The sequence below is a fragment of the Thiolinea disciformis DSM 14473 genome (assembly GCF_000371925.1).
Classification (GTDB): Bacteria; Pseudomonadota; Gammaproteobacteria; order Thiotrichales; family Thiotrichaceae; genus Thiolinea; species Thiolinea disciformis.
This window is the reverse complement of the sequence record NZ_AQVE01000017.1, coordinates 1-88,420: the sequence shown is the minus strand read 5'-3', so window position 1 is coordinate 88,420 and position 88,420 is coordinate 1. Positions and strand designations below refer to the sequence as shown.

Sequence of the window (88,420 nt, the reverse complement as noted above, 5' to 3'; positions counted from 1 at the left end):
ATAGCACCTTGAAGCAACTCTTGGAACGGTTGACACCTTTCAAACTGGCATTGTATTGCACGGATGATTGGGGCGCTTATGAGCGTTTATTGCCTGAAGATAAGCATTTAATCACTAAGCGCTACACACAAAGCATTGAACGGCAAAACCTGAATTTGAGGATTTGGATTAAACGTCTAGCACGCAAGACGATCTGTTTTTCTAAGTCTATCGAGATTCATGACAAAGTCATTGGAACCTGTATCGAAAGACGCTTCTTCAACTCCTTTAAATCATGACCGAAACGTTAAACTTAATTTTGCGCTCAAACCATTGAGTCAAAACTTTTAAGAGCAAGGCCGTTTTAATGCGCGCCACATAGATTTTTTTATTTACGTTAAGGAGTACTTATGAAAAAAACACTTATGCTGTCGCTACTCACTAGCGTCTCACTGACTGCTCATGCCGATACCCAATACGAAGTCGCCTATAGAAAATGCGTTGATAAAGCGGGCACCATGAATAATGGGGTGATGGCTGAATGTTCAGAAGCCGTGTCTGCAATCGCCAAGAAAGCTATCACGACCTACTATAAGAAAATCCAAACCAAGATGGCTGATGACGACAACAAGGCGGATCTGCTAAACAAACTCGACACTAGCCAAAAAGCCTGGATTCAATATCGCAATACACATTGTGCTTTAAGTGAGATGATTGCACTTCACGAGCCTTATTGTTTAATGCAGCTTAATTCACAACGTGCAGAAGAGTTGAAGGTGTTGGCAGAATAGTTTCCAAAAGCAGAACGATCTCTGCAAGCTTAACCCACTCGCCCTTAGCCTAGGCTCTAAAAAAGTCTCTATGCTTCTATCTATCCTCAAATAGCTTAAGCTAAAATGCTGCACTTTTTTTAATTTTGACTTTCAAGATGCTATTTGACTCTCGGCAAGCACTCCCATTTAAAATTTACTCCATTACTCAAAATCAACTGTCTTGGTTACTGGCGATTTATATTGGTTTCTTTCTCAATCTTGGCATTTTCTATCAGCGTTTTTTTCAATTATCACTAAATTTTCACATTCCCAAAGCGGTAGTTTTTCTCATAGAAGCTGGTGTCTTGATTTTATTGTGCTATGGCTTATTGCGCCTAGCTTCATTAGCTGGCTCACTTTTCTTTAAAATCATTGCCTGCACACTGCTACTGATTTCACTGATTGCTAGTTATTACATGCATTTTTTCAATATTGTCATTGGCTATGGCGTAATTATTTCTACTTTATCGCTAGCAGATGCTGAACTATCGAAAGAACTATTGGATAGCTGGTTTTATCTTTGGCTAGTAACACTCAGTGCCCTTCCGCTTTGGATGATTTGGCGTAATAAAAGCACAGATACCTTGCTCACTCGGTTTGCCCAGAAGGAGACGCGCTTATCCAGCGCTTTGCTGAGCGTCTTATTGCCAATTTGCATTCTCTTGCCATTAGAACTCATGCACCGCATTCATAAGCAGCACGATATCAAAGGCGATGTGGATATGCCGCGTTATAGCAGTGTACTTGCCTCCTCTTATTTACCGATTAATTGGTTGCGCGGCCTAGCCATTTATTTGGATGCGCATGTTTTTAAATACGCTAAAGAAGCAAATTTATTCGATCCCAGCCAACATTTTATCTACCAAGCTAACAGTGATTTAAAAAATACCTATGTGATATTTATTATTGGCGAAACTACACGCTGGGATCATTTAGGACTATTAGGCTATCCACGGGATACCACGCCACAACTGAAACAGGAGACTAATTTAATCGCCTTTAAAGGAATCGCTTGTGATACCGCTACTAAATTATCGCTGCGCTGTATGTTTGTGCGTGAAGGTGGGGCTACTGAAGATGAACAACGCACTTTGACAGAACAAAATGTATTCGCCGTTTTACGTGAATTAGGTTTTAGCTCCGAAGTTTACTCTCTACAAAATGAAGGCTGGTTTTACCCAAAAACGAAGGCTAATTATATTGAATCGCGTGACACTATTGCCGCAAAACCAGAAAACACCGCGAATCCTAATTATGATGCGATTTTGTTGCCTGAATTGCAGCGCTCACTTCAAAAATATCCACACGGCAAGCATCTAGTCATTCTGCACACCAAGGGTTCGCATTATGCCTATAACAAACGTTATTCCGCCCAATTTGCGAAGTTCCAGCCGGATTGTTCGGATCGGCCTGAAAGCTGTTCCATGCCTGAATTAATCAATGGCTATGACAATACAGTCTTATCAATGGATGATTTTATGAAGCAAGTTTTCGATCAAGTACGCAACAAAAAAGCCATCGTGTTTTATGCAGCGGATCATGGTGAATCACTCACCGAAACCGAACACTTTCATGCCACGCCACGCCATATAGCACCTGATGAACAATTCCGGGTACCGATACTAGTGTGGGCATCGGATACCTTCCTGCAAGAGCCGCTTCATGCCGCGAATTTTGCCAAACTCCGCAGGCAAGCTGAGCAAAGCCAAAGCAAACGCCATGTGGAATTATTTGATAGTGTCTTAGGCTGCTTGGGATTTACTTCACCCAATGGCGGACTCAACGCTGAAAATAATTGGTGCGATTAAATTGGACTTACGGCCATCTGCTTAGCCGTCTGAATCAATGCCTTCAGCAAGGGCGGCCAAGGCTCACGCCCTGCTACCACCAAGCCCGTCTGTGAGCTAAAATTGGGCTCAGTTAATGCCAAAACCTTAACACCCGCCGGTACACCAATGAGTTCTAATACATTCTGTGGCAAAATCGCCGACCAGCCACCCGCAGAAACATGCGCGAGCATACTAATAATCGAATTGGTCTCTAAGCTCGGTTCAGCGCTATAACCCAGTTGACTAAAAATCGCATCAATCATTTTGCGGTTTTGCATGTCTGAAGTCAGTAAGCACAGTGGGGTATGCGTGGCTTCATACCACGTAATCGTTTCACGGTTCGCCAACTCACTATCCAGTGGACATAGAAACACGTGACTCTCATCCCAAAGTGGCACAGTAAATAACTGCTGCTGCAAGCCCGATTCGACATACATAATGCCCGCATCCAAATCGAATTGCTGCATACGCTTGAGAATTTCATTCGTACCCAAGGAACGCACTTCCAAATTCACTTGCGGATGATGACGCGCAAAAGCGGCGGTCAAACTAGCAACCACGGTTAATGCTGTCGGAATGACGCCCAAAGTCAAATGCCCCGTTAACGCCTCACACAAGGAACGCAATTCTTGACGCAACCCTTCTGCGGTAGCGGCTAAACGAATGGCATGTTCTACAACACATTGCCCTTCCCGCGTTAAACCCGCAAAACTACGTCCACGATTCACTACCGCCACCCCTAATTCGACTTCAATATCACGAATCGCTGCCGAGAGTGTAGAAGGTGAAATATGCGATGCTGCCGCCGCACGGCCAAAGTGCTTTTCGCGAGCAAGCGCAATCAGATAGAGATATTTGCGGGAGATCATTTATCGAATCCCCTATTTAGCCTTAAACTACCTATTATGCTACTATCACCCACTCTACCCTGTCCCCATCAGCAATGACTACCCATGCGCTCAGCTGTTTTAATACCGCAATAGTAGGCAACTGTAAGTAACCCTTAACCTGCTCAATACCTTCCTGTTTTTTTTGCGCCCAGCCCTTATCACCATCACTTTTTTTACTGTATTTCAGCTCAATAAGATGTTGATAATTAACTTTATAGGGGCTACGTTCTAGCAATAAAATATCGGGATACTTACGATTCATTTCTCGTTCGCTGTGGATAAAATAGGCAGGGGATTGATATAACAATGTCAGCATAATAGTTTTAATATGTTGCTCATTCATCCAAATCGAATCACGATTAGACAGTAACTTCAGTACTTGCTCCAACTCAGCCATTAGCGGTTGAATATGATTGTCTAAAGCTAATGTTTCTACTGCCAATAAAATGGCCCGATCTGAAATGGTGATTTGATTGCGTCGTTCTAATTCGACTTTGAAATATTGGAAATATAGCTCGCGCATAACATGGTTAGGAATGGCAAAAACTTCCCCTGCTAAACGTTCACCAATGAGAGAAATAAAGCCCATATAGGCCAATAAACTGACAAAATCATCGCGGGTAAAGCCTTTGACAAAGTCGAATTTTTCCATCTGCCTTGCCACTACTTCGCCTTGATTCAACAATTCGTCTAATACGGTGTAATTCGTATCACGATCACCAATACTAAACATCGCCATAATCTTGCCGTAATCGGAGGCAATGTTCATGTCTAACATACGTTTGGGATAGACACAGCGTTTGAACTCAAAGTTTTTGACGAAGTACAACACCATATCCGAGTTATACATCGCTTCATTGGCATTAATATGAAAGCGATAACCGTTATACCAGCGGCGTACATCTGCATATAAAATAGGTTGATCTAATGCAGGGCAAGTGTTGGTAATGTTTTCTAATAAGCCTTGTACTTCGGCAGTAGTAAAACCAATGGCTGCATTGAAATTTTCTCTCAAGGAAATATTTTCACCAATATTAAAACCACTGGTCATACTATCGAGCACCATCGGAGTGACGCCTGTGATGAACAAGCGATCCACCGTACCCCGTTGCGTAGCCGTTTTAATGGTTTCGTAAAAGCTACGCACAAAACCACCTTTCCCAACAATACGCTGAAAAAGTTTTAAATCATCAGCCAAAATGGAGTTAGCAAAGTGATCGTATTCGTCGATCAAAATAAGAATTTTCTGCCCTTCAATGGCTTTGAAAAAGGCCTCCATTTTATCATGAGGCGCTTCGGACTGTGTAAGGCTATCCAGTGCGGTTTGAGGATAGTGATAAAGTATTAAAAAGTGTTGTAAAGCCAGATGGATTTTATGGGTAAACGAACGATAAATATCCGCTTCGTTAGCTGTAGCAATCCCACTAAACTCCAAAAAAAGTACCTGATAACTGCCTTGTAAGGCTGTAGGGTTTTTGCCAATAGCTAATTGCCCAAAGAGTGCATCAAAATCACCTGCATGTTGTTGCCCATAGTAATATTCCAACATAGACAAAAACAGGCTTTTACCAAAGCGACGGGGACGCAATAAAATTAGGTGATCACCTGCTTGTTCTAATTCGGCAATGTATGACGTTTTGTCGATGTAAACAAAACCTTCGCTGCGAATTTTTTTGAAATTACTAACACCATAGGGGATTTTTAACGACATAATCAGCTCAATGGTTTGTAGAATTTAGGGCTTTGAGTATATCAGCTTTTGACATCCTCCCCACTTTACAACTTCTTTAGTAAAAGGAGGCAGGATAAATATGCTTAAAACTCAACCAACTCCATGTTTTCTCTATTCAGAATCGCCACTAAAATCCCTCACAGCTTTTAAACTCAAACGGCCTTTACTTTTCTAAATATCGTAAACGCGCCAAATGCTTATTCAATGAAAACTCCAAGCGCTCAGACCACGTGGCCGCTCTTTCTTTCAAGACACTATTCGCAGCGTAGTTGGCGACCTTTCCTGCCAAAATCACCCAGTTTTTACTGCCGGTTAACACATAACGTACATCGGCAAACTGTTCGCGTAACGCCGCACGCAAATAAAGATCGTCTTGTTGCTCTTGCCAACAATTCAACACTAGCCAACCCTGCTCTTTTAATAAGTCGGCACAACGACGAATAAAATCCTCACGTAATTGCACGGTTGCTGTGCCGCTTGCATCATATAAATCCGCAAAAATCACATCGACTTTGCGTAGTGTATTTTCCACTAGAAAATCATCGGCATTCTGCTGAATTACTGCGATACGCTTGGCACGCGGTAGTTGAAAATAGGTTTGTGCCACCTCAATCACAGAGGCGCGTAATTCGACAGCAGTAATATGAATACCCGCAATAGCATGATGCAAAGCACTCGCTAAACTCCCACCACCCAAGCCCAAAAGCAGCACCCGTCTAGGGGTACAAAACAACAATACCAATAACATCGCTTGCGTATAATCGTATTGCAAAATCTGTGGGGCAAGCTTCAAACAACGGCTTTGCTCATCGTGGGCAGCAAAAGATAGAATATAGCAGTCGCCATCATCTTGCACCGTGACTACCCCATAGTCATCCTGTGCTTCATAAACAATTTTCATCTATTTCACACAGCGAATCACACTCGCCACCCGATAACGCCCATAACGTAACAATTGATTCAAAAAAGGCTCTAAATCACCTTCAGTTTGAGAAACAAACACGACTTCATAGCAGGCATCTCCCGTAGTTTTATAAGCTGCCTCAACCCGCTCATCTGCTTGCAAAAACTGCTCAAACTCCTCAAAACGCGCAACCTCCATATACATCGCAATCAAATGACGTTCGACATTAGCCTGTCGAATCGTATAGCTGCTAATCAGACCTTGGTCTTCCATGTGCTGCACACGCGCGGCCACCGCCTGCCCCGTTAAATGCACTTCTTTGCCAATTTGCTGCCAACTCATACGACTATTGGCCTTCAGGCGTTTTAAAATCGCGCGATTCATTACATTCATAACATTTTCAAACTGGAAGTTTTGTCGGCATAAGTCTTACAACTCACCATTCCTTCGATGCTTAGCAAACCGTAAGCTGTGCACATTCTATCGGAAAGGACATTAGCATGAGAAAGGCTTTATTAGTGATTGATATTCAAAATGATTATTTTCCAGAAGGCGCATTTCCATTGTGGAATGCCGAAGAAACGCTGCAAAAAATTGAGGCAGCCATTGCCAAGGCTCAGCAAGCGCAAATACCTGTGATTTTGATTCAACACATTGCGGATAAGCGCCAAGGTCTTGCGCCATTTTTTAATGAAGGCACCTCAGGGGCAGACCTGCATCCGCGTTTATTAAAAGCCGCTCCGCAAGCGACGATTGTACGCAAGACATTTGCGGATAGTTTTGTGCAAACTGACTTGGAAAAGACCTTACAAGCCTTGGGCACCACGGAGCTATTAATATGCGGCATGATGACGCAGAACTGCGTAACTCATACCGCGATTTCAAAGTCAGCCGAAAAATATACGGTGAGTATACTCAGCGATTGCTGTACAACAGTAAGCCAAATACTGCACCTAATCGCGTTACATGCGGTTTCAACGCGCATGACTTTGGCTCATAGTGAACAAGCTTTGGCTTAAGCGTCTGACTTGGGAGCTTCGATTAAATCCCAACGATTACCATACAGGTCTAAGAAATTAACAACCATGCCATAGGGTTCAACGCGTGGCGCTTCCACAAAACGAACCCCTTGATCCTGCATATAATCGTAGATTTCCCAGAAATCATCTGCATACAAGAAAAAAGCTACTCTACCGCCGGCTTGCTTGCCCACCTGTGCTGATTGCTCAGGTGTTGTGGCACGTGCTAGCAGCAAGGCACACCCTTGCTCACCCTGAGGTGCCATACGTACCCAACGTTTTTCTGATGTTACCGGTAGATCTTCCAACAGCTCAAAGCGAATCCGCTTGAAAAAAGCTATTGCTTCATCATAATCGTGCACCAAAAGACTACAAAGACCAATGGATAATGCCACGCTACACCTCCTGAAACGGTGAAATTAGCTCAATAAGTCATAAGACTGTACTAAAATATCAGACTTTCCCCTGCCCCCTGATGAGTTATGCAATTTTTATTCCGTTCACAAAGCGTTAGGCTTTATGGATTACTACTTCTCTTAACTATAGCTGCGTTTGAGAGCTATGCTGCTGATTTAACCACTTTAAGTAAGCCCTTAAAGCTTGAGACTAAGCACATTACGGTTTCAGGCTTATCCGCCGGTGCTTTCATGGCACAACAATTACACCTGAGTCATTCGTCACGTATTGAGGGTGTAGGGATTATCGCGGGTGGCCCTTATCGCTGTGCTGCGGGCCATTATGCCCCTAGCCCTTGGGATTTCACGGGACTTTATGCAGCACTCCATGTGTGTATGCACACCAGCCCTATGGATGTTATGAGCCCTGCTCCCGATGTAGCGTTTTCACTCGCTGAAACGCAGCGCCTCGCAAAAGCCAAACAAATCGACCCCACCACCTATTTAGCAAATAGCCGAGTTTGGTTATTTAGTGGTGCACGCGATAGTCTAGTACCCCAAGCGATTATGGACAAAGTGGCAGACTACTACGGTCATTTTGTCCCTGCTAAACAACTTGCCTATGTTAAGCATCCCGAGGCAGGCCACGCGCTAATCACTGAAGATGAAGGGAGTCGCTGTGCAGCCATTAAACCACCCTTTGTGAATGATTGTGATGTGGATAGCGTCGGGCTGATGTTGCAGCATTTTTATGGAACATTACGCGCTAAAACTAAAGCGCGCCCACAAGCACTGTATACCTTCAACCAAGAAGCATTTTTCAATAAACGTGATGACAAAATTAGCCTACATAACAAGGGGCATGTCTATATTCCAAGCGCCTGCCAACAAGGCAAGCCGTGCCGTTTACATATTGCGCTCCATGGCTGTATGCAAAATCAAGATACCGTAGGCGATACTTTTTATAGTAAATCGGGCTATAACGAATGGGCAGAAAGCAATCAACTGGTTATTCTATATCCACAAGTTAAAGCTTCTAGTGGATTTTGGGGCGCCGATATATTCCGAAATTTAGGCGCGTGCTGGGACTGGTGGGGCTATAGTGGTGCGGATTATGCCACTCGCAAAGGCAAACAAATTCAAGCGATTATGCGCATGATGGATACACTTACCCAGAATAACTAAAGGATAATCATGTTCAAAGGTTTCACATTTGCGCACCTAAGCGCAGGCTTCGTCGCTGTCTTAGTGGGATATACCAGCTCTGCCGCCATCATCTTTCAAGCGGCTCATACCGCTGGTGCGAATGAAGCACAAATTGCCTCATGGATGTGGGCCTTAGGTTTGGGCATGGCCTTTACCTGCATCTTTTTATCCCTACGCTATCGCCTGCCAATTATTACCGCATGGTCAACACCAGGGGCCGCGTTATTAGTCACCAGCTTAGCTGGAGTTTCTTTGCCTCAAGCTATCGCGGCTTTTTTATTCTGTGGCATCCTCATTCTAATCATTGGGTATGCCGGTTGGTTTGAGCGTTTCATGCACCTAATCCCCTTACCTATCGCCTCCGCCATGTTGGCGGGTGTCTTACTTAAATTCGGCCTAAACAGCTTTAGCGCGATTCAAACGCAACCCGTATTAGTGGGCGGCATGTTACTAAGCTTCCTGCTGGTGAAAAAATTTCTGCCACGTTATGCCATTCCGATAGCCCTAATCGTAGGCATCGGTATCGCAGGGTTCAGCCATTTACTTGATTGGGATAAATTCACCTTTAGTCTCGCGAAACCGATTTTTATCAGGCCTGAATTCCAGCTTCAAGCCATCTTGGGAGTCGGTTTACCTTTGTTTATTGTCACGATGGCTTCGCAAAATATTCCAGGGGTGGCCGTACTAAAGGCTCACGGCTATCAAGCGCCTATTTCACCCATTATTGGGTTAACGGGTTTAACCACGGTCATACTTGCGCCGTTTGGTGGATTCTGTTTTAACTTAGCCGCGATTAGTGCAGCCATCTGTATGGGGGAAGAATTAGGTGATAAAGCGAAACGCTATTGGGCAGCCGTCAGCGCGGGATTATTTTATGGACTTGCCGGTTTATTTGGGGCAAGCATTACCAGTTTGTTCTTATCCTTTCCCAAGGAATTGATTTTCGCTATTGCAGGTTTTGCTTTAATCGGAACGATTGCCAATAGCTTAGCGTCGGCACTCTCCGATCCTGACGAGCGTGAAGCCGCTGTTATTGTGTTTTTGATTACTGCCTCGGGGATTAGCTTACTGGGATTAGGGAGCGCTTTTTGGGGTATTGTGGCAGGCTTAGTGATTCGGGCATGGTTCCGCTACAAAATTGTTTAGAACGCTCATTGAGATCAAACCAATGCGGTGCGAGGTGAGCGCCTAAGGCATTACCACCACCTCCACGAGCTTTTCAATCCCTAAACGCTGGTGCGTAATCACTAACAGTCCCTGCTCTTTTGATTCCACCCAGGCCAAGATATTGCGCATCATGCTTAAGGCTGTTTCAGGATCAAGCCCCTCTGTTGGCTCATCTAAGACCAAGAAACAAGCTGGTTTTAACAAGGCGCGCGCAATACTTAAACGTTGTAATTGCCCACCCGACAAACGTACACCTGTTTCACCCACCCAAGTATGATAAGCGTCTGGCTGTTGTTGTATAAAATCGTGTAATAAAACTGCACGACAGGCTTGTTCGATTTGTACCGAATCTGCTTCAGGATTAGCCAATAATAAATTATCCATTATTGTGCTATTAAACACATGGGTATGTTGCTCAGCAACAGCAAATCGCGCACGTACCGCTTCACTAGCATAATGCTGAATTGGCTGTTCGTTTAATAACAAATGACCTGAGTTAGGCTCACGAAATCTTAATAATAAACGTACAATAGTGCTTTTACCGCTGCCATTCGCACCCAATATCAGCACTTTCTGGCGCGGTGCGAGGCTGAAATTAAAGTTTTGCAGTACCCAAGCACCATTGTTTTGGTAACGAAAACCAACTTGCTCAAAACGTATAGTGATAGGCACTGTTAGTCTACGCGGCTGAGTCGCTTCCGTCACTACGGGCCGTTGATCGCTTAAGGCAAAAATACGTTGAGCGGCGGCTAGGGTCTCGCCCCAACTCTGCCACGCTAATGGCACAGCAGCAATTGCCTCGAAACCAGCCAATGCCAATAAGCTCAACATAGCTAATTCCGCAGGGGCAAGTTGATTTTGTTCTACCAATGGAATAGCCAAGACTAGCATTAACCACATCGCTAGATTGGCCGCGAAACCCAAAGCATGTTGAGCAAAGCTATTTAAACGGTTCAGTTGTTGCTGCTGTTTGACGAGCAACTGAGAGCTGTGTGCAAGTTGTACGGCCTGTCGATCAGCCGCACCATATACCAATAACTCGCCCATGCCTTGAAGATCACTGACCAATTGGGTACGAAGTGCCGTTGAGCTTTGAATCATTTGGAGGCTAGTGATTTGATTGAGGCGACTCATCAGCCATGGAATCAAAACAGCCGCTAGCAGTAATAAACTCAACTCCGCTAGTGCTAAGAGTGGATGATAATAGGCCAGCACTAGAACCACGATAAGGCTAGCTAACAAGGCGACGGTACTAGGAATTAAAATACGCAGATAAACATTATTGAGTGTATCAATATCGGCACGAATTCGGCTCAATACATCACCGCTTCGATACTGTTCCAATAGCACAGCAGCCCGTGGTTCTAATTGGTGATAAAACCAGACACGTAGCTCGGCTAATAAACGAAAAGTAGCCTCATGGGTCACTAAGCGCTCACCATAGCGCCCCGCTGTACGCGTTATGGCTGCACCCCGAATTAAAGCGGCAGGCGTAAAATAATTGATACTCACAGCGCTTGCGCCAGCCAAGGCCATCGAACTAATAAACCAACCCGAGATAGCCAGCAAACTCACATTCGCCAACACAGTTATCAAGGAAAGTCCTAGTCCGAGCAGCATCCAAGCTGTATAGGGTTTATATAAACGCAGGAGCCGCCACATAATACTCATACAGTCTCCTGTTGATAGGCTGCCAGCATAGCGTGGTAGGGTTCACACGTTCGCATAAGCTCAGTATGTGTACCACAGGCCAGCACCCGACCCTGCTCTAGAAAAGCAATACAATCCGCACTTTGAATAGTCTTTAAACGATGTGCAATCATGACAATGGTATGCTGGCCTTTGAGTTGCTCCAAGGCATCTTGAATCAAGGTTTCTGTATTAGCATCTAAATGCGCAGTTGCCTCATCCAAAATGATTAAGGGTGCAGCCTTTAAAAAGACCCGAGCCAAAGCAAGACGTTGACGTTGCCCGCCCGATAAACCTTGCCCTGCTTCGCCGACTAGCGTGTCATAGCCTTGTGGTAAACGCTCAATAAATGTATCAGCTTGTGCAGCTTTAGCCGCCTGCTTAACAGCCTCCAAACTCGCTTGACTACCCAAACGAATATTATCCACCACACTCAGCGCAAATAGCTGAGCACGCTGTGGAAGCCATGCAATTTGACTATGCCATGCTTTGCGCGAAATAGTCTGTAAGGCGCTAGTACCTACTAACACCTCACCATTTTGCGGTTCGATAAAACCTAATAATATTTGCAAGACAGTGCTTTTGCCAGCGCCACTGGCACCGACCAATGCCAATGTTTTTTTGGGAGGAATGGTGAGATTGAAATCCCTTAATGCTTGACGCCCATCAGGATACTGAAAACTCAGTTGCTTAAATTGGATGCTTTGCTCAGCTAAACCCTTCCAGTCTGGATGGTCAAGCTGGCTCTGATGTTCAGGTGCTTGTAAAATTGCTTGTATCGAGTCAACAACCGCCAAGGCTTGCATTCGCGCATGATATTGCGTGCCCAAATTACGCAAGGGTAGAAAAAACTCGGGTGCGAGTAAGAGCACAACAAATCCTGCAAAAAAATCTAGCTCCCCCCAATACAAACGAAAGCCAACCAATACAGCGACCAGTGCAATACTCACGCTGACAAAAAACTCTAGGCTAAAAGACGATAAAAATGCCACTCGTAGGACTGACATGGTGCTTTGACGATACTGCTCCGACACTTCCACAATCGCTCGCGCTTCACGTTGGCTGGCATTGAACAAGTGGAGTGTGCTGATGCCTTGAATCACATCCAGAAAATGGGCGCTTAGACGGCTTAAGCTTTGCCACTGTTGTTGATTACGCTTTTCCGTACCTTTACCAATCAGGATCATAAATAGTGGTATCAAAGGAGCGGTGACTAGGAGTACCAAACCAGACAACCAGTCTTGAGTAAACACCACCAACAATATCATGACAGGGATATACAAGCTTAAACGCATGGCAGGCAAATAGCGTGAATAATAAGCTTCGAGCTGTTCAACGCCATCACTTAAAGTAGTAGTGACCGCACCACTACGCTCCTCACTTAACCAAGCTGGCCCTAAGTTTTGCACTTTGGCATAGAGCAATTGACGTAGTTGGATTTTGACTTGGGAAGCCGCTTGGAAGGCTGCTTGATCAGCTAAATGATTGAACACCGCACGCAAAACAAAAATTAGTAATAAGCCCCCTAACCAAGGCCACCATTGATCCAAGTGTGCACGCTCAAATAGCACACCGTTAATCACCATTGCCACTAGCCAAGCCTGAGCAATCAACAAAATACCAGCCAATACCCCACAGGCCACAGCTATCCTTGGCCATTGCCCCGCATAACGAACCCATAGGTTTAGGCTAGCCAACGGTTCAGATGTAGGTTTGGGCGCTGTCATGTTTAGCCTCTATAAAATACAAAAGGGATAGCATGACGCCATCCCTTCTCCAAAGACTTTTAGCGTTTACTCATCCGCATCAAGTCCATTTAACTCCAACCACATGACATTAATAATGCCAAAAGAACTGGCGAGTAGTACGCCCAAAATCCATGCGAAATACCACATTTTAATGTCTCTTTTAATAAGCTGTATGATCATTGGAACGAATAAAGTGTAGGGTAATCTTGCCCCATAACATGCGATAGCACCACAGTGTATACAGCACAATTAAGGGTACAAAGACCAAGGCGGCCCAGAGCATAATGTTTAGGGTAAGGTGGCTAGAGGCCGAATCCCAAACGGTCAAACTATGATTTGGATTAAGACTAGAGGGCATCACAAAGGGAAATAATGAGACTCCTGCGGTGAGAATAATGCCGATTAGACTGAAGGAGCTGAACAGAAAAGCCAAACCGGCACGTCCAACACGCGCCATTAACCAGACCCCTAAAGCCCCGACAAAACCTAAAATCGGCGCTGCTAGGGCATAAGGATAGCTGTGGTAATTGGCGAGCCATGCACCTTCCATAGATGTGACTACTTTGTTTATGGGATTGGGTAGCGCATCTTTAGGAGGCATTTCAGTAATGACATAACCTTTTATACCCAGCCATAACCAAATCCCTGCTAATGCAAACGTCACTATGACACCGAGTGCCGTTAAACCTGCCATCTTTTGAGCACGTTGATAGACCGCTTCATCGGTACGCAGCATCAGATAAGTCGCACCCTGCATCATAAACATCAGCAAGCTCACTAAACCCGCTACCAGTGCGAAGGGATGGAATAAAGCAAAGAGCGAACCACGGCTAGTAAGGCGCATATAATCATCAAAGGCAAATGGCACACCCAATAGCAAATTACCAAAGGCCACACCTATCACCAAAGGCGGTACCACACCGGCTAAGACCAAACCCCAATCCCACATATTCCGCCAAGCTGGATTGGCTAGTTTGGAGCGATAATCAAAGCCAACTGGACGGAAAAAGAGTGAGAACAAGGTCAATACCATCGCCCAATAAAAGCTTGAAAAGGCAGCACCAAAAGTAATCGGCCAAGCTGCAAAAATCGCACCGGCTGCCAGAATCAACCACACTTGATTACCATCCCAATGCGGGGCAATCGTGTTAATGGCAACGCGGCGCTCGTCATCCGTTTTGCCAACAATCCGCAGTAAAGCGCCTACCCCCATATCAAAGCCATCGGTCAAAGCAAAGCCAATAAATAAGACGCCGACCAGCACCCACCAAACAAATTTTAAACTTTCATAATCCAATAACATGCGGGTTCTCCTCAGACGCGATCATTGAGTTTTTGCGCATAAGCATGTGCGGTATGACCGCCTCCAGCCAGCTTTTCAAAGTAATAACGACCCGTATGTAAGCTACTTGGACCGAGTCGTGCAAACTTAAACATCAAGTACATTTCAATGATGAGGAGAATGGAGTAGAGGGCAACAAAACCGAAAATACTGCCCCACAAATCAACGGCACTTAAGGTTGAAGTCCCTAAGAAAGTGGGAAGCACCTCACCAATTGCCCAAGGTTGACGGCCAAACTCGGCCACAAACCAACCGGTTTCCACCGCAATCCACGGCAGAGGAATACTAAATACGGCGAGACGCAATAACCATGGCTTATTCCAAGCACTACGCTTAGCCGTGAAATAAAACGATAAGGCAAACACTATTAACATGGTAAAGCCTGCTGCAACCATTATTCGAAAAGCCCAGAATAATGAGGCAACATGCGGCACAGTAGCTTTTGCCGCGAGTTTAATTTGCTCTTCAGTGGCATCGACCACTTGCTCTGTATATTGCTTGAGCAATAAGCCATAACCCAAATCTTGCTTCAAAGTGTCAAACGCTTGCTTGTCTGCATCACTGGCCGTACCTTGGCGCAATTTCTGGAATAGACCATAAGCCTGCATACCACGACGAATGCGTTCTTCATTTTGAGCCACAAGATCATTAATCCCTGTCACGGGCTCACTTAACGAGCGTGTCGCAATCAGACCCAATACATAAGGTACTTTCAGTGCATAACTGTTTTCGCCTTTCTCTTGATCAGGCGTCGCAATAATATTAAAACCAGCGGGAGGCGGCTCGGTATGCCATTCGGCTTCAATGGCAGCGAGTTTCATTTTTTGTACCTCACCTGCCTCATAACCACTTTCATCTCCGAGTAAAATCACCGATAGAATTGACGCCATGCCAAAACCGGCGGCAATCGCAAAGGAGCGCTTAGCAAAACCCATATCGCGCTTTTTCAGTAAATACCAAGCACTAATGCCTAAGACAAACATTGATCCTGTGACATAACCCGCCGCGACGGTATGCACAAATTTGACCTGCGCTACGGGATTGAATAACACCGCGCCAAAATCAACCATTTCCATACGCATGGTTTCATAACTGAACTCAGCGCCTACAGGATTTTGCATCCAACCATTCGCAATCAAAATCCATAAAGCCGAAAAATTCGTGCCCAAAGCCATCAGCCATGTCACCACTAAATGCTGAACCTTGCTTAAACGATCCCAGCCGAAGACAAATAACCCCACAAAAGTGGACTCAAGAAAGAAAGCCATTAAGCCTTCAATCGCTAAGGGTGCACCAAACACATCCCCAACATAATGCGAGTAATAGGCCCAGTTAGTCCCAAACTGAAACTCCATAGTCAGACCAGTAGTGACACCCAAGGCAAAGTTAATCATGAATAACTTGCCCCAGAATTGAACCATGTCTTTATAAACCTGCTTACCGGTCATGACATACACTGACTCCATAATCGCCAGTAAAAAGGTCATACCTAGTGTGAGCGGTACAAATAAAAAGTGATACAGCGCAGTTAATGCAAACTGTAGTCGGGATAGATCAACGACTTCTTGTGAAATCATATGCGCTCCGAAGACATTTAAAATAAGCACCGTTTTGCATGAAAAGTGCCATTCTCAAAAGGTCTATTAAATAGTGAGTTGTCTGAAATATTCGGAGCAAAGACTCGGTGATTTCACCTAAGGCATGTCAAAAAACACAGATTTGGCCTCACTCCAAGAACCAATACTTGGGGGAAACTTGATCTAGCGCATTGATATTATGCAAAAAATGCAAAAAGTTGATGAATCTGATGAGTTATAAGAGCTATCCATTTAGGTATAAGCAATTATTCATACCTCCAAATGGATCAGCCTATAAAAACTAAAAATAGCCACTCCATAGCAGCTATTTCTATAAAAATTAAGCGAACACGTGCTGCAAACGTTCCACAGCCTGTTCGATTCGGCTACGCGGTGTGGCAAAATTGAAACGCAAAAAACCTTCGCCACCCTTACCGAAGCTCGCGCCGTGACTCGCCGCAATACCTGCCTCTTTCTGAACTTTGTCGATCACTTGCTGCGGGCTCAAGCCTGTTTCTTTGCAATCCACCCATGCTAAATAAGTTGACTCCATTGGCATGGAAACAAAACCCTTTAATGCGTTAATACCTTCATCTAAAAGGCGACGGTTCGCATCTAAATAAGGCAATAATTCGTCCAACCATGCAGCGCCATGTTGATAAGCAGCGGTTGAAACTAATACGCCAAAACGATTAGGCGAACTGCCTGACGCCATGAGTGCTGCTTGAAATTTTTTGCGTAGTTGAAGGTTTTCGATAATGGCATTGCCCGTCAAACCACCGGCAATATTGAAAGTTTTGGTAGTTGCCGTCAGCATAATTAACTGGTCACGAATGGCTGGCGCAACTAATGGCATGACCGTATGTTTAGCGGGTGCAAACACTAAATCATGGTGAATTTCATCCGACACTAATAATAAATGATGTTCAAGACAAAAATCGGCTAAAGCCTGTAATTCAGCTACCGACCAAACGCGTCCACCCGGATTATGCGGTGAACACAAAATCACCATCGTTTCATGGCCTTTCAGTTGCTTGGCTAAAGCATCCAAATCCATTTCATAAAGCCCGTTACGCATCACCAAGGGTGATTCAATCACTTCGCGTCCATTGGCCTTAATGGTGCGAGCAAACGCGTGATACACTGGTGTGAATAAAATAACGCCATCATGCGGTTGAGTAAAAGCCTGCAAACACAAGGCTACACCTGCTACCAAACCATGTGTGGTAAAAATCCACTGCGGGTCAACTTCCCAGTGATGGCGTGTACGCATCCATGTTTGTACGGCCGCATAATGATCCGTATCATCGCCAAAATAACCATGCACCCCGTGCTCCACTTCAGCTTTTAAGGCTTCGGTGATAGCAGGTGCTGTACGGAAATCCATATCGGCAACCCACATCGCTAAACCGGCATCCGGTGAAACACCATACAGAGCTTGCATCATGTCCCACTTCATACAATGACTGTGGCGGCGATCAATGATTTCATCGAAATTCATAACCATGCTCAACTTGATTCAAAACGCTTATTTTGCGCGTTTAGCCGCTCAAGCACCAGCACACAAACGGCGCTCCGTCCCATCACAAATTCCGTACCGCTAACCAAACCCAAACCGGTATTTTTTTTAGATATTGCCAATACTTAGCCAAAGATAGTTAGAGTGAAGGAATCATCATGAGACGCTCAAGACCTTGGCTAGGCTGGCTCGTGTTGCTAAGTATAGTGACCGCTACAGCTTATGCAGAGCAATATGATAAGCCCAAGGCTGAGCGCGAAGGTGTCTCCAACCGTGACCCTGCTTACGGTATTTATCTTGCGAATCTTGCCCAAGGCTATTACGCCATGGGTCAATATGAAAAAGCCTTAGACTACTACCAACAAGCGGCTGCCCATACAGCCTATCACCTTGGCATTAAGCACCCAAATATGGGAATTTTAAATAATAATCTCGGCCTAGTGCATACCGCTTTAGGCGATCCGGCTACTGCTAGAAGCCATTACGCTGCCTCGGTGATCGTGCTACAAGCCGCTGGCAACGACTACGAAGCAGATTTAGCGGACACGTTAAATAACCTAGGCATGTGGCATGACAAGCACGGCAAAAGCCAGCAAGCCTTAGCGCTTTATCAAAAAGCACTCACGCTGAAAGCAAAACATTCAGGTAAAGATTCCCTAGCGGTCGCCGCTATTTTGCATAATCTTGCGGAACATTATCGTCTGGAAAAAAACTATTCTGAAGCCCTGAAATGGCACGAGAAAGTGTTAGTGATTCGCGAAACCCAATTAGGTAAGGATCATGCGAGCACCGCGCAAACCCAATCCCTGATCGCAGCCCTATACCATCAGCAAGGTTTAATCGACAAAGCCATTCCATTATACGAACAATCGCTTACAACGCTCGAAAATACCTTAGGCAAGGATCATGCATTTTTAGTCACGGTGCTGAATAATTTGGGGCATTTGCAAAACACCCAAGGACATTTACCTAAGGCGCAAGCATTGACTGAACGGGCTTTAGGCATTAGTCGCTTGCAATATGGAAACCAGGCTATAACGACTGCGGATACCTTGAGCCAATTGGGCGGCATTTATCGTCAGCAAGATAAACATGATAAAGCTTTACAGCTTTATCAAGAAGCCATAGAAATTTATACCAAGCAGTTAGGCACTGACCATATCAAGCTAGCGGAATTAGCGACCAGCATGGGGCAAATTTATGAAGAAGACGAGCAGACCGCATTAGCAATTCCGCACTACGAGCGTGCCCTAGCGATTTTTCAAAAAAAGCTGGGTGAACAAGACAGCGCCACACTAAGAGTATTACAAGCCCTAGCGCAAGCCTACCAAGCGAATCAAGACTTAGCCAAAGCCTTACCTTTGTATCGCAAACAACTCCAGTTATTAGAGCTTGCTGATAAAGACCATTTACAAATTGCTTTTGCCGCCTATGCGCTCGCCAAATTGGAACAAAGTGCTTACGAAAGTGACGCAGCCAGCCAACATTATGAACAAGCCATCACCCTGCTAAAGCCACATAAAACGCAACAGGCATTGCAAAGTGAGGCTTTGGTCGCTCTCGGTGGCCTTGCTTATACGAAGCGTGACTATGCGAAAGCACTTACGGCGTATCAGGATGCCTTGGTGTTACGCAAGCAACTGTATGGCGATGCTTCACTGCCTGTAGCAGCAGTCTTGAATAATTTGGGGACAGCCTATTTTGGCTTAAAACAATACAAAGAAGCGGTAAATAACTTGGAAGCCGCCTTGCAAATTCAACGCGCGAAGCTGGGTGACAATCACCCAGCGCTTAATTATACGCAAGAAAATCTAAAAGCTAGCCGCGAACAGCTAGATCACCTCACACCCTAGGGCTTTTGCGCCCCTACTACCAAAGTCACCATGGCATTAGGGTCTAATTTCGCTTGGAAAGCGCGTTTAATATCCGCTACCGTAATGGCATCCACACGCTGCGTCCACACATCTAAATAATCCAATGGCAGATTATTACGCGCAATATTGGCTATATTATTCAGAAGCTTACGATTACTGTCAATGCGCAAAGCAAAGCCACCCATCAGGTTATCCTTAGCCGCTTTCAGTTCTGCATCCGTTGGGCCTTTTTCGACAAAGTCTTTCAAAACCTGCATAGAAACATCGACAGCTTGCTGGGCTTGATCAGGACGTGTTTGCAAACCAATCATAAACTCGCCCACATTTTGGCGTGCTGCAAAATAGCTATAAACGCTATAAGACAAGCCTCGCTTTTCACGTACCTCTTCGGTCAAACGTGAAACGAAACCACCACCGCCGAGGATGTAATTACCCACTAAAATGGCAAAGAAATCGGGATCACTACGCTTCATGGCAGGCTGCCCAATCATTACTTGCGCTTGGGCGGAATCAAAAGGAATATCTTTCTTAAGCGCAGCACTGAGTTTGGATGCATCCTCAACGGGTGCTAAGACAGGACAGCCTTTTTGATCCGCAATTTGCAAACCTTCCAATAATTCAGTCACAATTTTATCAGCTTGTTCGTGGCTTAAAGCACCTACTATGCTGACTTTGGCATGACAAGGATTGAGTTTGGTTTTATAAAACTGGCCTAAATCCTCGAGTGTAATCGCTTTTAGGCTTTCCTCAGTGGTCACATGACCATAAGGATGTGAGCCAAAAACGGCCTTGGTGAACTCAGTGGTAGCCACATAATCGGGTTGCGTTTGCGCTTCTTTTAAAGCAGCAATCGACTTCTCCAACTCACGTTCGGCTACCGCTTTGTCAAAAGCAGGTGCGGCAATTTGATGAGCGGCCAAAGCCACCGCTTTAGGCAAGACATCAGGATAAGTTAAGCTACGCAATTCAAATGAAAAACTATCTTCATCCGAAGAGACGCCAAATTCTGCCCCTAAATCAGCCCACGCATCGCCTAAAGCAGCTTCATCTAAAGCAGACTTATCTTTCCACGCCAACACGCCCTTATTAGTCAAAGTAGCCACAGCGGAGGCTAAGCCCATTTTATCAGCCGGATCGCGCCGAGACCCTGCATCAAATTCAATATGAATATCCACCATCGGAATACCCATACTAGACGCTAACCAAACCCCAGTGCCATTCACTTGCTTCCAATGCTCGATAGGCGTTGCAGCTTGCGCGATGGCTGCGGCCAAACTCAACACACCCGCCAATAACGCTTTACTTACGGTCTTAAATATTATTTTTTTCATGATTAATGTCTCAAGCCAGCCGGAGGAGTACGAGGTTTTGCATTAGGATCGCGCGGCTGTGGATTCAATACCGCTACGGTTAATTGATCATCGTTAAAATACTTTTGCGCCACAGCTTTGACTTGATCCGCCGTAATCTTACGCAGCATTTCAATCATTTTATCCTTGGTATCCAAGGGCAAACCAATAGCCCATAAAGAACCCAGTTGATTGGCCTGAGAAAAAACCGAATCGCGCTGATAAACTTCGGAGGCAATCCACTGTGTTTTTACACGTTGCAACTCCGCCTCTGTCACGCCCTCTTCTGCAACGCGCTTAATTTGAGCGCGTAACGCCGCCTGTAACTCACCGACGTTTTTACCTTTAGATGGCACACCCTCAACGAAGAATAATTGGGGGCCACGACCGTACAAACCATTGCTGGTGCTAGCACTATCTGCAATACGGTTGTCACTATTGATTAAGTTGCGCTCAAAACGCGAGCCATCATTACCATCTAAAATGGCCGATAGCACCGTTAGCGTTAACGCATCCCAATCGCTTGGCGTTGGATTATCCACATTACGTAATTGCGGCACTTTAAACGCCATCAACAGGTAAGGTTGATCTGCCGGTGCTTTTACTGATAAGGCACGCATGCCTGTTTGGGCGGGCTCTTTGACGACTTTACGCTCCTCGACCGGATGCGTTGGCAAGGCGCCATAATACTTTTCGGCCAAGGCATAAGCTTCGTCAGGCTTCACATCGCCAGCGACCACTAAAGCGGCATTAAGTGGGTTGTACCATTTTTTATAAAAAGCACGCGCATCATTCGGCGTCATATTGTCCAAATCAGTCATCCAACCAATGATGGGATTTTGATAAGGGTGCGCCATATAAGTCGCCGCCATTAATTGCTCATAGAGCAAGGAGCGAGGACGATCATCCGTACGCATACGACGCTCTTCTTTGACCACCTCGAGCTCTTTCTTAAACTCTTCATCAGGCCATTCATTATTAACAAAACGGTCTGACTCCAGCTTCATAACCTCTTCTAATTTTTCTTTCGGAATTTGCTGGTAATAGGCCGTGTAATCATCGCTGGTAAAGGCATTTTCATCGCCGCCGAGTGCTGCTACACGACGTGAAAACTCACCGCCTTTCACAGTAGGCGTTCCTTTAAAAAGCATATGCTCCAATACATGCGCCACACCCGTCGTCCCACTCAACTCATCCATTGCCCCCACACGGTGCCAAAGCATATGTACGGCGGTTGGAGCGCGATGATCCGGCTTCACAATCAGTTGCATACCGTTTTTTAGGGTGAAGAATCGTGGTGCTAAATCATCTGCTGCTTGGGATGCTGGCATAGCTGATACATGACTGCTAGCCTGAGCAGGTGCAGTTGTTGCTGTGGATTCTTGCGCACTAACCACCCAACTCGCCGCCATCAGGCAGCTACATAACATTATTTTTTTCATCAATTTGCCTAATAATTATTAAACTAACGCTTTAGCCTGCTGATCCGCGTGATAAGACGAGCGCACTAGCGGACCGCTGGCAACATGCTCAAAACCAATCGACTCACCATACTCACGCAACATCTCAAACTCATCCGGCGAATAATAACGCTCGACGGGCAAGTGAGAATTGGAGGGCGCAAGATATTGGCCAATCGTCAACATACGGCAACCATGGGCACGCAAATCACGCATGGTTTCTTTTAATTCCTCCACTGTTTCCCCCAAACCCACCATTACACCTGATTTAGTAGGAACACTGGGATGACGCTCACCAAATAACTTAATTAAATCCAACGACCATTGGTAATCAGCCCCCGGGCGAGCTTGTTTATACAAACGTGGCACAGTTTCCATATTATGATTAAACACATCGGGTGGTGCGACAGACAATTCCTCTAACGCGATTTCCATTCGCCCACGAAAATCCGGTGTTAAAATTTCTACCTTAATGTCTGGGCGAGCCTCACGCACCGCACGTACACAATCAGAAAAATGCTTAGCTCCACCATCACGTAAATCATCGCGATCCACGGAAGTAATGACCACATACTTAAGCTGCATACTTTCGACAGCTTCGGCCAAATGTGCGGGCTCTTGCTCATCCACCGGTAAGGGACGACCATGCCCCACTTCGCAAAACGGACAGCGACGTGTGCATACCTGCCCCAGAATCATAAACGTTGCCGTACCATGACCAAAGCATTCGGGCAAATTCGGGCACGCCGCTTCTTCGCATACCGTATGCAGCTTATTATTGCGCAGCATATGACGCACTTTATTCGCCTGAGAAGCAGAGGGTAGTCTTACCTTCAGCCAAGCAGGTTTTTTTAATGGCTCATCTTTAGGCACAACCTTAATAGGAATACGAGAAACTTTGTCTTCGCGACGTTGGGGAACGCCCGGCTCGGGCTTATTGGGTGATGACATAGTATATGTGCCTGTTAATTACGGTTTAAGCCAATACAAAATATGCTGCCTCAACAACACAAAATATCAGCGTCCATATTTTTTCGGGTCGACGCCTAACGAACGCATTTTGCGGTATAAATGGGTGCGCTCCATCTTTACCTGATCTGCCAATTTACTGACATTGCCATCGGCATGTTTCAGTTGATAGACCAAGTAATCGTGCTCAAATTGCTCACGGGCTTGGCGTAACGGTAAATCATATAAGCTTTCGGGCATAAAACCGACTTCATGATTAAATACCGGAATCGACGCGCCAACCGCCTCTTCCGCCTCCTCCAAACTAATATCTACTTCCGTCCCGAGCAATAATAAGCGCTGTACAAGATTACGTAACTCCAACATATTTCCTGCCCAACGCTGATTGCGCAGGAAGTTTTGTGCGGGAAACGTAAAATGGCGGTACGGTAAGCCTTCTTGTGAAGTGAGTTGATTCACGTAGTAATTCAACAATTCCGGAATATCTTCTGCATGATCACGCAAAGGCGGGATTTGCAGAGGAATCACACTCAGCTGATAAAACAAAGCTTCTAAGAAATGTCCACCCTCTACATCATCTTGTAAATCATGCGATGATGAGGCAATCACGCGGCAATCAAAATCAATTTCAGTCTGAACACCCACTCGGGCAAAACGCCTTGTTTCTAAAGCACGCACCAAAATACGTTGGCTTTCCAGATCTAATTCAGAGACTTCCATGAGATACAAAAAGCCACCATTGGCTTGATCGACTAAGCCATATTGCACATTCCCATGGGCATCTTCTGAGCCGAATAATTGCTCGGCTAGTTGACTAGGCTCTAAGACAGGTAATACGACTTTGATAAAAGGTCGTGATTTGCGTGAACTGTGGGCATGAAGAAAACGCGCTATAGTTTCTTTTCCAACACCGGGTTCACCATACAAAAGCACAGTAGCATCATGGGCAGCCAAACGCGTAGCTTGTTCGCGCAATTGCTGCATACCACGGCTATTACCGACAATTTCATGATTTTGTATGACTTGGCGGCGCAAACCTTGGTTTTCTTGCTCCAATTGACTAGCCCGCAAAGCATTTTCTATCGTCAGCAGCATTTTAGCAGTGGAAAGGGGTTTTTCGATAAAGTCATAAGCCCCCAATTTGGTCGCTTCAACCGCCGTTTCTATCGTGCCATGCCCTGACATCATAATGACGGGTCCCGCCAACACCTTCGTTTCACGCCACTCTTTTAAGAGTGAAATACCATCCAGCCCCGGCATCCAAATATCGAGCAAAATTAAATCAGGACGGCGCTGGCGCTGAATGTCTCGCGCACGCTCCGCATTTTCTGCTGTCTCAACGCGATACCCTTCATCTTCTAAAATTTCGCTGACAATTTGACGAATATCCGGCTCGTCATCTACCACCAAAATTAATCGTGCGCTCATAACTTTATCCTACTTGGTGTCTAGCGGAAATCTTATCGTAAGCATAGCGCCATTCGGTTCAAGGTTCTTAGCGCTAAGCGTTCCATGGTGCTCTTCTACAATTTTCTTCACAATGGCCAAACCAAGACCAGTGCCCTTATGTTTGCTGGTCACATAAGGTTCAAATAGCTGCGGCAATAATTCTGGTGGAATACCAGGGCCATTATCCTGCACACATAATAGCGCAGCCTGCTTAGCAGCATCCAATCCAATGCTAGTTCGAATGGTTATACACCCTTCATTATTCGACTCAGCAATCGCTTCCAAGGCATTTTTTACTAAATTCACTAATAATTGGCGAATCCGATGCGCATCCAACAGCATCAGCGGTAAAGCATTTTCCTCGAAAACAATACGCACTTGTTGGGTATTTCCGGCATATAAATCGACCACCTCACGCACCAACTGATTCAAATTAATGGGTTGCAGCACTAACACAGGTGCTTTGGCATAATCACTAAAGGCATTTACCATCGCTTTTAAGGTATCGACTTGCTGAATAATAGTTCGAGTCATGCGATTTAAAAACTCGCTCGACTCACTATCTAATACTTTATCTAATTTACGCGTGAGGCGCTCAGCCGATAATTGAATCGGTGTGAGCGGGTTTTTAATCTCATGTGCCAAACGACGCGCTACCTCACTCCATGCCGCATCATGCTCAGCCTGCACCACGTCTGTCACATCCTCAAACACCAAAACATAGCCACGTTGCTGTGTTGAAGTATCCGGCAAACTCGCACCACGGCACACTAACACCTTACGCCCTTTTTCCGACACCAAATTAATTTCCGTTTGCCAATCTTCCTGCGGATTATTCAGCCATGGTGTCAATGCTGTGCAGAATAGCTGCAAATTATCATGTTCTTGGCACATCGCGCCTAAAGGCAAGCCGACAAAATCTTGTAAACGCACGTCCAAAATATAACTTGCCGCTGTATTGACGCGACGAATTACCGAATCTTCATCTAAAGTAATCACGCCAGATGATAAATGCTCCAGCACGACATATAAATAATCATGCTCTTGTTGTAATTGCTGACGCGCTTGCTCACGTTCATGCTGGACATTCGACAAACGCCGAGTCATGGTATTAAACGAGCGCGCCAATAAACTAAAATCATCTCGATCTGAAACAGGCAATTTCTTTTGCAAATTGCCAGAAGCAACCGCTAAAGTGCCTTCCACTAAATCTCTGACAGGTTGCGTTAAACGGCGCGAAAAAATAAAAGCCGCCCAGAGTGCAAATAGCACAGTCAAAATAACAATCACCGACAACGCTAAACGAAAAGCATCTTTTAACAAATCTTGATTAAAAGATAAGTGCTTATATTCTTCTTGAGCATTCGAGACACTATTTGCTAAAAGACGCTCACGTTCTGGCACGGGTAATAAGGCTGTTAGAATGCCATTTTTAGGGTTATTCTTATCACCATACTTGACTTTTAATGCTACCCGAACAAATAAAGATTGATTATTTTCAGTAGGCTCTAAATGCTGATAACTCCCGCGAATTTCAACACGACGTAATAAATCCTTTAAAGAAAAGAAAGGTACCAATTGATTAAATTCATCAACACTAGTAGCAATAAAACGTTGATCATTCCCAATTAATAACACTTCATGTGCACCATTGCGTGCACGCCAATCATCTAATAGCGCCGCTATTTCAATACGATCCTTGCTAAAAAACTGATAAGATAATTTTTCCAAATCTTTTAGATAGGCTGTATTGCGTGTTGATAAGGATAGACGCGCTAATTCTAAAGCATCATCTAAGGCTCCTTCAATTTGCGAATCCAATTGTTTGCCTACATTTTTTCCAATAAAGTTCATGGAAAAATAAGAAACTATCAGCACAGGAATTAAGGTTAAAACCAAAAAACCTGTCATTAGGCGTAGGGTGAAGCGCGAACCGGCTTGGCGTAAGCGCCACTGATTTAAAGCACGAATAACATTGGTTAAAATCGCAATAACCAATGTTATTAAGATAAAAACATTAAGATAAACTAGACCCTTACCATACCACCAAGAATTGCTCGCGTTGGAAATATCCTGAGTTACGTTATGCAATAAACCGAGTGAAATACTCAACAAAACGCCAATAATGCCAACGGGGATCCAACGTTGCCAGCCTTGCATCATGGGCTAATAGACGGCGTAATCGGCCACATAACCCCTTGGCTTACCAAGCGGTTTTTACTCGAAAAAAGGGCAGATAAATTCAAAGGCATACTGGATGCTTTTGGCTCTAACACAGCTTCTACATAAATGGAAGCGTTATCTTGATAAGCCGCTTCAGGCAATTCAGGCAATTCAAAATTTTTAATTTTTCCAATATAATCCAAAGCAGCAGATAAATTAGAGAAGTTCCAGTTTTCCTCAGTATCTTTCCGCACTACTTGGTATTGCCTACTTAAGGCATGGTATTTTAACTCAGTCACTACCTCTGCAATTTTCTGATTTTTATTAAACCACCACTCGCTATGCCAAACCAAATCAAATTTAATTTCATTCCGTAACGCAATACCATTTAATAAGCTTTCACGCATATAATCCGAGATCTGATAATTGAACTGAATGTTAGCAACCAATACTTTAGGATTTTCTTCACTGGCCTCCAGAGAAAAGTTTTGCAAGGTGATTTCCTCCGAACTTGCCAACACTTGAGCTTGTAGCATTAGAATTAGCCCTAAAGTAGTCCAGCATTGTAACCACCATTGTTTTTTCATTATATTGATTCCTACGCGAGCTTTTGTAGCAGCGCATAATAAAAACCATCACAGCCTAATTCGCCGGGCAGCATTTGTTTCCCTATTTCACCACGCCCCCAAGAGGTTTTTAAGGGCACTAGCTGAGCATCGGTTTGCTTTTCAATAAACTGTTTCACTTGATAGTAATTTTCTTCTGGTAGAATAGAACAGGTAGCATACAATAAATAACCTTTTGGTTTTAGCACCTGCCACAAACTCGCCAACAATCGGGCTTGTTCTTGTTGTAAAACCTCAATATCCGAATTTTTACGCAATAATTTAATATCCGGATGGCGCCGAATCACGCCTGTGGCTGAGCAAGGGGCATCCAGTAAAATGCTATCGAATAACTGCCCATCCCACCACGCTTTTACATCCGCCGCATCAGCACTTTTTATCCTAGCGGTTAAGCCTAAGCGTTTTAAATTGTCGTCCACCTGCTTTAAACGCTGTGCGCTACTGTCCAAAGCCAGCACATCAATATTCGGATAACGCTCCAACAAATGTGTGGTTTTCCCTCCGGGAGCGGCACACGCATCCAACACGCGCTGACCTGCCTGACAAGGCAAAAGCTGCGCAGCAAATTGGGCTGCACCATCCTGAACTGATACCGCACCCTCGGCAAAACGCGGCAACTTTTGTATAGGCACTGGCTCAACTAGACTCAATCCCATATCAGTTTCAGGAATAATAAAGGATTCAAGGCCAGCTTCGCGCAATAAACGTTGATACTCAGCCCGCGTCAGTTGCCGTGCATTGACCCGTAGGCTCATCGGTGGATGCTCATGGCTAGCGTGCATAATCGCTTGCCAAGCGTCTGGCCAAGCTTGCTTTAAGCGCGTGGAGAGCCAAGTCGGAAAAGAATATTGCGCGGTTTCTATTTGGTCGGCTTTAGCTAAAACAGTAGTTTGCTCACGCAAAAATTGGCGTAATACACCATTCACCAAACCACCGGCCCATGGCTTTCTCAAAACCTGCGCTGCTTGAACCGTTTCGTTGACTGCTGCGTGATCGGGCGTGCGCTGATAAATTAATTGGTATAATCCCAGACGTAATAAGCACTCTACATCTTTGTCAGAAGGCTTTAAGGGTTTTTTGAGTAACTCACGCAAAATCGCGCCCAAACGCCCATGGACCCGCAAAGCACCAAAGCAAGCATTCTGCACCCAAGCACGATCATCAGCACTCAATTGTAAAATAGAAGTATGTTGCAACACGTCCGTTAGCGATTCGCCTTGATAAATGACACGCTGTAAGGATTTAGCGGCCAGCGCGCGCAATTTCATCGCGAAGCTTCCTTACTAAAACACACCCCCTTTAAGGAACGTGCATTTACAAAATCAGCCACTTTCAGGCGTTTTCCACCCGCCATCTGCAATTCCAAAATCCGTACTATGCCGCCATCGCCCGCAGCAATATCAATACCTTCTTTACTCTCTGCAATCACGGTTCCGGCGGCTTGCTGTGTTTGAGTGCTTAAGCATTGTGAAGCAAAAAAACGCACCGGTTGATCTAATTGCAAACTAAATGCGGTCGGCCAAGCATCAAACGCGCGAATTTTACGATCAATCACCGCCGCCGCTTGTGTCCAATCAATCTCTGCTTCGGCTTTATCCAACTTATGCGCATAATTAGCGAGGCTCTCATCTTGCACCTCTGGCTGCAGTGAGCCGGTTTTTACTTGCTTCAAAACACTTAATAAGGCCTCTGCACCTTCTTGCGCCAAACGATCATGAATGCTTTGCGCACCATCGTAGGCGCGGATCGGGCAAGTAACTTTATAAAGCATATCGCCAGTATCTAAGCCTTTGGCCATTTGCATAATAGTCACCCCCGTCTCGCTATCACCCGCTTCAATCGCACGCTGAATCGGCGCAGCACCACGCCAACGAGGCAGTAAAGAGCCATGAATATTAAGACAGCCATAACGCGGGATATCCAAAACTGCTTGCGGCAGAATCAAGCCATAAGCTGCTACTACCATGACATCAGCCTTATAAGCGCGCAAATTATTCTGAGCATCTTGATCTTTTAAGCTCAAAGGCTGCTCAACTGGAATACCCGCATCCAAGGCTACTTGCTTGACTGGGCCGGCTACTAATTTGCGCCCGCGCCCCGAGGGACGATCTGGCTGAGTATAGACCGCGACCACTGAGTGCTCTGATGTCAGTAAAGCCTTCAGGGCAGGAACAGCAAACGCTGGCGTTCCAGCATAGACCACGCGTAATCCACTCATCCAGCACTCGCTTGTTTTGGGGTTGGCGCGCTTGCTGTTTGGCGGCTAATTTTTTCCATTTTTTTACGCACACGCTGTTGCTTCAAAGAAGACAAATAATCAACAAACAACTTACCGTCTAAATGATCTAACTCATGCTGAATACAAACCGCCAGCAAGCCCTCTGCTTCTAACTCAAAAGACTTCCCGAAGCGATCTAAAGAGCGAAGCTTGATTTTCTCAGCACGCGTCACTTTGTCGTAGTATTCTGGGACTGATAGACACCCCTCTTCTGACTCGGCTGAACCCTCTTTTTCGAGAATTTCAGCATTAATCAAAAATAAAGGCTCATCACGATTCTCTGATAAATCAATCACCACCACACGCTTTTGCACATTCACTTGGGTGGCCGCCAAACCAATCCCCTTAGCGGCATACATGGTCTCGCGCATATCATCCAATAATTGGCGCACAGTATCGTCAACTTGTGCCACTGGCATAGCCTTTTTACGCAGACGAGGGTCAGGGTGATGCAGAATTTCTAATAGAGCCATAATTTTTAGTTACCGAAAATCCGAAAATGGTACGATTATTGAACACGGTGGCTTATTATAACGCAAAGTCATGCCATGAAATAATTACTATAAAGTTAGAATAACAAGGATAAGAACATGCTCCGCTTTCCACACGCACTCAGGGCTATAGCGATTGGCAGTGTAGCGGCAACTTTAGCAGCATGTAGTCACATGCCATTGCCTAGCTCCCTGCCAACGGAAAAACCACCCACCAAAGTTCCGACCAACTATGATGCCTATTATGGCTCACCTACCCAACATCAAAACGGTGCTGCGCGACGTGATCAGGCTGGTCAAACAACGGATGCGTTGCAACTTCAGCCTAATGCGCCACAAAAATACGTGGTCAAAAAAGGCGATACCCTGTGGAAAATTGCAAAAAAGTTTTTAGTCAATCCTTGGTATTGGCCGGAAATTTGGGATAAAAATCGCAATCTTGCCAATCCCCATAAGCTGTTTCCGGGCGACATTTTGTATCTGTCCACTGAAAACATTCAAGCGGCTGATGGCACTACCCGTTTAGAGCCACGTATTCGAGTAGAACGCCTCGGCAATCAAGGGCAGCCTATTTCGGTCTTAGCCAACTTTCTAGAATGGCCACGTATTATGGATGAAACCGAAATCCGTAATGCGCCTTATTTATTAGAATCCCGCGATGGGCATACCCTCATTGCTCCGGGTGAAACCTTGTATGCCCGCAATGTACGCGCCCCGATTGGACAGCGTTTGGCGGTATATCATCCGGACGGCCCCGTTCTTGATCCCGAAACCAAACAAGTTTTAGGGCATCAAGTCAAATATGGTGGGGTGGTGCGAGTAGAACGGACTAACGAGGTTTCGACCTTAACCTTATTGGAATCTTTTAACCAAGTCCGTTCTGGCGACCGTTTACTACCCATTCAAAAAGTTCATGCTGAGTTAAACGCACCGATTCAATACCCACCCATCAAGATTCGTGGTCAAATCGCGGGTCTATACGAAGCGGATTACATTAGCGCGGATTACATGGTCATTGCCATTAATCGCGGCAAACAACATGGTCTCAAGCCCGGCTATACGGTAGGCATTTATCACGATGGTATGACCGTGGCGGACCCTTATCAACCGCGTCAAGGTGGCATGCCACAAGTCCAATTACCACCCGAGAAAGTCGCGAATGCCGTGATTTATTCAGTCGGTGATAAAGTCAGTTACGCACTTATCATGGATTCTACACGCGAAGTTTCAAATGGGGATAAAATCGGTAATCCCTAAGAGTTACCGAGCATCCCAATTTGAAAGTATTTGATGATGAGTTGTCAGCGCGCCTGTTTATCTGGCGCGTTTCGGGCATTGGCCCTGCGATGATACAACGCTTGTTGGGCTACTTTGGCAGCATTCAACAAGCACTCCAACACAATGCCAGTCAACTAACCAAGGCCGGTTTAAAACCCGATCTCATCCAAGCCATTCAAGACCAAGCCGAAAGTACTGCTCAAGCGGACTTAGATTGGCTAGCCAAGGCCAATCATCGCCATATTTTACTGCTAGAAGACTCGCGTTATCCTGCCCTATTACGTGATACCAAAGCAGCTCCACCCTTATTATTTGTCGCGGGGAATCCTGATTTACTAAATGACCCTCAGATTGCTATTGTGGGTAGTCGCAATCCAAGCCATAGCGGTTTAGATAATGCCAAAGCCTTTGCCCATCATTTGGCTGGTAATGGCTTAGGTGTCACCAGCGGCTTAGCACTCGGCATTGATACCGCAAGCCATCAGGGGGCACTGGAAGCACAAGGCAGCACGATAGCGGTCATTGGCACCGGTTTAGATATTATCTATCCCGCTAGCAATCGCCGCCTTGCGGAACAGATTGTCGAACAGGGGGCCATTGTCAGTGAATTTCCGATTGGCACTAAACCACAAGCTCATAACTTTCCACGGCGTAATCGTGTGATCAGCGGCATGGCCTTAGGAACTTTAGTCGTTGAAGCGACCTTACAAAGTGGCTCTTTAGTGACTGCGCAACACGCGATGGAGCAAGGACGCGAAGTGTTTGCTATCCCGGGTTCTATCCATAACCCCATGGCACGCGGCTGCCATCGCCTAATCCGTCAAGGCGCAAAACTGGTCGAAACGGCCGGTGATATTTTAGAAGAAATGGCTCCCCAACTACACGCTTTCCTGCAAACTACTCCTCTCACTACTACCACACATGAGCTTAGCTCAAACCTTAAACCAAGCTCCAAAACCTCGGCACCATCGACCCATTGGCAAGCAGATGAAGTTCTTGATGAAGAAAATCAACAACTCCTTGCGGCGTTAGGCTTCGATCCAATACCGATTGACCAATTAGTACTACGTACAGGCTTGACCACTGAGGTTGTTTCCTCCATGCTGCTAATGCTGGAATTACAGGGCCTTGTGTCATCCTGTGGCGGTGGCCACTACCTGCGGTTAAAGCCGAGAGACTGAGCTAGATGAAAGAAAACACCTTGGATGTTTTATTCTATTTATTCGATAACTACCCCGAACTTGACGACACGCATTCTGAAGATCGTGGAGCCATGGACGCCTATTTAAAACGAGCGGGCTTTTTTGCGGGTGAAATTGATCAGGCATTTGCGTGGCTGGAAAGCCTAGGCGATAGCAGTCATGATATTGAGGACACCTATCATGCAGATGCGATACGCTTTTTTGCTCCTCGCGAACAGCGCTGGCTGAATGCGGAATGCCAAGGCTATCTCCTCTATCTCGAACAATGCGGCATCCTCAAACCCGAGACGCGCGAGCAAGTTATAGATCGAATTTTGGAATTGGAAGACAGTGACTTCGATCTCAATCGCTTAAAATGGGTCTTATTTGTCATACTCCTTAATCGCCCTGAGGAGAGCTCGGCAAGCTTATGGACTGAGGGTTTGAGCCTCGACGGTAACAAGCCGACTTATCACTAGATCAAAAACTAACGCTTTACTTTTGCTTAGTTTTCAGGTTTAAAATGCAGGCCACCGCCTTTAGCGGTTATCATTAATGCATTAAATACAACCTAAAAACGGCTCATGAGCGAAAATCTGGTCATTGTCGAATCACCGGCAAAAGCAAAAACGATACAAAAATACCTCGGAAAAGATTTCGAAGTACTGGCTTCCTATGGTCATGTGCGTGACTTAATTCCTAAAAAAGGTGCGGTCGATCCTGACAACGGCTTTGCGATGAAATATGAAATCATCGACCGTAATAAGCCCAAAGTGGATGCTATTGCGCGCGCCCTAAAAAAAGCGAAGGCACTTTATCTGGCCACCGACCCTGATCGCGAAGGTGAGGCCATTTCTTGGCATTTGTATGAATTACTCAAAGAACGCGGCGTTCTCGAAGGCAAGCCTGTGCATCGTGTTGTCTTCCACGAAATTACCCAGAATGCGGTGCGGGAAGCTGTTGCCCATCCACGTCAACTAGCCTATGAGCTTATTGATGCACAACAAGCGCGCCGTGCCTTGGACTATTTGGTTGGCTTCAATCTCTCGCCTTTATTGTGGCGCAAAATCAAGCAAGGCTTGTCGGCTGGACGCGTACAAAGTCCGGCCTTACGTATGATTGTGGAACGCGAATTAGAAATTGAGAAATTCGTGCCGCAAGAATATTGGAGCTTAACCGCGCAACTGGAAAAAGAAAAATTCACCTTTCAAGGCAAACTGCATACGTTGGACGGTAAACGTTTAGAGCAGTTTGATATTGTTAAGGACGAAAGTGCTTATAGTGTGCGCGAACGTTTACTGAAAACCGCAAATGGCAAACTAAGCGTCAGCAAAATTGAGAAAAAGGAACGCAAGCGCTCGCCTTCACCACCTTTTACCACCTCAACCTTGCAACAAGAGGCCGTGCGTAAATTACGTTTTTCTTCGCAACGTACGATGCGTACTGCTCAGCAATTATACGAAGGTATTGACCTAGGCAATGGCCCTGTTGGTTTGATTACTTATATGCGTACCGACTCGGTCACACTGGCGGGCGAAGCTCTTAGCGAATTGCGCCAATTGATTCAAGAGCGCTATGGCAACGATCAAGTGCCAGATGCGCCACGCCAATACAAAACTAAATCCAAGAATGCGCAAGAGGCTCACGAAGCGATTCGTCCGACCTCATGCTATCGTGTGCCAGAAGAAATTCGCGCTCATTTAAGCGACGAGCAGTTCCGCCTTTATCAGTTAATTTGGCAACGTACTGTGGCCTGCCAGATGATTCATGCAACCATCGACACTGTCTCCGTAGATTTGAATGCTGAACCCACTAGTTTCTTTCGTGCCACAGGTTCAACTGTGCGTGATCTAGGCTTTTTAGCAGTCTACGAAGAAGGCTTGGACGATCAGAAAAGCGAAAAAGAATTTCCGCTTCCGCCCTTAAAAGAAGGCGAGTCTGTACCTTTGTTGGACATTATCGCGGCACAACATTTTACCGAACCCCCACCCCGTTTTACCGAAGCCACGTTGGTAAAGACCTTGGAGGAATACGGCATCGGTCGCCCATCCACCTATGCTTCGATTATTTCAACCTTACAAGCCCGTGAATATGTGGAGTTGGATCAACGCCGCTTTTTCCCCACTGATATTGGCCGCATCGTCAATAAATTTCTGACTGAGCATTTTGCACGTTATGTAGATTATGATTTTACCGCCAATTTGGAAGATCAATTAGACGAAATTTCGCGCGGCGAGAAAGAATGGGTGCCGGTGATGGAACAATTCTGGCAGCCTTTTATCGAGCAACTGGGCTCGACCACGGAAAATGTACAGCGCAGCGAAATTGTGCCTGCACGCGAAATTGGTGTTGACCCACGTACCGGCAAACCGGTTTCAGTCCGGATGGGACGCTTCGGGCCTTTTGTGCAAATTGGTAGCCGTGAAGACGAAGACAAACCGGTTTTTGCCAGTCTACGTCCGGGCATGAAAATGGATAGCGTGACACTGGAGGATGCTCTAGAGCTATTTCAATTGCCGCGCACTTTAGGTGAAACCGCAGAAGGACAAACCATTAGCACGAATATTGGCCGTTTTGGCCCCTATGTGAAATATGGCTCGACTTTCGTGTCTTTGAAAAAAGACGATGATCCTTATACCGTCACCTTAGAACGTGCGCTGCAATTAATTGAAGAGAAAAAGATTTCGGATCGCGAAAAAACTTTGAATGATTTTGGTGATGGCATTTTATTATTAAAAGGTCGTTGGGGGCCTTATTTAGCGCAAGGAAAAATCAAAGCGCGCTTACCGAAAGATCGCGATCCCCAAACGGTCACAGTGGAAGAAGCACGCGATTTAATTAAGCAAGCAACGCCTGAAAAACCTGCGAAAAAAACAAAGGCTGCTAAAACGGCTGAAGCAGAAACACCCCGTGCGGAGGCTGATACTTCAACGCTTAAGAAAGTGAAGGCGACTAAGCCGAAAGCAGAAACTGTTGCCAAGGCTGAGAAACCAACAGCTAAGAAAGTGGCTGCTAAAAAAGCAACGCCTAAAACAAGTACCGCGAAAACTGAAAAAGCTCCTAAAGCTAAAGCCACCGCAGTCAAAAAAGCCAGCTAATGACTATAGGGACAGACATCCACGCTGCAGTAGCCATTGTACAGCATGGAGGCTTACTAGCCTATCCGACCGAGGCCGTATTCGGTTTAGGCTGTGATCCCAGCAACTTAGTGGCTGTCGAGCGCTTACTTACCCTCAAGCAACGCCCCATCGAAAAGGGTCTAATCCTGATTGCTAGCGATCTCAGCCAGCTAGACGATTATCTTGACCCGATTCCAACCGAACTTCTAGCACGGATCCATCCAACTTGGCCCGGCCCTATTACTTGGTTGTTACCTGCCAAAACGAACGTTTCCACATGGCTACGTGGCGAGCACCTCGGTCTAGCCGTGCGCATTAGCGCACACCCGACGTGCCAAATACTCTGCCAAAAATTAGGGCATCCTTTGATATCCACTAGCGCCAACCGTACTACTGAACCTGCTGCCCGCGATGCGCCAACAGTGAAAGCTTATTTCGAAGACCAAGTAGATTACATTTTAGATTTACCCACCGGCGGGCGCGCACAACCCAGTGAAATTCGTGATGCACTGAGCGGAAAAACTATACGCGCCTCTTAGTACCAAGCTTTTGCAAACGCTTTGCACCACGTGTGCAAAGTAAAGCTTTAAGCTAAATGCTTTCATCACCACTGCAAGCGATTATGAACTACTTTATTGCCGCACTAGCTTTATTCTTAGTCGAAGTATTAATTGCCACCACCTTCAAAGACTATCACTTTATACGAGCTTATTTAGGTGATTTTCTGGTAGTGATATTGTTATACTGCCTATTAAAGGCATTTACTTCTTTTGAGAATAGCCATTTGGCCTGGGGCATTTTCATGTTTGCTAGCTTGCTAGAAGTGGCGCAATACTTTCACTTAGCGGATCATTTACAACTCAGTGGCATTCCCAGAATTATCGTTGGAACCAGTTTTAGTTTTTATGATATTTTAATGTATGCAGCAGGCTGCCTAACTATTTACTGGCTAGATATTAAAATACTCCTTGCTGTAGAAAAATCATGAAGCAAGCTATTTCTATTGTTATTCCTACGCATAATCGTCCTGATTTTCTTTTAAAAGCTGTTGAGTCTGCTTTAGAAAACTGCAGCGCTCAAGGTGAGGTTATAGTGGTGGATGATCGATCCCAGATTCCTGCTGCAACGCTTCTAATGCCTCTTCAAGATCCACGCCTAAAAATAATTAGGAATAAAAATCAACACGGTGGCGCGGCTTATGCTAGAAATCTCGGCGCTCAACACGCACATCATGAAATAGTCATGTTTTTAGATGATGATGACACCTTCTTTGAAGGGTATATCGAAGCCTTACTTAATTCCGCTGAATTAGCACAAGCTGATTATGGTTATGGTCAAATTTCTTTTACTAAAAAAGAAATACTATCAAAGCCAAAAGAAAAATTTACTTTGCTAACAGATAATAAAAAATTTAGGCAATATTTATCGGGAACTAATGGAGGCTATTGGGTCAGGCGCAGCACTTTTTTAGCACTAGGTGGATTTGATACCGCGCAAACAGTTGATGAGGATACGGATTTATGTGTGCGTTTTATTAGCGCTGGTGCCAAATGTTTAGTTTATCATGGCCTCGCTACGCTGGTATTCCACAGCAATGTTTCAGTACCAGATCAAAAAATAACACAGCTTTCTTTTGATACTAAGGCGCAAACTGTTTTGAGTTGTTATAAAAGAACCTATGAAAAGGCAGCACCACAGTTTTCACCCTCTAGTGAAGCCGCTTGGTATTTAACGAGTCGTTATGTCAGACGTGCTGTTAGAGCGGGAGCACAACGAGAGGCTTTGGCATTTTGTTTGGCGCAACACTCAGCTATTTTAAAGCTAAGGCTGCTTGCATTTTATCATAAAAAGCGAATTTCACAGGTGCTGCGCAAAACCTTTGCATCACTGAAACGGCAGACTAATTAGTCTCTGACCAAGTTTGCTTTAACTCCTCCAGCTTACGCCGTTCACGCTTATCGGGTTTACGTACCGGCACTAATACACCATGTAAACGCCGCAACTCAATCAATTGTTCGCGCTGCTCACGCTGATGCTCATCTTCTTGATAAAGCAAAACAGCCTCTTTAGCGGGTCGACGCTCATCATTGACTGCCAACACCGTCACTTGCCAAGTGTCACTACCCTTTTTGATACGAATGCTATCGTCCATTCGCACATCACGCGACGGTTTCACCCGTTCATTATTAACTTGAATATGCCCCGCATTAATCGCTTCAACGGCTAATGAACGGGTTTTAAAAAAACGAGCTGCCCACAGCCATTTATCAATTCTGACCGCTGTTAAGGTTTCCACTCCAGCGGCCAATCTACGACTCTGTCTTCCCATTCGTCCTCTTTACATTGTTTGGTATACACAAATTTACCGCGTACCGATTCATTTTGCTCGTGCACGGTATCTAAACTGCCGGATACTAAATGATGCCACGACGGTAAATCCTCGCCCTCTTGTAATAGACGATAGGCACAACTCGGTGGCATCCAATATAAAGCCTCTAAATTATCGGGTCGTAATTTGACACAATCCGGCATTAAGACTTCACGCCGCGTATAATCACTGCATTTACAGGTACCGGCTTCCAACAAATCACAAGCCACATCGGTATAATAGACGGTACCATCCTCTTCATCTTCTAATTTGACCAAACAGCATTTTGCACAATGGTCACATAAACTTTCCCATTCCGTACTGGATAAGTCTGCCAATTTTTTTGTTTTCCACCATGGCAACTTCGGATCGGTCTTATGACTCATGCTTGCTCGTCTCGGGCTGGGATAATAAACGTTGGTTGAGTGCGTTATAATGGGCTGGTGAGCTATAATAAAAGATATCACTACCATCACTATTCAATAAAATAATCAAACTTTTATTTGGATAAAACCAATACTGTGCATTAGGTTTGACTTCTTTTGTTTCTTTAGGTTCGCCAAAATGCTTAAGCAGCGTATCGGCACTATAATCCGCGCTCGGAATATAGATCAGATATTTAATCAATAAATCATTCGCACGTTTTGTATCTGGCTCAGATAATGTTAAACGCCACGAGCCACTCGGTTGCGCTTTACGTTCAATACCATTCGCTACCATCTGCTCCAAGGTCGCTGAATCAGCCGCTAACTCCACAATCAGTTTCGCTTCGAAGACCCCTAACAGTTTTTTCCCAAAATATGCTTCGACTATTTTTTTCTGTTTTGCATCTACAAACACCGCAAGCTCAGGAAAATGTTGCCATGTTTGAATGGCATCTTTTAAAGTCGCTTTACCCAACGTTAGATGAAAAACTTGCGACGTATCAGCCGCCGTTTTTTCTATCTGCCACGGTAAATAATCGGTTTTTTTCGCTTCGCCACAAGCGCTTAAATGGACTAGCCCAGCCAACAGCAGCGCTGAAGCTAAGATCTTCACGACCTGTTTCATATCATTCCTAGCTCACACTCAAAATCCAGCGCATCATACGCCCTTATACAATGCCCGCATACCATTCTTCACTCTCGCCTTGCTCACGTAATAACACCACTAACTCCTCGATATAATGTTTAAGGTATTTGTTTTTTACCCATGCAATACGTGTCGTGGAGTGAGGCAACAAATGCGATAAATCGCGCAAGACTAAGTCATCATGATGAATATGTGAATACGCCATTTTTGCAATAATCCCCGCGCCAAAACCCAAGCGAACATAAGTTAAGATGACATCCGTATCGGTCGCGGCAAAGGATACATTCAAATTTAAACCTTGTTCCCGAAAGGAGTCATGAATCTTCGAACGCCCGGCAAAACCAAATACATAAGTTAAAATAGGATGCTGTGCAATACGCGCTAAGGTCAATTCGCCTTCGGTCAAATCATGGCCTACGGGCAGCACAAGGCCATGATTCCAGTCATAACACTTTTCACTCACTAAGCCCGGCGCACGCCCAATCTCCTCGGTGCAAACGGCAATATCGGCTTTGCCCGCTAATAACATATCCACTAATTGACTAGGTGAACCTTGTAATAAATGAATAGCCACCCCTGGATAACGTTGGCGGAATTCAATTAAAGCTTCTGGTAGAAAATATTTAGCTTGGGTATGGGTGGTGGCAATTCTGACATCACCGCTGGTTTCCATGCGAAAATCATCTGCGGTAGCGCGAATATTTTCTAGCGCTTGTTCAATCGCATCAACCTCTTTGACCAAAGCACGACAAATGGGTGTGGGCTCTACAAGACGCTTACCTTTGCGTTCAAACAAAGGCATTCCTAACTCCTCTTCCAAGAGGCTTAATTGCCGACTGACCGCTGATTGCACCACATAATGTTGAGCAGCTGCACGCGAGACATTCATACCATTACTAAGCAAGGTTTTTAAGAGGCGTAACTGTAGAAGCTTCATACAAGCCCATCCTTTTATGTCTTTTAGAGATATAAATATCTAAATATATCGTTTTTAGCGATTAAATAACATCATTACACTAGGTGGCATAACAGTAATACGCAATTACCACCAAAGGATTTAGCGATAATGAATAAGCAACATCCCCTGTGCCGCCACTTAGAGGAACTAGAAAATGTGTCCTCTAAAGCGCCAGCTAAAGCACAGAGCCGCCCCAAACCCACGGAACCTTCCGAAAATACTCCGTTGAATCGCCCAGAAGCCACTCAGTGGACCTTCGACCCTAGCATTTGTGGTTAATACCTTTTCGCCTTGAGCTTGCTCGGCGCTCCGCTTTTTCCTCTCAGCGACATGGCGAGATTTCGGTTTCGCCACTTTCACTATTGTCTAAACCGCGAGTTTTAGACAAGCTTCATCAGCCGTGCTAATTGCGCATCCTTCATTTACCTAGTTTTTGATTTATTTTTCAGCTAAGCCGCTGTATTTCTCCATAAATCTGATGAAATTTTGACTTTTTATGTACTTTTTTTATCCATTTCACTTATACCCATGATTTCACGTTCTACACTCCACTGTAAGAGTGGTTATTTCTAACCCTCTATTTTTAATCACAGATTAAACAGTACAAGTTTCCGTTAGGGCATGACAAACGAGTTGCTGTTATTTATTCACTCAAGGAGTTAACGATGAAATTTAAAGTGTTAGCCGCCAGTATTTTAACAGTAGCCGCAATGGCAATGAGTCAAGGAGCCGCTGCAACCGGCTCTGGCGGTGGATGGGGTGGCGGAAATAGCTGCGGTGGTTGGGGCGGCAATAGCTGTGGCGGCGGCAGTGGTGGCCATCACGGCGGTGGATGGGGTGGCGGCGGCTACCATGGTGGTGGACACCATGGCGGCGGACGCATCATTGTTTATCCACAACCGCGTCCTGTACATAGACATTACCCTGGTTGCGGTCATATGCCCATCGTGCATCGCCCACGTCCACAACCACAACCTTGCTACACCTGCTATCAACCACGCCCACGACCAAATCCTTGTTACACCGGCCGTTGCCACTAATCACAGGGCGTTTTTTTTCGACACTAGAGTTGGCCAAGGATGGCCTGTCTAGTTGAGATGTTTAAAAATCACTCAGAAACCGTCAACAAGCTTATAAATTTCCTTATAAACAGTATTTTCACATCAAAACCTCACAAAAACATTTAATCTGCTTATAAAAAAGTCAAAATTTGCTCAAAACTGCTTAAAAAAAGCGCTTTTCTGCCGAAAATTTCACAATTTTTACACAATTTTGAACCAAAAGCCTTAGTTTGCGTCCTAGACTTATAGGAAGGGTTCCTGCACACCCTTTCATTGATAGGTTGGTGAAAACCAATAAAACGAACAGTACAGGGATTGTGTGAACGGGCATACACGTACTGTTGCAATACCCGACCAAGGAGTTACACATGAGATTGAAAGTAGTAGCAGCAAGCATGTTAGCCGTAACAGCGATGGCCCTGAGCCAAGGCGCAGCAGCCACTGGTAGTTGGGGCGGCGGCGGTAATTGGGGTGGTGGCTGTGGTACATCTAATTGCGGTGGTGGTTATCATGGCGGTGGGCATCGCGGCGAAAGACATCATGGCGGTTGGAACAGAGGTCATGGTGGCAGTGGATTTGGAATAGTCATTACTCTGCCGATCCGTCGTGTGGCGCATGTTCATCGTCCAGGTTGTGGACATATCCCAGTGGTGCATCAACCACGCCCACGCCCTGTCATTTATCATCCACGCCCACGTCCAGTCGTGTGCAATACCTGCCATAAGCCACGTCCGCGCCCTGTGTGCAACCCTTGTCGTCGCCACCACTAGGACACCACGTCATTTATCTCAACAAGAATAATACGCAACAAAGCTGTACCTTAGGGTATAGCTTTTTAAAAACTAAAAAGCTTAATCGCATAAGCTTTTATTGACATTAAACCCCTACCTCGCTTTATCATTAACCGCCTATCAATTAGACAAACTATTATTTTTCGCTGAAATAGGACATTAACATGATAAGTTTCAAACAATTCGCTACCGTAGCCAGCGCTATCATTGTCGCAGCCAGCACAGTGGTTTACGCTGCTGAGAAATCCCCTGCGGAGTCAGCTCAAGAATATCGCCAAGCTGGCTTTGAAATGATTCGCTATCATTTTGGCCCGATGGCTGGCATGGTGAAAGGTGAAATTCCTTTTGATGCTGCTACCTTCAAAACGAATGCAGAAGCGGTAGCCACTTTGAGTAAATTTCCAATGCATGGTTTTATTGCTGGTAGCTACGAAGGTGATACTGAAGCCAAACCTGAAATTGAAAAAAACATGGATGATTTCAAATCCAAAATGGAAACTTTCCAAGTCGCAGCGGCTGATTTAGCGAAAGCAGCAGGCGAAGCAAAAGACGTGGAAGGTATTAAGCCAGCTTTCGGCAAAACAGCGGAATCTTGCAAAGCCTGCCACAAAGAATATCGCGAAGAAAAATAAGTCTTTTCTCATTCGAAAAAAGGCTCGTTTAACGAGCCTTTTTTATTGGGTAGAGCGGTCGGTTTTAAATAAGCCTTAATAAGAGATTGATCGTGGCATACGTCACCATAAACACGACTAAAGCTAACAAAGGATTGGCGAACTTTATAGTACTTGCCTGAGGATCAGCAGGCTGAGTATTCGGCCAATCCGCTGAGCCTGTTAGCATCGCTTTCACTAAATTAGTACGCTTTTTGATGCGATAAAATGCAATCGCTGCCATGTGGAATAAGGCTAAAGCCAAAATAAAATTAAAAAATAGGTGATGCAGCCCCGTAATGCTACCAGCCGTGCTTTCAGAAACTAGATGGAACAACGGCCCCTCAAACATAATGTCATCACTCGCAAATAAGCCTGTTAGCGCCTGCGCCAGAATCGTTGCCAATAAGGCCAACACCATCCAAGCCCCTAAAGGATTATGACCTAAATGATAAGCGGTTCCTGAGGTTTTAAGATCACCTAAATGCGATAGCGCTTGGATAGGCGGCTTTACAAATTGGCTGAAGCGATTGGTATCACTGCCAATAAATCCCCACAAAATGCGAAAAATTACCAGTGATAATAAAAAAATCCCAACGCGCATATGCCATGGCATCCAGAGGCTAGTATTCTCAGCTTCCCCTGAGAACCACATGAAGGCAATACCCAGCACTAAGGTCCAATGAAAGACACGGGTGGGAATATCCCAAATCCTCACGGGATGAGAAGGCACATAAGTCGCTACTTTATCAGTTCCTTTTGCCATTATTTCAGTCCTAATACGTCTTGCATATCATATAAACCTGCTGGTTTAGTCGCGAGCCATTGCGCAGCCCTTACCGCACCTTTCGCAAACGTCATGCGGCTAGAGGCTTTATGGGTGATTTCTATACGTTCGCCAATATCAGCAAACATAACCGTGTGTTCGCCCACAATATCACCCGCCCGAATGGTCTCGAAACCAATGGTCTTGCGTTCACGTTCACCAGTATTGCCTTCACGCCCATACACGGCGCAATCTTTTAAATCGCGACCCAAGGCATTAGCGACTACCTCACCCATCCGCAAGGCTGTACCAGAAGGCGCATCAATTTTATAGCGGTGATGCGCTTCAACAATCTCAATATCGACTTCATCACCCAAAACCCGAGCCGCCATCTCCAGCAACTTAAAGCAAAGATTAACACCCACGCTCATATTAGGGGCAAACATGATGGCAATATGTTTTGCAGCCTCATGAATCGCAGCTTTACCAGCTTCATCAAAGCCCGTTGTCCCGATCACTATTTTCTTATTATGGGCTACGCACCATGCTAAATGCTCTAAACTCGGCTCAGGACGTGTAAAATCAATCAGAATATCGAAATCGTGACCAGCGACATCCAAAGATGGGGCAATAATGACACCATTAGCACCAATCCCTGCCACAGCACCCGCATCCGTATGCAATAAAGGACTCGAAGGATGTTCAGTCGCCACACTAACAATAACACCCTGCGCTTGTTGACAAGCTTCCATCAGGGTTTTGCCCATACGCCCCGAAGCACCAACAATAGCAATACGGGTCTGTTCAGTCATGGTTTACTCCTTGTTTGCTTTATCAGCTCCAAACAAATCATGCTTCACATCATCAATAAAGCCCTTGGCTTTATCGAGCCAACTGTATTCTTTAGGGCTATGACGCTTGCCACCTTCGTTCATCGAAGCATCTAGCTCTTCCAGCAACTCGCGTTGGCGTTTTGTGAGATTGACTGGTGTTTCCACCACGACCGTACAAATTAAATCCCCAAGGCTTGCGCTACGGACGGATTTTACACCTTTATTGCGTAAACGGAATTTCTTACCGGTTTGCGTCTCCGGTGGGATTTTTAGAGTCACTTTGCCATCCAAGCTCGGCACCTCAATTTCACCGCCTAAGGTCGCTGTGGTAAAGCGAATCGGTACTTCGCTATAGAGATTATCGCCATCACGGGTAAAGAGCTCGTGTTCTTTGATGAACACTTGCACATATAAATCACCCGATGGACCACCGTTGATTCCAGCCTCGCCCTCACCTGATAAACGTACACGATCGCCGGTATCAACACCCATTGGAATACGCACGGATAATTTGCGCTGTTCCTCCACCCGACCTTGGCCATGACAATCAGGACAAGGATCAGAAATAGTCTTGCCATTGCCATGGCATTGTGGACATGTTTGTTGTACCGCAAAAAAGCCTTGCTGAATGCGGACTTGACCTTGCCCATGGCAGGTTTTACAGGCCTGAGGATGTGTGCCTTTACGTGCGCCACTACCTTCGCAAGTTTTGCAGGTTTGCATGGAGGGCACACGAATCTCCACCTCAGTACCTGCCACCGCTTCTTCAAGACTTAATTCGAGATTGTATTGTAAGTCGCTACCACGATAGGCGCGCGTACCGCCACCACCACGACGTCCACCACCGCCAAAAATATCACCAAAAATATCTTCAAAAATATCGCCAAAGCCACCTTGAGGACCGCGCCCACCGCCCATGCCGCCATTCACACCGGCATGACCAAATTGATCATAGGCTGCGCGTTTATTGCTGTCGCTTAATACTTCGTAAGCTTCCTTGGCTTCTTTAAACTTGAGTTCTGCCTCTGCATCACCCGGATTGCGGTCGGGATGATATTTCATGGCCAAACGGCGAAACGAGGTTTTTATTTCACCCTCGGCACAGGTTTTGCTAAGTCCTAAAATCTCGTAATAATCGCGCTTGGACATAATTTACTACAACCCCAATCAAAAACGCTGACTCGTTAAACTGCTTAACTATAAATAAAAGCAGGCGCGCGAGCCTCCGCCCAACGCGCCTGCCTATTACTCAATCAGACAAATTAGTGTTTGTCTTTAACTTCTTCAAATTCCGCATCAACGATATCGTCATCTGCTTTCGCACCACCTGCTGAACCAGAAGCACCCGCATCACCGGTAGCACCCGCTGCACCACCCGCCATTTTCTGCATCAATTTGCCAGAAGCTTCGGCTAAGGCTTCGCTTTTACGCTCAATCGTGGTTTTATTGTCACCTTTGGCCGCATCGCGTAATTCGCGAATTAAGCTCTCGATATTGGCACGATCGGCACCATCAACCTTATCGCCATAATCGCGCAATGACTTTTCAGTGCCGTGGATCAGATTATCTGCTTGGTTACGCGCACTCACCAATTCACGTTGCTTACGGTCTTCTTCGGCATGAGCTTCCGCATCCTTAATCATGCGTGCAACTTCCGCATCCGATAAACCAGAAGAAGCTTTGATCACAATAGATTGCTGCTTACCAGTGGCTTTATCCTTCGCGGAAACATTCAAAATACCATTCGCATCAATATCAAACGTTACTTCAATTTGTGGCATACCGCGTGGCGCTGGTGGAATGTCTTGTAAGTCAAACTTGCCTAAGGATTTATTGTCGCGTGCCATTTCGCGTTCACCTTGCAATACGTGCACGGTTACCGCAGTCTGGTTATCGTCAGCGGTTGAGAAGACTTGTTGCGCCTTGGTCGGGATAGTAGTGTTCTTCTCAATTAACTTGGTCATCACACCGCCCAAGGTTTCAATACCCAGTGACAGCGGCGTTACGTCTAATAACAGAACGTCTTTCACACCACCACTTAATACACCACCTTGAATCGCTGCACCGACGGCAACCGCCTCATCAGGATTCACATCTTTACGAGGCTCTTTGCCGAAGAAGTCCTTAACCGCGTCCTGCACTTTAGGCATACGCGTTTGACCGCCGACTAAAATCACATCCTGAATTTGGGACGCGGATAAACCAGCATCTTTTAGCGCGATCTTGCACGGATTGATAGTGCGTGTAATCAAATCATCAACCAGCGCTTCCAACTTTGCACGCGTCACTTTAATGTTCATGTGCTTAGGGCCTGAGGCATCTGCCGTAATATAAGGCAGATTCACATCAGTCTGTTGGCTAGAGGATAATTCGATCTTTGCTTTTTCTGCCGCTTCTTTTAAACGCTGCATCGCTAAAGGATCACCCTTTAGATCTACACCAGAAGACTTACGGAACTCGTCCACTAAATAATCCATCAAGCGGTTATCGAAGTCCTCACCACCTAAGAAGGTGTCACCATTCGTGGACAATACTTCAAACTGCATTTCGCCATCAACGTCAGCGATTTCAATAATCGATACGTCGAAAGTACCGCCACCTAAGTCATAAACCGCAATCTTACGGTCGCCTTTAACTTTGTCTAAACCGTAAGCTAAAGCTGCTGCAGTAGGTTCGTTGATAATACGTTTGACTTCTAAACCAGCAATACGTCCTGCATCTTTAGTGGCTTGGCGTTGCGAGTCATTAAAATACGCTGGCACCGTAATAACAGCTTCCGTGACAGGCTCACCTAAATAATCTTCAGCGGTCTTTTTCATTTTCATTAGAACGCGTGCAGAAACTTCCGGTGGCGCCATTTTCTTGCCTTGCGCTTCCACCCAAGCATCGCCATTGTCTGCTTTAATAATTTTATACGGCACCAACTTAATATCTTTTTGTACCGCTTCTTCGTCAAAACGACGACCAATTAAACGCTTGACTGCATACAACGTATTTTGTGGATTAGTAACTGCTTGGCGTTTTGCCGTCTGACCTACTAATACTTCATCATCCACAAAGGCTACGACGGATGGCGTGGTACGATCACCTTCTGAGTTTTCAATAACCCGTGGCTTATCGCCTTCCATCACCGCAACGCAAGAGTTCGTGGTACCCAAGTCAATACCAATAATTCTACCCATCAGTTCATCTCCAAATATGTTTTAAGCACGAGGCTAATTTTTTTCAGTTAGGTCGTTAAATGGGGGAGGCTCTAAAACTTTTCAAGCATCTTTCCCATAATTTTTTACTGTTATTTTTTACAGACCATCACCATCGCGGGGCGGATCACACGGCCACTCAAGGTATAACCCTTTTGAAAAGAAGCAATGACACAGTTATTGTCCACATCCGGATTAGGCTGCATACTCATGGCTTGATGAAATTCAGGGTTGAATGGCTCGCCCTGAGCGGGATTAACGGCCACCAACTGGAACCGTTCCATCACTGATTGAAATTGTTTTAAAGTCAAATCCATCCCTTCACGGATTGAATTCAAATCACCATCTGCTTGCATACCCATTTCAAGGCTATCAATCACCGGCAATAAGCCTTCCGCGAAACGCTGTACTGAATATTTATGTGCATCTTCGACCTGCTTTTCATAGCGACGGCGTTGATTTTCCATATCCGCTTGTAAGCGCAAATTACGATCTTGGCTTTCTTCTAACTTGGCTTGAGCTTCTTGCAAGGCTTGTTGTAATTCAGTCAAACCAGTATCAAGCTCGGTATTTGATTCTGGCTCCATGGACTCCGTTGCCACATGGTGAATTTCTGCATCAGCTTTTGGCGCAAAAGGATTTTTAATCACATTATTCTCATCTAGTGAATTCATTTTGGGCTCTCCAACAGGGTATCAGCGCGACACATGCGTCACGCACTCGAAATTGCCCAATAAAAATGGGGATTCATCCCAAAAACACAAGGGTAATGGGTATTTTTTATCGAAAACTCAACATACCGCCCTATTTAGCAAACAGAATCAACCACTTCTCTTGACGCTTCCAACCAATCCTCGATATTGATTAATACCTGCCACAACTCAGTCTCAAGTTCCTGCTGAAAACCTAATTCCTTAACTAGCTCTACATGCCGCTCAGCGATCACACGTAATAAGGTTTCAGACCGCGCTGAGCCATACATACGTACCGAGCCACAAACTTGATGAGCAATCTGTGCCGCCTGTTCCCAATGCTGAGCGGCCAATGCCTCAAACAAGCGTGCTTTGCGATCCCGTAAAATGGGTAAAGAAAAGGCTAATAAATCATAGGTGCTTTTATAGCCTAGCTCCTGCTCAAGAGCTTGCAAACTATCAAAATTCATTGTCTCTGCTCTCTAAAAACGACCCTATGGGCATATGCCGGATAGTTAAGCGGTTTTGGTCTCGCTATGCTTCCATAGCAAAGCCATTAAATGCTGTAACTCAAAGGGCTTTGTTAAACAATCCTGCATACCTGCGGCAAAACATTGATCACGCTTTTCCTGTGTAGCATGGGCGGTCATGGCGATAATAGGTATCTTTTTTGATAAACCTATAGCATGTAGACGTTTTACCGTTTCAAATCCATCCATGCCCGGCATACTAATATCCATTAAGACCAACTGGATAGACTGAGCTGACGCGGTTTGTAAAACCATTAAAGCTTGAGGACCACTCGCTGCTAAGACCACGTGAATGCCATACTGGTTTAAAAAGCGCTGAATCATAAAGCGATTGATTTCATCGTCATCCACCAATAAAATCTGTTGTAAGGCAAGAGGAACTTGGAGCGGCGCCCGCATTAAAACTAAGGGAGCACTTGCTTGGGAGCACGAAGCCACAGGAAACAATAAATTGAAATAAAAACAACTGCCCTGCCCAAGCTGACTAGCCAAGACAATTTTACCGCCCATAGCCTGAACCAAACGTTGACTAATCGCTAAACCCAAACCGGTTCCACCGTATTCACGACTAATTGAACTGTCTGCTTGGGTAAACGGCTGGAATAAATGCTTTTGGTGCTCTTCTGCAATCCCGATACCAGAGTCTTGCACCGAAAATCTTAACTTCACCACTTGCAAACCTAGCTGGGAACTCTCCAAGCGCTCCACTTTAAGTGTCACAGTGCCACGCTCGGTAAACTTTACTGCGTTGCTTAAGAGATTTAAGAGCACCTGTACAAGGCGTGTTCGATCGCCGACTAGCCAAGGCAATGGGTCACACGCCATGTCTAAGTGCAAGCCCTTAACGCTGGCTTCTTGTCTAATCAGATCCTCGACATCTTTTAAACAACGTATTAACGAAAAAGGCTCTTGTAATAACTGGAGATTGCCCCGCTCAATCCGCGAAAAATCGAGAATATCGTCAATTAAACTGGAGATATGACAAGATGATAAATCGAGACGCTCCACATAGGCGATTTGCTCAGTCGATAAGGGCGTAGAACGCAATAAGGTGGTTAAACCTATCAGTGCATTAATCGGTGTGCGCAGCTCATGACTCATCGTTGCCAAAAATTCGCTTTTTGCCTGATTGGCGGCCTGCGCTGACTCGGTGGCAAGACGCAAATCACGCGTGCGCTGCACTTGGGCAAACGATAATAAAACCACGAATCCTAAGTAACCACTTTGAATGAGATAACGCTTTTCTGTCCAATAATCCTGATCAACACCTAAATTAATCAGCAGCATAGGACTGAAAGCCAAAGCCAACATAATAATCGCCAAACTCAAAATAAAAGCGATCCTCGAACCACGAATCGCGGCCAAGCTGGTAGCTGCAAATAAGAAAGGTAACACTAAGGCTCCCAGTGAAGCATTTATTAAAGCATTAAATTTAACTAAGGGGCTAAGCATGGCACCAGACAAAGCAATAATCATAAAGAAGAATAAGATTCTATCCAGCCATAGACTATATTGTTCCGTAGCAATCAGACTTCTAAAAAATACCAGCCCAGCAAATACGGCTAAAAACCCTGAAAAGGAACGTAGCCAAATATAAGCAGAGCGATTATTTAATAGCTCATACAGCACTCCATTGGAGGCACTTAACATCATCACTAAGGATAAAATGCAAACAATCAAACCAATATAGCTACGATCATGGAGCGTAATTAACAAAAATAAATTATAGGCAGCTAATGAAAGCATTGCCCCAAGAATTAGCCCATATAAAAAACGCTCATACTGTAAGTCGAGAGCAACTAATTGCTGGGGGGCTAATAACAATGAGAAGGCTAAAGGAGAATAATTATTTTGTAATTTAATATACAGCCAACAGCTAACATTCGGTTTGGTTTCTAGGGCATAAGTGGGCACAGGATAGCCATTTAATAGGCTTTGCTCCTGTGGCGGCGCACTTGTTGCTCTATCTTCTGTAAAAAGATAAGTATTTAAGCTCGTTTCGTAGCTGGTTTGTACTCTTAAAAACCAAGGATGCAAGTCTTGGCGTTGAACCATAAGGCGCACCCAAACAACAGCATCGGTATATCCTAAATTAAACTGATCAACTTCTGCGGCACGAAAGTACTTATCAAAATCCTGTTGACTAACTTGTTCAATACTTAATTGCCCGTTAATATCTTGATAGGTCTCTATAACGGGAGTTACAAAGGTAGTTTTATAGTCCTCAGTTAATACATTCTCAAAAGCACAAGCGCTCCATGGCAGGACAAGACACCAACCAATGACTAATAGCCTAATGAGCAATGCTCTCATAAGAAATTAAATTGAGCTATCTAACGGGCTACCAAAAAAATAAACTACGCCTTCATAAAAAAGCTGCCACGCTTCTTTAAAAACTCCAGCATTAAATCCTCAAACTCAGGCACAACTGATTGTTTAACACTCGAACGAGCTAATAAGGCTTCACTCCATTGTTGAATTCGCTCAGCTGTTTCGACATTAATCTTAAAATGCCGCTCCATAAAATCCAGACGCATTAATAAGGGTGCACAAGCCACATCGACTAAGCTTAACTCAGTTCCCGTAAAATAAGGACCAGTGGGATTTAATTGTTCACCTAAACGCTTTAGGCCATCAGAAAAAGCCGTTTTCGCCTTTTCAAAGGCCTCAGCATCAGGGGCATTATTCATTTGGAACTGGCGCACCAGTAAATCTGAGCTGAACTCCATCCAAGCGCGATGGGAAGCTTTGGTGAGTGGATCGCCAGGATGTAAATGCGGGGCATAAACTTCCTCAAGGTATTCTAGAATAATCGCAGACTCAAACACTGGCCGATCATTGACCTGCAATACGGGCACTTTTCCTAGAGGAGAAATTGCCTTGAACCAGTCAGGGTTATCTTCGTAAGGGTTAATATATTGAATGGTGTAAGGAACTTGCTTTTCCTTTAAGGCAATCACGGCACGCTGCACATAAGGGCAGATTTTAAAGCTGGTTAATACTAATTGATCACTCATATATCACCCTTAGTTCTAGCTGTTACTATGGTTAAACATTTGTATGGCGTTATGCTTAGCTTTTAACTCGACTCAATCTTTAAAAAGGAAAACGATGACACCTAACACCATCTTGGATTTTTGGTATTCTGAGCCCATGAATCAACATTGGTTTAACTCCACACCTGCCATTGATCACCAGCTCCGCCAACAATTTGAATCGCTGTGGGAACATGCTCATCACCATGCATTAGATGATTGGCAAGTGACTCCAGAAGGCTGCCTCGCTTTATGCATTATTCTAGATCAATTTCCACTCAATATGTTTCGTGGCAACAAAAAAGCCTATTCTACCGAACAACAAGCGGTTCAAGTGACTAAACAGGCTGTAGAGAGAGGGTTTGACAAACAGTTAGCGGCTGAACGTGTTGCATTTTTGTACCTGCCGTTAATGCATAGCGAAAACTTAACAGATCAGGCTTTATCGGTACAGTTATTTGAAGCCGCTGGTTTAGCAAATAATGCAAAATTCGCCCGCCATCACCAAGAAATCATTCAGCGCTTTGGGCGCTTTCCCCATCGGAATGAGGCTTTAGGCCGGATCAGTACACCTGAGGAGCTGGAGTATTTGAACTCGAAGGAAGCCTTTAAAGGCTAGCATTCAATACTATGCTAACCGAATATGTATTCAGACTAATGGAGCGCCATTCGTGGAGCCCAATTTAATGGCACAGACGTCTATCCAAATCCGCTAGACGTTCCGGCGTGCCAATATCTAGCCATGTACCTTGGTAGTGCTCACCACTGACCTGTTGTTGCTGCATGGCAGCACGCAATACCGGTGCTAATGGACGCTTCCCATAAGGCAAATCCGCAAATAAAGCGGGATGGTAATAACCAATGCCACTAAAAGTTAGGCGGCTCTCGCCTTCGTCCAACACCTGTTGGTTCTGCAAAGAAAAATCACCTTTGAGATTATGCGCTGGATTATTGACTAGAATTAAATGCGCTAAGGTATTCGGTGCTAAAGGCTGTGCCAAGCACGGATAATCACACCACACATCCCCGTTGATGACTAAGAAAGGCTCAGACCCTAAGGAAGGTAGCGCTTTAATAATACCGCCAGCCGTTTCTAAAATGCCTTCGACTTGTTCATCAGAATAATGCAGCTTTAACTGCCACTGGCTACCATCGCCCAAGGCCTCGGGAATTTGATAACCCAACCAGCCGATATTGATCACAATATCGCGATAGCCTGCGGCGGCGAGCTTTTCCAGATGCCAAACAATCAAGGGTTTGCCACCCACTTTCAGCAGTGGTTTCGGAGTATGATCAGTAAGTGGACGCATACGGGTGCCTTGACCGGCGGCGAGAATCATTGCTTTCATGAATAGCCTTTAGGCCGGAATAATCACCGTGCCGATTTTTTCGGGAATACCTTGTGCGCGCAGCCATGCTATCAAGGGCGCTGTTTCAGGATAACGCTCGCCCACTAACAACACATAACTTAAGACACGTGGCAAATCTTGTAAGTAAGCACTTTTACCATCACGGTGGTTTAAACGTGCAAAAATTCCCAATACTTTAATATGACGCTGCAAGCTCATTAAATCAAACCAACGCAAGAACTCGTATTGATCCACAGGCTGCAAAGTGCCCTTGGCAATCGCCGCTTTACGAAACTCATCCACCCACAGTTCCACGCGCTTCTGTGGCCAAGCGATATAACAATCGCGCAATAAAGACATGAGATCGTAAGTGACCGGCCCCAACACCGCACCTTGGTAATCAATAACACCCAAACCTTTGTGTTCGGTAAGCATTAAATTACGCGAGTGATAGTCACGATGTACAAAACTTTGGGGCTGCTGTACTAGCTCAGCTACTAACCAGCTAAAGGTTTCGTGAATAAGCTCAGTGGGCTGATCCTCTGCCCTGAACCCTAGATGCCGCCCTAATAACCACTCGGGCATGATATCCAATTCGCGGCGAAAAAATTCAGCATCATAAATAGGCAAGCCCTCAGGATCCGCTGTTTGAATCGACATTAAGGTCGTCATAGCCTGCTCATACAGCCCTTCAACCGCGCACAGGTCGAGCCGATCTAGCAATAAGGTATTACCAAAATCTTCTAGCAATAAAAAACCATCTAAACGATTTTGCGCATAAACCTCCGGTGTCGACACACCTACACGAGCCAAGCGCTCCCCAATGTCCAAGAAAGCGGCTACTCCTGCTTGATCATCGGGTGCATCCATCACAATCGCGGTTTTATCACCGAGTGTGGCGCGAAAATAACGCCGAGTACTCGCATCATGCGAGGCCGGAGCAATAGTAGCCTGCTCCCATGCTGCTAAACTATGCAGCCACTGGCTAAGCTGTTCGAGACGTACATCCTGTGTCATAAGCGTGTTAAGTGTCTATCCTTTGCACATTGTTTTAAAATAAAAACGGCTTCACAAGATTTATATCATAGAGATACAAAACTTACTGTAAATTGAACTAAATCACATAAGCTTAGGAAATGATTCGTGGACATGCACTCAGGCGCTGCTGAACAGCTCTGGCCTTCAGCGAACTATCAACACTATCTCCAACGATTGCGTGAAGCGATTGGCCAGCGGGTTTTCCTCACTGAAATCAATATGACAGACATAAATGCTGGCGTGCAGTGGTCAGACAAAGCTTACAAACTACTGGGCGTAGTCGATTATCCTGAACCAGATCCCTATCGCCAGCTTTATCCGCATCTATTAATTATTGATGATGGACGTGGAATCAATTTGGGACATATTGCGCGTATCAGCTTGCATCAAGCTTTTCTACCAGCACCCAACGATATTGTTTATGAAAATACGAGTTTTCTCAGCGACCATCTTTATGCACCCCGCCAATTGAGCCGTCATTTATTAAAAGAAACCTCGAAAGCTTTATTAGCGGATATGTTTGGCCCGGAAGCTGGACGTTTATTAGCAGAGGCTAGCACCTCAGAAACGCCCCTTTTAACGCAAGCAAGTACAACACGAAACAAACTTGTGAAAAAATCCAATTAAATTGTGCTTTCAGATTCCCCCCCGTAGAATAAAACCACGCCATTCAATAATAAGTATGAGGAGGACACCATGGAAAAAATTTGGCTTGAGCGCTATCCTGCGCATGTTCCGGCTGAAATTGATACTCACGTTTATAACTCACTAATCGATGTATTTGAGCAGAATGCTGAGAAATATGCGGACAGACCTGCCCTCGTCAATTTGGGGAAAACATTAACCTATCGCCAATTCAATAGCTTATCCCGTGATTTTGCAGCTTATTTGCGCCATGAACTCGGCCTAAAACAAGGGGATCGGATCGCAATTATGATGCCAAATGTTTTGCAATATCCGATTGCAATGTTTGGTGCTTTGCGAGCAGGGCTTATCGTCGTTAATACTAATCCGCTGTATACCGACCGCGAATTACAACACCAACTCAAAGACTCGGGTGCAGTCGCCATAGTAATCCTAGAAAACTTCGCCCATACCTTACAGCATGTCTTGCCGAATACGAACGTTAAGCATGTAATCACCTCGCAAATTGGTGATTTATTAGGAGGTGCGAAAGGCTGGCTCGTCAGTTTTGTGGTCAAGTATATTAAAAAAATGGTTCCTGCTTTTTCATTGCCACAGACCACTAATTTCAAACAAGCGCTAAGCAAAGGTCATGCCCATCAACTAGAGCCTGTCACCATACAGCACGAAGATATTGCCTTCTTGCAATATACAGGCGGTACAACGGGTGTCGCCAAAGGCGCTATGCTTACGCATCGCAATATGATTGCCAATTTGCTCCAAGCAGAAGCATGGACCAATCGTGACTTAGTGACTGGCCATGAAGTTTTTATTACAGCCTTACCGTTGTACCATGTGTTTGCACTGACTGCGAATGCCTTATTTGCTATTCAAATTGGTGCGAAAAGCATACTGATTACTAATCCACGCGACTTTCCGGCCTTTATTAAAGAGCTCAAGAAAGAAAAATTCTCTTTCATCACAGGGGTAAACACCTTATTCAATGCGCTAATCAATGCACCGGGCTTCGAGCAGGTTGATTTTTCGGGCTTAAAGGTTACGCTTGGCGGTGGCATGGCGGTACAACGCAGCGTGGCGGAAAAATGGAAAAACATAACCGGTGTTACTTTATTAGAGGCTTATGGTCTCACTGAAGCATCGCCCGCCGTGTGCATTAATCCGCTTGATATTGAAGGCTACAATGGCATGATTGGCTTGCCGATTTCATCCACAGAAGTTTCCATTCGCGATGTCGCAGGTGAAGAGCTAGGCATCAACGAAACGGGTGAACTGTGGGTACGTGGCCCTCAGGTGATGAAAGGTTATTGGCAGCGTCCTGATGAAACCAGCAAAGTCCTGAACGCAGAGGGTTGGTTGCGCACGGGCGATGTGGCGATTATTAATGAGCAAGGGTTTGTCAAACTGGTCGACCGCATTAAGGACATGGTACTGGTTTCTGGCTTCAATGTTTATCCGAATGAAATTGAAGATGTTTTAGTCGCCAATCCCAAGGTCTTGGAAGCGGGTGTCATTGGAATCCCAGATGAAAATGCCGGAGAAGCGGTCAAAGCCTATGTAGTGAAACGTGATCCTACTCTCACCGAGCAAGAACTGCGTGATTGGTGCGCTCAGCAACTTACTGGCTACAAACGTCCCCGCCATATTGTCTTTGTCAAACAATTACCTAAAAGCAATGTCGGGAAAATTTTACGACGCGAGCTGAAAGACTTAAAGCCGGACGCATGATTGCTCTAGGGGGCAATGCTCATATTAGGAAGCCGCGTGTACTTTTAAAACCGGCTTCTGTGCTCGGCCTTTCAATTATTATAGCCTTACTCATTGCACTTCTGGTGGCTTGGTCGGTGCGCCAAGCTAGTCTCAATCGGCTTGAAACCACCACACAAGCACAGCTCGCCCGACTAGTGATGAGTTTAGATGCCGCGTTGGCACGTTATAGCTATCTGCCCGTACTGATCGCTCAAGAAACGGAGATCAAAGCTCATTTACAGCAAGCGCCAGACGCGCTTTCTAGCTCCCAAATTAATCATTATCTCGCGCGCACCAATCAGTTAGCGGGCACGATGGATATTTATTTAATGCGTGCGGATGGCATGACGATAGCCTCCAGTAACTGGGATAAAACATGGAGCTTTATCGGCAACGATTTTGCCTTTCGGCCTTATTTCCAACAAGCCATGAGCGGGCAACTAGGGCGCTATTATGCAGTGGGTACAACGTCCAATGAGCGCGGCTATTATTTTGCCTCCGCCGTGCAAGACGAGAAACAGAATCCTCTTGGGGTTGTGGTTGTGAAAATTAGCGTTAATACGATTGAGCAGTTATGGCAAAACCAAAGCTTTGAGTTCTGGGTGACTGATGACGATGGCATTATCTTCATGGCCAGCGATTACCAAACACTATTCCATACCCTAGAAGCCTTAAGCCCATTACGCCAGCAAGCTATTATCGACACCCAGCGTTACGTTGGTTTTGCTTTAAAACCCTTAGCAAATTTCAAACGAAACTTTTTACACGACAATTTATATCGCGTAGAACGTCAGAATCAGCATTATTTAATGGCTAAGCATCGTATGGAAGAAGCCGGTTGGGATGTTTATGTGCTGAGTGATTGGCGCAGCATTACCCAAACTCTGCAAATCGCCCTGCTGATCACGCTCGCCCTGACTGGTTTGAGTGGCTTATTACTATTTACTTTTTGGAAATACCGTACCCAAAGGCAATGCTATCAACAAGCTGCTATGGCGGAACTGGAAACCAAAGTGGCCGAGCGCACCCAAGCCCTAGAACAAGCCCAAACAGGACTCATACAAGCCGCGAAAATGGCGGCCTTGGGACAGATGTCTAGCACGATTAATCACGAACTCAATAATCCACTGGGGGCTATTCGCGCCTATGCTGATAATGCACGCCAATTTCTGGAACGTGGACAAATCAGCATTGCCCAAACGAATTTGCAAGAAATTGCCGCTCTCACGGAACGGATGGCCACTATTACCCATCAACTAAAAGCTTTTGCCCGCAAAAGTCATGGACAACGTGAGCGTTGCTCTTTAGCCATGGCAATTGATTCTAGCTTGGTTATTATGCAGCCACGCTTTGCACGTGCGGGTGTTGAATTACAGCAAGAAAGACTCGCTGAAGCAGTGACGGTATGGGCTGATTTAGTGTGGCTAGAGCAAATTCTCATTAATTTATTCAGTAATGCACTGGATGCCATTCACGAACGTGCCGATCCGCAAATCGGTTTAAAGATTACAAGCTTACAGGATCAAGCCTGTATGGAAATTTGGGATAATGGCACGGGTTTAGATGAAAATGACATGAACCACTTATTTGAACCGTTCTTTACGACCAAACAAGCAGGACATGGTTTAGGGCTAGGTCTTTCGATTTCTCAGCGCCTTGCCGTGGATATGCAAGGTAGCTTACAAGCTTTCAATCGTGCTGAAGGAGGCGCTGTGTTTTGTTTATGTTTACCCTTAGCACCTAAGGAGTGAGCCAATGTATGTCATATTAGTCGATGATGAAAAAGCCATGCGTGACTCAGCCGCACAATCCTTAATGTTGGCGGGGTTTGAGGTGCAAACTTATGCCAGTGCGCCAGAAGCATTAAATCATCTATCCGCAGAATTTTCCGGTGTACTTGTCACAGATATTCGTATGCCTCACATGGATGGCTTGGAGCTAATGCAGCAGGTATTAAAACTGGATCGCGATTTACCGGTTATCCTGATTAGTGGTCATGCTGACATTGCCACCGCCGTTCATGCCATTCGTGATGGTGCTTACGATTTATTAGAAAAACCCTTTGCGGCGGCTCAATTGGTAGATAGCGTGAAACGAGCCTTAGAAAAGCGCCGTTTAACCTTAGAAAATCGCACCCTCAAATCCGAACTAGAAGACCACAAACGTATTGGCCCACGTATTATTGGACAAGCCCCTAGCATTATTGCCTTACGCAAAATGATTGCACGTTTGGCACGTTTGGAAACCGATATTCTAGTCTGTGGCGAAACCGGAACCGGCAAAGAACTGGTAGCTCGCTCGTTACATGAACAAAGTTTGCGCCGCAATCGTAATTATGTGGCAATCAATTGTGGTGCAATCCCTGAAAACCTACTCGAAACGGAATTATTCGGACATGAAGCCGGCGCTTTTAATGGTGCGAAAACGCGGCGTGTGGGTAAATTCGAACACGCTAATGGTGGCACTTTATTCTTAGATGAAATTGAAAGTATGCCACTTTTGACCCAAGCGCCTTTATTACGCGTGCTACAGGAGCGCAAAATCGAACGCCTTGGTTCGAATCATCTTATTCCGCTCGATATTCGCGTAATTGCCGCCAGCAAAATCAACCTCAAAGACGCCGCCGAACGTCTGGAGTTTCGCCAAGATTTATATTATCGCCTCAATGTAGTCACCCTAGAAGTGCCTCCTTTACGAGCGCGGCGCGAAGATATTCCTTTATTATTCCAGCATTTTGTCTTAATTGCGGCGGCACGTTGTGAAACCGAAGTACCGCCTTTGACGACCAAGTCACTACATACCCTACTAGGGCATGATTGGCCGGGTAATATTCGGGAATTGCGCAATATTGCTGAACGTTATGTCTTATTAGGTGAGGCTTACCAATTTGATATGGCAGCCTTAATGAACGCCGAAGAATTGCCAGATGGCTTAAGTTTAGCCAACCAAGTCGCTTATTTTGAGAAAGCGCTAATCGAGCAAGCCCTAAATCGTTATAACGGCAATATTAAGCAGGTCATGGAAGCCTTGGATGTTCCGCGTAAAACCTTGTCAGATAAGATGCGCAAATACGGCTTGGAACGCCGCCACTTTCGCGCTGACCTAAGCTAAGGATTTGGTACATGGTGTTTTGTGATAATTTGGTCTATAACACTATTGCTTATCCACTTGGCGAGTGGGTTGAGGTGTTTTAATTAAAAATTCCCAAAAGGAGCTTCGCTCATGAGTAGTCTGATTGCTGTTGCGTTTAGTGATGAAAAAAGCGCATTTACCATGCGTGAGAAATTGTATGAAATGCAAAAAAATTATTTACTGCAACTGGAAGACGCGGTTGTGGTTACCAAAGATACGCAAAATAAAATTAAATTACACCAAGCCATGAATCTGACAGCGGTAGGGGCAGCCGGTGGTGGCTTCTGGGGCATGTTAGTAGGCATGTTATTTCTGAATCCATTGCTTGGTGCCGCAGTCGGCGCGGGCGCAGGCGCATTGAGTGGCGCCTTAACGGATGTGGGCATCAATGATAATTTCATGAAAGATTTAAGCCAATCCATCACCCCCGGAAGCTCGGTCTTATTTGTTTTAGTGCGCTCCGCTACAGACGATAAAGTGTTAGACGGTTTAAGAGCTACTGGCTTGCACGGTACTATCCTGAAAACGTCTTTAGCTAAAGATAAAGAAGAGCAATTGCGCGAAGTGTTATCCAGTCCTTCAGTACAACAAGAATTGCAACAACAAGCCGCCCAAGAAAAAGCCGCTTCCAACCAATCGATGACACCACCGCCACTACCGAATAACTAATCCTTTTCTTTTCCCTACACAGACACAGTCTATTATGCTGGTCTGTGTTTTTTGATGAGTTATTACCCGTGGCCGCTAACACTCCGCTCGCTAGTTTGCTCTCGTATATCCGCTTATTACCAGCAGCGCTTTATCATGAGCTGATGCAAGGCCCCACGTGGCGTCACGCGAAAGGATTGAGCTATTCGACCTTATTATCCATGGTTCCCCTACTGGCCTTAAGTTTTTCGATCTTAAAAAGTTTCGGGGTACATAAACAGCTAGAGCCACTCATCTATAACTTCATGTCACCGCTAGGTAGCATGGCTAATCCCTTTACTCAGCAGATATTAAGTTTTGTGGATAATGTGCAAGTAGGCGTCCTAGGTACAGCAGGCTTGCTGACCTTATTTTATACCGTACTTACCTTAATGCAGTCGGTTGAAGTAGCGTTTAATGATGTGTGGCGGGTACATAAACCACGCAATATGTTGACTCAAATACGTGATTACTTAAGTGTTGTTCTGATTGGCCCTGTCTTTTTGGTATCCATGTTTGGTCTGTGGCATTCGATTAATGATCTGCACGCCATACAAAACATGACGCGCCACGAACCGTTTGGGCAAGCCATCAGTTTCTTACTACGCTATATGCCCTTTTTTACCACGGTCATAGCATTCACCTTTTTATACTTATTCATGCCCAATACCCATGTTAAGTTCTCCGCAGCCCTCAGTGGTGCCATCGTGGGCGCTTTATGCTGGCAATTTGCCGCAAAAGTCTTTTCTAGCTTTGTAGTAGGTTCAGGACAACAGATTGCTATTTATTCGATTTTTGCCAGCCTATTTTTGTTTATGCTCTGGCTTTATGTGGGGTGGATGATTGTCTTAATTGGAGCGCGTCTCACCTATTATTTACAATATCCGGGCGCTTTACAGCTGGCTGGCCAACCCACGCAAACCAGTCTCCAAACGCGCGAAATCTTGGCGGCGGTATTAGTGCGCGACATTGCACAGCGCTTCCTCACTGGTCAAGCCCCTGCGACTTTAGATGACTTATGCCTGACCTTACCTGTGCCGGTAATGCTCGTTGAAGACAGTCTAAATGACTTAATTAGTTATGGGGTATTAAGCCGTGATGACCAAGATCCGGCCCATTACCTGATGCGTATTTCACCCGCACAACTCACGGTAGCAGACTTGCGCCGCTTCTTTTGGCAAGGCGACTATGCGCAACAAAAACAGGCCACACAACTGATTAAACAAGCTGGCCTAGAAAAAGAATGGCTTCAGGAATTAGTCGCCAATCAACAACAAACTGTGCAACAACTATTAAGCGCTAAACAGGCGCTAAGCCACCAAACTCAAGCGCCTACCTTGCCTGATTATCCCACTAATTGATCGTCTCTGACATCAATAGTGGCTTTAAAACCTTTTTCATGAAAGGCGATAATCTCAGAAGCTGGCTTTAAATACTGTTTAGCAAACTGCCATAACCACAGGCTGCCCACTATTAAACACACTAAGCCTAACCACCACAAGGCTTGAAAATCTGCTACCGTCGTTTCTTCAAAACCCGAAATCCATTGCAAATCGATGAATTCAAGAACGGATGCAAAAAGATTGTTTGAAAAATGCACTAGAATCGGGCCCACTAAAGAGCGGGTCTGCATATAAATAAAGCACATCAATACCGCAAAAATAAACGCGCCCACTATATCGGTATGCAGAATCGCAAATAACGCGGAGGAAATAATAATAGCCCAAGGTACGCCTATCAATAAACTAAAACGGTTTAATAGAAATCCGCGAAATAAATATTCTTCAATCACCGGCGCTAAAATGACAGCCGATACAAGAGTCGCAAGATTACCTGATAGATACCAACTGGATTCATCCCAAAATAAAACATTGGGTGTATCAAGATACCAAGACTCTACAAAATCAGGAAAAATAAAAGAGAGTGGATAATAAAATAGATAAACAAAGCCCATCGCCGAAATAACCATCCCTACACCCAGCCAAAGATAACGTTTTATCTCTGCCGTACTTGGCAACACTGCAATAATATCTTCTAGTTCAGGACGATATTTTCCAGCAATACCCCATAGCCCAAGCCCTAGTAATATATAAGAACCGGCTATTAAAAGATTTTCTTTATTAAAAGTAGCGTCCCCTAGGGCAATGCCATCAGCGATGCTCACTGGTTTAGTGATTAACATAAACAAACCAGGCATCAGAATAAAAAATATAATACAAAATAGGAAAATCACGGGAGTCGCTGGTACTTGATCCAAGGGGTTTAATTTCATGATGACTCGCTAATGGCAGAAACCTTGTTGGCTAACCGGCTCATGTCTTTGTGACAAAAGTTGTGACTAAGTGTAGAACGACTTACTCGCGCCTGCTACAGCTACCTAGATGAGGAGTAAATCACTAAAGTCGCACCACATATCACAATAAATTCTATAAGAAATCTCTTGCTCAACATGCACAATCATAAGGGCTTATGATATATCTGCTCCTTTTCTTGAGGAGTCAAATTATGCATAAAGACACGATTTCTATTCACGGCGGCTATGTCACTGATCCTACAACCAAATCAGTTGCTGTTCCGATTTATCAAACGGTCGCCTATGAGTTCGATAATGCACAACATGGGGCAGATTTATTTGATCTCGCCGTACCGGGCAATATCTATACACGCCTGATGAATCCGACCAATGATGTCTTAGAAAAACGGGTAGCGGAACTCGAGGGAGGCTTAGCTGCTTTAGCAGTAAGTTCGGGCATGGCAGCCATCAATTATGCGATTCTGACGCTGGCGCAAGCGGGCGACAATATTGTGGCCACCCCTCAGTTATACGGTGGCACCTACACCCTGTTTGCGCATATGCTACCCAGTTTAGGGATTCAAGTACGTTTTGCGGCGAGCGACAATGCCGCTGACTTAGAAAAACTAATCGATGACAACACCAAGGCCGTTTTCTGCGAAACCATCGGCAATCCAGCAGGCAATATTGCCGACTTAGAAGCCATTTCTACCATGGCACATAAGCACGGTGTCGCTGTGATTGTGGATAATACCGTAGCGACTCCTATTCTGTGCACACCCATTGCGTATGGTGTGGACATTGTAGTGCACGCACTTACTAAATACTTGGCAGGGCATGGTAATTCACTGGGGGGTATTATTGTCGACTCAGGAAAATTCCCTTGGGCGCAACACAAAGACCGCTACCCACTGTTGAATAAGCCTGAACCGTCTTACCATGGTGTAGTTTATACTGAAGCCTTTGGCGCTGCGGCTTATATCGGTCGGGCGCGTACGGTGCCTTTGCGCAATACTGGCTCTGCGCTTTCACCTTTCAACGCCTTCCTAATCCTACAAGGGATTGAAACCGTGGGCTTACGCATGGAGCGCCATTGTGATAATGCCATTGCCGTGGCAAATTATCTAAAAAACCACCCCAAAGTCGATTGGGTCAGTTTTGCGGGTTTAAGCGGTGATAAATACTACGCACTAGCACAAAAATACTTTAAAGGCCGCCCAGCATCCTTGCTGACGTTTGGCATTAAAGGTGGATTTGCCGCTGGTGAGAAGTTCTATGATCAATTAAAAATGATTAAACGCTTGGTCAATATCGGTGATGCAAAAACCTTGGCCTCGCATTCCGCATCCACAACACACCGCCAACTCACGCCAGACGAACAATTAAAAGCCGGTGTGCGTCCTGAAAGTATTCGTTTGAGTATAGGCATTGAACACATCGACGATATTATTGCGGATTTAGATCAGGCTTTTGCCAGCGTTTAAAGCATCCTAAGGTGTTGGCAGTGGCTTGAGAGCAATCGGCTGCTGCCATAACAACTCCATGCTGAGGTGATGCTGCTGTGACCTTTTGCTGGAATAAAACTGTACTTGCCCGCTTTGACTGCTGGGTGCTGCTTGTTGATTCTGCTGGAGAATGCGTTGTAATTGCTGAGCCACGGCATTACTTGGCTCTAAAACGTGCACACGGTGCTCGCTCAATTCCAGCAAGGTCTGCGTCAAGAAAGGATAATGCGTGCAGCCTAATACTAAGATATCGGCACCTTGTACTAACAAAGGCTGTATATAACCTTGCAATAGGGCTCGCAACGCGGCACTGCCAAAATCACCCTGCTCCACATATTCCACTAAGCCCGGACAAGCCTGTACTAATACCTGCACTTGCGCGGCATGGGTTTCGATTAAACGCTTTAAACGTAAGCTTTGGGTCGTTCGCTGGGTTGCTAACACAGCAATGACCCCTGTTTTGGTTAAACGTACTGCGGGTTTAACGGCGGGCTCAATCGCCACGATGGGAATACTTAATTCAGCACGCAATAATTCGACTGCATGAGCTGTTGCAGTATTACAAGCCACTACAATTGCTTTTGCCCCCTGCGCTTGCAAAAATCGACTGACCGCTAAGCTACGCTCTTGAATAAATTCACTGGATTTATCGCCATAAGGTGCATAAGCAGAGTCCGCCACATAAGATAGATGCTCATGCGGCAATAAACGATGAATTTCGCGCAACACCGAAATGCCACCCAAACCTGAATCAAACACACCCACCGGTCTATGCACGATGTGCCTGTACAAAAGCTTGCCATTCGACAAAAATGAGTGGATCCGGTGCGGCAATAGCAGAATGAACTTTTAAGCTGGGTTCAAAGGCAGGCGAACCATCGATGCTTGCAATATGCCCACCTGCTTCTGTAATAAGTAACGCGCCTACCGCAATATCCCAAAGCTTCATGCCACCATGCAAATAAGCCTGCCCACGATTAGCGGCAATCCATGCTAATTCCAAGGCACAAGTTCCTAAATTACGCTGCGAGCCAAATGGTTTATGTTCAAATAATGCTGCACGCAAGGGATTTTTTAAGCGCTTGAAGTCAATTAACGCGACCGCATTTTCTAGCTTTAAAGGACTCGCTTGACAAATTAAACGTTTGCCATTGAGCCACGCGCCCTGTCCGTGGTTGGCGGTGAATAATTCGTCACGAATCGGATCATAGGTGATGCCAAGGGCGACTTGGCCTTGATGTAATAAGGCTAAGGAGCTAGCAAATAAAGGTATACCCGCCGCAAAATTACTGGTTCCATCTAAAGGATCAAGACACCACAACCATTCGGCATCACGCAATAACTGCTCTTGTTCCGACTTGTCCATTTCCTCGCTGAGAAAAGCAATGTCCGGCCATTGCGTTTGTAAGGCTGCACAGAGTTTTTGGTGTACGGCCAAATCCGCGTCAGTCACTAAACTGCCATCTTGTTTAAATTGGTGGCTGACCTGCTCAAAACGCGGCAAAATTTCTGCGCGCGATATATCACGAACCAGGGCGGCAAGACTAGCTAAATCAGGCGGCATGACTCAAGATCTCAATAGCGTTAAACCTAGCCATCTTCAAGGCTTTGACGATTCAGGTCAAGCAAAGCCAGCTAAGGTCTGCAAGGTGGGTTTATTTCACCTGCCTAGGCGCGTATGCTTCGCCTTGACATTTTTTCTAGGAGCAGGTTATGGCAAATCACCCACCACTTGCGCCAGCAAGGCACATGTTGCACTGGCTAGAGTACTTCTTACTAATTATTGTTACCCTAGCTACCTTGATTGCAATCGGTCAGGAAATAGTGGTCTTGATTACCCAAATGAAAGTCACTATTTCAGATTTACTCTTACTATTCATTTACTTAGAAGTCATTGGCATGGTAGCCGCCTATCTAGAGTCTGGGAAAGTACCCGTACGTATGCCCCTGTATATTGCGATGGTAGCCTTGGCGCGTTATTTAATTCTGGATATGAAAAGCCTCGATAACCAAGACATGGTGGCTATTGCAGGCGCAATCTTAATTATTTCATTAGCAGTGTTGGTCGTGCGTTTTGGGCATGTGCGTTACCCCTACGATGGCGTGCACAAAGATAGCCTGCCAGACTCTAGCAAAACTAAAAGTGCGCAAGGATAAGCTGAATGCTCAGTCGATTTGTGAATGAAAAGGATTATTTTCACGGCAAAGCTGCGTGTACCGGCATTTTATTAGTCAATTTAGGTACACCAGACCAAGCTATTGCGCCAGCATTACGCCGCTATTTGCGCGAATTTTTGTCTGATCCGAGGGTGGTAGAGATTCCGCGTTTAGTGTGGTATCCCATTCTATATGGAGCGATTTTAACCAAACGCCCGCCAGAAAGTGCCAAAAAATACGCCTCGATCTGGACTGAGCAAGGCTCTCCTTTGTTAGTCATTTCACAACAACAACAACGCGCTTTACAAAAAACCCTCGAGCTACGCTTTCAAGGTCCGATTAAAGTGGAGCTTGCCATGCGTTATGGTAATCCGTCGATTCGTGATGGCTTACGCAAACTCAAGGCTGAAAATGCGCGGCGCTTATTAGTCCTGCCACTGTATCCGCAATATAGCGCCTCCACTACCGCCAGTGTGATGGATGCGGTTTCCGATGAATTAAAGCGTTGGCGCTGGCAGCCTGAATTGCGCGTAGTGCAACACTATCACGATCATAGTGGCTATATTGATGCGTTAGCGCAGAGCGTGCGCGATTATTGGCTAGCGCAGATGCGCCAAGAAATCTTGGTTATTTCCTTTCACGGAATCCCTAAACGCAATCATGAACTCGGTGATCCTTATTATTGCGAATGCCAGAAAACCGCACGCTTATTGGCGGAAAACCTAGGTTTACGTGACAAGGATTATCGTGTCACCTTTCAATCGCGCTTTGGGAAAGCCGAATGGCTGAAGCCTTATACCAGTGACACACTCACAGACTTAGCCAAACAAGGCGTCAAATCCGTTGATATTATTTGTCCGGGTTTTGCAGCGGATTGCTTGGAAACCTTAGAAGAGATTCAACACGAAAACCGTGAGCACTTCCTAAAAGCAGGTGGTCAAACTTATCATTATATTCCGGCTTTAAATGCAGACACGCGCCACATCCAAGTATTAGCGGATCTTATTCAGCAACATACGCAAGGCTGGCCGGAAACCTCGGCGGATTGGTCGAGTCTATCGATTGAAAAACAAGCTGAACTCACGCAGCGACGGGCAAAAGCGCAAGGGGCTAAACAATGAAAACCAGTGGAAATGTCGGGCTTATTCTGATTGGTGATGAACTCTTAAATGGATCGCGCCAAGATAAACATTTAGCTAATGTGATTGCCTTACTGCGCCCGCGAGGTCTCTCGCTAAGCTGGGTCCGCATGGTCGGTGACGATTACCAATTATTGGTAGAAACCTTTCGTAATACCTTGAAGACAGACGAAATTGTATTCAGTTTTGGTGGAATTGGCGCGACCCCAGATGACTTAACGCGTCAGTGCATTACCGAAGCGCTAGGCCTAAACTTATATCGTCATCCGCAACTCACCGCTATTTTAGAAAAGCGTTTTGGTGCAGAAGCCTATCCCAACCGGATTCGCATGGCTGAATTACCCGATGGCGCGGTATTAATTCCAAATCCTATTAATCAAATAGCAGGCTTTAAGATTTATCATCATCACTGTGTGCCCGGTTTCCCGAATATGGCTTTACCCATGGTCGAATGGTCGCTGGATACCTTTTATAGTCATTGTTACGACACAGACTTAGGTATTGATCAACGTTGGATTTTACAGCATACACCCGAAAGTGAATTGATCCCTATGATGGAAGAGTTACTAAAAACCTTTCCAGATGTGCGTTTGTCTAGCCTACCGAGCACTGAAAACCGCTTCCAAATCGACTTCGGCCTAAAAGGCAAACGCAAAGCCGTTAGTGCGGCGGCGGACTGGTTTGAAAAACGTATGCAGGCTGAAAAAGTTGATTGTACGCGTGTCAATCAGGCGCTTTAATTCATGGCGCAAGCCACATTAGCTTTTCCGACCAAACTATTACACCCGCGTTATTGGCTAAGTTGGTTAAGTTTATTACCTCTGCTTTTTATTGCTTTCCTACCTTGGCGTGCCCGCCACGCTCTAGGCCAGCAATTGGGTAAACTGATTTATAAGCACAATCCCAAACGCCGCTCAGTCATTGAAACCAATCTCAAGCTCTGCTTTCCTGAGCTTAGTGGGGCTGCACGAGAACCGTTTATTCGCGACATGTTGCAGCAATATGCTTGCGCAATGGTCGATTATAGTGTGCTTTTTTTTCGTTCGCGCTCATGGCTTTTGGAGCAAATTGAAGTAGAAGGCTTAGACAAAATCCAAGCTGAAATCGATGCCCAGCATAATTTAATGCTCCTCTTAGGGCATTCGGTTTGGCTAGAATTTGCACCCTTGGCCATTGGGCAGCGCTTTTCTGTTTATGGCTCTTACAAACCTTTTGCTAATCCAGTCTTTGACTATCTGATTGAGCGAAGTCGTTTGAAAGATGTTGAGTTTGTAGTCGCACGCGACGAAGGCCTACTGAAATTAATTCGAGCTCTACAACCCGGACGTATTTTGTTTTTCCTACCGGATCAAGATCATGGTGTGAAAAACTCGGTATTTGCGCCCTTCTTCGCCACAAGCAAGGCGACCTTAACCAGTCCTGCGCGCATTGCCAAACTAGGACAGGCTTATGCCTATCCGATTATGGCTTTTTTTGATCAGAAACGAGGGAAATATCACGTAAAACTAGGCGAGCGTTTAGAAAATTTCGGGATGCTGGCTGTTGAGCAAGATGCCGCACAACTGAATCGTGGATTTGAGCGCCTCATTCAATCTGCTCCAACTCAATATTTGTGGACTTTAAAACTACTTCGCACCCGTCCGCAAGGGGAACAAAATCCTTATCCGCGCTTCAAATAAGTGTTTTCCTGCACGGTTATCCGCGCCATTCTAACGCCTTCAATCACTTGTCCTTGCATTTCAAAAGGAAAGGTTTCTAGCTCAACGAATCCTAAAGATTTATACAATTTTTTAGCCGTATGATTCGAATTAACCAGTGATAAGCGTACTTGTGGCACAGACATTTGTTTGAATAAAATCTGCAATAAAGTACGCCCTATTTTCTGACCTTGGTAAGCTGGATGCACATAAAGCCAACCGATATAGTCCTTTTCGTAACCAGCAAAACCCTTGATGATACCCTGCTGTTCAAAAACCAATAAGCGATTTCTGTGAAAACGCTCAAGAACCTCTGGATCCTCGCTCAAAGGCAATAGCTTTAAGTCAGTCGCTTCATTTTGAAATTCAAGCGGGCGCGCCAAAGCATAAACTTCAGCAACTGCAGGAAAATCCGTAGCACGATAAGCGCGTACTGCCGGATTATACTGAGTCGTTTTGGGGAATAAGCCGCGCATCAATTAGCACGACCCATTTGTGATGGAACCATAACTACAGACACTTTGTCGTAGGTTAAGCCTTCAATACTTTTTTCCACAATCAACTTAATTTCAGACTTCATACTTTCTAAATCATAAGTAGGATTGTATTTAATAAAAACCGAAGCAGAGGAAGGTTGCAGAACGGTTTTAGCAGGGCCATTATCTGGGACTACGACATGCACCCGCGCAATCAACACGCCATCAATTTGACTTAACGTTTCTTGTACACTTTGTGAGAGTGCATAAATAAAACGTGCACGCTCTTCCATAGGAGAAGAAACAATGCCATCTTTTTTGAACATTTCACCCATTGACGCGACTTTTTCGCGTGGATAACCATATTCACGTAATAAACTAACGGCCTTAGAAACTTTGCCCTCGTCGACATGAAGTACATAAGTACTGTCTTTTTTGTTGGCAATTTTCTCAGCCGAAATACCATTATCTAGCATAATCGCCAACATACTGTTGGCGTCTTGCTCGTCTAACCCACTATAAAGTTCTGTTTTACAACCACTCAGTAATGCCGTACAAAGTAATAGCATACCGAGGAGTGGTAGTTTTATTTTTATCATTGTATAACCTAGCCTTCTATTGAAAAGATCCTAGTTCACGTATTAACCACTAGCACGGAATAGGGTCTGAAAACCTTTAGAAACTTGCGAGACAATCGAACCAATGAGCTCAACGCCTGAAGTCCACATTTGGAAGTTCATCCCCCAGGCGGTCATATCACGCTGATAATCTAAGGCGGCATCGTTTCTAATCTGCATTTTTTCCACAGTTTCTTTGAAATTAGCCCCAAAATTATGGCTACTCGAAACACTCGGATAAGTACGCAAATTTGAACCTTCACCACCTCGATAAGTTTCTAAGTACTCATTAAAAGAGGGACGGTTATGCAATTGACTCAAAATCGACTGATAAGACTTATCGATACTAGAAGCTTTATCAACCAGTGAATCCACTAAGCCAAGCTCATTACCTGATTGCACGCTATCCATACGTTGTAAAACAGGTTGATCACGCATAGAAGCTTGAGACGACGACATATTCCCAATACCAGTCACTAAATCTTGGAAACGAGTCGAATCAGACTGCTTTACATCTGGTAGCGGTTGAGGAAAGACTTGTGTGTCCACACTTGGTGGTTTGACACTACCTAACGCAGTAGGATCCATCATATCAGTACCCTCGTCATCTATACTGTGTACTACTTACAGAATTCAGCCGTTTCAATTAGCGCTTACGCGGCTGCTTCATTGGACAAGTAGAAATCTGCAATACCTTTTTCATCAGCATTGCCATGCTGTGACACTTCTTCAAATAACTTCCGCGCTTCATCTTGCTCACCCGTTAAGGTTAGGGCAATGCCTAAAAAGCACTTAGCACTCATGTGATTCGGCTCTTTCGCTAAGACTTGATTGCGGAAAATATCGATCGCACCTGGAACATCACCTGCATACATTTTGGCAACCGCCACACCCATTTTCACAGAGGATTGTTCACGTGCAATCGCATCAACACCTTCCATAATAACTTGTGAACGAATTGGATCACCCTTAAAGCAAGCGATATAACCGACTTCAGACAGAAGTTGTAGAATTTCAGTTGTTACTTCCATTATTTTCACTTTATTAAATTTATTAAGGAATAATGGCACTATGCCTAAACATAGTGCCAACTGATATGGCACTTAGTCTCACGACCAAGCGCCATAATTTAGTGTCATTACTGAGACATATTACGTGAAATAGTCTGAATGATACTCTTCATTTTATTGGTGATAGAGGCTTCCATCTCCATTACAGCACTGTCCATAGAGAACTGTTGGTTCATTTGGACTAATTGTTGTTGCTGCTCAAGCGCTTGTGATTGCATTTGTTGCATTCTTGCTGAAGCATCTGCCATATTGCTTGATAATGAACTTGAACCTGAATCGATTGCTGCTGACATTTTATTGAATCTCCTAATTAAGCTTATAAATCCCGATGCATGGCACCAAACGCAGGGATTCTTTTTAACACCATGAAAGGCAGTGCGTTTGCTACCTAACTGGTACTACTTATTTGCCCAAACCAATTCAACTACTTCAGAACCGGCCTCGAGCGCATACAGAAATTTGTTTAGCTTCTCATATTGCACTGGATCCACACCTTGGTTTAACTCAGCCCGCACTTGTGAAGCAACTTGACTAAACTTTTCTAAAAGTTCATTTTTATATATACCTGAAACATCGTTTCTAAGGTTTTCTTCTATTTGTAAAATCATTAGTTACTCTCTGCACCATAAGGAATAGATATTTCAATACCATTATTTGTAAGTAGTATCTGGTCTGGTGTAATTTTCTTTATAAAATAATCATTACCTAAACTAGAACCTTCCATATACTTCTTACCATCTTTGGATACTAAGAAGGGAGTTTCTCCCACACTCACACTTCTAATCGCCAATTTAATACGTGAACGAGCATCTTGGAGATTTTCAATCATTGCTGGGCCTACACCGTATTCCGCAACAAATTCTTGATAAATAGTAGACCAGTTTGCTAGCTCAGCTTGAGTTAGTTCACCGTCGACTCTAATACGGTCACGATCTATAGTAACTTTAACGCGGCTGGACAGCCCCTTTTTATCGACAAACTGCACCAGTGCATCTTTACGTTTTATAAGCGTTTGTACCGCAATATCATCAATAGCCTGAATACCACTAACATCACGCATAATATTCGTTTTAATCCGCGCCCAATCTTCTTCGCTGCTCACATAACCATTGGCCGCTAACTTACCTTGCTCAATACTTTTGAAATGTAAATCCGGCTGACCCAAGGCACGTGCAACACGCTCCGCGCCATCCACCAAATCTTGTCGCACCCAGATGCGATAATTGATATCTTCGCCAGCTTTCATCGCTTGATTCATTAAATCGGTTTTTTGGGCTCGACTATCGACATAACCACTAATCACTGCGCGTCCATCGCGCTCACGTGTTACGGTTAATCCCTCTGTTTTCAAGGTATCTAACACACTCTCTGCTCTTTGCTGATTAGTCTCACGCAGACCTATTTTCTCTGCAAAGTTTCCGATAAAAGGCTTAAAAAACAGTAAATTCGCTACAACCAATAAACCCAAACCTAATAAAAACCAAACTTTTCCACCAGCACTGCCACTTTTTTTGGCTTTCGCACGCTGTTGTGCTGCTTTATCACGACTTAAAGTGCCTGCATTAAGACTAGCACGTTCCGCCGGTGTAATAGCTGGACCTGTTTCTGGGTAAGGGCCATCCGCACGCCGCCCACCTGGTTTACGCACATCCGCAATGAAAAATTCAACACTTCCACCTAAGGTAACTGCTTCATAAGGTTTAAGCGCGACCTCTTTAGTCGTCATCGGCCTGCCATCAATTTGAATAGGTTCAGCTAGTGCCTCAAGGATAATCAGATCCTCGTTAACTTTTAGCTTGGCATGCAGATCCGCGATACCTTCATCATGAAGAATAATATCGCTAGCCATGGAGCGGCCAATGACCAGTTCACCCACTTTGAGGCGGACTAAAGCCCCAGAGTTACTGCCACTTACCACCTTTAATAAATACGGCGTATGCTGAGTCGTCATGGTTGCATGTGCTTTTAGTTAATATTAGTTGCTACCTGAATCCACACCAGATTCCGGATCTAGCGGTTAATGATGTCCACAACATCAAAACCAGGAAAACGATCTTTCGTGCTTACATCTTTTTTCGAATCGACTACATCCACAGGACGTTCGTTGCTGTAATTGACGTGACCTTTGCCATCGACCCATTTATAAACTTGGGTACGACCTTTGTTGTCTTTGTCATCCATCATTTTGGCCATCTCTAGTACCGAACTGACGAAACGTTCTGGGCCAGTAAAGTAGATAACATTATCCACAGCGGACACTTCCCAATGATATTGTTCGTCTAGCATTTTCAAGCGCTTTAGGGCTGCGGTAAACTCATCAGGCGACATTTTTTTCAAACTAACTGAACCACGTTGCGCTTCCGTTTCTTTATAGATATATAAAGTTTCGCCATCAAAGAACCATATTAAACCATAGGTTTTGGCGAGTTCTTTAAAGATGTCGATAGGCGCACGTTTTTTATAATGTAAACTTACAACTTCTTTAATCTTCGGGCTAACCACTACAGGGGTATGCTCTACCGCTGCTAGAGTTTGCAACATATCGGACAGTGGCTCTTGATCCGAAAAGTGAGAGTAATTTTTCGACTCCCACATTAAGGGTGCAGCGCTACTGATGGGTGACACTACCAGTAACAACGGTAGTATGATTCGTTTCAACATGGTCATTTCAACCGAAGAATTATTTATTGAGTTAATGATTTCATAAACACCAATTATACGTCGACATAGGCGTTGATGAACGCGCTAAAAAACCTGAGTAGCCGCAGTTTTGCTGTTTAAGTCTTAACTATTTCGAATATACGCGCTCCACCTTACCAACTCTAATTTCTCCATCAGCCAAACACAGCCGCTTATCGGAATAGTCCTTTAGCTTAGCTAAAAATAATCTTATTCAATTAGTGTGTGAGCTTAAGCAAGCAGTCGGCTTGAAACCCTTAAGCTATCACTAGCATAGACTTGGTCACTTGCACCAGCTTGAGAGAGTCTATAAAATTCATTTATAAATAATGTTTAGATAAAACATTTACGAGTAATAACCCTTGGGTGGCAACTGGGCTGTGTTGTGTGCCGCTAACTGTTGGGCGCGTCCATTAGAGAATAAGAAAAATAACCAATGAACGATGATCGTCGCCGGATACAACTTAAACCCTATCATCCGCCTGTGTGGTCAGCAGCAGCGGTGCGTTTCAATAATTTACTGGTTAATAAAACGCAAGCGATAGCCTTTCCTGTAGCTGACACCAAGGTGATGCACTTCCAATTATTGCCCGGAGCTCATGCACAACAACCCTTAATTTATCCGATCTCCATGACCTTGGGGCTTGGCGATTCAACGGCTGGCTTATGGCTATCGGATTGGCCTTTAGTTGATCATATTCGTACATTTATTCCAGAAGGCATGTTAACGCGTTTACCTGAAAACCTGGGAATTGCCTTAACTGAAAATGCGTTAGACCCCTTATTAAATATAGCCGAAGCGACTTTAGGGGTAAAAATTCGCGTACAGTCCTTATCAGCGGAGCTCAATAATCGCTTATATACCTTACCGCTGACCTTCGAACTGACCGAACGCCCTTTACAAGATCCACGCCCTGATAATACGCGTTTACTAAGCGGCTTATTAATGTTGGAAGAGAAGCTCTACCCTTTATTACAAGAGCGTATGCGCTTATGGCCGAGTGATTCAAATGAAGCTTGGCAACAGCTTGAAACCGAGACCTTTTTAGAAATCGGTGCCAGCTATGTCCCGATCCAAGACATCAATAACTTAGCGGTATCCGATGTCATTTTAGTGGATGAAACGGCGTTTCATACGGAAGGTGAATTACGCCTGCGCTTTAGTCCACATTTATATTGCCATGCACGCTTGGCAACCGAACCGAATCGTAATCTGACTATAACAACGGACTGGATTAATATGGCTGACCAAGAAAATAAGCAGAATATCAATCAAATCAATCAAATACCTGTACAGCTATCTTTTGACTTGGGACAAAAAGGCTTGTCGTTTAACGAGGTTAAACAATTACGCCCTGGCTATGTGATTGATTTACCACAAGCATTACCTGAGGTTGTGCAAATCCGCGCCCAGAACAAGTTAATTGGCACAGGTGAACTGGTGGATGTCAGTGGGCGCATTGGTGTGCGCATTTTAAGTTTATTCGGTACACGCTCAAGAACGAGTTGAGGTCACATGGAGTCCTATCCAAATCCAATACTCCTGATGGGGCTGATGAGCCTATTAGGACTTGCTCCTTTCATTGCTATTCTGACCAGCTCTTTCGTCAAATTAGTGGTGGTAATGCAATTAACGCGTAGTGCCTTGGGTTTACAACAAGAACCACCGAATATGGCGATTAGTGGTATCGCGATTATTCTGACTATTTACATCATGGCGCCCATTGGGATGGAGATGTATAAAAACTTCGAGTCTTATGGCGTCGAGCTAACCGACATAAAAAATCCAGCATTTGTCGATGCGGTATCTAACAGCGCCAAACCCTTACAAGACTTTCTTGCCTTACACTCTTCACAAGCTGAACGTGATTTTTTTATTGACACTACCAAAAAACTTTGGCCAGAAAAATACGCTAGAGACGTGAATGATCGTCATTTATTGGTACTGATTCCCGCCTTCCTCATCAGTGAACTAACGACTGCATTTCAGATTGGCTTTTTGATTTATCTACCTTTCGTGATTATCGACTTAATCGTATCGAATATCTTGATGTCACTGGGGATGATGATGGTTTCACCCATGGGGATAGCCTTGCCGGTTAAGTTACTTTTATTTGTATTAGTGGATGGTTGGTCACGTCTCTTACATGGCTTATTAATGAGTTATGGCTAATGAATGAAACAAACTTATTACATTTCACCACCCAAGCTGTACAGCTAGTGTTGTATATGTCTATGCCTGCCATTCTTGCCGCCACCATTGTTGGCTTAGTCATTGGTTTGATACAGGCGTTGACCTCTATTCAGGAACAAACCTTGCCGCACGGTTTTAAGATGGTGGCCGTTATTGCAGCACTCGCCTTAACAGTGAGTTGGATGGGGCCTGAGCTCTATAAATATACGGTGAGCATTTTCGACCAAGTCGCCACGTCGAACGCACAATAATGGATATTATCGGCGACTTTCAAACTTGGTACTTAGCGCTGTTTCTAACATCGCCGCGTATTTTAGTCGCTTTTACAGTACTACCGATGTTTGCGCAGCGCATCTTTCCTGCCATGATCCGCAATGGTGTCATGATAACCGTTGCAATGTGTATTGTGCCGCTCACGCACGGACAAGTAAAAGATGTCACCCTAAACTTTCCCTATATTGCATTTCTAGTCAGCAAAGAAGCCATACTCGGCCTGATGTTAGGGTATATGATGAGCTTGCCCTTTTGGGCTTTGCGTGGTGCAGGCTTTGTGATGGACATGCAACGGGGTGCCATGAGTGCACTATTTTACTCAGCGCCTTTAAGCGGCATGGCCTCACCACTGGCTAACCTCTTTGGTCAATTAGCCGTTGCTATCTTATTCGTCAGCGGCGGCTTTTTAATGCTACTTGAAGTACTCATGCAAAGTTACAAACTATGGCCGATTAATGAGTTTATCCCGACTTTTAATCCAGAGGCCTTAAAAGTAATTCTCAAGCAATTGGATTTACTGCTATATGCGACATTACTGATTTCCGGCCCTTTTCTTGGCATCATGTTTTTAATTGATTTTGGCTTAGGCTTAGTAGGGCGTTATCTGCCTCAAATGAATATCTTTACCGCCGCGATGCCGATTAAATCCGCTTTAGTATTTTTAATTTTAGTGATCTACATTAGCGTCATCGCCAACTATCTACGCGAAAGCTTTGTAGGTTTTGGAACTCAACTGCACTTGTTGGATACTCTACTCCATGAGCGGCGATAGCGGCGAAAAAACCGAAGACGCGACCCCCAAGAAACTTCAGGATGCGAAGAAAAAGGGGCAAGTCGCCAAAAGCCAAGACCTTCCTGCTGCGGTTATTATGCTTACCGCTGCTTTATATTTTTGGGTTATGGGTGATTGGTTAATCGGCAAACTGATTGAGATGTTCACCCTCATCACCCAGCTTTACACCATGGACTTCAAAGTCGCGCTCAGCGCTAGCATCAAAATCATGCTGCAAGTCGGCGTAGCCACTATTATGCTCCCCTTCGTCGCCTTATTAGCCATTATGGCTATCTTAGGCAATATCGTGCAATTCGGTGTACTTTTTTCCCTAGATCCTGTTAAACCCAATATGGAAAAAGTGAATCCTGCGGCGGGCGCCAAACGGATTTTCGCTGTTAAACAATTGGTCAATACCAGTCTATCCTTAGTCAAAACCATTGTGACAGGGATCGCGCTATTTTTTGTCATTCGCTGGGGCATGGCGGAATTGCAACATGACTTGAGTCAGTGCAATGTCGAATGCCAATTTAACATTTATAAAGACTTACTTAGTAAGTTGATGATGATCATTTTACCGATCGTCATTGTCATTGCCATCATGGATTACCTCGTCCAAAAAGCGCAGTTCACCAAAGAACAAAAAATGACCAAAGAAGAGGTCAAGCGCGAAATGAAAGAAATGTTTGGCGATCCACATGTGCGTGGTGCACGTCAAGGTATTCGGCGCGAGATTGCCGAAAATGATATTCAAAGCAAAATTAAAACCGCCAAAATTTTACTCATTGATATAGGCCAAGCCATTGCCTTGCATTATGAACAAGGCGTTACTCCATTGCCGATTATTGCCGCCATAGGCAAAGAAGCCATGGCACGGAAGATGGTAGAAATAGCCCAAATGGAGAAAGTACCTATTGTCAGTGATGCGCGCTTAGTTAGCGACCTCATCGAACACGGTAAACTCGATCTATACATACCAGAGATAACCATTGATCGGGTAGCACAAGCCATGCGTAATACAAATAAACGATAATGCTCACGTTACAACTCAAGGCGTTATAACAAAACCTAGATACGCATAACGCTCGCCGACTATAGCTCAAATAAGTAATGGCAAAATTATGATGATGGAAGCAAATCAGCAACAACCTAAGGGTTTTAAAGGCATGTTGGATAATGTGCTTGAGCGTATTCGTAGTGGTGAACTACGCGCGCGTTTCCAATATTTTCTATTCCGTCAAACCGAACAGGCTCGTCAATCCGACAGCCTAATTTCAAAGTATAAGCGCAGTCTCCAAGCACACTGGCCTAAATGGGCAGGCATTAGCATGGGCGTGACAGCGCTGATGATGTTATTTAATCCAGATAACTTCTGGTTCTGGCAATTTCCATTAGCCATAGCCTTAGTGTTTTTAGCGCCTATCGTCTTAGAACTACCGGCTACCCTCAAAAGCTTGTTTGGCAATATTGAGCAACAACATCTGGTCGGCCAAATTATCACACTCAACCAGCCTATCGTTGATGGACGTGGGGAAATCGTGCTTGATGGGCGTGATTGGCATATATCAGGGCCAGATTGCGAGCTGGGACGAGAAGTTAAAATCGTCACACTCGATGCTAAAACGCTCTATGTTATGCCGGTAGCATCCTCCGTGAGGGCGCTTAGATGAGGTCGGACACCAGTATTAAATTAACAAAACAAGGCAATCAATCAGTTATAACGTTGCAAGGGCCATTTGATCATGATTTGGCGCGAAATATCGTTAGCCTCGTCGATAAATTGCGCCCCCCTGTTATTTTCGATATGCGCCAAGTCAGCTACATGACCACGGCAGGTTCGCGCTTATTATTGGGACTTTATGAGCATTTTGGCACTAAGCCCATTCTGCGTCAGGTTAAACCAGAAATGATTAGCCTTTTGCGGCTCAGTGGCACATTTCACTATGTTACGTTGGCAGAAGATCCTACTGAACTGTCGGCACTCTACCGTTAATTGATCAAGTTCGGAGTCCGTCATGGCCACTCAAAACAGTTTATTACAGAAAATTACCCAACGTAGTGATATAGCCATTGCTATTTTGTTGGTGTTCATTATCTTCATGATGATCTTGCCGCTACCCTTAATTGTGATCGATAGCTTGATCGCACTGAATATGGGTTTAGCAATTATTATGCTTATGATGGGCGTCTATATGCCCTCGCCCTTAGCTTTCTCGTCTTTTCCCTCCGTACTCTTATTAACCACCCTCTTCCGTCTAGCTTTAAGTATTTCGACAACGCGGGTGATTTTGAGTGAAGCGAATGGCGGTGAAATTATTCAAACCTTCGGTGAGTTCGTCGTTGGGGGCAATATGGTGGTAGGGATCGTCGTATTCTTAATCATCACCATCGTACAATTTATCGTTATTACTAAAGGTTCTGAGCGTATCGCGGAGGTCAGTGCACGCTTCTCCTTAGACGCCATGCCTGGTAAGCAAATGAGTATCGACAGTGATATGCGTGCTGGCTTAATTAGCTTGGCGGATGCTCGTATGCGTCGCTCCAATTTGGAAAAAGAAAGCCAATTGTTCGGCTCCATGGATGGCGCCATGAAGTTCGTAAAAGGCGATGCGATTGCAGGGCTTATTATTATTATTGTGAATATTCTGGGTGGCATTGCGATTGGTACTTTCCAACGTGGATTACCGATGGGTGAGGCCGCTCATATTTACACTATTTTGACTATCGGTGATGGTTTGGTAAACCAAATCCCTGCACTTTTCATCTCCGTTACCTGCGGTATTATCGTTTCGCGCGTTACCGTTGACGATAAAAGTAATATGGGTGAGGATATTGGTAGTCAAATCCTCGGCCAACCTAAAGCCCTGCTAGTCGCAGCAGTAGTCATTAGTTTAATGGGATTTATCCCTGGCTTTCCCACCCCTGTCTTTTTATTCTTAGGGGCTTTACTAGGCTTCACCGGCTATGCCTTGAAGCAAGTACAAAATCGCTTCGACTATGGCGATGCTGAAGAAGCTACCGTGATTGGTCAAACAGTCGATGGAATCCTTGAAGGTGGTGGTGCTGGTGGCGGCAGCTCCAGTAATTTCGCCGATTTACTTGCCCATGAAACCAAGCCACTGGCCCCTGTTTTGGTAGAGATTCCAGATAATGCCAAAGCTTCTATTTCGTTAACGGAGCTCAATCAAAGCTTTGTTCAAGCTCGCCAAGATTTCTATAAAGACCTAGGGGTTACGGTTGAGGGGATTAGTGTAGCCTTATCGAACCGATTGCCACCGGATACTTATAATATTTCGATTCATGGTATCCCTGTGGCAATGGGGCAACTGGGTTTGAATAAAGCCGTTACCCCACAAACGACTGCGGCACAAGCTGCCCCCCTTAATCCAGCAGACCCTAGTGCCAACACGGCATTAGCCGCCAAACAAGGCGGAATGCCTGCATTGAAGCAAGGCACTGAAAACCTAACTCCCATACAAGTGTTAACAAGGCATGTGGCTTATGTATTACATCGCCAAGCCGCTGATTTTATTGGTGTACAAGAAGTACACGGTTTATTAGGAAAATTGGAAAACTCCGGTTACGCCACTTTAGTCCGTGAAGCTCAGCGCTCCGTGCCCAATACGCGTTTAGTCGATATTCTGCGCCGCCTTTTAAATGATGGAATTTCGATTCGAGATATGCGCCAAATTCTAGGCACATTGGTAGAGTTTGGTGAAACCGAAAAAGATAATGGACTGCTTACCGAACGCGTGCGTATTGCTCTAAAACGTCAATTATCATATAGCTATACTAATGGCACAGGTGTCTTGCCGGTTTATATGCTTGATCCAGAAAGTGAAAAGCTGATTCAAAGCAGCATTCGTCAAACCCCTGCAGGTGTGCATTTAGCCCTAGCACCCGAAGTGGCCCACGTCTTTTCGCAAAGCCTGCATAACTTGAATCAGACTGTACAACCCCGTTTACCCGAAGGGTCGTCTCAGCCAGTCGTGTTAACTAGCTTTGAATTACGCCGCTTCTTACGCTCACATTTAATGATTGAGTTTCCCGACTTACCGGTTATGTCGCTACAAGAATTGACACCACAAGTATCGGTACAGCCTGTCGGTGAAATTCGCTTATTGCCGCCACGAGGTTAATTATGTCCTTGGAATATATTCCAGCACGACTTCGGGCCGCCTTAAAAAGCACGATTCCACTTGTACTACACGGGCGGATTGTTCAAGTTACTGGCACGGTCGTTCGCGCTATTATTCCCAAGGTGCGCCTTGGCGAATTGTGTATGCTGAAAAATAGCAGTGACGAAGCCCCCATTCCTGCCGAAGTCATCGGTTTCGATCAAAATATCGCGCTGCTTGCTCCCATCGGAGACATGCAAGGTGTGTCGGTACATACGCAAGTTACAGCAACCGGCGAAGTCTTACGCGTCGGTGTCGGTGATGATCTATGCGGTTGTGTGTTAGACGGCATCGGTCGTATTCAAAGTGCCGGCGGCAAAGAACATATTAATATCCAAGATTATTATCCCGTTTATGCCAGTCCACCGGACCCACTCACTCGCCAATTAGTCCACCTGCCCTTATCCTTAGGAATTCGCAGTTTAGATGGCCTTAATACTTGCGGCGTAGGGCAGCGTATTGGAATTTTCGCGGGTGCGGGTGTTGGTAAAAGTTCGCTGCTCAGTATGTTAGTTAAACACGCAGATGTGGATGTTTACGTGATTGCCCTAATCGGCGAACGGGGACGGGAAGTTCGCGAATTCATCGAGGAATCACTGGGTGCTGAGGCAATGTCGCGCAGTGTCTTAGTGATTGCAACTTCTGATCGTCCACCGATTGAGCGTTTAAAAGCAGCTTATGTCGCCACAGCCGTGTCGGAATTCTTCCGCGACCAAGGTAAAAAAGTCTTATTATTAATGGATTCTTTAACGCGCTTTGCACGTGCCCAGCGGGAGATAGGTTTAGCGGCGGGTGAAGCACCCGCTCGCCGTGGTTACCCCCCTTCGGTATTTTCGGAGTTGCCTAAGCTAGTTGAACGTGCAGGTTGCGGTGAGCAAGGTTCCATTACCGCGCTTTATACCGTGCTGATCGAAGGCGACGATATGTCGGATCCGGTCGGCGACGAGGTTCGCTCCTTGTTGGATGGTCATATTATTTTGTCACGCGACCTCGCTTCGGCAAACCATTACCCAGCGATTGACCCCTTGGGAAGCTTGAGCCGTTTAATGCAACGTCTCGCCTCACCTGGGCATAGTCGTGCAGCCGCTCATATACGCAAACTGCTCGCTAAACATAAAGAGATTGAGTTCCTTGTACGAGTTGGCGAATATCAACGCGGTGCTGATCCCGAGGCGGATGAAGCACTCGAAAAGATAGAAGCCATCCGTGCCTTTCTTAAACAAAAACCGGATGAGCATTCTTCCTTTGAGGAGACTGTCGCGCAATTAACGCGCATTGCCGGATTTCTGCCATGAGTTTGGATCAATTACAAAAAATACGTGAACGCCGTTTAGAGAAACAACTGACCGAAGTACAAATAAAAAAGGAAGCTGTCGAAGCCGCTGAAAAATCGCTTACTACTGCACGCAAAGCATTAGAGGATTTCCATTTATGGCGTTTAAGCCAACAAGATTCCTTATTCCAAGAGTTGATTAGTCAAGCTTCGGGCCTACAGGCGATGCAAGAATATCGCCAAAAAATTGCTCATCTTTCGGTGCAAGAAGAGCAATTGCAAGCCAAAGTGCCGCTGGCTCAAAAGATGGTTGAACAAGCGATGCAGCAATTTGTTGAAGCCAAAAAAGCCGCGAATGCGCTTGCGATGAAAAACGAAAAAACTAAAGCCATTGTCGATATTCAGCACACTAGCACACGCAAAGTCGCTTTAAATAAAGAGATGAACCTCGATCCCAAAGATAACTAAAAAACGGTTAAAGCCTCTTTGAGGCTGGGATACAGCAACTGAATTTTCAACTCGTTTAACAGTTTGTCATTACGGATACGCCGCGACTCTTGTAAGTAGGAGAGCATTCCTGTGCTTAAAACTCGGGGCGCTTGTTCTAAACTAATCTGCGGCGGACGCGGCAAGCCTGCGTAATCGGCAATCTGATTAAAATAATCCGTCATAGTCGAAGGTTGACCATCGGTAGCGTTATAAATACGGTTCGCTGGAGCACTTTCCATCGCGACTTTGGCAATCTGCGCTAAATCATCGGCGTGGATTCTATTCGTCCAAGGGGCTTGTTCAGCTTTAATGACAGGCTCACCCCGTTTAATGCGCGCTAGTGGCAAACGATCCAAGGCATAGATGCCGGGCACCCGTAGAATAATCCATTGCCCCTCGTATTTATCTCCCCACTCTTGCAGAGCCTTTTCCGCATCTAAGCGACGCTTGGAACGTTCATTATCTGGCTTTAAAGGTTCAGACTCATCAATCCAACGACCTTGGCAATCGCCATAAACCCCTGTAGTGCTAATTAAGACAATCCGCCTCGGCGCTTTCTGGATTGCTAGTAAAAAGCGACGCAAACGTGTATCCATGAAGCCTGTGCTCGGCGGTGGGGCAAACCAGAAAATATCCGCCCCCTCAAAAGCAGCACGTGGAAAAAAGCTACCGGAGTCCAAATCACCGCGACGCATTTCAATACCCTGCACGCTACCCAATTGGAGAGATTCCGCAGAGCGTACCCAGCCGGTAGCTTGACGCGCTTGCATTTGATATAAACCAGCGACGCGTCGCCCAATATCGCCGCAGCCCATAATCCATAATCGTCCCATGAGTCCATCTCCCATGATTGATGTTGCTAGTATAAAAGAAATTCCTCTTGGTAAAACTAAACGTATTCGCTTAGCCAATGGTCAAGCGGTGTTATTATGTAATGTGGCTGGTGCCATTTTTGCAGTAGATGATCAATGTACGCACGAAGATGCTTCCCTATATTTAGGTTGCTTAAAAGGTGAGGAAATTCATTGCTCTTTGCACGGCGGGCGCTTTAATGTGAAAACAGGAGCGCCGACACACGAACCTGCTGAAATTGCGTTGAAAACTTATAAAGTAACCATCGAGCAAGAACGCATCCTGCTCGAGCTTTAAATTACTGGGTCAACAGGGTGTGTAGCATCTTCGCCGCCAAGCCAATCAATACTAAGGCGAATAATTTCTTTAAGGTAGGCACAGGCAAAGTATGCGCTAATTTAGCGCCCATGGGAGCCGTAAATACACTGACACTCGACACTACAATCATGGCGGGCAAGAAGACAAACCCAATGGTATAAGCCGGTAAACCCTGCACAGTCCAACCGCTAATCACATGCCCTAAAGTACCAGCCACTGCAATCGGTAATCCAATCGCGGAGGAAGTCGCAATCGCTTCCTGCATTTTTACATTGCACCAAGTCATAAAGGGCACCGACAAGGAACCGCCGCCAATAGCCACCAAAGCAGATACTGCACCAATAATCAATCCGGCTAGGGTCATTCCTGCTTGATTGGGCAATTGACGCGTGGGTTGTGGTTTGACATTAAGCCACATTTGCAAGGCAACATAGGCCATGAAAACACAGAAGAAAATAGCCAAGGGCAAAGTAGGAATAAAACCCGCAATCAATGCGGAGCCAAACGTACCCACCAATACACCCAGTGTAATCTTTTTTACAATATCCCAGCGCACCGCACCGCGTTTATTGTGGGCGCGTAGGCTGGCGATAGAGGTTGGAATAATCGCCGCCATTGAGGTGGCGAGCGCCATGTGTAGGCGATGTTGCTCCGGAAAATGCTGCAACGAGAAAAAGGTTGTAAATACTGGCACCATAATCGCGCCACCACCAATGCCAAATAAGCCAGCCATCAAGCCCACTACGCCACCCAGTGCCAAATAGGCTAATACCCACTCCCACGCCATACATTACCTCACTGACAAACTTGTTTCATTGCGGTTGTTAAATGCCGTAAGTCAGCTTCATCCATGACATAGGCGGGCGTAATATAAACCAATTTTCCAAACGGGCGAATCCAAACACCTAAATCCACCAACTGCGCTTGTACAGCGGCCATATTGACTGCCTCATGTAACTCAAGGACACCAATCGCCCCCAACACACGTACATCAGCCACTTTGGGATAATCACGGGCAGGCATTAATTCCTCCCGCATGATTCGCTCAAGGCCTTTAACCCGTTCCTGCCAAGCAGATGCCAGCAAAGTTTCAATACTGGCACAGGCCACCGCACAGGCCAGCGGATTGCCCATAAACGTGGGGCCGTGCATTAACATAGGCGCTTGGCCTTGTGAAATGCCATAAGCCACTTTTTGGGTTGCAAGCGTAACTGCCAAGGTCATATAACCACCCGTCAGTGCTTTGCCCAAGCACATAATATCAGGGCAAACATCGCCGTGATGGGTGGCAAACAGCTTTCCAGTGCGGCCAAAGCCAGTCGCAATTTCATCGAAAATTAACAAAATATTGTATTCATCGCAGAGTTTACGCACCTCGCGTAAATACTGGGGCGAGTAAAACCACATGCCGCCCGCCCCCTGCACAATCGGTTCTACAATAACTGCTGCGATTTCCGTCTGGTGGGTGTCGAGTAAACGGCGAAACTCGCTAATATCTTCGGGATTCCATGCTTCATGAAAACGCGTTTTGGGGCGCGGTGCAAATAGGTGCTGAGGCAATATGCCTTGGAAAAGGTGGTGCATCCCATTCACAGGATCACATACGCTCATACACGCAAAGGTATCACCGTGATAGCCTCCGCGAATGGTGAGCAAGCGCTTCCGTTGTGGCTGCCCCTGCGATACCCAATATTGCAGTGCCATTTTGATGGCTACTTCAACCGAAATTGAACCTGAATCCGCCAGAAAAACATGCTGCAATGGCTCGGGGGTTAAATCGACCAAGTACTTAGCCAGTTTCGCAGCCGGTTCGTGCGCCACCCCGCCAAACATCACATGACTCATTTTCGCACTTTGTTCGTGCAGAGCCTGATTCAAACGGGGATGATTGTAGCCATGAATCGCACACCACCATGAACCCGTACCATCAACTAACTCACGCCCATCTGCTAGCTTTAAGCACACACCTTGGGCAGAAACCATCGGATAGCAAGGTAAAGGATTGAGCATCGAGGTGTAAGGATGCCACAGGTGTTCACGATCAAAAGCCAACCACTCTTGTGTTGTCCAAGTCATGAGCGAAACCCACGCAAAATCCAAATCAACGCCCAAAAAACCACATTCGGCACAAGCGCGAAAAGAATCCACGCAATCCAAGCATCACTATCAATGGCGCTAAACTGCCAGTCCATCTGCGCCCACATAATAAGAATGGGCAACAACAACCAAAATCCTGACACCACATAAGCGATGCGCCAATAGCCTTGGTTTGTATTCGTTTGGAGTAGCAGCAGAGCGCCACGATAAATCGTATAAAACACGACCAGCAAGGTGATAAAGGCTAGAAACTGCACCATAAGCTTCTCGATAAATAACGAAAAACGTTATGGTCGCGCAATGCCCAGCGCTTAGCAATTGCCATCAAATCTGTATAACTTTTAGGATTAAGAGGAGTTGCTAAGGTGTTAGATAAGACTCTCGGCTAACTTTTTTCAGACAGCCCTTAGTTCAAGCTCTGGATAATTTGTTAAATATGGATTGATTCGCAGCACATACTATTCCAGAAATTTTTTCGAACCACTGATTAGGCTTGTCACATTAGACTTTGTATAAAGACAGTCACGATAATAAAGCGTCGCTTATAGTAAGCAACCTGTGCGGGTCAATCGCTATTAGATGTTTATAAGAAAAAATTCATAGTTGTTCCAGCGCTCTTGCGAATAACTGTTTGTGGATTCTGGGTGCTATGTCGTATGATTACTGACCATACGTGTTGCTAACTGATGAAGTTTTTTGCTATGTCAATCCCAGACTAGATGGGGCTGGAATAATATATTATACCGATATTCCTTCTAATTAATTTATTAGGTTTCACATCAAGGTAATTACTTTTGCTAAAAAAATTAACAGCGACGATTTCGTTACTTTTTAGGACAGGCGTTATATTATTAAGTATTGCGCTTGTATCATTTATTGTTTTTTCCTTTAAAAATAAAAACGAAATTATATGGATTGACTCAACAATTGCTGAAATAAGCAAAAAAAGTGAATATGTAGAAATTGTTAAAATTAACGATAATTTTATACAGATTGAAGGCAAAACATGCAAAAATTACCTATTAAGAATAAAAGATGATAATATTTTACTTAATCAGCCATTTTTAGAGAAAAAATACACTAGAAATACTGAAGCCGACTTTTTAGCTGATAAAGTCAAATTAAATGAAATGTGTGGTATTATTAAGAATATCAATAAGGGAGTTCCTGGTTCGCAAATAGTTGAAATGACAAATTCTGATAATTCATTTTATAAAATATCAAAAGTAACATTGGAAATAGCAAATAACCTTGGCAATAAAGTTAATGAACTTCATTTATATGTAAAAGGCTATGCCGACAAATCAAGAACGGAATGGAGAGAAAAGATTGATGAAAAATATGATTATCGGGATATTTTTTACTATCATTCAGCTGATAGGTTTAATGAAGAATATATAATTAATGCCAAAAACATTAAGCTTTATAAAATAATTGGTGATAATTACACCAACTTGGATCTTCCATTTCTTAGAGCTAAATATGTAGCTGACAATTATTTGGTCGTGATTTAAGGGAGTTGAAAACGCTTTGATGGAGCTTTATCGTTAAAGGCATTTGATCTGAGGAAGAGGTGTGTATGGCCACCGTACCAGTCGACTGCCGCTACTGTCAAAGTGCATCGATTTACAAACACGGCTATGCGCGTAGTGGTGAACCGCGTTACCGCTGCCGTGATTGCCAACGTAGTTTTCAACTTTACTATCATAATGTGGGCAACCGCGACGGTATTCCCGAAAAAATT

92 protein-coding genes are annotated in these 88,420 nt (G+C 45.1%); 43 read left to right on the top strand and 49 right to left on the bottom strand.

The annotated features are described in order from the left end of the window. The 3 genes from A3IE_RS0113240 to eptB form a co-directional block, all read left to right on the top strand. The coding region (locus A3IE_RS0113240) for an IS1 family transposase (RefSeq protein WP_020396103.1) at nt 1–278 on the top strand (278 nt) is incomplete at its 5' end. Nucleotides 279–389: 111 nt separating this feature from the next. Beyond that, nucleotides 390–770 carry a lysozyme inhibitor LprI family protein gene (locus A3IE_RS0113235; RefSeq protein ID WP_020396102.1) on the top strand — a complete coding sequence of 127 codons (381 nt, stop codon included), beginning with the start codon at nt 390–392 and terminating at the stop codon, nt 768–770. Between the two features lie 137 nt (nt 771–907). Continuing rightward, complete coding sequence (gene eptB, locus A3IE_RS0113230; protein WP_020396101.1) at nt 908–2,599, top strand: kdo(2)-lipid A phosphoethanolamine 7''-transferase; 1,692 nt, start codon at nt 908–910, stop codon at nt 2,597–2,599. Here eptB and A3IE_RS0113225 read toward each other — a convergent pair. From A3IE_RS0113225 to A3IE_RS0113210, 4 genes are all read right to left on the bottom strand, one after another. Then, nucleotides 2,596–3,489 carry a LysR family transcriptional regulator gene (locus A3IE_RS0113225; protein ID WP_020396100.1) on the bottom strand — a complete coding sequence of 298 codons (894 nt, stop codon included), beginning with the start codon at nt 3,487–3,489 and terminating at the stop codon, nt 2,596–2,598. The genes eptB and A3IE_RS0113225 overlap by 4 nt on opposite strands. 34 nt (nt 3,490–3,523) lie before the next feature. After that, nucleotides 3,524–5,221 carry an AAA family ATPase gene (locus A3IE_RS0113220; protein WP_020396099.1) on the bottom strand — a complete coding sequence of 566 codons (1,698 nt, stop codon included), beginning with the start codon at nt 5,219–5,221 and terminating at the stop codon, nt 3,524–3,526. A gap of 184 nt (nt 5,222–5,405) precedes the next feature. Beyond that, nucleotides 5,406–6,143, bottom strand: coding sequence for a spermidine synthase (locus A3IE_RS0113215; protein WP_020396098.1), 738 nt, complete (start codon nt 6,141–6,143; stop codon nt 5,406–5,408). Continuing rightward, nucleotides 6,144–6,539: an Lrp/AsnC family transcriptional regulator gene (locus tag A3IE_RS0113210; protein WP_033407157.1), complete on the bottom strand. Its 396-nt coding sequence runs from the start codon at nt 6,537–6,539 to the stop codon at nt 6,144–6,146. A 107-nt stretch (nt 6,540–6,646) separates the two neighbouring features. Here A3IE_RS0113210 and A3IE_RS0113205 point away from each other — a divergent pair, with 107 nt between their 5' ends. Continuing rightward, complete coding sequence (locus tag A3IE_RS0113205; RefSeq protein WP_020396096.1) at nt 6,647–7,165, top strand: cysteine hydrolase family protein; 519 nt, start codon at nt 6,647–6,649, stop codon at nt 7,163–7,165. Here A3IE_RS0113205 and A3IE_RS0113200 read toward each other — a convergent pair. Further along, nucleotides 7,162–7,560: a VOC family protein gene (locus A3IE_RS0113200; protein ID WP_020396095.1), complete on the bottom strand. Its 399-nt coding sequence runs from the start codon at nt 7,558–7,560 to the stop codon at nt 7,162–7,164. The two genes, A3IE_RS0113205 and A3IE_RS0113200, sit on opposite strands and share 4 nt — an antisense overlap. An 87-nt stretch (nt 7,561–7,647) precedes the next feature. On the opposite strand from A3IE_RS0113200, the gene A3IE_RS0113195 reads away from it, so the two are divergent. After that, the gene (locus A3IE_RS0113195) at nt 7,648–8,745 is read left to right on the top strand and encodes an extracellular catalytic domain type 2 short-chain-length polyhydroxyalkanoate depolymerase (protein WP_020396094.1); all 1,098 of its coding nucleotides are present in this window, start codon (nt 7,648–7,650) and stop codon (nt 8,743–8,745) included. A gap of 9 nt (nt 8,746–8,754) precedes the next feature. After that, on the top strand, nt 8,755–9,912 hold the full coding sequence (locus tag A3IE_RS0113190) for a benzoate/H(+) symporter BenE family transporter (protein WP_020396093.1): 1,158 nt from the start codon (nt 8,755–8,757) through the stop codon (nt 9,910–9,912). A 42-nt stretch (nt 9,913–9,954) separates the two neighbouring features. Here the strand turns inward: A3IE_RS0113190 and cydC are convergent, their stop codons facing one another. The 6 genes from cydC to A3IE_RS0113160 form a co-directional block, all read right to left on the bottom strand. Beyond that, nucleotides 9,955–11,604: a thiol reductant ABC exporter subunit CydC gene (gene cydC, locus A3IE_RS0113185; protein ID WP_020396092.1), complete on the bottom strand. Its 1,650-nt coding sequence runs from the start codon at nt 11,602–11,604 to the stop codon at nt 9,955–9,957. Further along, nucleotides 11,601–13,349, bottom strand: a complete 1,749-nt coding sequence (gene cydD, locus A3IE_RS0113180) for a thiol reductant ABC exporter subunit CydD (RefSeq protein ID WP_020396091.1) — start codon at nt 13,347–13,349, stop codon at nt 11,601–11,603. Before cydD ends, cydC begins: the two co-directional genes overlap by 4 nt. Nucleotides 13,350–13,415: 66 nt before the next feature. Further along, nucleotides 13,416–13,517, bottom strand: a complete 102-nt coding sequence (gene cydX, locus A3IE_RS22535; protein ID WP_020396090.1) for a cytochrome bd-I oxidase subunit CydX — start codon at nt 13,515–13,517, stop codon at nt 13,416–13,418. 13 nt (nt 13,518–13,530) lie between these two features. Continuing rightward, entirely contained in the window at nt 13,531–14,673 is a 1,143-nt protein-coding gene (gene cydB / locus A3IE_RS0113170) for a cytochrome d ubiquinol oxidase subunit II (protein ID WP_020396089.1), read from the bottom strand. A gap of 11 nt (nt 14,674–14,684) precedes the next feature. Further along, nucleotides 14,685–16,289: a cytochrome ubiquinol oxidase subunit I gene (locus A3IE_RS0113165; protein WP_020396088.1), complete on the bottom strand. Its 1,605-nt coding sequence runs from the start codon at nt 16,287–16,289 to the stop codon at nt 14,685–14,687. A gap of 340 nt (nt 16,290–16,629) precedes the next feature. After that, a complete protein-coding gene (locus tag A3IE_RS0113160) occupies nt 16,630–17,790 on the bottom strand; it encodes a MalY/PatB family protein (protein ID WP_026154933.1) in 1,161 nt (386 codons plus the stop codon). Nucleotides 17,791–17,966: 176 nt separating this feature from the next. Here A3IE_RS0113160 and A3IE_RS0113155 point away from each other — a divergent pair, with 176 nt between their 5' ends. Further along, a complete protein-coding gene (locus A3IE_RS0113155) occupies nt 17,967–19,661 on the top strand; it encodes a tetratricopeptide repeat protein (RefSeq protein WP_020396085.1) in 1,695 nt (564 codons plus the stop codon). Here A3IE_RS0113155 and A3IE_RS0113150 read toward each other — a convergent pair. The 9 genes from A3IE_RS0113150 to def form a co-directional block, all read right to left on the bottom strand. Next, a complete protein-coding gene (locus tag A3IE_RS0113150; protein ID WP_020396084.1) occupies nt 19,658–21,013 on the bottom strand; it encodes a M16 family metallopeptidase in 1,356 nt (451 codons plus the stop codon). The two genes, A3IE_RS0113155 and A3IE_RS0113150, sit on opposite strands and share 4 nt — an antisense overlap. Before the next feature lie 2 nt (nt 21,014–21,015). Continuing rightward, nucleotides 21,016–22,473 (bottom strand): M16 family metallopeptidase, encoded by a 1,458-nt coding sequence (locus A3IE_RS0113145; RefSeq protein ID WP_020396083.1) that lies wholly within the window; start codon nt 22,471–22,473, stop codon nt 21,016–21,018. An 18-nt stretch (nt 22,474–22,491) separates the two neighbouring features. Next, nucleotides 22,492–23,442, bottom strand: a complete 951-nt coding sequence (gene lipA / locus A3IE_RS0113140; protein ID WP_020396082.1) for a lipoyl synthase — start codon at nt 23,440–23,442, stop codon at nt 22,492–22,494. A 66-nt stretch (nt 23,443–23,508) separates the two neighbouring features. Continuing rightward, a complete protein-coding gene (locus A3IE_RS0113135; RefSeq protein ID WP_020396081.1) occupies nt 23,509–24,888 on the bottom strand; it encodes a sigma-54-dependent transcriptional regulator in 1,380 nt (459 codons plus the stop codon). Between the two features lie 9 nt (nt 24,889–24,897). Continuing rightward, nucleotides 24,898–27,072, bottom strand: coding sequence for a sensor histidine kinase (locus A3IE_RS0113130; protein WP_020396080.1), 2,175 nt, complete (start codon nt 27,070–27,072; stop codon nt 24,898–24,900). Then, entirely contained in the window at nt 27,069–27,659 is a 591-nt protein-coding gene (locus tag A3IE_RS0113125) for a DUF4390 domain-containing protein (protein ID WP_020396079.1), read from the bottom strand. Before A3IE_RS0113125 ends, A3IE_RS0113130 begins: the two co-directional genes overlap by 4 nt. An 11-nt stretch (nt 27,660–27,670) precedes the next feature. Beyond that, nucleotides 27,671–28,966, bottom strand: a complete 1,296-nt coding sequence (gene rsmB, locus A3IE_RS0113120; RefSeq protein WP_020396078.1) for a 16S rRNA (cytosine(967)-C(5))-methyltransferase RsmB — start codon at nt 28,964–28,966, stop codon at nt 27,671–27,673. Then, nucleotides 28,963–29,916, bottom strand: coding sequence for a methionyl-tRNA formyltransferase (gene fmt / locus A3IE_RS0113115; protein ID WP_020396077.1), 954 nt, complete (start codon nt 29,914–29,916; stop codon nt 28,963–28,965). The genes rsmB and fmt overlap by 4 nt, the downstream gene beginning before the upstream one ends. Next, nucleotides 29,913–30,449 (bottom strand): peptide deformylase, encoded by a 537-nt coding sequence (gene def / locus A3IE_RS0113110; RefSeq protein WP_020396076.1) that lies wholly within the window; start codon nt 30,447–30,449, stop codon nt 29,913–29,915. Before def ends, fmt begins: the two co-directional genes overlap by 4 nt. Before the next feature lie 117 nt (nt 30,450–30,566). On the opposite strand from def, the gene A3IE_RS0113105 reads away from it, so the two are divergent. The 7 genes from A3IE_RS0113105 to A3IE_RS22160 all read left to right on the top strand — a co-directional run bounded on the left by A3IE_RS0113105 (nt 30,567) and on the right by A3IE_RS22160 (nt 37,953). Further along, complete coding sequence (locus tag A3IE_RS0113105) at nt 30,567–31,724, top strand: LysM peptidoglycan-binding domain-containing protein (protein WP_020396075.1); 1,158 nt, start codon at nt 30,567–30,569, stop codon at nt 31,722–31,724. A 20-nt stretch (nt 31,725–31,744) separates the two neighbouring features. Beyond that, nucleotides 31,745–32,926: a DNA-processing protein DprA gene (gene dprA / locus A3IE_RS0113100; protein ID WP_020396074.1), complete on the top strand. Its 1,182-nt coding sequence runs from the start codon at nt 31,745–31,747 to the stop codon at nt 32,924–32,926. Between the two features lie 5 nt (nt 32,927–32,931). Beyond that, nucleotides 32,932–33,405 carry a Smg family protein gene (locus A3IE_RS0113095; protein ID WP_020396073.1) on the top strand — a complete coding sequence of 158 codons (474 nt, stop codon included), beginning with the start codon at nt 32,932–32,934 and terminating at the stop codon, nt 33,403–33,405. A 105-nt stretch (nt 33,406–33,510) separates the two neighbouring features. Further along, the gene (locus A3IE_RS0113090; protein WP_020396072.1) at nt 33,511–36,024 is read left to right on the top strand and encodes a DNA topoisomerase I; all 2,514 of its coding nucleotides are present in this window, start codon (nt 33,511–33,513) and stop codon (nt 36,022–36,024) included. Further along, a complete protein-coding gene (gene tsaC / locus A3IE_RS0113085) occupies nt 36,024–36,584 on the top strand; it encodes an L-threonylcarbamoyladenylate synthase type 1 TsaC (RefSeq protein WP_020396071.1) in 561 nt (186 codons plus the stop codon). The genes A3IE_RS0113090 and tsaC overlap by 1 nt, the downstream gene beginning before the upstream one ends. A 56-nt stretch (nt 36,585–36,640) precedes the next feature. Beyond that, complete coding sequence (locus A3IE_RS0113080) at nt 36,641–37,033, top strand: ribosomal maturation YjgA family protein (RefSeq protein WP_020396070.1); 393 nt, start codon at nt 36,641–36,643, stop codon at nt 37,031–37,033. Next, nucleotides 37,030–37,953, top strand: coding sequence for a glycosyltransferase family 2 protein (locus A3IE_RS22160; RefSeq protein WP_020396069.1), 924 nt, complete (start codon nt 37,030–37,032; stop codon nt 37,951–37,953). The genes A3IE_RS0113080 and A3IE_RS22160 overlap by 4 nt, the downstream gene beginning before the upstream one ends. On the opposite strand, the gene A3IE_RS0113070 is transcribed toward A3IE_RS22160, so the two are convergent. Genes A3IE_RS0113070 through A3IE_RS0113055 form a run of 4 tightly spaced genes read right to left on the bottom strand, consistent with a single transcriptional unit; the run spans nt 37,946 to nt 40,421 of the window. Further along, entirely contained in the window at nt 37,946–38,341 is a 396-nt protein-coding gene (locus A3IE_RS0113070) for an RNA-binding S4 domain-containing protein (RefSeq protein ID WP_020396068.1), read from the bottom strand. The genes A3IE_RS22160 and A3IE_RS0113070 overlap by 8 nt on opposite strands. Continuing rightward, the gene (locus A3IE_RS0113065) at nt 38,329–38,799 is read right to left on the bottom strand and encodes a YcgN family cysteine cluster protein (RefSeq protein ID WP_020396067.1); all 471 of its coding nucleotides are present in this window, start codon (nt 38,797–38,799) and stop codon (nt 38,329–38,331) included. The genes A3IE_RS0113070 and A3IE_RS0113065 overlap by 13 nt, the downstream gene beginning before the upstream one ends. Beyond that, nucleotides 38,789–39,463 (bottom strand): hypothetical protein, encoded by a 675-nt coding sequence (locus A3IE_RS22885; protein ID WP_020396066.1) that lies wholly within the window; start codon nt 39,461–39,463, stop codon nt 38,789–38,791. The genes A3IE_RS0113065 and A3IE_RS22885 overlap by 11 nt, the downstream gene beginning before the upstream one ends. A gap of 43 nt (nt 39,464–39,506) precedes the next feature. Beyond that, a complete protein-coding gene (locus tag A3IE_RS0113055; RefSeq protein ID WP_020396065.1) occupies nt 39,507–40,421 on the bottom strand; it encodes a LysR substrate-binding domain-containing protein in 915 nt (304 codons plus the stop codon). Between the two features lie 129 nt (nt 40,422–40,550). Between A3IE_RS0113055 and A3IE_RS22880 the strand changes: the two genes are divergently transcribed. The 4 genes from A3IE_RS22880 to A3IE_RS0113035 all read left to right on the top strand — a co-directional run bounded on the left by A3IE_RS22880 (nt 40,551) and on the right by A3IE_RS0113035 (nt 42,926). After that, a complete protein-coding gene (locus A3IE_RS22880) occupies nt 40,551–40,721 on the top strand; it encodes a hypothetical protein (protein ID WP_020396064.1) in 171 nt (56 codons plus the stop codon). 386 nt (nt 40,722–41,107) lie between these two features. Then, on the top strand, nt 41,108–41,482 hold the full coding sequence (locus A3IE_RS23085; protein WP_020396063.1) for a hypothetical protein: 375 nt from the start codon (nt 41,108–41,110) through the stop codon (nt 41,480–41,482). 389 nt (nt 41,483–41,871) lie between these two features. Then, on the top strand, nt 41,872–42,273 hold the full coding sequence (locus A3IE_RS22150) for a hypothetical protein (RefSeq protein ID WP_020396062.1): 402 nt from the start codon (nt 41,872–41,874) through the stop codon (nt 42,271–42,273). A gap of 185 nt (nt 42,274–42,458) precedes the next feature. Next, the gene (locus tag A3IE_RS0113035) at nt 42,459–42,926 is read left to right on the top strand and encodes a c-type cytochrome (RefSeq protein WP_020396061.1); all 468 of its coding nucleotides are present in this window, start codon (nt 42,459–42,461) and stop codon (nt 42,924–42,926) included. Nucleotides 42,927–42,990: 64 nt separating this feature from the next. Here A3IE_RS0113035 and A3IE_RS0113030 read toward each other — a convergent pair whose 3' ends face one another. The 8 genes from A3IE_RS0113030 to A3IE_RS0112995 all read right to left on the bottom strand — a co-directional run bounded on the left by A3IE_RS0113030 (nt 42,991) and on the right by A3IE_RS0112995 (nt 51,982). Next, entirely contained in the window at nt 42,991–43,710 is a 720-nt protein-coding gene (locus A3IE_RS0113030) for a cytochrome b/b6 domain-containing protein (protein WP_020396060.1), read from the bottom strand. Beyond that, nucleotides 43,710–44,522, bottom strand: coding sequence for a 4-hydroxy-tetrahydrodipicolinate reductase (dapB, locus tag A3IE_RS0113025; RefSeq protein WP_020396059.1), 813 nt, complete (start codon nt 44,520–44,522; stop codon nt 43,710–43,712). The genes A3IE_RS0113030 and dapB overlap by 1 nt, the downstream gene beginning before the upstream one ends. Before the next feature lie 3 nt (nt 44,523–44,525). Beyond that, nucleotides 44,526–45,692: a molecular chaperone DnaJ gene (gene dnaJ, locus A3IE_RS0113020; protein ID WP_020396058.1), complete on the bottom strand. Its 1,167-nt coding sequence runs from the start codon at nt 45,690–45,692 to the stop codon at nt 44,526–44,528. Between the two features lie 113 nt (nt 45,693–45,805). Next, complete coding sequence (dnaK, locus tag A3IE_RS0113015) at nt 45,806–47,725, bottom strand: molecular chaperone DnaK (RefSeq protein WP_020396057.1); 1,920 nt, start codon at nt 47,723–47,725, stop codon at nt 45,806–45,808. Between the two features lie 110 nt (nt 47,726–47,835). Continuing rightward, nucleotides 47,836–48,417, bottom strand: coding sequence for a nucleotide exchange factor GrpE (gene grpE / locus A3IE_RS0113010; RefSeq protein WP_020396056.1), 582 nt, complete (start codon nt 48,415–48,417; stop codon nt 47,836–47,838). Nucleotides 48,418–48,551: 134 nt separating this feature from the next. After that, nucleotides 48,552–48,905, bottom strand: coding sequence for a hypothetical protein (locus A3IE_RS0113005; protein ID WP_020396055.1), 354 nt, complete (start codon nt 48,903–48,905; stop codon nt 48,552–48,554). A 45-nt stretch (nt 48,906–48,950) separates the two neighbouring features. Beyond that, nucleotides 48,951–51,278: a hybrid sensor histidine kinase/response regulator gene (locus A3IE_RS22145; RefSeq protein ID WP_083900643.1), complete on the bottom strand. Its 2,328-nt coding sequence runs from the start codon at nt 51,276–51,278 to the stop codon at nt 48,951–48,953. Nucleotides 51,279–51,322: 44 nt separating this feature from the next. Beyond that, nucleotides 51,323–51,982, bottom strand: a complete 660-nt coding sequence (locus A3IE_RS0112995) for a glutathione S-transferase family protein (protein ID WP_020396053.1) — start codon at nt 51,980–51,982, stop codon at nt 51,323–51,325. A gap of 94 nt (nt 51,983–52,076) precedes the next feature. On the opposite strand from A3IE_RS0112995, the gene A3IE_RS0112990 reads away from it, so the two are divergent. Beyond that, a complete protein-coding gene (locus tag A3IE_RS0112990) occupies nt 52,077–52,619 on the top strand; it encodes a DUF924 family protein (protein WP_020396052.1) in 543 nt (180 codons plus the stop codon). Between the two features lie 64 nt (nt 52,620–52,683). On the opposite strand, the gene murU is transcribed toward A3IE_RS0112990, so the two are convergent. Both murU and A3IE_RS0112980 read right to left on the bottom strand, forming a co-directional pair. Then, the gene (gene murU, locus A3IE_RS0112985; RefSeq protein WP_020396051.1) at nt 52,684–53,349 is read right to left on the bottom strand and encodes an N-acetylmuramate alpha-1-phosphate uridylyltransferase MurU; all 666 of its coding nucleotides are present in this window, start codon (nt 53,347–53,349) and stop codon (nt 52,684–52,686) included. Between the two features lie 9 nt (nt 53,350–53,358). Next, entirely contained in the window at nt 53,359–54,366 is a 1,008-nt protein-coding gene (locus tag A3IE_RS0112980; RefSeq protein WP_020396050.1) for an aminoglycoside phosphotransferase family protein, read from the bottom strand. A 132-nt stretch (nt 54,367–54,498) separates the two neighbouring features. On the opposite strand from A3IE_RS0112980, the gene A3IE_RS0112975 reads away from it, so the two are divergent. The 6 genes from A3IE_RS0112975 to A3IE_RS0112950 all read left to right on the top strand — a co-directional run bounded on the left by A3IE_RS0112975 (nt 54,499) and on the right by A3IE_RS0112950 (nt 61,958). Continuing rightward, complete coding sequence (locus A3IE_RS0112975) at nt 54,499–55,014, top strand: hypothetical protein (RefSeq protein ID WP_020396049.1); 516 nt, start codon at nt 54,499–54,501, stop codon at nt 55,012–55,014. Between the two features lie 69 nt (nt 55,015–55,083). Then, on the top strand, nt 55,084–56,757 hold the full coding sequence (locus A3IE_RS0112970) for a long-chain-fatty-acid--CoA ligase (RefSeq protein WP_020396048.1): 1,674 nt from the start codon (nt 55,084–55,086) through the stop codon (nt 56,755–56,757). Beyond that, complete coding sequence (locus A3IE_RS0112965) at nt 56,754–58,529, top strand: sensor histidine kinase (protein WP_020396047.1); 1,776 nt, start codon at nt 56,754–56,756, stop codon at nt 58,527–58,529. The genes A3IE_RS0112970 and A3IE_RS0112965 overlap by 4 nt, the downstream gene beginning before the upstream one ends. 4 nt (nt 58,530–58,533) lie before the next feature. After that, nucleotides 58,534–59,889 carry a sigma-54-dependent transcriptional regulator gene (locus tag A3IE_RS0112960; RefSeq protein WP_020396046.1) on the top strand — a complete coding sequence of 452 codons (1,356 nt, stop codon included), beginning with the start codon at nt 58,534–58,536 and terminating at the stop codon, nt 59,887–59,889. A 111-nt stretch (nt 59,890–60,000) separates the two neighbouring features. Further along, on the top strand, nt 60,001–60,579 hold the full coding sequence (locus A3IE_RS0112955; protein WP_020396045.1) for a DUF1269 domain-containing protein: 579 nt from the start codon (nt 60,001–60,003) through the stop codon (nt 60,577–60,579). A gap of 68 nt (nt 60,580–60,647) precedes the next feature. Then, a complete protein-coding gene (locus A3IE_RS0112950; RefSeq protein WP_245539200.1) occupies nt 60,648–61,958 on the top strand; it encodes a YihY/virulence factor BrkB family protein in 1,311 nt (436 codons plus the stop codon). Here A3IE_RS0112950 and A3IE_RS0112945 read toward each other — a convergent pair. Beyond that, nucleotides 61,943–62,869, bottom strand: coding sequence for a CPBP family intramembrane glutamic endopeptidase (locus A3IE_RS0112945; protein ID WP_020396043.1), 927 nt, complete (start codon nt 62,867–62,869; stop codon nt 61,943–61,945). The genes A3IE_RS0112950 and A3IE_RS0112945 overlap by 16 nt on opposite strands. A gap of 233 nt (nt 62,870–63,102) precedes the next feature. On the opposite strand from A3IE_RS0112945, the gene A3IE_RS0112940 reads away from it, so the two are divergent. Then, complete coding sequence (locus tag A3IE_RS0112940) at nt 63,103–64,374, top strand: O-acetylhomoserine aminocarboxypropyltransferase/cysteine synthase family protein (RefSeq protein ID WP_020396042.1); 1,272 nt, start codon at nt 63,103–63,105, stop codon at nt 64,372–64,374. Nucleotides 64,375–64,380: 6 nt separating this feature from the next. On the opposite strand, the gene murI is transcribed toward A3IE_RS0112940, so the two are convergent. Both murI and A3IE_RS0112930 read right to left on the bottom strand, forming a co-directional pair. After that, a complete protein-coding gene (murI, locus tag A3IE_RS0112935; protein ID WP_245539199.1) occupies nt 64,381–65,172 on the bottom strand; it encodes a glutamate racemase in 792 nt (263 codons plus the stop codon). Further along, the gene (locus tag A3IE_RS0112930) at nt 65,165–65,959 is read right to left on the bottom strand and encodes an inositol monophosphatase family protein (protein ID WP_020396040.1); all 795 of its coding nucleotides are present in this window, start codon (nt 65,957–65,959) and stop codon (nt 65,165–65,167) included. Before A3IE_RS0112930 ends, murI begins: the two co-directional genes overlap by 8 nt. Before the next feature lie 149 nt (nt 65,960–66,108). Here A3IE_RS0112930 and A3IE_RS0112925 point away from each other — a divergent pair, with 149 nt between their 5' ends. From A3IE_RS0112925 to A3IE_RS0112910, 4 genes are read left to right on the top strand one after another with little or no spacing between them, the layout of a single operon-like run. Then, on the top strand, nt 66,109–66,552 hold the full coding sequence (locus tag A3IE_RS0112925) for a phosphate-starvation-inducible protein PsiE (RefSeq protein WP_020396039.1): 444 nt from the start codon (nt 66,109–66,111) through the stop codon (nt 66,550–66,552). Nucleotides 66,553–66,557: 5 nt separating this feature from the next. Continuing rightward, nucleotides 66,558–67,673, top strand: coding sequence for a ferrochelatase (hemH, locus tag A3IE_RS0112920; RefSeq protein ID WP_020396038.1), 1,116 nt, complete (start codon nt 66,558–66,560; stop codon nt 67,671–67,673). Beyond that, entirely contained in the window at nt 67,670–68,431 is a 762-nt protein-coding gene (locus A3IE_RS0112915; protein WP_020396037.1) for a competence/damage-inducible protein A, read from the top strand. Before hemH ends, A3IE_RS0112915 begins: the two co-directional genes overlap by 4 nt. A 3-nt stretch (nt 68,432–68,434) precedes the next feature. Beyond that, complete coding sequence (locus tag A3IE_RS0112910) at nt 68,435–69,370, top strand: lysophospholipid acyltransferase family protein (RefSeq protein ID WP_020396036.1); 936 nt, start codon at nt 68,435–68,437, stop codon at nt 69,368–69,370. On the opposite strand, the gene A3IE_RS0112905 is transcribed toward A3IE_RS0112910, so the two are convergent. The 8 genes from A3IE_RS0112905 to A3IE_RS0112870 all read right to left on the bottom strand — a co-directional run bounded on the left by A3IE_RS0112905 (nt 69,352) and on the right by A3IE_RS0112870 (nt 74,212). Next, a complete protein-coding gene (locus tag A3IE_RS0112905; protein ID WP_020396035.1) occupies nt 69,352–69,864 on the bottom strand; it encodes a GNAT family N-acetyltransferase in 513 nt (170 codons plus the stop codon). The two genes, A3IE_RS0112910 and A3IE_RS0112905, sit on opposite strands and share 19 nt — an antisense overlap. Further along, a complete protein-coding gene (gene sctJ, locus A3IE_RS0112900) occupies nt 69,864–70,463 on the bottom strand; it encodes a type III secretion system inner membrane ring lipoprotein SctJ (RefSeq protein WP_026154926.1) in 600 nt (199 codons plus the stop codon). The genes A3IE_RS0112905 and sctJ overlap by 1 nt, the downstream gene beginning before the upstream one ends. Nucleotides 70,464–70,505: 42 nt before the next feature. Further along, nucleotides 70,506–71,072: a hypothetical protein gene (locus A3IE_RS0112895; RefSeq protein WP_020396033.1), complete on the bottom strand. Its 567-nt coding sequence runs from the start codon at nt 71,070–71,072 to the stop codon at nt 70,506–70,508. A gap of 62 nt (nt 71,073–71,134) precedes the next feature. Then, nucleotides 71,135–71,512, bottom strand: coding sequence for a tetratricopeptide repeat protein (locus A3IE_RS0112890; RefSeq protein ID WP_020396032.1), 378 nt, complete (start codon nt 71,510–71,512; stop codon nt 71,135–71,137). Between the two features lie 107 nt (nt 71,513–71,619). After that, nucleotides 71,620–71,844: a hypothetical protein gene (locus A3IE_RS0112885; RefSeq protein WP_020396031.1), complete on the bottom strand. Its 225-nt coding sequence runs from the start codon at nt 71,842–71,844 to the stop codon at nt 71,620–71,622. Between the two features lie 105 nt (nt 71,845–71,949). Continuing rightward, complete coding sequence (locus A3IE_RS0112880; protein ID WP_020396030.1) at nt 71,950–72,159, bottom strand: EscE/YscE/SsaE family type III secretion system needle protein co-chaperone; 210 nt, start codon at nt 72,157–72,159, stop codon at nt 71,950–71,952. Continuing rightward, complete coding sequence (gene sctD / locus A3IE_RS0112875) at nt 72,159–73,502, bottom strand: type III secretion system inner membrane ring subunit SctD (RefSeq protein WP_020396029.1); 1,344 nt, start codon at nt 73,500–73,502, stop codon at nt 72,159–72,161. Before sctD ends, A3IE_RS0112880 begins: the two co-directional genes overlap by 1 nt. Nucleotides 73,503–73,561: 59 nt before the next feature. Further along, on the bottom strand, nt 73,562–74,212 hold the full coding sequence (locus tag A3IE_RS0112870) for a DUF4124 domain-containing protein (RefSeq protein WP_245539198.1): 651 nt from the start codon (nt 74,210–74,212) through the stop codon (nt 73,562–73,564). Nucleotides 74,213–74,666: 454 nt separating this feature from the next. Between A3IE_RS0112870 and sctQ the strand changes: the two genes are divergently transcribed. From sctQ to sctO, 10 genes are all read left to right on the top strand, one after another. Beyond that, a complete protein-coding gene (gene sctQ / locus A3IE_RS0112860; RefSeq protein WP_020396026.1) occupies nt 74,667–75,740 on the top strand; it encodes a type III secretion system cytoplasmic ring protein SctQ in 1,074 nt (357 codons plus the stop codon). A gap of 6 nt (nt 75,741–75,746) precedes the next feature. Continuing rightward, nucleotides 75,747–76,403, top strand: a complete 657-nt coding sequence (gene sctR / locus A3IE_RS0112855; protein WP_026154925.1) for a type III secretion system export apparatus subunit SctR — start codon at nt 75,747–75,749, stop codon at nt 76,401–76,403. Continuing rightward, nucleotides 76,403–76,675 (top strand): type III secretion system export apparatus subunit SctS, encoded by a 273-nt coding sequence (sctS, locus tag A3IE_RS0112850; RefSeq protein ID WP_020396024.1) that lies wholly within the window; start codon nt 76,403–76,405, stop codon nt 76,673–76,675. The genes sctR and sctS overlap by 1 nt, the downstream gene beginning before the upstream one ends. Then, complete coding sequence (gene sctT, locus A3IE_RS0112845; RefSeq protein ID WP_020396023.1) at nt 76,675–77,469, top strand: type III secretion system export apparatus subunit SctT; 795 nt, start codon at nt 76,675–76,677, stop codon at nt 77,467–77,469. Before sctS ends, sctT begins: the two co-directional genes overlap by 1 nt. Then, complete coding sequence (locus A3IE_RS0112840) at nt 77,456–78,502, top strand: EscU/YscU/HrcU family type III secretion system export apparatus switch protein (protein WP_020396022.1); 1,047 nt, start codon at nt 77,456–77,458, stop codon at nt 78,500–78,502. The genes sctT and A3IE_RS0112840 overlap by 14 nt, the downstream gene beginning before the upstream one ends. A gap of 88 nt (nt 78,503–78,590) precedes the next feature. Further along, a complete protein-coding gene (locus A3IE_RS0112835; RefSeq protein WP_020396021.1) occupies nt 78,591–79,139 on the top strand; it encodes an NfeD family protein in 549 nt (182 codons plus the stop codon). Further along, nucleotides 79,136–79,462 carry an STAS domain-containing protein gene (locus A3IE_RS0112830; RefSeq protein WP_020396020.1) on the top strand — a complete coding sequence of 109 codons (327 nt, stop codon included), beginning with the start codon at nt 79,136–79,138 and terminating at the stop codon, nt 79,460–79,462. The genes A3IE_RS0112835 and A3IE_RS0112830 overlap by 4 nt, the downstream gene beginning before the upstream one ends. 22 nt (nt 79,463–79,484) lie before the next feature. Continuing rightward, nucleotides 79,485–81,608, top strand: coding sequence for a type III secretion system export apparatus subunit SctV (gene sctV / locus A3IE_RS0112825; RefSeq protein WP_020396019.1), 2,124 nt, complete (start codon nt 79,485–79,487; stop codon nt 81,606–81,608). A gap of 2 nt (nt 81,609–81,610) precedes the next feature. Further along, nucleotides 81,611–82,942, top strand: a complete 1,332-nt coding sequence (gene sctN / locus A3IE_RS0112820; RefSeq protein ID WP_020396018.1) for a type III secretion system ATPase SctN — start codon at nt 81,611–81,613, stop codon at nt 82,940–82,942. After that, nucleotides 82,939–83,388, top strand: a complete 450-nt coding sequence (sctO, locus tag A3IE_RS0112815) for a type III secretion system stalk subunit SctO (protein ID WP_020396017.1) — start codon at nt 82,939–82,941, stop codon at nt 83,386–83,388. Before sctN ends, sctO begins: the two co-directional genes overlap by 4 nt. Here sctO and A3IE_RS0112810 read toward each other — a convergent pair. Next, nucleotides 83,385–84,242 carry an SDR family oxidoreductase gene (locus A3IE_RS0112810; protein ID WP_020396016.1) on the bottom strand — a complete coding sequence of 286 codons (858 nt, stop codon included), beginning with the start codon at nt 84,240–84,242 and terminating at the stop codon, nt 83,385–83,387. The genes sctO and A3IE_RS0112810 overlap by 4 nt on opposite strands. Between A3IE_RS0112810 and A3IE_RS0112805 the strand changes: the two genes are divergently transcribed. After that, a complete protein-coding gene (locus tag A3IE_RS0112805; protein WP_110721481.1) occupies nt 84,241–84,558 on the top strand; it encodes a non-heme iron oxygenase ferredoxin subunit in 318 nt (105 codons plus the stop codon). The genes A3IE_RS0112810 and A3IE_RS0112805 overlap by 2 nt on opposite strands. Before the next feature lies 1 nt (nt 84,559). Here A3IE_RS0112805 and A3IE_RS0112800 read toward each other — a convergent pair whose 3' ends face one another. From A3IE_RS0112800 to A3IE_RS0112790, 3 genes are read right to left on the bottom strand one after another with little or no spacing between them, the layout of a single operon-like run. Further along, complete coding sequence (locus A3IE_RS0112800) at nt 84,560–85,366, bottom strand: sulfite exporter TauE/SafE family protein (RefSeq protein WP_020396014.1); 807 nt, start codon at nt 85,364–85,366, stop codon at nt 84,560–84,562. Nucleotides 85,367–85,374: 8 nt separating this feature from the next. Next, the gene (bioA, locus tag A3IE_RS0112795; protein WP_020396013.1) at nt 85,375–86,655 is read right to left on the bottom strand and encodes an adenosylmethionine--8-amino-7-oxononanoate transaminase; all 1,281 of its coding nucleotides are present in this window, start codon (nt 86,653–86,655) and stop codon (nt 85,375–85,377) included. Beyond that, complete coding sequence (locus A3IE_RS0112790; protein ID WP_020396012.1) at nt 86,652–86,936, bottom strand: hypothetical protein; 285 nt, start codon at nt 86,934–86,936, stop codon at nt 86,652–86,654. Before A3IE_RS0112790 ends, bioA begins: the two co-directional genes overlap by 4 nt. A gap of 534 nt (nt 86,937–87,470) precedes the next feature. Here A3IE_RS0112790 and A3IE_RS0112785 point away from each other — a divergent pair. Continuing rightward, the gene (locus A3IE_RS0112785; RefSeq protein ID WP_020396011.1) at nt 87,471–88,190 is read left to right on the top strand and encodes a hypothetical protein; all 720 of its coding nucleotides are present in this window, start codon (nt 87,471–87,473) and stop codon (nt 88,188–88,190) included. A gap of 65 nt (nt 88,191–88,255) precedes the next feature. Further along, a partial coding sequence (locus A3IE_RS23420) for an IS1/IS1595 family N-terminal zinc-binding domain-containing protein (protein WP_020396010.1) occupies nt 88,256–88,420 on the top strand: 165 nt, incomplete at its 3' end.

Coding starts and splice junctions, on each gene's coding strand:
- A3IE_RS0113235 (WP_020396102.1), top strand. CDS start 390: ATGAAAAAAACACTTATGCTGTCGCTACTCACTAGCGTCTCACTGACT.
- eptB (WP_020396101.1), top strand. CDS start 908: ATGCTATTTGACTCTCGGCAAGCACTCCCATTTAAAATTTACTCCATT.
- A3IE_RS0113225 (WP_020396100.1), bottom strand. CDS start 3,489: ATGATCTCCCGCAAATATCTCTATCTGATTGCGCTTGCTCGCGAAAAG.
- A3IE_RS0113220 (WP_020396099.1), bottom strand. CDS start 5,221: ATGTCGTTAAAAATCCCCTATGGTGTTAGTAATTTCAAAAAAATTCGC.
- A3IE_RS0113215 (WP_020396098.1), bottom strand. CDS start 6,143: ATGAAAATTGTTTATGAAGCACAGGATGACTATGGGGTAGTCACGGTG.
- A3IE_RS0113210 (WP_033407157.1), bottom strand. CDS start 6,539: ATGAATGTAATGAATCGCGCGATTTTAAAACGCCTGAAGGCCAATAGT.
- A3IE_RS0113205 (WP_020396096.1), top strand. CDS start 6,647: ATGAGAAAGGCTTTATTAGTGATTGATATTCAAAATGATTATTTTCCA.
- A3IE_RS0113195 (WP_020396094.1), top strand. CDS start 7,648: ATGCAATTTTTATTCCGTTCACAAAGCGTTAGGCTTTATGGATTACTA.
- A3IE_RS0113190 (WP_020396093.1), top strand. CDS start 8,755: ATGTTCAAAGGTTTCACATTTGCGCACCTAAGCGCAGGCTTCGTCGCT.
- cydC (WP_020396092.1), bottom strand. CDS start 11,604: ATGAGTATTATGTGGCGGCTCCTGCGTTTATATAAACCCTATACAGCT.
- cydD (WP_020396091.1), bottom strand. CDS start 13,349: ATGACAGCGCCCAAACCTACATCTGAACCGTTGGCTAGCCTAAACCTA.
- cydX (WP_020396090.1), bottom strand. CDS start 13,517: ATGTGGTATTTCGCATGGATTTTGGGCGTACTACTCGCCAGTTCTTTT.
- cydB (WP_020396089.1), bottom strand. CDS start 14,673: ATGTTATTGGATTATGAAAGTTTAAAATTTGTTTGGTGGGTGCTGGTC.
- A3IE_RS0113165 (WP_020396088.1), bottom strand. CDS start 16,289: ATGATTTCACAAGAAGTCGTTGATCTATCCCGACTACAGTTTGCATTA.
- A3IE_RS0113160 (WP_026154933.1), bottom strand. CDS start 17,790: ATGAATTTCGATGAAATCATTGATCGCCGCCACAGTCATTGTATGAAG.
- A3IE_RS0113155 (WP_020396085.1), top strand. CDS start 17,967: ATGAGACGCTCAAGACCTTGGCTAGGCTGGCTCGTGTTGCTAAGTATA.
- A3IE_RS0113150 (WP_020396084.1), bottom strand. CDS start 21,013: ATGAAAAAAATAATATTTAAGACCGTAAGTAAAGCGTTATTGGCGGGT.
- A3IE_RS0113145 (WP_020396083.1), bottom strand. CDS start 22,473: ATGAAAAAAATAATGTTATGTAGCTGCCTGATGGCGGCGAGTTGGGTG.
- lipA (WP_020396082.1), bottom strand. CDS start 23,442: ATGTCATCACCCAATAAGCCCGAGCCGGGCGTTCCCCAACGTCGCGAA.
- A3IE_RS0113135 (WP_020396081.1), bottom strand. CDS start 24,888: ATGAGCGCACGATTAATTTTGGTGGTAGATGACGAGCCGGATATTCGT.
- A3IE_RS0113130 (WP_020396080.1), bottom strand. CDS start 27,072: ATGATGCAAGGCTGGCAACGTTGGATCCCCGTTGGCATTATTGGCGTT.
- A3IE_RS0113125 (WP_020396079.1), bottom strand. CDS start 27,659: ATGAAAAAACAATGGTGGTTACAATGCTGGACTACTTTAGGGCTAATT.
- rsmB (WP_020396078.1), bottom strand. CDS start 28,966: ATGAAATTGCGCGCGCTGGCCGCTAAATCCTTACAGCGTGTCATTTAT.
- fmt (WP_020396077.1), bottom strand. CDS start 29,916: ATGAGTGGATTACGCGTGGTCTATGCTGGAACGCCAGCGTTTGCTGTT.
- def (WP_020396076.1), bottom strand. CDS start 30,449: ATGGCTCTATTAGAAATTCTGCATCACCCTGACCCTCGTCTGCGTAAA.
- A3IE_RS0113105 (WP_020396075.1), top strand. CDS start 30,567: ATGCTCCGCTTTCCACACGCACTCAGGGCTATAGCGATTGGCAGTGTA.
- A3IE_RS0113095 (WP_020396073.1), top strand. CDS start 32,932: ATGAAAGAAAACACCTTGGATGTTTTATTCTATTTATTCGATAACTAC.
- A3IE_RS0113090 (WP_020396072.1), top strand. CDS start 33,511: ATGAGCGAAAATCTGGTCATTGTCGAATCACCGGCAAAAGCAAAAACG.
- tsaC (WP_020396071.1), top strand. CDS start 36,024: ATGACTATAGGGACAGACATCCACGCTGCAGTAGCCATTGTACAGCAT.
- A3IE_RS0113080 (WP_020396070.1), top strand. CDS start 36,641: ATGCTTTCATCACCACTGCAAGCGATTATGAACTACTTTATTGCCGCA.
- A3IE_RS22160 (WP_020396069.1), top strand. CDS start 37,030: ATGAAGCAAGCTATTTCTATTGTTATTCCTACGCATAATCGTCCTGAT.
- A3IE_RS0113065 (WP_020396067.1), bottom strand. CDS start 38,799: ATGAGTCATAAGACCGATCCGAAGTTGCCATGGTGGAAAACAAAAAAA.
- A3IE_RS22885 (WP_020396066.1), bottom strand. CDS start 39,463: ATGAAACAGGTCGTGAAGATCTTAGCTTCAGCGCTGCTGTTGGCTGGG.
- A3IE_RS0113055 (WP_020396065.1), bottom strand. CDS start 40,421: ATGAAGCTTCTACAGTTACGCCTCTTAAAAACCTTGCTTAGTAATGGT.
- A3IE_RS22880 (WP_020396064.1), top strand. CDS start 40,551: ATGAATAAGCAACATCCCCTGTGCCGCCACTTAGAGGAACTAGAAAAT.
- A3IE_RS23085 (WP_020396063.1), top strand. CDS start 41,108: ATGAAATTTAAAGTGTTAGCCGCCAGTATTTTAACAGTAGCCGCAATG.
- A3IE_RS22150 (WP_020396062.1), top strand. CDS start 41,872: ATGAGATTGAAAGTAGTAGCAGCAAGCATGTTAGCCGTAACAGCGATG.
- A3IE_RS0113035 (WP_020396061.1), top strand. CDS start 42,459: ATGATAAGTTTCAAACAATTCGCTACCGTAGCCAGCGCTATCATTGTC.
- A3IE_RS0113030 (WP_020396060.1), bottom strand. CDS start 43,710: ATGGCAAAAGGAACTGATAAAGTAGCGACTTATGTGCCTTCTCATCCC.
- dapB (WP_020396059.1), bottom strand. CDS start 44,522: ATGACTGAACAGACCCGTATTGCTATTGTTGGTGCTTCGGGGCGTATG.
- dnaJ (WP_020396058.1), bottom strand. CDS start 45,692: ATGTCCAAGCGCGATTATTACGAGATTTTAGGACTTAGCAAAACCTGT.
- dnaK (WP_020396057.1), bottom strand. CDS start 47,725: ATGGGTAGAATTATTGGTATTGACTTGGGTACCACGAACTCTTGCGTT.
- grpE (WP_020396056.1), bottom strand. CDS start 48,417: ATGAATTCACTAGATGAGAATAATGTGATTAAAAATCCTTTTGCGCCA.
- A3IE_RS0113005 (WP_020396055.1), bottom strand. CDS start 48,905: ATGAATTTTGATAGTTTGCAAGCTCTTGAGCAGGAGCTAGGCTATAAA.
- A3IE_RS22145 (WP_083900643.1), bottom strand. CDS start 51,278: ATGAGAGCATTGCTCATTAGGCTATTAGTCATTGGTTGGTGTCTTGTC.
- A3IE_RS0112995 (WP_020396053.1), bottom strand. CDS start 51,982: ATGAGTGATCAATTAGTATTAACCAGCTTTAAAATCTGCCCTTATGTG.
- A3IE_RS0112990 (WP_020396052.1), top strand. CDS start 52,077: ATGACACCTAACACCATCTTGGATTTTTGGTATTCTGAGCCCATGAAT.
- murU (WP_020396051.1), bottom strand. CDS start 53,349: ATGAAAGCAATGATTCTCGCCGCCGGTCAAGGCACCCGTATGCGTCCA.
- A3IE_RS0112980 (WP_020396050.1), bottom strand. CDS start 54,366: ATGACACAGGATGTACGTCTCGAACAGCTTAGCCAGTGGCTGCATAGT.
- A3IE_RS0112975 (WP_020396049.1), top strand. CDS start 54,499: ATGCACTCAGGCGCTGCTGAACAGCTCTGGCCTTCAGCGAACTATCAA.
- A3IE_RS0112970 (WP_020396048.1), top strand. CDS start 55,084: ATGGAAAAAATTTGGCTTGAGCGCTATCCTGCGCATGTTCCGGCTGAA.
- A3IE_RS0112965 (WP_020396047.1), top strand. CDS start 56,754: ATGATTGCTCTAGGGGGCAATGCTCATATTAGGAAGCCGCGTGTACTT.
- A3IE_RS0112960 (WP_020396046.1), top strand. CDS start 58,534: ATGTATGTCATATTAGTCGATGATGAAAAAGCCATGCGTGACTCAGCC.
- A3IE_RS0112955 (WP_020396045.1), top strand. CDS start 60,001: ATGAGTAGTCTGATTGCTGTTGCGTTTAGTGATGAAAAAAGCGCATTT.
- A3IE_RS0112945 (WP_020396043.1), bottom strand. CDS start 62,869: ATGAAATTAAACCCCTTGGATCAAGTACCAGCGACTCCCGTGATTTTC.
- A3IE_RS0112940 (WP_020396042.1), top strand. CDS start 63,103: ATGCATAAAGACACGATTTCTATTCACGGCGGCTATGTCACTGATCCT.
- A3IE_RS0112930 (WP_020396040.1), bottom strand. CDS start 65,959: ATGCCGCCTGATTTAGCTAGTCTTGCCGCCCTGGTTCGTGATATATCG.
- A3IE_RS0112925 (WP_020396039.1), top strand. CDS start 66,109: ATGGCAAATCACCCACCACTTGCGCCAGCAAGGCACATGTTGCACTGG.
- hemH (WP_020396038.1), top strand. CDS start 66,558: ATGCTCAGTCGATTTGTGAATGAAAAGGATTATTTTCACGGCAAAGCT.
- A3IE_RS0112915 (WP_020396037.1), top strand. CDS start 67,670: ATGAAAACCAGTGGAAATGTCGGGCTTATTCTGATTGGTGATGAACTC.
- A3IE_RS0112910 (WP_020396036.1), top strand. CDS start 68,435: ATGGCGCAAGCCACATTAGCTTTTCCGACCAAACTATTACACCCGCGT.
- A3IE_RS0112905 (WP_020396035.1), bottom strand. CDS start 69,864: ATGCGCGGCTTATTCCCCAAAACGACTCAGTATAATCCGGCAGTACGC.
- sctJ (WP_026154926.1), bottom strand. CDS start 70,463: ATGATAAAAATAAAACTACCACTCCTCGGTATGCTATTACTTTGTACG.
- A3IE_RS0112895 (WP_020396033.1), bottom strand. CDS start 71,072: ATGATGGATCCTACTGCGTTAGGTAGTGTCAAACCACCAAGTGTGGAC.
- A3IE_RS0112890 (WP_020396032.1), bottom strand. CDS start 71,512: ATGGAAGTAACAACTGAAATTCTACAACTTCTGTCTGAAGTCGGTTAT.
- A3IE_RS0112885 (WP_020396031.1), bottom strand. CDS start 71,844: ATGTCAGCAGCAATCGATTCAGGTTCAAGTTCATTATCAAGCAATATG.
- A3IE_RS0112880 (WP_020396030.1), bottom strand. CDS start 72,159: ATGATTTTACAAATAGAAGAAAACCTTAGAAACGATGTTTCAGGTATA.
- sctD (WP_020396029.1), bottom strand. CDS start 73,502: ATGACGACTCAGCATACGCCGTATTTATTAAAGGTGGTAAGTGGCAGT.
- A3IE_RS0112870 (WP_245539198.1), bottom strand. CDS start 74,212: ATGTTGAAACGAATCATACTACCGTTGTTACTGGTAGTGTCACCCATC.
- sctQ (WP_020396026.1), top strand. CDS start 74,667: ATGAACGATGATCGTCGCCGGATACAACTTAAACCCTATCATCCGCCT.
- sctR (WP_026154925.1), top strand. CDS start 75,747: ATGGAGTCCTATCCAAATCCAATACTCCTGATGGGGCTGATGAGCCTA.
- sctS (WP_020396024.1), top strand. CDS start 76,403: ATGAATGAAACAAACTTATTACATTTCACCACCCAAGCTGTACAGCTA.
- sctT (WP_020396023.1), top strand. CDS start 76,675: ATGGATATTATCGGCGACTTTCAAACTTGGTACTTAGCGCTGTTTCTA.
- A3IE_RS0112840 (WP_020396022.1), top strand. CDS start 77,456: ATGAGCGGCGATAGCGGCGAAAAAACCGAAGACGCGACCCCCAAGAAA.
- A3IE_RS0112835 (WP_020396021.1), top strand. CDS start 78,591: ATGATGATGGAAGCAAATCAGCAACAACCTAAGGGTTTTAAAGGCATG.
- A3IE_RS0112830 (WP_020396020.1), top strand. CDS start 79,136: ATGAGGTCGGACACCAGTATTAAATTAACAAAACAAGGCAATCAATCA.
- sctV (WP_020396019.1), top strand. CDS start 79,485: ATGGCCACTCAAAACAGTTTATTACAGAAAATTACCCAACGTAGTGAT.
- sctN (WP_020396018.1), top strand. CDS start 81,611: ATGTCCTTGGAATATATTCCAGCACGACTTCGGGCCGCCTTAAAAAGC.
- sctO (WP_020396017.1), top strand. CDS start 82,939: ATGAGTTTGGATCAATTACAAAAAATACGTGAACGCCGTTTAGAGAAA.
- A3IE_RS0112805 (WP_110721481.1), top strand. CDS start 84,241: ATGAGTCCATCTCCCATGATTGATGTTGCTAGTATAAAAGAAATTCCT.
- A3IE_RS0112810 (WP_020396016.1), bottom strand. CDS start 84,242: ATGGGACGATTATGGATTATGGGCTGCGGCGATATTGGGCGACGCGTC.
- A3IE_RS0112800 (WP_020396014.1), bottom strand. CDS start 85,366: ATGGCGTGGGAGTGGGTATTAGCCTATTTGGCACTGGGTGGCGTAGTG.
- bioA (WP_020396013.1), bottom strand. CDS start 86,655: ATGACTTGGACAACACAAGAGTGGTTGGCTTTTGATCGTGAACACCTG.
- A3IE_RS0112790 (WP_020396012.1), bottom strand. CDS start 86,936: ATGGTGCAGTTTCTAGCCTTTATCACCTTGCTGGTCGTGTTTTATACG.